Genomic DNA, 101,694 nt, shown 5'->3' with positions numbered 1-101,694 from the left:
TCGCTTATCATAAAATGTATAGCTGATGAGCCAGTCGTTGGTGCTGCCCAGTATTTTTGTTTTTACTCCGGTGAGTATACCCAATGTTTTACCCGTTGCAGTGCCTTCGCCGGTAAGACCTTCTGAAGTGTAACTCAGGTCAGCTGTTCCGTTATTATCAAAATCATAATCATCATAATAGTAATACAGTCTTTCTTCTGTACCTGATGTAGGAAAACAATCATTCGTGTACCAGGGTGAGGCGCTGCTGCTTCGTTTTTCATAATACGTCGTGCCGCTGCCATAACAACTCAGTCCATCCACGTAGCTTTGCATGCTGCTGAGTGATGTATGTGTGGCATCGGTATAAATACCTTCTGTTATACTGCGGAAGCGGCTGTCATATTTTGTGTAGAACCATTTATTACTTGTACGCATCTTAGCATCCTGTACCAGTACCACTCTGTCAAGCGGGTCATACACTATATATACCACACCTGCTCCCGGTACTTTTTTTTCTGTCACTCTTCCCTTTGCATCATATTTATAGGAGAAAACAAGATTAGGAACACTACTGACATTCCATGTACTGATCGAATTGAGCCTGGCTACTGCTTTGGGCGGAATAACATAAGATACATTACCCGATAAATTATAAACATCATATGTATCAAAATAATCCGAACCGTTTTTCTGCCGTTTCAATATCACACGGCCTATCTTATCAGTAAATACTATTGTACGACCAGGATCGGAATCACTGCCATCATCCACTGCTTCTGTTACCATTAAATCATTGGCTGAATAGTTTCCGCTGCTAGTACCATCCACACTCCATTTTCTTACACCGCCGTTAATACTGTTATCGTCTGATTCATTGGTGCGGTACAGTATCATTTGATAATGCTGATCTGTTTGAAAATTATTACCAACGCTTCCTTGCTTGAGCATTCGCTGCATCGGGCTTTGTTCTATCTCTGACTGCGCCCATGGTTTGGTATCATACGCTACTTTGTTTGTTGTTGTATTCGTTGTATAAAAACTTGCCTGGTTACTTTCCGCAGTAGACCGTTCCTGATACGTACCATTGGTGGTACTTGCTTCAAAAGGCAAATAGCTTTTAGTTGCTCTGCCAAACTCATCATACTTACTAAACTGGATAATGTCCTTGCCATTCGGACTGCCTGCTGCAATTATACTTTGCAAGGGCCTTCCAAACCCATCGATATAACTATACATTGTAACCCGTTCATGACTTTGCAATGTATTTACCAAACTCGCCTCCGTTATTCCACTTTTCTTCACGATCTCTGTTACTACCCCGGCTGGTTGGCTGATTAAACCTGTACCCGATGTAAGAGTGATCTGGGAATAACTATTACTTGCTAATAACAACAGTAATATTGCAGCTATACTGCATAGACGTTGAATAGATCTCATAAGAAACCATTTTTATGTTTAAATACAGAGATATAGCATAGTAATGACCCTACTACGCATTTAGGGAGAGAGACGTTGATTACTTGAAATTCATACTCTTCGGATTAAAGATTTGAGATTTCAGTCTTATTCTAATATCAATAAAAAAAAGTCATACAAAAAGGTTTATTTCTTTAACCCATACTGAAGGTTATATGCAGTCCATATACCTTCAAGACTACCAGAATATTAAATTCTACCAATGATATAAAAATAGCCTGTAATAGCCATTCCACACAATATGACTAATACGATATAATGACTAACTCTCAATTTAAGATGTGACGATAAATGTGTAGATTTTGCAATTAGCCCATATATTGACGCTATTGTAAATATTATTAGCCAATGCTTCAAGTTTAGATCATAGTCATGAAATTTATTTTTAATTTCCAAATAAGATAAACCTAAGAATAGCGGTATTGAAAAGGTACCAAATATTATAAAACTGAGATTATTCAATTTTACAAATAAAAATACTATTGATGAAAGAATACATAACTCAAGAAAAATAAAACCATACAATTTTAATTTTGAAGGCAGAAAAAAAGCCATTTTTTGGTCTTCCCGAATAATTCCCAGCAGAAAATTGCCGTCTCTTATCAAAAAAGTTAGTATTAACACAAAATAAATTGTATTAAAAAATAAGAGCCCTATTCTACTTTTATTCATTTTCTTTTCTTAATAATATTTTCGATTCTTCATCTCTTCGGCAAATATCGATAAAGAATTGCCGATATAAACTCCCCCATACCAAGTTCTAATACCGACCATCCCGAATTGACTCCTTAATTGATTTTCAAATGCGACTGCCCGAGTTTCAAAATAAGTCCTTGGGAAAGAAGAATTGTCAATACTTGATGAGAATTCATGCCTGGTATAAACCTTGCTATCTCGATCAAATGGAAAATAAAAATTCTGTACCCCATTATAATAAGAATATATATCTAAAACATGGAATAACTCATGACCTAATGTAATATACGACGCAAAGCCTACTTTATCATCTGAAATTACAAAATACTCGGGATCATACTTAATAGTCACACTTGTTACTATTCTAAAGTGTCTTGAATCAGAAAAATTTGGTTCACTTCTTGAGCCTTCTCTATCAGGATCGGTAAACTGAAACCCTGGAATTGCATTAATTGTTATTGGTATTTCTAAAACATCAACTATTGCCAAGAGAAATGCACCGGCTGTGACTGAACGTATTCTAGCAATATCATCTTTTACTTGAGATTCATTATCCCCATATGTTATATTTTTAAGATTACGATCGCCCCTATAAATCTGAAAATATCTTACAGTTATCTGTTCTAATATTGTTTTACTGAAACCACCGCTACCACCGGAGCCAGAAAGAAAAGCGCCTCGTACTTGGTCATCTGTTATATCTGGAATAAACCCGAAAAAAACTAGTGTCCCATAGAATAGAGCAGTTGCATTATCCCCAAAATATGCAATTATATTTTCATTACCAGCCGTCCAAACTCCTCCGTGCGAAGAGTTCCATAACTTACCTATGATGTCCACAATATCCTGCGCCGATTTCACATCTCCCATTGGATCATTAAAATTAATAGGATTATTACCAGCATAATGATAAATAGAAAGTTCAACTGTTACTTCAGCTTTGGGATCAACTGAATTAAATCTGCCAAGTACAGGATCATACTCTCGGAAAAATGTACTGTAATAATCAATAATCCCACCAAAATCATCCTGCCATTTGCTTCCTGCATTATAGAGTCTGTTGTTTGCTGCTGATGGCTGATAGTTACCTGCCATTATCATTCCATAGGGATAATAACTATTCTCTTGTCTTACTACCGCATTTCCGCTGTTATCTTCAAAGCTTACTCGTACATTACCCTGATGATCGGTAATAAAATACTCATAGACAAAGGTGCTGCCGCCTGTTTTACGTACCCTTCCCTCTGGCATTGCAAAATGGGTGAGTGCATTGCTGTTATCAAACTCAAAGGCGCCGATATAATTTATTGTTGTAGTAGTGCTGCCATCAAATATTGTCTTACTGAGTTTTGCTCCTGTTGCGTCATAACCATACTCTACATATTTATTTGGAGATGCGGTTTGTAATATTTTTAAAACCTTATTTTGTTCATTATACGTAAGTGTTGTTCCTTTTTTTGCATCCGCTGTCAGGTTTCCGTTCTCATCATAACTATAACCACTGCTGCTACTCGTAAAGTTTCGGTAACCATAACTATTACTGCCACTTTCCGTCATGTTCAGCAACTGGTTATTATCATTATTACTTCCGTAATCATAGGTCAGGTTATCTATTATTGTTACTGAACTGCTGATCACTGATTTTCTCAGCAGCGTTGCTATATTTCCTCCCCAATCATAGGTAACCGTTTCATCAAAACCATTTACATCTTTTGTCCAATTGCTACTACCAGTATTATAGGCTTTGTAGATAGCGGATGTAAGACGATATAGTTTATCATAACTGAAAATGTAAGAGCGTTCATCCGTATTACCACCTGATGGAGGAGCGGCTTTCCATTTTACTCCTGATATCATACCAGTCCAGTTGGCATCGTTATCAATGCCTGCATCTTCCTGTTCATAGAACAGGTTCATGCCCCATACATCATTACTTTCATCATTAGTTGTACCACCATCACTACTCAGCGTACTATTGTTGATGCTTGTAAGTTGTCCTCTTATGTTATATCGCAGATCCACCGATTGTAAAAAACTCGAACCACTATTGGTTGAATGTAACTTTTTGTCTACCAGTTGTCCAAGTGGATTGTATTCATATTTAACTACCAACACTTCAGTCTGCCCATCATTGCTTTGCTTTATTTCCTGCAATCGGTCCATCTTATCATAGCTAAAAGTATTTTGTACGGTAATCGTGGTACCGCCTGATGATGCTGTGCTCCGGTATTCCTTACTTATTGTGATCTTTCCTGCAAAATCTATGACATTTGTTTTTTGATCTGATACTGTTGATAATTTCAACTGGTTATTACTTTTGGTCTGGATCGGGTTATATCGTTTATCATAAAATGTATAGCTGATGAGCCAGTCGTTGGTGCTGCCCAGTATTTTTGTTTTTACTCCGGTGAGTATGCCCAATGTTTTATCGGTTGCAGTTCCTTCACCTGTTAATCCTTCTGAAGTGTAACTGTAATCAACACTGCCGCTATTGTCAAAATCATAATCATCATAATAGTAATAAGCCCTTTCTTCTGTACCTGATGTCGGGAAGCAGTAATTGGTGTACCACGATGATGTGCTGTTGGTTCTTGTCTCATAGTAGGTAGTACTTGATGCATAACAACTAAGTCCATCCACATAACTTTGCATACTGCTGAGTGAAGTATGAGTAGCATCCGTATAGATTCCTTCTGTAATACTCCGGAAGCGGTTGTCATACTTTGTATAATGCCATTTGTTGCCTACGCGCATCTTGCCATCCTGTACCAACACTACACGATCAAGCGGATCATATACCATATAGATCACTTGCGCATTCGGAACTTTTTTTTCTGTCACTCTTCCTTTTACATCATACTTGTATGAAAAAATAAGATTGGGCACATTACTTACATTCCATCCGACGCTGTTCATTTTTATTACTGCCTTCGGTGGTATTACATACGATACATTACCCGCCAGGTCATACACGTAATACGTATCAAAATAATCCGAACCGTTCTTTTGCCTTTTTAAGATCACCCGGCCTATCTTATCGGCAAACACAATTGTACGACCAGGGTCAGATGCACTGCCGTCATCCACCGCTTCTGTTACGGTTAGATCATTGGCAGAATAAGTACCGCCGCTCGTACCATCCACATTCCATTTTCTTACTCCGCCATTGATACTGTTATCCCCTGTTTCATTGGTGCGGTACAGCATCATTTGATAATGCTGATCAGTTTGAAAATTATTACCTACACTCCCCTGCTTCAGCAGTCGCTGCATCGGGCTTTGTTCTATATCTGCCTGCGCCCAAGGTTTGGTGTCATACGCTATCTTATTTGTTGTTGTGTTTGTTGTATAAAAACTTGCCTGGTTCGTCTCCGCTGTAGAACGTTCCTGGAAAGTACCGTTTGTTGTACTGGCTTCAAAAGGCAAATAGCTTTTAGTTGCCCTCCCAAACTCATCATATTTATTAAACTGAATAATATCCTTACCATTCGGGCTGCCTGCTGATATAATACTCTGCAATGGTCTTCCAAATCCATCTACATAACTATACATAGTTACCCGTTCATGTGCCTGCAATGTATTTACCAAACTAGCATCTGTTATCCCGCTTTTCTTCACGATCTCTGTTACTACTCCCGCCGGTTGGCTGATTAAACCTGTACCAGATGTAAGAGTGATCTGTGCATCACTCGCTTTTGCAAGCAATAGCAATCCAACGATAGATAGATATTTATAATTATTTCTCATTGGGACTATATTTATGGTTTAGGTTGCGGTTTTGATGCTAGATTGTTCAGTACAGTTAATGAATTCGAAGTACCCCAGGCGCCACTGACCATTGCAATTCGAATTCTCACTTTATAAGATTCAGTCGTTGACTGATTGAATGAAATTGTAAGCTGATCCGTATAGCCAACAGTAGTCCAGCTTTCGGTGCCAATAGGCGCCTTCTCCCATATCCAGGCTTCTACGTCGTTCAAACTCTCTCCATCTATTGAAACCAATTTGAATTTTGTCTGGCTACAATTCGCGCTCAAACCACTGCATGAATATTGGATACATTCGTTTGAAGAGGTCAATTCTGCGATACCCGCCGCACAGATAGTTGGATAAACGGGTGGTGGTGGCTGGTTGCTTACAGATACCGTGTAATTGCTACTGGTTAGTGATGTGAATCCGGGAGCTTCTATTTTACAGGTCATCGTGAAGTTTCCTGTTGTGGTATAAGTATGTGCTTTGGTACTGGAAGTTGAAGTTTCAGTACTTCCATCACCCCAGGTCCAGGTATATAATACCCCTTGTGTACCATAAGGTATAGACGAAGTTGGCGTAAATGTGGTAGAAACATCCTTATACACAGGTGTTGACCAGGCGACAGTAGGTGTAGTTAGATCCTGCCAGTTATGAACCTGGCGATAAACCTTCATTTCAACAATGTTATTTTCTACATCTTTTACTAGATAGGGCCTGCCATAAGGGTCATATTCGAAGTAACGGGCTGTTCCGCCCATTCCTGTTTCAGCGGTCAATATCTTACTTGTGTATCCTGAAGAGTAGGTCTTAATGTCGTATGAATACGTTTTAACTGATGCATTGCCTGGATAGAAAAGAATGTCATCAATTTTTATTGTTCCATCTAGTGTGACTGTCACTGTCACTGAAGAATTAGATGGTCTGGGAATCCTTTTTTCATAGTAGGTCCAGGTTGTTCCTGCCGGTATTGAGATAGTATAGTTTGAATTGAGTCCCGATGCTGAGAGATTGACGGTTAGTGTAACTGTTGAAGTCGCGTCTTTAGCCCAGCACGAAAAGATCATATCTGTATTTGTTGCCGCCATGGTCACAGACTTTGACAAACTTGAGGAGCTTGTCAAGGTGAAACATTTGTAACTTGCCCGACCTGGTTCAGTCCAGGTAGTATTTGAAACACTCGTAAAATAACCATATGGACTGCCAAAGTCGAAGCAGTTATACATGATCTCGTCAATCTTTGCGTTACTAAATTCAGCGACCTTTAAATCATTAATAGGTTCGTAAAGAACAGTATTGGCGACTCGGGAATTGCCAATGACGGAAACAGCATTTCCACCGTAATCATATTCGAGGATGGTACCTGTCTTAATATACTTGGCATCTTTAGTCAATGTACCGCTGGAAACAATTGATGGACTGAAACTCGTGGTGCCTTCAACAGAAACGAATTTCCAGGATTCCGATGGCAAATACATATACTGCGCCGTTTCATTGTTGTAAAAGGGTTTGAAAGCTGTCAACTCACCACCTATGAATTTTTCCGTAGAACCTACAGTAGCTGAATGATAGGATTCTATCCTAGCATTTACATTTTTATCCTTCAGATAATAAATTGATTTGTCATAGTCGTCGCCACCAGAGCTTGTATTGGTATAAACAACATCTGATCCATCTGCCGGGTCCTTGACATACCTGAAATAACTTGTATATATATTTCCATCGCTATTTGTTTTTTCAATTTTCTTCGGTAGTCTATGCTCGCCACTTGTCGGGTATGTATAAGTCTCTGTTTCGGTAGTATAGGCAGTGTAAGGAGATTGGGTACTGTAAATTTTTGTAGTTCGTGAAGCTATCAGGTTATCAACCACTGCAAGTATATTGTATTTGGCATAAGCTCTAACATCAATTATATCATCAAATCTTAAAGCCTGAATGACAATTGGTGAAGTGTGTGATCGCTGATAGGTATAGGTTTCCTCGGAAACTGTATTTCCGCTTTCACTTTTGCTGGTAACTTTTGTCGGCAATCCTCTTTCAAAATCAAAATTTGGATTCGGAGGGAAAGGATAGCTATATTTTCCATTAGTCAGAAAATCCGGAGCAATGGCATTACATGTAGATGGATTACTTGTGTAGTATCTACTTATGTAAGATGTATTTTCAGACCATTCATTAACAGTTGATCCACCCCAGATAGCTGATGTATTGAATTCGTAAATTGTTTTGCCACCATTAGTTTTGCTGACGGTTACTTTTCCATAAAGTATTTCGCTACTCTCCTGCGAAAAATTAGAAACTGTTCTATATGTAGAATATTTTACGCGGTCGCTTAATGTTCCATAACTTGAACTATTAGGGATCGCAAATGTAAATTGTGGTTCAGAAATGGCTCTCCCTGTAGTAACACTTGTCGAAGGATCGTTGTAACTGTAAGATGTTACATCATTTGTGTTCAATCCATCATTATGTGTAATTTTTTTGATCCGTATGCCACCGCCTAGAACTGCAGCATTTATATCTTTATCGAGATAATCCTTATTCTCATACTCCAATACGGTAACGCCACCTGTTGGGTATGTTATTTGCGTCATCGTGCCATACATGGCACTTGTGGTTGCACTTCTGTCGGCACCTGAAAGTGCAACTACATTGCCACCATAACTAGGTATTTCTGTGATCTTAAATTTTGTCACGCTGGAGTTATCCGGATACACCCAAATACTGGGAGTGAGTTCAGTGTTCGCAACGGCATTGTAATAACCCCAGTAATCCTGGGATTTAACAACATTTGAATCCTGGGGGTTGTATAAATAGGAATCATTAGGGTTGTCAAAATCAATACCGAAATATTTAAATTTATATTCTCCAAAAAAATTGCTACCTGTTCGGCTGATTGAAAGGTTTGTCAAAAAAACGCGACCCCAATTAGATTGATTATTATTCTTATTAAACTTCGCTGAATACGTGAAGCTTGCAAATGAACCCGATCTGTTAAATTTAATTGATGCAAGTTTCGACTCTGTCACACTGCCTTCCCAATTAAATTCGGCTTCAGTTGCGATCACATCACTCACCTGTGATTTAATATATTTGATTCTCTGTTCATACATGTACTTTGTAGTAGTATACAAAACTTGCTTTGTATAAGCACCCGAAACGTATTTTACTATTTGCGCTTTTTCTTCAGATTTTGGCAACGGAGTTCCTACTTCTGTTCCATCATAGGTGTAGATTATTTGATTGCCTTTAGTATCTTCTATGTAATTGATATACCATTTGGCTGTATAGGTGGCCACGTCCCCACCGCTATTGTGACGATAAAATACGTAATCCCTTCTGAATGCATTCAATGATGAGGGAGTAATTCCAATATCGACAGTTTGAACGCAAGATGCTTTCTTATCAAAAACATATTTTATCCCTCTATCATTGGTAATTGTAAATGAATTAATAAGACCAGCGCCATCTGTTGCATAAGTGATCTTTGCATCGGTGGAGGATAATTTTTTAATATTTCCATCCTTATCGAAGAGGAACTGAATATTTAAACCAGGTGCGCTAGCGGCAAAAATATCTGGCTCTGTGTCATAATAATCGGAGAAATTTGAATTCATATAATTGTAATCCGAAACTTCGTCTGTGCATGTGGAAGTACTTCCATCATTAGCGATCGAAAAACTTTCAACAAGCCCAGGGATGGTAGAAGTCCTGAGCCAGCCTTTTATTGTTGAATAACTTGAATGTCCGAGAAACTGCAAGTCATCAGGAAATCCTTTGAGTATGCGCGTAACACTTGCTTCAGCAATTAAATACCAACCAAGACCGACCTGCATATTATAATCCTCCACTTTTATTCCACCAGCCCTGTAACCAATACCAATGGGAACCGTTAGATCACCTTTCTGAACTGTGCAAAGTGGAATGGAAACATTTGCAGTTCCTGTCAACAGATCAACATTGACATTTTGTTGAGCTGTTGATTGCATCGTTGAGAACAGTAACACGAATAAACAAACAAGTCGGAGGTTGTTGGTCAAAGCAGATCTCATAATAAAGAAATTAAAAGTTAAAAGAATCCTTATCCCGGTATTCACCGCGGCATTTAGAAACAAAATGATAGCTTGATCTAAAGCAGAATTCTTCTAACGCAAATGCGATAGCGAGTTTCAGAGAGAGACAATCTTTTGATCAGGAGAGAGACTAGGTATTAGTTATCGAGAGAGACAAAATAATTTCAACGGGTGGAATTGTAATGCTAATCTAAACACAAAAACGAAACTGACAAAATTTTATTTTATTTTTTCAAAAAATAAAATAAAAAGTTCGAAATTATTTTATGAACCTTAAAACAGAATTTGAAATTTGATAATAAAAATCAAAATGCCTGGCCCAACCTGAATAGCGGCAAATACATTGCGATCAATATTACTCCGACGATCAATCCAAGTATAACGATTATCAAAGGCTCGATAAATTTGCTAAGCATTGTTGCCTGGTATTCTACTTCTGCAGCATATTGTTCTGACAAGCGTGCAAAAAAAAGTTCCAATTGATTAACTTCCTCTCCCACTTTAACGATCGAAACCATCTTTGAAGGGTAAATTGCATGACAAGCCAGGCTTTTGTGAAAGGCGATACCCGAAAGGATTTTTTCTTCAATATCGTTAAGTGAATTTTCAATAGGGTAAAAACTGATCATTTGTCTCGTTAGCTGCAACGCTTGTACTAATGGTATCTTAGCACCGATCAATAGTGACAAGGTATTTGAAAACCTCGATAAATATATCTGTTGAACCATTTTTCCCATCACGGGCATCTTTAATAAAAGAACGGATGAAATTTTCCTGAACCATTTATTTTTAGATTGCCAGGCGCAAAAAATAATTACACCGAACAAGGCTAACAAAAAAACACCAATAAAACTTTTGATAAATCCTGAAACTGCAATAACAACTTTTGTGATCGCAGGCAGATCAGATCCAAATCTTTTAAATGTATCAGCAAACATAGGCACTACATAGGCGACCATAAAAGAAACTGCTGCAAATGCAATTACAAGAACAACTAAAGGGTAAGTGATCGCGCCGATTATTTGCCGGCGTTGTTTGATCTTTTTTCCAAAATAAGTTGACAACTCTTTTAATACCTTCAATAACTTTCCGGTCTCCTCCCCTATCTGGACACTGTAATACTCATAAGCGCTGAACTCTTTTGCGTCTTTTAAAGCTGAAGAGAATAAAGCTCCACTAACAATTGCATTTTGAACAAATTCGAAAACTTTCCTAACCTTTGTTTTTTTCTGCTCCTGCTTCACTAGTTCAAGCGCTGTCTTGATATCGACTCCGGCATCTACGAGACTCCATAGCTCCAGGTAAAAACTTTCTTTTAACTTGTCCGAGAGTTTACTGTTGCCAAGACGGATGTCTTTGTTCAGAAAATCCCAAAAATTTGCACCCTTCGAAATATTAATTTGAACGTCTGTTGAGGCATTGCGTGGTCGCCTGATCTTTCTTATGTCGATAGTTTCACTCACTAACTTTAATTTCTGCGTTAATTAACTCTTCCGCTGAATAGTTCTTGTCAAATTTCATCTCTATATCCTGTCCCATCAAAACCAACTTGACCAATAAGCCATTCATGATCTTATCAGTTCCGGTAACAAATGAGGCGGTGAACCCGGTGTTCTTGATCCTGAACGAATCTGTCGCTATTTCGTTATATCTTATTATAAGATCGTCGGAAGTAAAATAGATCACGTCACTATTAGCATACATTTTACAAACCAGGATCCCTGCCGAGTCTACGAGGAAGGCCGATCTGTTTAAATCAGTTTCCAATGCTTTTTTAAAGAGAGCATACTCATTCATTTGATTAGATCTGGCTATATAGTGACCGAATTGTTTATTCACGAAAAGAAATGCATAAAATGCAATAGTGATGACAATACCACTGATCAGCAGTGTCATGATCAATTCGATAACTGTAAATGCTTTTATACCTTTCATTCGGTCAAACAAATAATACTTTGCGTTCTTATTAAATTTTCAGCAAGATCATAGACGGATACCTTTACCTGTATGAGCTTCCTGTTCCTTTCAGTATATGATACTTCCTTTTTAACCATCAACTCTCCCTCCTGGAATTCATCATTGCTGAATGTATTGCTGGCTTTAAGTACAGAAATATGATGACTCAGCAATGCATCGGCTTTTGCCATCCTTGATGAATAGCCGGTTGCAGTGATCTGTACCAGTATCGTAACTGTGATAACGGTAAGAGCAAGCACTATTATGAGTGCCACGATAGTCTCAACTAAAGTTGCAGATCTCAATCTTGGATTTATCAGTTTACCCATGCAACTACTGCTTTTGGTGAGTCGTTATTAAAAAGTGATGGAAAAACAAAATAGGGCGAAAGTTGACTTCTGTCTATCTCGGCATTCACCAAATAATTCTCATAAACTGTTGTAGGACTCTTATAAATAAAATAATCCGTCAACACTATTCCCTTTATCCTTCCTGATAGATCCAGGTAGCCCATTGTATATAACAGCCCATGGATAGTGGTGCCAGTTCCGATCTGTATATAGCTTTTGAAATGATCTTTTTCCTGGCAGATTGATAAAACGGCTCCGGAGATAACACAATTGTTTCCGATGATCATCTTGTTTTGTAAACCATTCTTTTCCTTTTTCAGAAGAACAATATTTGATGGATAGGTGAATTCACAATTTTCATCAACGATTAAACTATCGCTTGCAAACGCCTGGAGCCTGCCGGAAAAACCTTTTTCAAATTTTATTACCGGTGCGATCATGATAATATTATCGAGATGAGCAGTTTTGCCTACTTCAATTATACTATCCGAACAGATCAGAATTTGTCCTGACAACTTGCAATTTTCGAGTAGTACTCGTCCATGTAACCTGATCATTAATCTGTCATCGTTAAATGACCGGCGCAGGGAATCCATTGAGATAGCCATATCTTCAATTTGAACTTTAAAATTTTTATCCAGTATATGTTTTATTTCCGATAACTGAAAGGCTATCGCAGGTAAGCTATCTTCAGATATCTTTATTTCACCGGTGGCCTGTGTAGCACTCCCGCTGGTATTGGCAACAATATCGGAAACTATTTTTCCCGATTTAGGTAAAAAAACATTGCCATTCAATCTTGTATTGCCTGAAATTGAAAGTGGCCGGTTGTGGTCGGCAAGATAAAGTGAAGCGTTAAGTTGTTTGGGCAATACTGAGCCATAAAAAAATATCTTCGTTTTTTCGAATCGTTTAAAATGGGAGCTCAGTTCTGCCAATTGAAAAAATCCCCAGGACTTTCTGACAATCGCAACGGAGTCTTTTTCGTCACCGAATAGGTCAAGACTATCTGTATCTGTCTGCTGAAATTGAGTAGTGTCAGCCAACACGAGATTGATCGCAGATCCGAGATTGTAATTTAATCTTGTATTGATCACATTTGTTTTTTCAAGTTGTTTGTTGTAAAATCCTGTCAATATCAGCGAAACGCAAAGAGTTGATAAAACGAGAAATATGATCAGGGTAAGCACAAGACTGTTACCTTTAAATTGGAAATTGAATATTCTGTTACTTGTCTTTGACATTCTCTCGCTCTCCATTTTTATAAATTTCCTTATTGAACTGGCCGTTAGCCTGCTTTGTCATAATATACCCGTTGAATTTATTATCCTTCATCTTTCCTTTTTTCATGATCATTCCGTTTTCACCATATTCGATTACTTCACCATTCATCTCTCCTTTGTCCCAACTTATCATCATCTTTAAATTCCCGCCGGGATACCAGGATTTCCAATGCCCATCTTTCAGTCCATTATCAAAAGTTCCTTCTTCTGCGAGGTTCTTATCATTAAATAGTTTCCTGAAACTTCCATGTAAAATTTTTCCATCAGCAGCGGCCTGGGTCGTAATAATTGTATCCTTTATATACCAGTAATACTTCTTGCCGATATCAAAATCGATCTTATCGACTGGTTTCACTGCGTAAAACACTAATACCGTATCACTTTTCACGATGGTATATCGATTCAATGCTTCCATTCTTAATTCTGTTTGAGCCAGGCAGGGATCGGCCCCAACTATACATAGTAATGCCATAGCTATAGTGATTTTCACACATGACAGGATCATAGTCGAACACTTTTAAGAAATGAATAAAAGGAAAAATAAAGAGAGAGACTGCAAACCGCGTACTATAAAATTAAATGAACTTATCCTTTACGCCCAAATATTTTTTTGAGTCAGGGAGAGACAAAATGTGAACTGGGAGGTGCACCAACCTCGCCTGTTATATCAAAAGTAAATTCGTTATCCGCTTTTTACCGGAAAATAAACGATTGAAATTAGCGAAACCGGTCTACAGATTCATTTGATTAATTCCGACAAGGAAGGATATATGTGTACACTTGAATCGGTGAGTTTGGTTTTGAATTTTCTAAGCGCGCTATGATCAGCAACGAATATCATTCGGCTTTTTTATCCTTTTAGAAACCGATTGTTGATTTGATGAATTTTGAATTGATATCCAACTTCACTTTTTCGCCTCCGTTTCTTCCGACCTGACTGATAATTATTTTTGTTAGCTTCCCTGGATCATCTTTTACAAACTCGAACTTGTGCATCATTAACTTAAAAAAAATTAGCTCCTGTTTCCAAAGCTCATTTCCCCCGGGTCTATTGGTGGTTAACCCAGAAACTGTCTCGTCCTGAAATAGGTTTATAGTTTCCTTAAATAAGCCCTTCTCGGGAAGGATTAAAACTTATAAACACACAAAGCGTTTATAAAGATCCCCTGATAGAGATCAGGGGATCATGTAATTAACCATTAAACCTTTTCCTATGAAGATCTGCACTCAATTTAGAGACAATTGTTTAAACTTTAAAACATTCTAATGGCTTTTCATTATCGTAAAATTTAACAATTTTTTGCATTTACCAGAAATATATTTCCGATTTAATCTAATTAGTACCTATAAATCTAAAATTATTTAAATAATAAGAAATATATTTCCGTTATAAACAAAATATTTACTTAATACCCACTACATTTACATAATCAGAAATATATTTCCGATGACAATAGAAGAAATTGGCAACGCAATCAAGTTTAGAAGGGAATTCCTGAATCTTCGGCAAGAAGATCTGGCAGAGCTGAGTGGACTGACGATCAAAACGATACATTTAATTGAAACGGGAACGGGTAACCCTTCAGTGGAAACGCTTGAAAAACTTGCGAGGGTTTTGGGAATGGAATTGACATTACTGGTAAAGAAGAGTAGTTAATGGCAAAAGCGGGTATATATTATAATGGTATCCTGGCGGGTCATCTCGAAAAAAAAGCTCCGGATGATTATCGGTTTATATATACTGAAAATTACCTGGCGAATGCAACCCTCCCATCCATCAGCCTGACAATTCCAAAAACTAAAGCGGAACACCGGAGCCCGGTATTATTTTCATTTTTTACCGGGTTATTATCGGAAGGAATAAATAAAGATATTCAATGTCGTCTTTTGAAGATCGATGAGCAGGATGATTTCACACGTTTACTGAAAACAGCAGGTGATGACACGATCGGTGCCATCACTGTAAAAGAAATAATAGAATAACTATGTGTCCCGGATGTTATAAAAAAAATACAGAAGGCTATTGCAGCAATTGCCGCCGCCAATTATTTGATGGCGTAAGGATCTCTCCTGCCCTTTCTTTTGATACACCTAACTCGGGCAACCTTCCTGTGTACCAGGAAAAGACAAAACGCTTATCAATTTCAGGAGTGCAGTTAAAATATTCGTTACGGTTGGAGAATAAACAATTGGTGTTAACAGAAAAAGGGGGTCAATATATTCTTAAACCCATCCCACCAGCTGTATTGATCGCCTCACATGAACAGGCACCGGAAAATGAACACCTGACGATGCAAATTGCTTCGCAGGTATTTGGCATCAGGACAGCAGCTAATGCACTGATCTATTTTAAAGATGGTACACCTGCATATATTACACGCCGCTTCGATGTAAAGGCTGATGGAACAAAACACCTGCAGGAAGATATGGCACAGATCAGTGGACGCAGCCGGCATAACCAGGGAGAAAATTTCAAATACGAGGGAAGCTATGAAGAGATCGGTAAATTGATACAGGAACATGTTGCTGCTTATCCATTGGCATTAGAAGAACTTTTCAGGCTTGTATTATTCAATTACTTATTCTCGAATGGCGATGCTCATCTTAAAAATTTCTCACTGATACAAACGGTGATGGGAGACTATACATTATCCCCTGCCTATGATCTGATGAGTACCGTACTGCATACACCACAGGAAACAGATATGGCGCTTGAACTTTATAAAGATGATCTTTCAGGTGCCTCTTATAGTAGGAATGGATTTTATGGCCAGCCTGATTTCAGAATATTTGCGGATGGGATCGGAATGCAGGCGGTAAGAACAAACCGGATCATCACCCAACTACTGACACAAAGAGAAAAAGTAGAAGAGATGATCAGGCGATCATTCTTAAGTGATGAAATAAAAGAAAAATACCTGGACATTTATCTTGATAAAATAAGAAGAATGGGGATGACAAAAGATATGATAGGTTCTGCGATCAATCGGGAATACCCCGGTGTGTATGCACCGACTACCGCTCCCGTTACACTCATATTCCGGGACCTGGTTATGAAAGTGGGCTATTTTGAAAGAATGAAACCAGACATGGGTGAGTTCGATGCAGACAATAAATACTCTTTCATTGAATTTAAAAATAGAAATGAAAAAGATCCTTACACAATTATAGACGGAGACGAGTTAACAGCAGTCGAATACCCTTCGAATGAAAAGCAAAACGCAATTGAGACCGTTTTTAACTAAAAAACTTCGTCTCTGCCGTCCCGCTACCGATCGCTGTTTTCAATTCAAAAGCTCACTCTATATGACACCTATTCTCCTCCTGAACGCCCCCGGCGTCATTCCTGTAACAACTTTGAACGATGCCTGGAAATTATTTCCTTCAGAATAACCCACCATCTCTCCTATCGTCTGAAGGGTATAATTTGTTTCTTGCAATAACTTTTGAGCCAGCTCCATCCGCTGTGTCCGCGAAAACTGGAAAACACTTTCGCCATACATTTCTTTAAAGACTTTTTTTAATGTGTATGGATTGGTTCCGGCCTTCTTTGCGAGTGCGGGCACCGAATCATAAATTGACAGGTCCGCGAGTATAAGAGCGCGGGCTTTCGCAGCAATGTCTTTGTTAGTTAGGGTACTGTAATCTTGCATAGAATTAAATTTTGGTTTACATAGTTTTAAATTTCATCGCAGGATATTTTATACCTGCCATCACAAAATACACTGACTGGTTTGCGGCTGAAAGCGATTCGGGAAAACACAATCGCAATAACTAATCAAAATAAACCGTGATCATTTTTTTCCCGAATCACTTTAGTCGTGGAAACACACCTCATATACTCGTGGAAGCCGGATTTTAATTCGTTTTGAAATCGACAACTTTCGAAGCTCAACAAAACAAATCCATCATGAACCACTTCATTTCCCTGTTAGAGGGCGTAGCTATGACCGCCTTGTACCGTTCAGAAAAAGAAAACATTTTGAAACAGCAATTCCAGGATCAGAACATTCTGCCACTCTCAGAAGCATTTTCGCGGGCGCCATTTGACACCCTGCTGGCCAAATCAGGTTGCGAAGGCATGAGAATTTATTATGGAATGAGTGAAGATTTAAAAATTCATGCTATCATTGTCGCTACGGATAGCGAGGGCAATGACATCCTGCCGCCGGAAACAGAGACATTGGTACCAGGCGAAGAGGATGATATTTTCGAAAGAGGGAACAGGTGCCCTGACATTTGTCCGGATGATTCACCATTGAACAGTTAAATAATTTAGTTAAATGACATTTGAATTAAACGCGGCGTTCAGTTTATCGGTTGGGATCGGTGCGGTTATCGGCTGGGTCAGGGTCAAAAAAACTGACCCGGCTTTTTTGCCTTTTCTCATCCTGATATGGCTCGGTTTCACAAATGAGGTACTGAGTATTATACTAATGAAAGCCGGGTATTCAAACGCTGTCTATTATAATATCTTCTCTTTACTTGAGGCCATTATTATCAACTGGCAATTTCGAAGGTGGGGACTTTACAGGAATAATAACCGGCTATATTTAATTATTCAGTCCCTTTTTTTGGTCGGTTGGATAACGGAGATATTGACAAAAGGAAGCATAAATTCGTTTAATTCCTATTTCATCATCTGCTATTCCACCATCATCGTAATTCTCGCTATCAATATAGTAAACAAGGAAATGTTTAAAGAACCATCCTCTTTATTACTGAACCCTGTTTTCCTCGTTTGTCTTGGTTTGATACTTTATTTAACATACACCATCCTGGTAGAAATTTTTTGGGTTTATGGTCTTAACAGGACAAAGGTTTTCAGGGTAAGGATATACGAAATATTTGCCTACATTAATTTACTAACCAACTTAATCTTTGCCTTTGCGATACTATGGATACCAATGAAACGACAATATATCTTGCAGTCCTGATCACCGGCATAACTTTAGGAAGTATAATAATTTATTTTGCGATCAGTATGCTCAGGAGCCACCGCAGGCATTTTAAATTGTTAAGTCAGAATTATCGTGCTGAAATAGAAATGCTTGAAATGGAACGTACCCGCATAGCACGCGATCTCCATGACGAGCTCGGGCCGCTGCTCGCAGTGACGCAGATCCATATAGATGCCGCAGAAAGTATCAATGAAAAAAGTAAAGCTCACCTTGAAAAAGCCGGCCGGAATATGAGCTTGTTATATGAACGGTTTAATGGCATTGCGAAAAATCTTACTCCCAAAGCACTCGTCACAAAAGGACTGCATACTGCATTAAAAGATTTTTTTGAACAGTACAGCGAGGTCACCCCGATAAAACTCGAACTGCAGTACCGGTTAAAAAAGGAATTGAGTTTGTATTACGGGCTGCATGTTTACCGGATCATGCAGGAATTGATTCATAATGCTGTGAAGCATTCCGGTGCAGGAAATGTACAGGTCGTGATCACTGAAAAAAAGAGGAAACTCTATCTTTTGTACAAAGACAATGGAATAGGGATATCATTAGAGAAAAATAAATTTGAAAAGACCGGGCTTGGAATAAGCAGTTTACAGAACAGGACCGAAATGCTCGGGGGAAGGTTAACATGCACTACGGGTGCAAAGGATGGAACGGAATATTTTTTTGAAATACCAATAACTGATAAAAATGAAACAACCGATCAGGATATTAATAGCTGATGACTTTCCGATGTTCCGCGAAGGTATCCGGATGCTGCTGGGGCAGGAACGAAAGTTCGAGATCGTCGGCGAAGCGGGTAACGGCGATGAATTAGTACGGGTAATGGAAACGACTAAAGCCGATATCGTTATAACTGATATTGAAATGCCCGTTATGAATGGCATAATGGCGACAAAGGAAATTAAAAGTAAACATCCGCAATCGGGCGTAATAGCATTGACGATGTTTGGTGATGATCATCTGATTGTTGAAATGCTCGATGCAGGGGCTAATGGGTATTTGCTGAAAAGTACAAGAAAGCAGGAATTAATTGACGCCATAGAGGCGGTATTTGGAGGAGCCAGCTATTTCTGCAACAGCACTTCCTTGCGCTTATCGAAAATGATCGCGCAGACTAAACTGGGAGAAAAGAATAGTGGAACAATTTTTTCAAAAAAAGAGATCGAGATCATCAAATTGATCTGCGAGCAATATGCAAGTAAGCAGATTGCTGAAGTAACAAATTTGACTCACAGGACCGTTGAGAAATACAGGGATTATATCATGGAAAAAACAAATTCTAAGAACATGGTTGGTATTGTTGTTTATGCAATTCGTCATGGGTTATTTAAGCCCTGATCGATCCCGTTAATGCCGTCATCCAATTCAAGCCAGGGGTAAGTTTGAATTGAAGAATGATGAATAAAAAAACAATTTCGCATCTGACTGAAAAGGACAATAGTTCCCTTCACTGGATAAAGTCACTAATAGATGAATACCCGGGTGGAGAGTACTCCCTTAAACTGCTTTCCAAACGCGCGGGTATTAACAGGGTAAAACTCACGTACGGTTTTAAATTTCTTTTCGGCGCAACACTCCATTATTATATCATCCAAAAAAGAATGGAGAAAGCTCAATCCTTACTACACACAACCGATATACCTGTCAAAGCAATTGCAGCTGCCTGTGGTTATAAAACAACACAGCATTTCATCACCGCATTCAAAAAGCATACAGGTCAAAGGCCGGGGCTCTATCGGAAAAACAATTAAAAGCTCCGCTGTCAAATTGAAACTTATTCCTGCTATTTTGAAACCTGCCTGATTTTTATTCCCTGTTTAAAGAATAGACCTTGTGGCTACATCAGGGGTGATGCATTTAATTAAGCTTATGTCACAAATCTTTTTACCCCTGGTTATGATGAGAGCAGGCAACTGTACACAGTGCGCCTGCTTTTTTTATTTCAACATCAATCAATATCCAATATCAAATATCCAATCTCGTTTCACTTTTCCCTTTTCTCGTATCACCATTCACAACTCACCATTCACCATTCCAAAAACGCATACGTATCAGGCCAAGCCGAAAACCTGTAATAGAGTAGGCAATTTCTTAAATCTTCTAAATTTAAAATTATGAAAAGACAATTTGCGGCACTTATTGCCTTAATGGTGATACTCTCTGCCAGCGCATTCACCTTGATCGACAAAAACGAAAATGCAAAAAAGGACACGACCTATTTTTACAGGCTCAAAGCGGGTGGTGATCCATTGGAAGAAGCTGATTACACGACTAAGTACACACAAGCGCCTGATCCCTGTACCGGTGATGATTATGTATGTTGGATTGAAGCGGAAGATAATGGAAGTAACCAACCGGAAATAACCGGGGCAATGGTAACCGAAATTGGCAATGCGCTTTTCTATCATACCAATACGGATCATGTGATTTTAAAAGATTAATTTAAAAAGAAGAAGGGCTGGCCCTTCTTCTTTTATTTTTTTCGCTCAATTACTAGCAACTCAATTTCTCTTTCACCTTCCTTAAGTTCAAATCCGTATTTCCGTAATAACTTGATAAGTGCGGACTCGTTTGTTACAGCAGTCTCTTCAAACCCTATATAGATCTTTCCCAATTGCTTTGTCGTTGATCCTGTCTCGTTAACGATCAAAGGAAATTTCCCGCTCCTGTTCATTGAGGAAATAAGCGATTGAATAGTGGAACCATTCGTTGTGGAAAGAGTGGCGGTATCAGCAATCTTTGTAAGTATCAGGCAAACTGTTTTTCTTTTTTGCAATGAAGAGGCTAATCCGAGCGAAAAATCAAGATCATTTCTCATCTTTTTATATCGGTCACTCTCGCTCACGCTATCAAACACGATCTCATAACAATAGCTATTTTTTCTTTTCCATTCTTCCTTATATCCGAGACTTTCATCATAAAAAAAATCATTGCGAATACTTCCATCAATTAAAAAAAGCCGCGGGTAAGGGGTTGGAAGACTATGTCCATAAGCAATATTGTACAGATCAAACTTTGTATAATTGATAAAACGTTCAAATCGCAGCGAAGATTCTAAGATTCCCATCTTTCCGGTTGTTCGTACTCCTTCTAAAAACTTTGTAATTATTGAATGATGAATTTTATGGGTTGTTTCCACTTCCATCAGGGAAAGGCTCTCATCATAACTGTTGTCCGCTTTGATCGGCCAGGATGGCTTAACCCCACTTATAACGGCAGCAAAATTTTCCTCTGAAACATATTCATGTTTTGTTATAGCGAGTACTTCACCATTTGGCGCGAGCCATACTTCATGTGGAATTCCATAATGAGGAAACACTTTCGCCAGCATACTGTCTTCAACAATTATAGGAAGCCTCAAATCCTTAGCTATCGGAACATTCGTAAGAAACTTTTTTACTTTACCTGCTGGCTCTTTCGTGACCATGAATATTTGAATATCTTTCTTAAATTTCTCCTGTAGTACATTCAGCTTCGGCAATAACTTCAGGCAGGGCAAACAATCAGTTGACCCGAAATCAAGAAGCACATATTTATTTATTCCACGCAGTGACACTGCTTCTATAGAGCCATTAAGGATCTTGCCCAACTTAACGTCCGGATATTGATCGCCTGGCTTCAGTGTTTGTGACCGTAGCGAAAGGGTCATTAAAACCAGAAATGAAAAAATTAATTGTCGCATACTTTCACCTTGGATTTTGTGGAATACCAGTCAACTTAATTACATCACTGGGTATCAGCATTGCGTAGCGCAGATCGCCCGGCACTAAACTATAAACCTGTAAATTTAATTGTCGTGTTAGCGTTTTCATATAAGCAGTTTCGAAATTGAGTCTTCGCAGGTCTTGCCATCGAAGACCACGGAATAAAAGCTCTTTCCTCCTTTCTGAAAGTATAATATTGAGTGCGGCTGTTGCGTCACCCGCCGTGAATGGAACAAATGTTCCAGCCTTCCATCTTTTTATCAGTAAGGTATTAAGTGCAGCCATCGCATTGCCCGTACTACCCGTACGTGCTAAACATTCAGCTTTGATCAACCACATTTCATCAGTAGTGATCCCATTGAAAAAACTATTGGCAACGGCGCCGTGGTAATGTCCTTTGAAGCCATAGGTTCCATTACCATTGTTCTTAAAGAAAACAGTTCTGCGAAGATCATTGACCATGTATGAACCGAATAAAACTGAATCTACCTTGGCACGCGCTGAATTAAGTATACTGCTGCCGGGACTGGTACTATGAAATATCACTTCGGGATTGAAGATCAAAAAAGGGATGGTAGCGGCGGCATTGATCGTATTATAATCAATAAGCTGGCCGTAGAGTTGTAAACAGGAATCGGCATAACGACCGGCCAGTTCGTATTGCCGCATGGAAAGATAGATTCTTGCAAGCAACCCAAATGCTGCCCCTTTGTTGGGTCTGGTCTTTACAACATTATCAGTTTGCAAAAGTGATACCGCTGCCGTCGCATCGGCAATTAACTGATCATACGTTTGCTGGATGGTCGAACGAATGGTTGGTTCATCAATAGCGGCAGTTAATCGTAATGGAATACCCAAACCTTCATGAGTACCATTGTTCTCCCATGGAAGGCTATAGAGTTGGGCTGTCTGAAAAAAAATGAATGACCTGAAAAAAAGCGCCTGTCCCTTGCAGTTGTTCCATAAATTTAAATTTGATTCGGTCACGGGAATATTCTCAATATTATCAAGCACTGTGTTTGCATAGAGAAGTGCCTTATAAGGCCCGATCCAGTTATTGGGATACTCAGCGTTTGCATCCCATATATGATTTAGCCGGTCATTATCACTTGAGGCGGCCCAATCGGCATAAGTTAGATAGTAATCATCGGCGGCGATTTCTGCCAGGCTTGAGTAAGCAATATTTAAATTTGATTGGTTATCGAGAATGGCCTGCATGTCCTGCAGTGTGGAAGGTACTGCAACTGACTTATCAGGTTTCTCATCCAGGAATTTTTTGCAGGATGTAAATACCGAAACGATCAGTAGTACCTTTATTATTTTTTTCATTGTATAAATATTTTAATGATAAAAAATCCTATAATGCCAGCCTCACCCCGAATGTGAAACTGCTCGATGCCGGCAGGTCATCCTTATAATAATCCGGGTCGATATTGTGTTTATTCGCTCTCCAGATAATACAGGGATTATAGATATAACAATAGGCTTCTATTGATTTAAATATTTGCGAGCGCTTCTCCCCTGCCACCCACGTGTAACCAATACGTATGTCCTGTAAGCGGATATGATCTGCGCGTTCAACAGTTACTTCAGAATAAGTATAAACTTCATCACGTGCACTGACGACAGGATAAACAAATGAAGGAACAGAAGTGAATGCTTCATCACCTTTACTTTGCCAGCGTAGTGCATAGTCGCCATGTGTTGTCCATCCATTGACAAGACTTGAATAATTAATGGAATTGCGACGGTAATAATAATTTGTTTTGAAGCTTACATTTGCTGAGATTGACATTCCTTTCCACACAAACGTATTGCGGATCGAGCCAAAACAAAGAGGTGAAGTGGAACCATGATATTTTAAGGCACCGATTGAATCATTGCGTATGGCAGTATAATTTTTAGAAACTTGTCCGCCAACAATACCTTGCGGGTCACCGATTGTATCAAGCCCCGCCCAGCGGTAGCTGAATAACGCATAGACATATTTTCCTTCAAGTGGATTGATCGTATTTCCAAATCCGACATAGGAACGTGCTGTTGAAAGATTGGTAAAATAACGCGCAACTGTATTTGCGGAATAACTGAAAAGAAAAGAACTGGACCATTCAACAGATCCCTTGATGTTGATAGAATTAACTTGCAGGTCTACTCCCCTTCCTTTTATATTGGCTGCATTGACAATAAGCGAAAGAAAACCGGTAGTAAGATCAGCCGGAACAGAAGAGAAAAGATCTTTTGCATCTTTGCGGTAATACTCAAGCGACCCACTCACTCTGTTATTTTTAAACCCAAAATCAATTCCAAAATTTAAGATGCCAACCTTCTCCCATCGGATGGATGGATTGGCAGGATTCGCGATAACAGCATAAGGAAGATTCGTGACGGCATCGGGAGATGATGCATATTCGATTGTTGGAAATGCGGAACGGGTATTATCGATATTACCACTATAGCCATAGGTGATTCTCAACCGGCAAACAGGAAGAACGTTGAACGAATAAAAATTTTCTTTTGCGATATCCCACGCAACACCTGCTGACCAGAGCGGCACACCTCGCTGGTTTGTTTTAACCCCAAATAAATTGGAAGCATCCTTACGCACACTACCTGAAATTATATATTTAGAATGTAGTGTATAAGCAGCATTTGCAAAAAGCGAAACGTACCGGTTCAGCTGATCTGAATAGCTTAGAAAGTTAGGTATCCTCGAAGGGGATGATAAACTTCCATAAATTGGATAATTATTCACATAGTCTATATTAGAACTCGTAAGGAATTCATCATTATAACCATAGCTGCGGTTGCTGTGTGAATGAGTATTGATTTGCCGCACTTCAGTACCTGCGATAGCAACGAGTTCGTGAACACCGGACCAGCTGTGGTTAAAGTTGAGCTGCGCCCGTCCCGAATGACTAAGCATATTGCCATCAGTTTGGTCAAGCACACCACCTTTCGGTATTATATTTTTTACAGATGCACCGTTAACTTGCGAGTAGCGATTTATTAAATTGCGCGAGAAATAAGATGCGCCGTCATAATTTATTTCATTATCCCTTCGTTCATTCGAATACTGGTACCTTACTTCAACAGAAAGAAAGCGAAAAACTTCATAGCGGAAACCTGCATTCAAAGTGACATTTTGTAAATTGGTTCTGTTGTCAGTTAAATAGAGTTCATCGATCGGCCTGTATTTCCAGTCCAGTAAATAAGGTCTCCCGGCTGTATCGATATAACCTGCGCGGTAATCTTTTACGATCGCAAGCGCATTACCATTGTCATCGGCGAGATCAGCATAAGGATAGAGTGAACTCTTACCACCACCTGGTGAAATGCGGTTACCTCCGTTATTATTATTCCTTCCCTTACTTTGAATAAAGTTTACCGAAACCTGAACTTGTAACTTCGGCGTTGGGCGAAAAACATTTTTTGCAAGGACTGTGAATCTGTTAAATTCATTGCCGACGAGTGTGGATTCGTCCTTGTCTGCACCAAAGCTGAGAAAATAATTATTTGTAGCCGAGCCCCCTTCGAGTGAAACTGCATGCTGCTGTCGAAGCGACGAGCGGTAAAAATAACTTTGAATATCATTTCTCGCGTCCATTGAAAGCATGGGGTTGATCAATGAATCAGCTTGACCTTGTGAGATAAGACCGCTTCTTTGTCTTGCCAGTATTTCAACAACAGGTGATAAGACAGGTCGGTTAGTGGTGTTGCTGATAGTGGAATTATAAAATCCCTGGTTAAATAAATATTTTTCCAGCCCGATAAAATCCGCGCTGCTCATTTGAGGAAAGTAAAAGAGATCAGGACTTTTATTGATCGTAAAATTTGAAGTCGCTTGAATTTTTAGGGGTTGGGCGAAGCGGCCGGACTTGGTCGTGATAACGACAACTCCATTGCCGGCGGCGGCGCCCCAGATAGATGCAGCGGCAGCGTCCTTTAACACGGTGATGCTTTCAACATCATTGGGATTAATATTTTGGAGGTCTCCATCATAGGGAAAATTATCAACCACAATGAGAGGACGGGAGCTTGCAAAGATGGAACTGATTCCACGTATATTAATACCGGTATTATTACCTGAATTTTTATCAAACAGCATTCCGGGTACAAGTGATTGCAACCGTGCAAGTATCCCAGTTGAAGTGGACCTGTTGATAAGATCGTTGTCTACTTTCGAAAATGATCCGGTAGCTCGCTCTCTTGACACCGTTTGATAACCTGAGTGAAGTATGACTTCTTCTAACTTTGTAACTTTCCGTTTTAGCATTATCGTTACTTGTCCTCTTTCATTGTTTGGTTCTTCCTTCGTTTCATAACCCGATGCAGATACGATTAATGTATCATTGAGCTTCGTTCCTTCTAGTAAGAAGAAACCAAATTTATCAGTGATCGTACCTCTATTGGTACCTTTGATGCTAATGGTCGCTATAAGTATAGGCGTTCCATCTTCATCGATAACTTTTCCTTTAATGACGATTGGCTGGCACATGGAAAAAAAGGGGCAGATGATAGCCAGCATGAGAATAGATAATTTCATACTGTAAGCATTTTTTCGTTAGAGAATAATTTGTTGTTTGGTTGGCGCGGGTATGCTATACAGGGTTCTTGGGCTTCTTGGCCCATTGGGACTTGAGCAGGGAGAGCTCTTTGTGTAGGTAGGTAACTTTCATCTTAAAACCGTAAAAGATTTAAATGAAAGTCTCGAAGTAAGATGGGTTATAATAAATAAAGGACGAACCTCGTCTTACCGAACAGAGGCACCGCGAAGAGCCCGAAGCTGGTAAGCTGATAGAGGCCCGCCCTATATCTATAATAGAGCAGGCTTTCACTACCATCTCAGCTTCAAAAAGAAAATTCGCGGTTTTCTGCCCGAGACTTATAGCGAAATCCTTCAAATAATTAAATGAAGAATCTCAAATTTAATATTTCAACTAGCAATATAATGAAATGATTTAATAAATTGTCAAACATGACAATTTTATTTTTGTACTACACCTCACTTTCACAATGTGAAAGTCAGAAACCAGCCATATCTAAATGCTTTTGGGGCAAATCTTAAAAAGTTGATTGTGGCTAAAAATAAAACCCCTGAAGATGTTGCGGCCATTGGCCGAATTGAGACTAAACAAGTATATCGAGTTATCAATGGCGAACATAGTGCGACGTTGTCAATAATAGTTGCTATCGCAAAAGGATTAGAAGTTCATCCAAAAAAACTTCTTGACTTTGAATTTGATTTTGAGAAATAGTTTCCATTGGTATACAATTCCATTGTTCAATTGGTCAATCTGCTTCTTTTAATAGAAAAAATCTTTCTCTAAATTTTAAATCAAAATGGAGAAGATAAGAAATACAAAATTGTTAAACAAGATCGCCTTAGTAATAAAAGAATTACGAGAGGAGAATGGTTTAAGTCAGGAAGACGTATATAATGATACGAATATTCATATTGGACGAATCGAAACATCAAAAGCAAATTTATCGGTTAGTACATTGTCAGCATTATGTAAATATTTTAAAATAAAGATTTCTGACTTTCATAAAAGAATTGAATCATTATAAAGTTTAAAGTCGTGGAAACACGACATATATAATTTCCTTTTTAAATTACCTTGTGAAATTATGACCTATAGTATTTATAGGCAATTAAAATTCATTTTAATAACGGGTGTGAATTATTTCTTTCACTAAAAATCAAAACGATGTCAAAAGACAAAAAACCTTCGCCACCTCCCAAGTATCGCGATGCGGATAGCGGACAGTATGTCAAAAAGGATTATGCTGATAAGCATCCAAAGACAACTGTAAAAGAGACTGACAAGCCGAAACCAAGAAAATAATCTTGCATTTTCAAATTAGATTCCAAAAGCTGGCCGGTTAAAAACCGTCAGCTTTTAACTTTAATTTTATGTATAGAACTATTTTATCTTTCGACCGAATAAACGGATCAAGTGCAGTCATGGAAATACGACATGAATGGTTTTACTATTCCTTTACTTTGTGAAATTATGACCTTGTACCAGTTTAATATGCTCAATAAGACGAAGCAAGCCGAAGCGGTTTGGAATGGCGTTCATATTGGGGAGCGAGAGGACGGCCCGTATAATATTTTATTGTACCAGGTCCATAGCTTTTACGTCGAAGTATACTATCACCGGCCGCATAACTCAATAATAAAATTCAGAAGTTTTTCAAGCACGACACAATTGGCTCCCTATCTTGAAAAAATAGATATAATGCATTTGATCAAATAAGGTCCGGGGGTTAAGCATTCGGGCAATACAAATTTGGTTTTAGTTTTAAAAAAGATCCAGCCACTAACGCTTATCAATTCGCAACAAAATTGAAAATTACCTAACATCTACTACTGCTTCAACCGGACAAGATACTTTTTCTCCACCCACCCTGTTATAGGAAAACTGTCATCCTCATCCATTATCGTAATTCGAACCCACTTGTGGTTCCCTTCTAACACATTGACGGTATCGCCTGCTGAAACTCGGAAAAAGCCTTTACTTTTTTTGGTGGGTTTCATACGCAGATTACAATTTATTCTTACTTCGGCCAGCACTGAGATGTTTTCCAGTACCCTTCTAAATTTTTCTCCAACAAATTGTTTCAATTCTATAACCTGGCCATGTGTTGCAGCTTCCGGATTTTTTTCATTTTGAAGCTGGCAGGTTTGCAGAATTGCCACAATAGAAAGGATAATGCTTAAGACAGTTACCCAAAAGTCCATGAGTTCAAAGCGAGAGGGGCTTTTTTTATTGAATGTTTCGGAAATTTCCTGTTGAAAACCGGCCAATTTGTTTTCGATAAACGCTTCCAATTTGGCTATGTCATTTTTGGTGGCGTATTCCGTTTCAGTAAGTTCTTTTGTAATGACTGCCGCCTCTTGGGTCGTCTGCGTGAATCTTTCCCAAAAGCCGGGTTCGATTCTTGACAGTCCTTTGATGGCAATCTTTGTATTGACACCAAGCAGCGTAGAATGTAATCCAGTTAAAGATGATTTCAACATTTCCTGACTCCAACCTCCGAAAATCGCCCGACTTATATCTGCTTGTTTTGAAGACACTCTTGAAAGCGATCCCAAGCCCTCCAAACTTTTAGCCAGCGATTCCGAAATGCTGTGCTGATTAGCTGAAACAGCCGTGATTGCCTTCAACCATTCCGGGTTGCCGAACATAGTACCTCTGATGATTCTTTGCACAGGATCCGGCGGAAGAGTTGTTGCCAGGTTAAAGATCCCGGCACCCCTAAGTGTTTTGGATAACATGCTATTGATTCCAGAAAGATGTGGAATGGTTGTGCTTATTCTTCCCCAATCGACCAAACCGTAAGATTTCATCATTTTATTCATCGGTGCAATTGTTGCATTTATTTCGGTTGATCTTTTCAGTATATCTTCCAATCCCTTATTCATATAAGCAAATGTTATTAATTGTTTTGATTGTTTGTATTATTATTTTTTCTTTTTTGTTGATGTAGCTTTTGTTTTCGGCGATATTAAACTTTGGAGGCTTTCTATTTTAGATTGTAATTCATCAAAAGTAATTATCTCAACATCTTTACTATTGCTCCTGAATAATTCAAAAGCAGATTTTTGGCCATTGCTTAAAAGCATTAAGCTTCCTATTAAAACAACGGATTTGGAGTTAAAGGTTTCCAATGCTCCCAAATGAACACTTTTTGCTTTCAATGCATAAAATTCTTTTTGAAAATTGTCACGTTGATTCAATACCTGTACTATAGCCCCGCTCAAATCCTTCGTGGCGCTGAAAACATCCGTTCCCCTGTATGGCTTGCTTTCCACTAAGGTTGTCAGGTGAGTTTTTATTTCAAGGAATGATACGTTATTTGAAAGATCATTTTTGATAAAGAAATCATTCAGCTTTCCATTCTTATTATCCAATGCCCGGCCGCCAACAAAAGCTTCATCTTGGAACAGTACTATAGGCTGAGCAAAAATGGACGAGAAAACCCAGCTATGAGATTTTAAAAAAATCTGCCATTTCTTTTCCAGAGAGGAAGTATGGGTCGTTGTGATTAAGAACTTTTTGAATTTGGCCAAAGTATCTGCGATGTACTTATTGTCAATAATTTCCTTTGTTTTTGCTAATGCATCCTTTGTTAGAAAGTCTGTTTTAATTGATAGTTTTTCGAATAGCTCCTTTATTGCATTTTTATCTTTATCTGAAAATTCTGTGATGTCATTGCCCCAATTGGATAATGAAAGTGCCAGGGAGTTGGAGGAATATGTTTTTGGTGGTTTAGCAACAATAGCAGGAAATAAATAGTTTAGATTAATTTGTACAGCCAAATTCAGTTCCGCCTTGTTCTTTTGAAATACGGTGCTTAAAGCTCCTTGCAGATCTTTCAGATTTTGTTCATTGAGGTATAAGGTAAATGCTTTCTTATCCAGTATGGTTTTTCCAGACTTCTCGATTACAACAGTTTTGATTTTAAAATTTTCGCCAAGCCAGTATGCAATTGGGTTTAGCGTCTTTGTAAATCCATAGCCCTTGGTAACGGACTTAATCATTCCAACGGGGAATTTACTATTAAACCCTTTGTAAATAATTTTTTCAATCGATTTGTATTTGGCTCCGCCTTTAAAAGCGCGGGGATAGTGTACTTCAGTATCTTCTTTCTTATACACTTCCTTGGAAAGCTGGTCGATTTTTTCGTCGGGGTCTATATAATAGTACATATCTTTTGTTGCGTTGCTCTTTTTCAGTTGTTCTCCTTTTACAACAGCCATAAATGAAGTTTTGGTATTTTAATGCTCATAAAGTTACCGTTATTTCATTTGACTATGATAAAGTAAAGGAGTCAACCCACTAGCTTCTATTATTTTATTTTCTTGAGCATGCTCCTGAAACAATACAAATAGCGATCAACAAGAAAGACCTAATACCTAAACTAAATTCTTATCTATGCAACCTGTTCCCATCTCCACCATTTTTTCTTTCCTAGAATTAATCAGGCCTAGTAACGAATGCTTTCCTGATATAACCCAAACCTATTAATGGGCCAAAAATAAAATACCCTAAAATGAAAAGTCAGGTATTACTACGCGTAGTTTACAATTTTGCTTCCTCTATATTTAGCGGTTGGTATTTGTAAAAGTCAAGATATCGCATCAATAATAAATACTACGAAAGTGGTAATGCCTTATAAATAAGTTCGCCTAGTTTCGATTCAGCCCTTGCAATATTCAAAGCACACGACAGAAGAAAAACATTAACTGCTTAATAAGTTTTCTGATGATAAGACCTGCAATAACAATACTGCTTTGTTTTTTAACTACTGTAAGTTTCCAGAGCACCTACGGCCAGGTTTCAGACTCCCTGATCAAAATACCTGCAAAATATCTTGATAAAGTTTCGGCTAAATCATCTGCGATCGAAGAACAGCTGGATAAGAAATCGCAAAAGGCGCTGGAGAAATTACAAAAGCAGGAAGCGAAGATGAAGCAAAAGCTTTCGAAAATTGATTCATTGGCTGCAAAAGAAATTTTCGCAAAGTCTGATGAAAAATATAAAGACCTGCAGGAGAAATTAAAGAACCCTGCTTATAGAAATTACATTCCTTCTTTTGATACACTTGCTAGCTCTCTAAAATTCATTCAACAGAATCCTGAATTGATCTCAAATATCAAAGAAGGAAAAGAGAAGCTCGATGAGGCTTTAAGTAAAGTTAAAGGACTGGAAAGCCAGTTACAGAAAGCAGAAGAAATAAAACGGTTCTTAAAAGAGAGACGACAATTTCTGAAGGAGCAAATTAGCAAGTTCGGATTTGTAAAGGAATTGAAACAAGTTAATAAACAGGTTTATTATTATGCGGCACAAATAAAAGAATACAAAGAAATTCTAAACGACCCGAAAAAGATAGAACAGAAAGCAATAGAGCTGTTAAGTAAGACTAAGATGTTCAAAGATTTTATGGCGAAGAACAGTATGCTTGCTTCACTATTCCGTTTGCCAGGTGATCCAACCGACCCCAACTATGTTGCGAGCCTTGCCGGATTGCAAACAAGGGCTTCTGTAAACAACCTGATCCAACAACAAATATCTGCAGGTGGTCCGAATGCTCAGCAGCAGTTTCAAAGTAATTTACAACAGGCACAATCACAAGTTAGGCAACTAAAAGATAAAGTGATGCAAATGAGTGGGGGAAGTAGTGATGATATTTTGCCCGAAGGATTTAAACCGAATGATCAGAAAACAAAAAATTTCTGGAAAAGAATGGAGGTCGGTACAAATTTTCAAACACAGCGGGCAACAAATTTTTTCCCCGTTACCAGTGATATCGGTCTTTCACTTGGATATAAGCTGAATGATAAAAGCATCATCGGGATAGGCGCATCCTACAAATTCGGTTGGGGCAGTGGATGGGATCATATGAAAATTAGCAGCCAGGGTGCAGGTCTCAGAAGTTTTATTGATTGGAAAATAAAAGGCTCATTCTGGATCAGCGGAGGTTATGAACAGAATTACAAGGAGGCTTTTAAATCAATCGACCAGTTACAAAATTATTCTGCGTGGCAAACAAGTGGGTTGATAGGAATAAGCAAAGTAGTTTCTGTAAAAAGTAAAATATTTAAGAAAACGAAAGTGCAGCTGTTATGGGATTTTTTGAGTTATCAGCAGGTTCCGAGAACACAAGCAATTTTATTTCGACTTAATTACAATTTTAAATAAAGTCATTAAGATGCGACGCTTAACAACCACTAAATATTTTGCATTTTTTATTTCTCTTTTTACATGTATGCCATAGTATTAAATAAAATTGTTGATATCAAAACTGAATCATTTTATGAAATTACTCTTCTGCATTGTTTTAGTAGTAGCGTTAGCTGAAGGATACGCACAGGAACCATATCAACCAACCAAAATCATTCCGCCTTCACCAACAGCTGCATCTTTGGGAATCTATGGGGATGTTCCTGTAAGTACTTATACAGGGACCGCAAATGTTGCTATTCCTTTATATACTATTAAAACCAACCAGCATTCAGTTCCTGTTACATTAAATTATAATTGTTCAGCAATAAAGGTTGCGCAAGACGCGGGCTGGGTTGGGCTTGGGTGGTCTCTTTCAGCGGGTGGTGTTATCACACGAACGATTAGAGGAAATGATGATTTTTCTTCAGGAGGTTATTGGGCAACCGGAAAATTACCACCTTACGACGAAAATAATGACCATATTCCTAATTATTACGATGAAGATTCTGCTCTCCTAAATCGTGAATATTTCAGGGATGTGTTATCCAGAACATATGATGGCGAACCAGATATATTTTTCTACAACTTCGCTGGTTATTCTGGAAAATTTTTAATAGGTAAGAATGTTGATGGTAATCCAACGTTTATGAGTGATCGTAATGATCTTGAAATAAAGTTTGATCCGGATTTTGCCGAGGGTGGATGGACAATAATAACCCCCAATGGATTTGAATACCTTTTCACAGTTCCTGAGTTTTCTGAGAATTGTTATAAAAGCTCAGAGCTTTCTACGTATGCAGGGCTGGAACCGAGTTTTATCCGTACCTATCAGGAATCGATCAGTTCCTGGTATCTCAGTTTAATTAAATCACCGGCTGGTGAGGAAATAGCATTTACCTATGAAACCGGGATGAGTCTTAGTCTTATTAGCAGCTCGCAAACAAGGTATGACAGAACCAGTAACACTTCAACATATGGTGAAGGGGCGTCAACCCAAGCTAAGTATAGTTATTTCGATTTGTCAAGACAGATAATAAAAGATGTTATTCTAAAAAAAATAGAGTTCAATAATGGGTATGTGATTTTTAATACTTCAAGGAGAAGTGATATTGAACCTGTGCCTACGTATACGCCAAAGCCGCAGAAATTATCATCCATAGAGATATATAATACAGATGATGAGTTGCAGAAAAAATTTTTATTCAAATACAATTACTTTAATAATTCGTATTCTAGCAGTGATTCTTTTAGCTTTAAGCGACTGATGCTTGATACCTTAATTGAGTATGGAAAAAGTGGCTCTGCTCATAACCCATATCTGTTTAAATATTTTGATGTTGATTATATGCCATCCAAATATTCCAGACAAGTTGATGATTGGGGCCACTATTCATCCTTCTACACTCCTGTTCTAACCGGAGAATTATATCCGACATTATTACCAATTGTTACAACAGATACTCATATAGGGGTTCAAACATTTGATGGTACAAAGCGAGAGTCGGACTCTATTGGTACCTACAGCAAAAAAGGTATACTTACTTCAATAACTTACCCAACTACCGGAATAACGGAGTTTGAGTATGAACCGAACGAATACCGTGTCGCTCCATATCTAACAACTGGCAACCAAATTACTTATGCTACTGCATTTTCCTATTATATTAATCCATATGAAGATCAATTGATCAGCAACTTTAATGTATATGGAACTGATTCCGTTAGTTTTTCGCTTACAGCATATCCGTTATGGGATAGCATTATTTCGCCTTCACAGAACGTCGCATATTTAAAAAACATTATAACAGGTGATACTATTGAATCATTCAGTATCGATGACCCCAATAAAATTATTGTCCTTCCTACTGGGAACTATGCAGTAGTAGTTGATGCGGTTTATGATTATTCGGTTAATTTAACGGCGTTTCACCAAAACCCTCCGATAATGAAGTATAGCAGGAAAGGTGCTGGAATACGAATTAAATCAACTATAAATTATAATTATGATCATACCAGGATCAGCGCAAAAAATTATTTGTATACTATGAATGGTCCAACAGGGGGATTATCAACTGGTCAAATTCTGTTTATGCCTCCCAAATCATATAAAACCGGCGTTGTTGTGGTTTACCCTGATCCAGAAGGTCTTGCTTTCGCTAGCGCCGAATATTTGGTCAGATCTTCTCACAGTTTGTACGCAATGGGTTTTAATTCAGAACAAACACAGGTAACCTATGATAAAGTATGGGAATCAGCAAGTGAAAACGGAGAAGGTGGTTATACCGCTTATTCATATATAAATCTTGTTTCATCTGCTGCTGAAAGACCAGAAATCCCAGTACCATCATTCTCATTGAATGGCAAGCTTAAATCGATTGAAACCAGAAATGCAGCAGGTGAAAAGTTGACTAAGAAAATTAACGATTATACGCTGAAAGAATCCTTCATTTTAAAAGGAGTAAAAATTCTCAAAACCAGGCCTGACAATTCACCTCATTTTGCATATGCAGATGGTGAAGTAAAGTATTACGATAATGTTTCTCAATGGTGGGTATTATCTTCTGAAATAGACAGCTCTTTTTTCGGCAACCAGACAGTTGTTACGACAAAGCAATATTATTTCCTGGATTCTATTTATAAGCAAAAGACTAAAGAGGAGATGACCCAATCCGATGGCTCATCGCATTCAATTATTTATAAGTATCCACAGGATTTTGTTTCAACTTCTCCCTATGATTCTATGGTAATTGCAAAACATATCATTTCTCCTGTCATAGAGCAAATATCTTATAGGGATACGGCTAAGCTGGAGTCAGTCAGGACTAATTATTATAACTGGAGTGGGTATTATGCACCAACAACCGTAGAATCAAAAAGAGGATGGGGCACTTGGAAAACAAGGCTGCGCTTTCATGGATATGACGATAAAGGAAATCTTTTAAGCATTTCAAAGGAGAATGATGCAAAGTCAAGTTATATCTGGGGATATAATAAGACACTGCCGTTTATCAAAGCAGAAAATATAACTTCAACTGATCTCACCACAAAGGTTGATCTCGCTCTCAAAGATATCGGCTACACCGGTGGAATTAACGACATCGATGAATTTTTAACATGGTTAGGAAATCTCAGTTTCTCCTCTCAAAAGACAGCCTGGAAATCATTTAACACTTACCTGCGAAATAGATTGTTGACAGACAACGTGGATTATTCAGTATATACATATGTACCGTTAATTGGAATGACCAGTGTGACAAACGCTAATAACCTAACTACCTATTATGAATTCGACAACTTCGGCAGGTTAAAGACTACTAAGGATAATGATGGGAACACTATTAAAGTTAATAAATATAATTACAGACAATGAAAACAATAAGAATAATTCTGTTTGTAGGCTTGTGTTTTCAATTTCAACAAGCTGCCGCGCAAACCACTTATAATATGGCTGGAAATTGGACAGTTGATGCTGATAAAACATTTGATTCAATGAGTGTGCAACAGAAAGTGAAGTATGATAATATGCCTCTTCAGAAAAGACAGGAAATCAAACAGTCATTCCAGAATAGAACATTTCACTTTTTGGATAATACACAGGCTGAAATAAGTTTTACTGTTCAGGGTAATTCTAAACTAATTAAGGGTAACTGGACATATGAATCGGATAACAAAAGGCTGATAATAAATTCTGAAGGAAAAAGCAGTGAGTATATTATAAAATGGCTGGACAATAATCAGGTACAGTTATTATTTGCTACCGTTGCCCCCCAAGGACTGTTACAATCACTTTTTTTACTACGTAATAATTAATTATATGGTGATTATAAAATACATAATTGGAGTTTTATTCATTAATGTTTTTTCGGTTTTTTTTAATCCTGTTTATTGCCAGGCATATACAGTAGAGATTAAAGGCCCCGTTAATCCTAAAGTAAACGAATATATAAGATATGATCTGATATTCAAGGACGAATCTGGAAATCTCCTAACTCTGGACGAAGTGAATGTGACACATGTAGATTGGTATGACTTTCCTAGTGGTTCTTTTTCAGATAACTATGCTATCGTAAGTTGGGGTGCCATCAATTTCGCCGAATTAAATTGCAGTGTGTATACCTGGGATAATTATCTCGAAACACAAACTTTTTATGTCTATATAAAAGATAACATTCCTTTACCTGTAATATCAGCGACTAATAGCGGAATCGTAACTCCTGGCAATTCTGTAATACTTTCTGTAAATAATTTTTCTTATGATTCTTACGTTTGGCTGGATAGTGAAAATGACCCTATTTCCGGAGCAACAACATCAAGTTATACAACCAGTCAACCCGGTATCTATAAAGTACAGGTAACGAAGGGAGGCGTAACTTATGCTTCTTTCGAAAGGACCATAATCACAGATACTTCGGTATGGAATATGAATTATGTTGAAACTAATACGATGCTGGCTCCGGGCATTAGTGACACAACTGAAATTGATAACCTGCCTGCATCAAAGAACAATAGAACAATACAGTATTTTGATGGATTGGGTCGACCTATTCAAAACGTGATGCGGAAGGCTTCAACAACTGGTATGGATATCGTCCAGGTGTTTGGGTATGATGTTGTAGGCAGAGAAGTAATAAAATATCTTCCTTATGTCTCGAGTGACAACACAGGATTTTATAAGAAACAAGGTTTGAATGACCCGAATGCAACCACAATTGATGTACTTGAACGTTATCGCTCGGGGGCACAATTTGCCTTCTATCAGACAGCTGAGGGTATTGCCAATGATGAATATCCATATTCAGAAAATATTATGGAAGCATCGCCTTTAAACAGGCCTTTAAAAACGTATGGTCCCGGGGAAAACTGGCGTAACTATCAGAAGTTTTCAGGGTATCAATACCTAACCAATAAGCACGGAACATCAGCTGGCCAGGAAAAGGTCGTTTGCTGGTCTATTAATTCTTCGGGGTTGCCTGTTCGTAACTCTGTCTTTACGTACGGGTATTACCCAGATTCCAGACTTTATATAAAAAGCATAAAAGATGAAGAAGGGAATGAGGTACGGGAGTACACCACCAAAGAAGGTAAGCTGATTCTAAAAAAAGTACAAGTAAAAAAAGGCTCTACCAATCTTAACAATACAGATGAGTGGTTACATACCTATTATATTTATGATGAGTATAACCAATTAAGATATGTTCTTCAGCCAATGATGGTAAAGATCATTATGCAGAATGATACGAATAATCCTTCATTAGCAGATTTGAATGAACTTTCTTTTCATTATGAATATGACGATAAAGGCAGGATGATTATGAAAAAAATACCGGGTGCAGGAAAGGTATATATGATCTATGATGCAAGAGACAGGCTGGTGATGACGCAGGATTCCATGATAAGATCTGCACATAAATGGTCATACATTCAATACGATGATCTCAATAGGCAAACTATTACGGGCTTGATTACGGATAATACTTATTATAATGACGTTTCATATCATCGCTCTCATGCAGATTCAAGCATAAACTGGCCAATCCCCGGAAGCTATACTAATGAAGAACTTACTAAAACATTTTATGATGATTATGCATGGCGATCTGGTGAAAGCAATCCTTTAAATGCCACTCTAGATAATACCACTAGCGGCGCTGGTAATAGTAATTTACTAACAGCTTCCAACACAACATGGCCTTATCCTCAATCTATCGTTCAATCAGCACAATTAAAGGGATTGGTAACCGGTACAAAGGTAAAAGTGCTCGGCACTTCCAGCAGTTTTTTATATGCAGTTAGTTTTTATGATGAAAAAGCAAGGCTGGTACAAATGCAAGCTCAAAATGCCAGCACAGGTGTCGATATAGTGACCAGTCAATATGGATGGGCAGGACAAACTTTATTATCCATCATAACAAATGAAAAAGCCGGAAGCAATTCACAAAGTTCTATCGCAGTTACAAAATTGACTTATGATAGTCTAAATAAGATAGTCAAAATAGAGAAGAAAGTGAGCAATACAAAAGTAAATGCAGGTAGTATGCCATCAAATTGGAAAACGGTAGTACAACATGAATATAATGAATTGGGACAATTAAAGAAAAAGAAACTGGGTACCACTCCACTGGATTCATTAACATATGAATATAATATTCGTGGGTGGATATCGGGGATGAACCGCAGTTATGTAAAAGATACCACCAGCACCAGCAACTGGTTCGGCTTTGATTTAGGCTACGACAAAATAAACTTTAGTGTCAATGGCGACAGTAAGAGTTATTCAGCGCCACAATATAACGGAAATATTGAGGGGATGTTGTGGCGTAGCACTGGTGATGATATGCTAAGAAAATATGATTTTACTTATGATGCAGGCAGCCGATTAACGGGAGCAGATTTTAATCAATTAAACAGCAATAGTTTTTCTAAAGCAGCCGGAATTGATTTTAGTGTCAGCGGATTGAACTATGATGCAAATGGGAACATATTAAACATGAATCAACGTGGATGGAAAGTTGGTGGCAGTATAACCATTGATAGTTTGCTCTATACCTATATTTCTAATAGTAATAAATTGCTGAACGTATGGGATAAGAAAAATGATACCCTAACAAGGCTTGGCGATTTTAGAAGTTCGACAGCATATATGATTTCTTTAAGCCAAACCAGAACGACATCGGATGCCGACTACTCGTACGATGCCAATGGTAGTTTATCAGTTGATAATAATAAAGATATTGGCAACATACATTATAATCATCTTAATTTACCTGACAGCATAACTGTTTCCAATAAAGGCAGTATAAAATATGTGTATGATGCGACAGGAAATAAATTGAAAAAGATAACTACTGAAGGAAGCAAAGTAACCACTACGCTTTACATGACGGGCAATTACATAAATGACACACTTCAGTTTTTGCCACAAGAGGAAGGCAGAATACGATTTAATGTTGCAGATAGTAGTTTGGCCTATGATTATTTTATCAAGGATCATTTAGGAAATATCAGAATAGTGCTCACTGAACAGCAGCAAACTGATGCATACCCGGTTGCTTCACTAGAAACTACCCCGCTTTCAAATGAAAGAATTTATTACAGTAAGGTTGATTCGGGGAGAGTAAATAAAAGTGGTGTTCCCGGCTATCCAAATGATACTTACACTAGTCCGAATGACTTTGTACAACAACTTTCCGGTAATGGGATGAAAGTAGGAGCCGGAATGGTGCTGAAAGTAATGGCTGGTGATAAGTTTAATCTACGAGTAAACAGTTGGTGGAACAGTGGTGATAGCCCTGGAACACCGGTTAGTCCATTGACTGATTTGGTGAGTGCATTATCAGGGAGTGTTGGAAGCATTGGGGGAAGCCATGCTACTGCCGCTGAATTAACAAGTAGCGGAATATTGAGCCCCAATGCAACAAATTTCTTAAATAGTCAAAGTGGATTTACTCCGAGTAAACCGAAGGCATTTGTAAACTGGATATTATTTGATGAGCAATTTAATTATGTTTCTGCGAGTTCCGGATTTGAGCAGGTGGGCAGTAGCAATACTTTTACAACCCACATCCGGACAGACTTACCACTAAATAAAAGTGGTTACCTTTATATATATGTTAGCAATGAAACACCTAACATAGGTGTGTTCTTTGATAATTTACAGGTGACTCACATGCGAGGTCCTTTAATGGAAGACACCCACTATTATCCATTTGGACTGGTTATGAACGGCATATCTTCTAAAGCTTTAAACTTCGGAGACCCCCAGAATAAGTTTAAATACAACGGAAAAGAGGAACAACGGAATGAGTTCAGCGATGACAGTGGATTGGATTGGCTGGATTATGGGGCGAGGATGTATGATGTACAAATTGGAAGGTGGCATGTGGTTGATCCGATGGCTGAAAAAATGCGAAGACATTCACCATATAATTACGCTTTTGACAATCCAATACGATTTAATGACCCGGATGGGATGTCTCCTGATGATTTTGTAAAAGCCAAAGATGGAAAAATAAGATGGGATAATAATGCAAACTCTCAAGCTACAACAAAAGAAGGTGAAACTTATTTAGGTAAAACTCTGACATTAAAATTTAACAGTTACATTGATAAAAATCTTTGGGATGGCCCTAACTCCAAAGCACCGGGAGATAAGCTAACAACAACGGTATACGTTACCGGAAATGAAAATGAAAAAGGAGAATTGACCGGTGTGTCTGCAGGCAAGCATGTAGAAGTAGGAAGTACACCATACGGTACGGGAAGGGATTATTATCCGGGCCTAGGTGATGACCAAAATAAATTTAGTGCTACAGGTACTGTAGAAACTGGATTTAATGTTAGTATGGAGCAACATGCGAGTGTATCACCTATCGAACAAATTGGTTTGAATTTATTTGGCTATAAAATCGTGAATGTTGCACAAAAATTAGATGTTAATATTACTTCATCAGGAAATGTTACCACTTCAGCCGCAACAGATGTTTTCCCTTCTGCAACTTTATCAGCAAATGGTACTACTATCATGCAGTATAACCAACCTTCATTCAAAGAAACTCACACAGCACCAACGAAATACTGGGTCTCTGATGGGGGAGCTCCATACAAAATTCTAGATTATTCATACAAACCAGCAATATGGGAAAAAAGACTTTAAAATGAAACATCCAACCTTTTTAAAAATTTCTTTTTGTATTTTTTTGAAGTACATGACATTTTTTTTATTCTTGATGTTCAAAAATGAGAACTATTATTTTATTAGCCCAGGCATAACAGATGGGTCAGATTTATTTTATTATTTATGGTTGTTATTGTCATTGCCATTGTTAAATATCATAGCTTTTGGGGTCCCTTTATATTATTCTTTTAGGATTAAAAACATCTTTTTATTTTTTTTAGTTATATCGATTTTTGTTACAGGAGAATATTTTTTGTATACCTATTTGGCATCACCATCAGATTTAACTAATGGGCTGCACAATGCTTTATTTACAATCCTCTTTTTAGGACTATTCTTCTATAAAGAGATTAGATTTAAGTTTTAGAGATTTCATGTAATAATATATGTCAATTATGAAATAAGGTAGGGGGGCAAAACGAAACAGGCTGAAGCAATTTGAAACGGCATGCATATTGACAACCGCCAGGACGATCAGCATAATATTTTGCTATACGAGGTCGAAGGCTTTTACGTTGAAGTATTTTATCACAGGTCATTTAATGTAATCGTAAAATTTAGAAGCTTTTCAAGTACAACCCAATTGACTCCCTACCTTGAAAAAATAAATGTATTGGATATTATTAAATGATTCATCAAATAATTCAACTAACAGGGAGGCTTTCAATGTGAAAGAAACAACATTGGATGGAGCAGTGATTTTGCATTTGGTGATTTTCTTTGCTTTATTTTTTGGCTTAGGTATTTCGGGTGGGATGGTATGCTTAAAAATCTCTACGTTGGTGTAATTTGTGCCCAAATGCTTTAGATAATCTTTATGTATCTCGCCCGAATTTAATTGGTTGGTTAGTCCCATTAGCAAAGTTAGTGGCAGAATAAAAATACACTTCAATTACTCTTTGCCAGAAGTAAGAACCACCTTACCGTATTACTACGGTAACGAATTCTTTTATAACCGTTATATTTATCCCCTATAATCACCTGATCCACCATTTATGTCTGATACCGGCAAAATGCAAATTAGCATTCATCAAATCGATATGTTTCGGTTTGGGAATTCACCTTTTGATGATATCACCGAAATAATTATCCAGGAAATAAATAAAAATGAAGAAAAAGAATACAGGTTCAAGAAGCAAAAACTAGTACATAACTACCCGGGATTCACTATCAAAATATTTCACGCGATGAAAAAAAAGCAACCCCGCTGGCTTGGGTTTTTCAGTGAGGTTGTAAGCAAAGGAGAAGACCTCCTCAAATCATACAACACATTCTCTACTTTCCTGGTCTTTATTGGTTTCAAAAAAAACATCTACGCTATATCGGGAGGGTCCGGAAACACTGTACTGGAACGGTATAGTGTATCAAACTTGGGAACAGAAGTACTCACACGTTTGATCCAAAAAGACGAGAAAGTCATCACTAGTCTCAAGGACAGGTCTTTTGTTGGGAATATACTAGGTGAATCGCGAATTTATAAAGACGATCAAAGACTAACAGATGAAGATCAATTTGGAAAAATTTATAACCATGTTAAAGCTGGTTTAAACAGGGAAATCCTAACTAAGATATTTCGATTTTCAAAACATGATCTAACAAGACGGACAGCAAATTGCATTGCTCATTCTTCCTTTCAAATCAATAAAAGAATAAGTTTTGAAAAGCTATTGGAAATCATTGAAAGAATCGATTGGCTCTTTGAAACAAAAAAGCAACCAAATTTTACTCTAAACGATGTAATTCATATTGATAACAGGAAGCCATCTAATCAACAGCTCCGCGAAAAACTTGAACTTGAGTTTAAAAGCCAGATCTATAATAAATACATGAAAAAAGAAGAACTTGATTTTGATTTCTGCCATAAAAAATACGAAGAATATTATAATGCGCATGAGTACATTGCTACAAGGGATCGTAAAAAAATAATAAACACTTCAGACCGACTCACTTTCTCTTCTGTTTTATCTGCTGTAAGAGATAACGGATTCCTGCTCACTGATAGTCTCAATGAATTTATCTATTCCTTTATGGATGTGAAAATTGAGACCTTCGATGAGCTTGGTGAAAGAGCCACTTCTGGTTCTTTATTCGAACATCTCAATGGTGAAATTAAGTACGAAGGAACTACCTATTTTTATTTAGGTACCGAATGGTACCGTGTCAAATTAGAATTCATTGAACAGTTAAATCGGGACTGTAAAGACAGTTTGAGGCAAATGCTGGACAAAAGTTTGTTAAAACTGCCATTCAGGGAAAAAATTGAGGATGACTATGTATCCAAATTTTTAGGAAGACCAGGCGCGTATGTACTGCACAAAGTTCTTTATGAAAATATAGAATTATGCGACCTATTATTGCATGATCGCAACACTATTTATCTGGTACATATAAAACAAGGTTTCAACCATTCTGTTCGTGAGCTCGCCTCTCAGGTCTCCATGGCAGCAAGACATTTAATGCATGACAGGAAAACGAACTGCAAACTGATCAGCAAGCTGGAAACAAAACTGCTTCGTTTGAAAGGTAATAAAAACATATATCTCGATGCAGTGGGAAATCAGAAAATGCCACCAAAAGGTCTTGCCGGTTTATTTAACAACATCATCAACGATAATCAGATAATTTTCTGTCTCGCGTTTGTAGATAAAGGCACAACAAAAAGAGATATACTGAATGATTTGGAAGATTTTGACTCGAGCATAGCTAAATATTCTGTTCTTGAACTGAAAAAAGCATTGATGTCATACGGATTCGGATTCAAAATAATTCAATTGGATAAATAGTGGAGTCATCGTTTTGTAGAAGCTGAATGCATCAGCCATAACACCTTCGAAATGCAGCTCTCCGAGTTTAGATTTCGATAAATATAAATCTTTAGACCCAGCTTTAGCTATTTCAATTATTAATGTTTCGTTCTTAAAATCCGATTCGACGAATCACGTTTGAAAAAGTTGAAATAATTTCTTTGGATAGAGTTTCACTTACAATTCCGCTTAAAGTCATCTCTCCAAGCTTTCCAAGAAGCATATGCCACCAACTCCTCTTGGGCAACGAAAAATAATTTCGCATTTCATTTATTTCATTCCTAATATCATGTAATTCCAATTGAGTTCCCTCAAATCTTGTTTCAATTTTCTCGATTATCAGGTCTAGCTTCTCATTTGCTGTAAAAATTTCTTCCTGCGAAAACTTAGCTCCGGGCGGATAACCATAGGATTTTAATCGATTTAAAATAATTTTTTCAACTCCCGGAAAAGCTACGTAGTTGTTGAATATTGTTTCGTTTCCACCAATGCGTATAGATTTATAAATATTAAGATTTTCTTCAAAAGAGCCTCCCGTGTTGAAATGACCGATTAAAGACAATAAATGAATAATAAAACTTGTGTGAAGGGATGTAAGGCCAGTTATAGACGAAATTTGCTCAATGGAAAGAGTGTGCCGATCCACATCCTCCATTATTAATTGTCTAATGGCTTTCGCTGTTGCGTTGATTTCTTGCAGGATGAAACTTTCAGGATCTAATGCGAGTATTCCAAGTATAGTAATTGAACATCCATTATGTTCCAATAACCTACTATCTATTTCTTGATAAGTAAAGTCGTTTGGAATCCGGCCTTCCAATTTGACTCTAACATGTTCAAAAGAAAATCTTTTTCCTTGCCTATTCCAATCATACACTTGGTCCAGCCAAAAGCGTTCTGGATTTGTCAAAATAAAAATTGGAAAATTAGCGATGGTAAACATATTTACTTTTTACTCACAAAGATGAATCCAACTATTTACTTTTTAGTTTGTTAAGGTCTATATTCATGGTATTGCACATTTGATTGTGAGGGCGATTTTTCAGGGTGGCGATGCTGATTGATGGTGAAGTCTTTTGACTAGGCTGTTTTAAAATAAAGATCTTTGTGTCTTGCTAACGGCCTTAATGAAGGAAAAATAATTTGCTCTGTTCCTGCATAAAACATTTGTATGATATACTTAGCTAAAGTATCATAAACTAACGATTCCATTTTTTCTTCTCTGTTGTTCCGAACTCCAATTTTATTTTTTATGTCCCCTCTTAAAGCATTTCTTTCTTGAATCAATAATCCATTGTCGCCTAAAATATTATTCACTTCCAGAATTTCCCTTATTTCGGTGTAATACAAAAACTCAACTCTGCTTCCATCCCGGTCTTCTCCCTTCACAAATTTTAAACAAGCGTCATCAGAATCAATATCAATATTTGTATTGATAACCATCTTGTTCTTTTTAAAATACTCCTCGAGTAATGCAATGTTGATATACATAATTTATTTGTCAGATTGTTTAATTATACTCACTTTCCCTTTTAAAGGTGTTTGATATCAAAGCCATACATAAAATTGATATGGTTACTATCATTGACATTTTGCTGCCACCCCGACTCACGGTGACTTACGTCAACGATCTGTCTTGTATTCATTCCTTTAAATGCATCCGAAACTTTTTTCATCATATCCATCTCACTTTCAGAAAACAACTCATCCTCTTCGGTGAACTTAAGCTTAGGCGCAACAAATTTTTCTCCCACATAATCCTTAAAATCAACTTCGGTTACAAAGGCAAAGCCCCGATGAATGACTTCATTATAAATAGCACCGTAATTATCAGGAACCGGGCCCCTTTCAAAAGCGAGGTAACAGGTTCCGCTGATCGCAAACCCATGCTTTTTATAATGCGCAAAGTCTGCGTAAAACATCAGTTTATTCAGTGCCGTTAAAAAAGGCTGGTTGTGATGGGCGAAGAAATTTACCATGGCTGATATCTTGTCAAGTCTGGGTTTTCGAAACCCATTGTAAACGTTAGGTACATTACAGCCAATTAGTCTCTGTTCATAATATTCTCTTCCCTTATTGTAACTATCAAAAAACTCCTGCAATTTCTTGATCACCCGGTCATATTCTTTTTCTTCCCAGGATTGGCGGTTTAAATGAACAAGGGTCCTGAACTCGTGGGGATCCTCGGCGAGTTTGATCAATCTACCGTTGGCGACAGTTGGCACTTCACCTGCTTCATAATGGCGGTAAACATTCGCGCCAAACCCAAGCACCTCACTCATCTTTGCAGCACTCAGGTTGTATTTGTGTCGGATTGCCTTTATTTCATCAGCGAAAGGAATTCCGTACTTGGACCGGTACTGGTTATGCACCTGTGTTATGTTCAGGTTGTCCAGTTCTTCAGTGGTAAATTGTTCATTGGTATCATTACACAGGTAATAATGGTAAACGATATCAAAACTTTCTTTACGGTAATCGAAGCCTTCGATCTTCTTTTTCAATTGCACGGTTCCGCCTGTAAATGGACTTTTCATGTTCACGATTTTAAAGGATAAAGTAAAGGCCTTTCAGCGATGTGAAAAGATATGCAGATGACCTGTCTTCCGGCAAAGCCCAATGTAATTTTAATATAAACTTCATGTTGTCTAATTGTCTTTCCAAATACCCACATATCTGCTCCTCCATAAAGGTTTTCTCGTAGCGGACCTTCGACAAAATCTTCAACAGTTATAGTTTTAAGTAGTTCTGTTCTCCTGGCAGGTAATATATCAAGCGTCAAAAGCGATTGCAGATTCTTATTTCTATCGTCACGATAAATAATTCCCCAAATTGATAATTTGGCTTGAAAATCCTGCAAGAACTGCGATATCTCCACTCTTGAAGTTGACATAAAAATAGCAAATTTCATGACAAAATTCAACTAATTAGTTGAATTTTGTGAACATTTTATTGACGGCGAACTCGAGAAGCGGCATAAAGGCCACAACTGTTGATAAACAGGGATTTGACTTCAGTTTAATGCCAGAATCAATCGATAACCGTTATCAGAATATATGTTTACAATATTATGCGGTCAAGATATTATAAGTGGAATTGGGAAATATCGCGGCTACTACCTGACTTCTGAGAGTAGTAATACGGATCAACTATCACATATTCCTTGGCCGCAAAATAAATCGTAAAGGTTCATTTTTTCAGTGTATCCATCGTTGCTTATAATATTCAATAACATCTTCAATTACTCACCCTCTTCAAGTACTCACCAGGCAACTTAACCTTGATTTCTGATTAATCCAACAAATTTGTTTTAATATCCTTTTTAGCCATCTTAATATATTGAGAGTATTTGGTACACTAGCAGATAACTTTTTCATATCGCTTAAATGCTCTGACATTAAAGATATTGAGCATGTTTAAAAGAAGCAAGTCGTGAAACCACGACAATACTGATTTCATTTTTTCTATATTTTGCGAAAGTATGAACATGTATCAATTTAATATGCTCGACAAGACAAAATAAGCCGAAGCAGTTTGGAGCGGTGTTCACATTGGGGAAAGAGAAGGCGGGCCGCATAATATTTTATTGTACCAGGTCGAAGGCTTCTATGTCGAAGTATATTATAACAGGGTATACAATGCAATAATAAAATTCCGAAGCTTGCAGATTTACTATAATAACCCTTTCATTTTTTCTTCAAAAAACAAAAAACCTAAATAAGTCTGATTAAGTTAGCAAATAATTACTAATTTCATTAGTATAAATACGCTAAATGATTTACCCGCCTTTTACACTAGTCTATTTAATGATTTGCTGCATAATCTTTATTAAGAATGAAAAATTTAATAATTTGGAAGTTGATTTATCCACCAAAGTTGAAGAAAAAATGCAGTTAGCCACAAGCATAAAAGAAAGTTTCCTTGATTTGTTTTACAATGAATTGGAATGTGAAATTGAGCAAACAAATTCCAGATTAAACCTTCGTATACTACGGATTGAAAACAATCAATTTACTTATGATGAGCTGATCAAAAAGTTATCCAATGCGGTTATTACCTATTCTCTTTCAAAGAAGCAATTTACCGATTTTGTAAAAGACGAAAGATATGGTGAATTGAATAAGCTTGCATTGAATAAATTTAGAGATTATAGCATTAATGATGGCGAAGCTGGCGAAGTACTTTTGTATTGTTTTCTAGAATCTCATCTCAAAGCACCGAAAATTCTTACTAAACTTGAAATTAAGACTGCTCGTAATGATTATGTAAAAGGTTCCGATGGAATACACTTGTTACAGCTCGGCCTAAAACGATTTCAGATCATCTTTGGAGAATCGAAGCTCGATGCTTCTTTGACAGCATCTCTTTCAAACGCGTTTAAATCAATACACGATTTTATTACCCGTGATAAGGACAATATTTATCATGAGATGTCTTTACTTGACTCCCAATTATGTAAGGAGTCATTGGATGAAGACATGTACCAATTTGTGAAATCAATTGTTTTTCCTAAAGCGAATGGTAGTAACAGTGTAGTAAAGGATAATGCATTTGCCATTTTTGCTGGCTTTGATATTAATCCGAGTGAGGAAGAGTTAAAAATGAAAAACGATGATTTTAGAATACTTATAAGGAAGCGCATTAAGGAGGAAGTAGAAAAAAAACAGGAGCACATAAGGGAAAAAATTTCTGAATATAAACTTTTCAACCATACTTTTTATGTATATGTTTTCCCATTTATGAAAATTGATGAGACAAGAAAGAAAATAATTAAAGAAATTACTCATCCAGTATTATGATTGAACGGCTTTCAAATGAAGTATTAGCTGATCAGTATTTTAATCAGTTGTTCCTAAAAGCAAATAAACTTTTGGCAGGTATGATATTTAAAGAAAACGGAAGCACTCCCTATCTTTCTCCTAAGGAATTAAACGACATTTTAAGATTTTCTGACATATTATCTAATTCTAAAAGTTCAATTCCCCGGAATAAAGCGTATACAATTATTACTCTTTTAAATCCTGCATATTCCACAGATCCCTACTATAAAACTTTTTCACATTCCGTCTTAGCAAAACTTGGCAATTTTCCCGGCATAGATTACTTGAAAAATAAAAATGATAACAATGCGGTTTTACCGTATGAAAGAGCGGTCGAGAAAACGGTAAAAGAATTCATTCAGGCAGTTCCCGACACTTCTAATCTGATTTTCACAGATTCCCAGTTTGAATTGTATCAACGAATTAGTGAATCAAAATTCTTTAGTTTTTCTGGACCGACCTCAATGGGAAAATCATTTATTATCAAATCATTCATTCGAAAAGCCATCAGCAATTCTCCGCCTGAGAATATCGCAATATTAGTTCCCACGAGAGCACTCATTAGTCAATTCTCGTTGGATCTGAATAGAGAATTAAAAGACTTATTGGAGCATTATAAATATAAAGTCATTACCAACTCCAACATTGGCGATATGCTCTCAAATAACCAGGTTAGATATTTGATGGTACTGACTCCGGAAAGATTGATTAGCTATTTATCAAATAAGAACAATCCTTTGATAGGATACTTATTTGTTGACGAGGCACATAAGTTAGCGACCGAGAACGATTCACGGGCAATTACAGCATACAATGCTATTTCCAAAACTCTTAGAATTAACACTTCTCTAAATTTGTATTTTGCATCACCAAATGTGGCAAATCCTGAAGTTTTTCTGAGACTTTTTAAAAAAGATGATACAAAGGCTTTTAGAACGATAGAATCTCCTGTTTCCCAGAACTTATTTTTTTTGGATCTTACTACAAAGAAAGCGGTTCATTATACAGACGAAGAGAATTACGAATTTAGTCCCAAAACACTTTTAAATAGTAATTCTTTATCGGAATTATTGGTATTTATAGGACATTCAGAAAACAATATTGTTTATTGCAGCTCAAGATTCAAGGCTGTTGATAAATCATTAGAACTATTCTTGCAATTAGAAGATACTAATGTCGAAGTTTCCAACAATGTCAAGAAGGCAATCAGGCAGATTAAAAGCTATATTCATAAGGATTATTATCTAGCCGATTTTCTCCAGAAAGGTATTGCATATCATTTTGGCAATCTTCCCCAGCTTATTCGCAATAAAGTTGAAGCGTTATTCAAAGAGTCTGAAATTCATTATGTTTTCTGTACATCAACCCTGCTTGAAGGAGTAAATCTCCCCGCTAAAAATGTATTCATCCTTAATGATAAAAATGGAAGAAACCCTCTTCAGCCGATTGATTTTTGGAATCTTGCTGGTCGGGCAGGGAGATTAAAATATGAGCTTTCTGGAAATATCTTTTGTATCAGAGAGACATCCAAGGATTGGGAGAAGATTAATTTATTGAACAGGAATCAGGACATCACATTAACCCCTTCCATTGAAAATCATATCGATAAACAGTTAAAGAAGATTGAACAAATAATTAATCAGACGCCTGATATTAAGTTCAAGACCGAATCATTTAGAGAAATATTGGAATATATCGCAAACGTTATATCTATTGATACGTTGGAAATTCAGCGAACAAATTATCAAAGTGATATTATAAAGAAATTAATTTCTGAAAATAAAGAACAAATTATAAATCTTGCTAAGGAAAAAACTAGAAATATTGAAGTCCCCAGTACTGTTTTGAGCGCAAACCAGTCTGTTAAAGTTGCTATCCAGAACTCGGTTTATCAATACGTCAAAGCGAATGCCGGCAATTCTCGTATTAAACTTCCATCTGAAATTAACTTTGAGTCGTGCAAAGAATGGCTTAACACCTTGTATAATTTATTTCGATGGGAAACAGAAGAAAAAAGAAACATTAAAAGTCAATCCCAGCTTACTTACTATGCAATGTTAATGAATCAGTGGATTAATGGAACTCCGCTGAATTTAATTATCAGTAAATCCATCGAATATTTCGATAAGAATAAAAGAGAAATTGTGATTGGATGGGATTTTTCAAAAAAGGAAATCTTTAATAAAAACGACAAAAGACATGTGAATTTCTTGATTGGTGAGATTATTGAAGATATAGAGCAGATTCTTCGGTTCGTTTTTGAGAAGTATTTCAATAATTACTATACTATTCTTGTAGAGATATTGGGAGAAGAGAATGCAGGTCAGAGTTGGGCTACTTTCTTAGAATATGGAACTCGAAATTCTATTGTTATCGCATTGCAGAATTATGGACTTTCACGACATACTGCCAATTATCTGTTTACAAAACATCGTTCTTCGCTTAACATTGAAGGTGATAAATTACTGGGAATTGATCTAAAAAGGTTAAGAATAATGCTTAATCATGAAGATATAGAATTTGATGAGATAATTTCGATATTGTTCTAATCTTAAAACAAGAATAAACTGAAAATGGACAAGAAATTCTTCCATATGCCTTCAGGTATTTCCCTACTAAAAGAATTCAGCAGCACCACACTTGTATTATTTGATAGTCCGATTACCAATCTCATTATGAAAAATAATGATTTTCATGCAAGATGTTTAACTCGTAAGGAAGAAGGGGTAGTCAAATTAAAAAGTAAATTGAACGAAGCGAGATTAACTTTTTTCTCTAAGGAAGATATGGCTAATTGGCTTTGTAAGATCCAAGAGGATATTAAAAGTGAGACTGGCAGAATTTATGTCCGATTTCAATCTGGTTGGGAATCTGACGAGAGCAAGATCAACTTCGAAGAGGTTGGGTACTTACTGGGAATGTTTCAGGCTGCCGAAGAATATCTAGACACCTTGACTGGTGCAGAGCCAATCGGTCAGAATAAAGCGCATTATTCTGTATATGATTCTTTAGAAAAACTCGATGCGGAATATTTGAAAACTGATAATATTCCAAGCTATTACCGAGTTCAGCAGGATCCACAAATTAAAAAGCATGAGTTTGAATTGAAAAATTTAGATGATTATTGGAAGGATTATCTCTCATTAACAGAAAAACACCATGTTGTAGATGGATTTGGTGATAAAAGTTATTTGCTTCATAAATACCATATCGAATTTGCTTCACAGCTTCATAAGAACAGGCCCAGGAAGGATTTGAAGCTTATGTTGGATTATCATTTAAAAGGATATACTGGAGAAAAACTCAATTTTGTAAATCATGTTGAATACCGAATTCTGCCGATTATTGAGCAATGGTCCCATTCAGATTACATTGTCTTCCGCGAATTAGTAAATGAATGGATTTATGATCAACGAAATCTTTTGTCCAGGGAAGATGAGTCATTCCTCGTTGAATCTTTTCAGGATTGTTGCTTGACTTTTTTGAACAACTTGGCCATCCATAGACCATTGAATGATGAGAATAAATATAACAGTATTATAAGAGACCTTTTACAACAAAGAATTGTAACTCGATCATGGATTGTCAGTGATCAATCCCTCGGTGGCTTTAGTAGCACTTCAAGCTCAGCATCTAGTGCGGGTCTTGGAGAAAGAGACTTAGTGCTTATGAATAACACTGGTCAAGTCATTTCACTTATTGAATTTATGCGTATAGCTTCAATTCCAGAAAATGTTGAGAATGATTCAAAATTAAAAATACATCTACTGAAGCTATTTAGGTATGAAACAACCGGGGTTAGTCCGCTGTTTATAATATTTTATTGTGAGTCGAAGCGCTTTACATCAACTTGGACGAAATACTGTGAATATATTAGTAAAATGGATTTTGGGAACTACCCATTGGTAAAATTTCAATCTCAAATTTCAACAAAGGTTCAACGTGCTAATGTCACCTTAGCTGTCTCTCAGCATAAAAGAGAGTTTCAATTAATCAACGTCTATCACATCTTTGTTAATATGTTTCCCTGATTTTTTTTGATTCGTTTCATACTCCAAAAAAGGTTCATAATTACGATGTTTTCTTAAAGTTATCTTTCCCAGTTTACTTCCGTTAATTTTTTCCTGTATATATTCTACCACCTCCAGAAACTTAGTAATCGGGATATGATTTACTTTTCTCGATCCACCAATCTTATATTTGTTCATTTATTGTCTCCGAAAGAGCCCCCACTTCATTTGCTCCTTTAATTCCTATTCTTTGTACTTTTCATATCTCTCTATTAAATACCCGACATAATTGGCCTTAATTGGGTCAGCACCTATACAACCATCGGGATATTCAGGCTTTAATCGTTTAGTTTCTTTGATGTTAATGATGTTATTGTCTCCTGAAATAATATTAGTAATGATTGCTTTTATTTCATAGCTTCCAATATTAACAGAGAGAAGTACAATGCCCAATTGCTATATCTTCCGCCACTTTTGGGCCTTGCATTTGTGAACCAGTATCTATATCAGCTTGAGATATGAAACGAATTCATTTAAATCTCCAAAAAATTGTCTGTTAAGTATCAACTCACTATTTTCAAGTTGGATAATTTTTTCTTTATGCAACTTTGAAATTATTCCGTCTCTGTCAAGCCAAACAAATGGTTGGCCTATACCGGAAACATATTGAATATGCCCCGACCTCACTGCTCTAATCTCATTTCTAAACTCAATTGGCTTTTCCTTTTGCTTTTCTTTTCTTCTCAAATAATTTCTCAATCGAACTTTTAAAAGCCTTTCATCGAAAGACAGCTTCTGAACAGCGTTGAGATAATCCAATCCAAATTCAAGATACATATCATAGATTAAATTCCTTTCTGCCGTATCTGGTAGATTTTTCTTTGTCTTATATCTCTTTACATTTCTTTTTCTCCTTTTTTCTGATATGCTGTCAGAAATTAACGAGGAAGGAATTGCAATGGTTAACACAATTATTATTATGATAACAAGGTATCCTACGAATCTAACAACATGAATCCAGAATCCTCCTTGAATAAGGTCAGTCCAAAATGACTTTTTTTCTGTTGTTTTATATGATTCAATTATTTTGAAGTCTTTTATACCTGCAATCTTGCCGAATGGTTTTAAGATTGGAATCTCATTCTGTTTATGAAGAGCCAGCAACCGGATTACAAAATATTCACCACCTTCAATTATTATCGGGCTGAACTTAATTTGACCTATACTATCCATATAAAACGAGAGATTGTGCCTTAAGTAATCATTACTTGCTTCCACAATTTCTGGACGTTCGACAATTTCAGCATTATCCAAAATAAAACCCAACGAGTCTTTTATATCATAAAATGTGTTTAGAATATTAACTTTGCTAGGGTTTAAGATTTTGATCTTAAAAATGCTTAAATTTTTATTGCTTTCTTTTATATTCTCTCCTTGATATATAATATCAAGTCGTCTAACGTTTTCTTTTAAGTCAAGCACCTTCGTGTTTGTCTCAATTACAAAGTTTAGTTTAGGATTTGTATCCATAAAATAAACGGTGTAAATCGAAAACACCCCGAAAATAATTGCCAAAAGAAAGCCCAAAAAAGACCAGGCAAATTTCTTTTCTATTTTTAAAAAGTTATCATTTAGTCCCATGTTATTTTATATTGCTATATTAATTGCCCCGCTTGCTTATTATAGTCTTATGCACCTACCTATCTAATGCAGTCACAAATATGCAAGCCAATTCTTTCTTTATCTCGATTTCTTAATTCTTTGCATCTTCCAGCTTAATTGTAGCCCGGGAATAAATCGTGGGTGCGCACAAAGACAAGGTACAAAATAGTAAGTTGGTTCGTTGCATGATTTCAGTACGATTTGACTATCACTAAAGGTAGAGAGTTTTTTAATCCTTTGAGTACCCGCTCTATAAATTTTATTTTTCAAACTGACATAGTAATACTTTTATTTGTACAACGCAAATAATTAAGTACGAACTCTCATATTTTGAAAGCGATCTTTTTATGCAGAGGATTAAACTATCTTAATTATACAAAAAGATTGAATCATAGTCCCGTTGTCTGGTATTATGTCTTTGTTGTTTTATTTTCAATGTATCATATATAATCAATGCGTTGAAAATCATATTCTTTTTATTTGCCTTATTGTAGTTTCCAAACGTTCGATGAGGCTATCATAAGTTATAATATCCACTACATTTTTATACTTTCTTTTTACTACTTCAAAATCTCGTTTTTGCTCATCTGAAAGGTTGTTTTCCCTTCCCATTATGATTATTCCGCTTGGGTTCGTAATTTTTATATTAAAACCGGCTGGTAAATTGTCCTTATACCTATTAGTAAGATGTTTTTCCCCCTCCTCACTCCAACGGTTGAGATAATAAATATATTTCTCTATCTGCATAACAGTTCCTGATAATTCTCTAAGTGGAATAAAATTGTCTCTGTAAACACCTTTAGTCATAATGGCATTCTCAAAAGGTTTTTTAATTTCGATAATATCTGTATTTCCGTTACTGTCGACTAAAAGAAAATCCAAAAACTTCTCATTAATTCCATTGGTAAACTTTGAAAAGACTGGTACCTCTCTGAAAGCAAACACATACTTGGGATATAAAAGCAAAACAATTTGCAGGACCTCTTCCTGCCATTGATGTTCACTGTATTGTGCTTCTTCTGACAACATAACTTTTAGTTTATCCAGAATAATATTATACTTTATAAACTCATATTCCTGAAAAGTCTTCGAAAGATTTCCGCCTTGATAAGCAAGCTTTTTGTCAAGGTATTTTTGATAACTCCTTTCCGCATCTTTAACGTTGTCAAAATAATTTCTAAAAACTGATGAAATCCTAGCTTCAACATACCTCTTTCGTTCATACAAAGTAGGGAAGTATTTAAGAAGGTCTGTATATGCATCAAAAGGGAGAGAATTTGGGCGATCCCCTCCAATAAAAATATCTCCCTTAAAAATTTTCGAAATAATTCGAAATACAGCAACATTAGAATCCGCTACAAAGCACTCGGAAGTAAGAGATATGCTTTTGTGGAAGTAAATATCAAAATCATTGATAAGGATTCCCTTAATCACCCCAAAATAGTCTCCGTCCAAAATTGCGAATAAAAATGTCGAAGTTTCAAATTCCCCAAAATCTGAAAAAGCTTCGTCTTCCGCGGTATGTGACTTATCAGAAGTAACATAAAGGTCTTTCCAAAATGTAAACGTTTTTTTTAATGTTATGTAGGGCCGCCTACTTATGGCTTCATCTACCCAATTTTCTTGTCTTTCAGGTGTGTAATGGAGAAATATTTTGTTCCCGGAAGTTGAAAAATTAATCATTTTAGATTATCGCTTTAGTGTCTAAAGATTTTTGAGATCTTTTGAAATTGCTAAAATTTATATCATTAATTCATGAACCTCATAACTTACCGTAGTAATACGGTTGTTGAGTAAACCATAATAAAGTTAAATTTCCATTTTTTTTACCAATCCGGAGTTTGGGAATTTTGTATTTGCAAGAATTGTCCCTAAGCAAACTTCAAATTTTCAATAGATAATTATCAAAAAGGCTTAAATTGCAAGAACAGTAAACCAAAACCTTTCACCAATGGGGAAGAATCTTTCTGCTTTGCTAAAAAAGGTCTTTTTAGGCTCCCTTTCCGGGATTGCCACATCAAACTCAATCTCTGCGTCGGATAAAATGAATGATTTCAGTTCAGACTTGATCGCAGACAGATTTGAAACTTCATTAATTAAAAAGAATGACTTAAAGCCCAAGCTAATATTGAAAAAAATTATCGGTAATGAAGTGAGTTTAATTTCACATCGAAGCCACAGATCACATTCTTCACATCGATCCCATTATTCGAGTTCATCTGGTACAGGTACTGGTACTGGTACGGGTACAGGTGGTGTTCCGCAATCAAAACCGAGCTCACCCCCCGAATATCAAAAGCCGATACAAACACAACCAGATACCATCCAGAGCAACCCGGGACTCAAGCCAGGGGAGAATTTTAAACCGAAAAAGGACTCAACCTCCGGTTCCTTAAAACTTGGATCAAGAACACTTAAAAAAGGGATGTCAGGAACTGATGTAACTGAACTCATTAATATACTTATCAAGAAAAAATATTTGAAATTAAATAACGGAGCTACTAAAGTAAGCGGGTCATCCATATTCAGTCAGTTAGTTGAAGATGCAGTGAAAAACTTCCAGACCGATAATGGTTTGCCATCTGATGGAATTTGTAATGCAAGTACCATCTATTACTTAAAGAATAAATAGGATGGAAACTATTATACTTGACAAATCATCCCTTAGGTTAAATATCGATAGCACCCTTTACAGTGCAGATGTAATTCATAAATGCTTTTACTGGTATGGAAATAGATATTCTGTTGATATAAGCCGAAAAGAAAGTCTTTTTACAATCGAATTAGCCAATATAGCTGAAGAAGACGATATGCAAAAGCTTATTCAAAAAATTAAAAAAGATCTTATTGACTTTAAAACAAGGGAAATAGTGTCAGTAGAAACTAAGAATATTAGGGAGATCTTAATAGCGAAGGCTTTCGCTTCTGAAGATGAATTTAATGAACCGCCCCCAGGAAATATTGACGACCCAGTCGGTTTCGATCCATCCAAATTCTAACACAACTTATAATGGATGCAGTCACAATACAGAACTTCAGGAAATTTAAAGAACCCGGGTATTACGAGACTGTGAATGTGGATTACTATCTATTACCATTTCGTTTTCATCAAATCAACGAACAAAAAGAAGTAATTGTAAATGAGGTTGGGGACTTTCTCATTGTTCCTGTTGGAACAGCTGCAAGAATAACAAAAAAGGAAATCAAGAAAGAGGAAGCGATATATGCTGATCTTTTTGCCAATTTTTTTATTTCGGATAAACCAATCCCAGCTCTTATTGATGTTCTGGCAACTAGGTATCGAACAAAAAAATCGTTCCTTGAAAGTTTTACTGCCCTGCACATATTTGTAGTCACTCTCAGGTGCAATCATTCATGTCATTATTGTCAGGTATCACGGGTTTCGGAGAACCGAAATGAATTTGATATATCTGTTGACGACTTGATCGCAGGTATCGACCATATGTTTCGCTCACCATCTCTGTCTATAACAATGGAGTTCCAGGGTGGCGAACCGCTCTTGGCATTTAACAGGATCAAGTATGCAGTGGAAAGGGCGTTGATATTAAATGAAACGTTTAATAAGAATTTGACATTTGTTATATGTACGAACTCGACAGTTTTCACAGACGAAATACTCCAATTCTGTAAAGAACATGCTATAATTATTTCAACATCGTTGGATGGACCCGATTTTATACATAACGCCAATCGACCAAAATCAGGGGCCAAAAGCTATGACATGGTTCTTGAGGGAATAAAAAGGGCTCGTACAGTCCTTGGGAAAGATAAAGTCTCCGCGCTAATGACCACAACAAAATTAAGTTTGCAGTATCCTCTTGAGATTATCAATAACTACATAGAGAACGGTTTTACAAATATTTTTTTAAGGCCTATAAGCCCATATGGATTTGCATTAAAAAATGAAAACAAAAATAAATACGAAACTGAACTTTATCTTGAATTCTATAAAACGGGGTTGAATTATATTCTTGACTTAAATAAAAATGGTTGCTTTTTTACAGAGGACTACACAACGATCATTCTGAAAAAAATTCTCACGCCGTTCCCGGTTAATTATGTGGACCTGCAATCGCCGGCAGGTATGATAAACAATGTTATCGTTTTCAATTATGATGGCAATGTATACGCAACCGATGAATCAAGAATGTTAGCGGAAAACAGTGACTTTACATTCCGCCTTGGTCATGTGAGGGACAACTATAACTCGTTGTTTTTTGGAAATAAATCAAAATTCTTTTCCCAGTTTTGGTCGAATGAAAGTCTGGCAGGCTGTTCAGATTGCGGATTTCAATCCTATTGTGGTGCTGACCCTGTCTTTCATTATGCATCTCAAGGCGATTTTGAGGGATATAGACCTGAATCCGACTTTTGTAGAAAAAACATGGAAATTATTCGCTATTTATTTGACCTTATCGACAAAAATGGGAAAGAGTTGCTGCCAATTTTATATTCTTGGATTAAACACGGATAAATCCCTCACACGAAATGATCAATTTAAGAACTAAAGGAACGCCTCACAACATTTCAGAACAAATTGTTGCCAAAGTCATTTCTGAGAATGATATTTCCAGAAGAATTTGCTTATCTGGTGAAACAGATGAAAATTTAATTCTCTCAAGTCAGGATATTCAGGTGTTTACTAGTAGTGAGTTACTTAACAATAAAATCGTTTTTAATATACCGTCGTTATCTGATCTGGCGAGTGCAGACATTTTATTGATAAGCCCAGATGGATCAGTTAATACCCTTTTTAGACAAAAGTCTACTCATAATTCCCTGTTTATAACTGATAGATGCAATAGCAATTGCCTGATGTGTTCCCAGCCTCCAAAAAATAGGGACGACTTAGATTTCTTTTTTGGCATTAACACCAGACTTATAACAATGATTCCATCAACCACAAAGGAACTGGGAATAACCGGGGGTGAACCAACGTTATTAGGAGATCGGCTAATAACGCTGCTGGAAATGATAACAGATAATTTACCTAATACTGAAATTCACGTTTTAACGAATGGAAGGGCGTTCGCCTGGCAAAACATTCCTGAATCTTTAAAAAAAATAAATTATAATAAAATTGTTTTTGGCATTCCCCTGTACTCCGACTTTTACAAGGACCATGACTATATTGTTCAGGCACGGCAAGCTTTTAATCAAACAGTTCTGGGATTTCACAATATGGCTCGTTATGGTTTTCGGCTTGAATTGAGAGTCGTCTTGCATGAATTAACATATAGAAGACTTCCATCATTGGCTAGATATATTTTTAAGAATTTACCTTTCATTGAACATATAGCTTTCATGGGTTTAGAATATACTGGCTACACTCCACATAACAGTAACCGCCTGTGGATAGACCCTTCGAATTATGGAAATCAATTGGAAGAAGCAGTTTTATACTTGGACCAGATGGGAATGAATGTGTCTATTTACAATCTTCAACATTGTCTATTAAAACCTTCCCTTTGGAAATATGCCAGGAACTCCATTTCTGATTGGAAAAAAGAATACCTCGAAGAATGTAATAAATGTAAGCAACTCAAAGATTGTGGTGGGGTATTCGCAACGTCAAAAAAGCACAGCAATGAAATTAAAGCAATTTTATAAAGCAATATTATACTCCATTTGTTTTTTTGACTTGGGTTGTGCCGCAAAATTAACTATTGGTGAAAAACATGGGAGTCCACCCACCAGAACGCATCTGGCATTCGAAAATAACAAAGGCGATTCAATTTTGTATTATGAAGGCTACTCAGTAATCTTTAGTTACACTTATAATTTGCCCAGGTATATCTTTAATTTACTCACCGTCGAACAATTAGTTCTCGATTCAACAAAATTTCCAGTCAAAAGAACCAATTCATATTATCCTGCAGTTTTACCAAACGGTGCTAGGTCAGCATCCAACGAAGACTATTCGAAAAGTGGCTATGATAGAGGGCATATGGTGCCAGCAGGAGATTTTTTATGGAATAAAAAATTGAAAGACGAAACATTTTTATATACAAACATTAATCCTCAAACCGCAGTTCTCAATCGTGGCATTTGGGCAAATTTAGAAAATAGGATCAGATCCAAAGTAGTCAAAAACGCTGAAGATGCTTATATTGTTACTGGTGCCGTCTTCAATTCGGCCTGCGAAAATAAGATTGGGCCGAATGAACTATGTGTACCTGTAGCTTTTTTCAAAATCGTTTATTTCGAACGAAGAAATTCAATGTTTGCTTTTCTCTTTGATAATACTGTGGATAATTATGAGGGTAATATTGCTGAATTCCAGGTTTCGGTGAATTTTATTGAGCAGATAACACGTGAAGATTTTTTCGATTTGTTGGATGACGAAATTGAAGAAAAAATGGAGTCTGAAATCATTAGCTTTAATGATTGAGAAAAAATATAACACAAATAATATTATTTTAAAAAAGATAATTTTAGTCTTATCAATACTTTTATTGATAAATCCTGTAGTGCTATTTATTATATTCGACAGTATTATAATTGGAATTTGCATTCCTCTTGCTACAATCCTTTTGACATTTGTTCTTTATCAAAACAAAAAAACTAAGCCATTAAGTGTTCTTCTTTTCAACGTAATATTTGTTTTGTCTCTCTTTTTACATGCTGAAGCAATATTCACAGCAAACTTCAGTGACTATATCATTGAAAATTTATACGAGCCAAAAGAAAATTATTACTTCAATCTACCCTATCTAAAAAAAACGTTCCGGGACAAAGAGTTCGTTGTTCAGTACTTTACAAACAGGCAAGGCTTTCGGATTAGTTCCGAAGATGAACCTGAAATTTCAGTAACGCAAGTTGATTGGCTATTTATCGGCGACTCTTACACCCAGGGAGCCCAAGTTCAGTACGAGGATCTTTACACAACCAAGCTATACAAATCTTTTCCTGACAAAACAATTTTAAACGCAGGAATAAGCGGATGGGGCCTACCAGAAGAATTTAATTACTATAAAATTGAAGGCAAGAAATACAAGCCGTCAAAAGTCATTTTACAAGTTTGTAATTTTAATGACTTCATGAATGTAAAAGAAAGAAAAACTGGGTTTTCTGACTATTTAATGGCGCATTCAAACTTTGCGAGATATCTTCTTTATGACTTAAAATATGCCAACCCCGCAGAGCTCCCATTAGGAAGATGGGTTGAGCCATTCTACCCTTCTGACAAATTAAACGAAGAATATAACATCTTTTATAAGTCTTCGAGTGAAAAAAAACTAGAGGACTTAAAGAACTTTGCATTCTATCTAAAACAACTGAACACTGAAGTTACGAAGAATGGATCCGACCTAATTGTTATTCAAATTCCCACGAAAGAGCAAGTGAGTTATAAATATTTCGAAGAAGTAATTAATGGTTTTAAAATCGATGTATCGAAATTAGACATGAATTTCCCGAATAAATTTCTTGATAGCATTTGTAAAGAAAATAAAATTAAACATATAGATCTTCTGCATGATTTTGCTGACTCAGAACAGGAGTTGTTTTATCAATATGATGAACATCTCAACGCCATTGGACATCAGCAAATCGCTAATAGTATCAAAAATTTTCTTGGTGCTGGAGGGAATTCATTTACCTGGTATCAATCATTCAGCGAACATAACACCGCAGATAGGTATCCTAATTTCTCCATTACAAAAAACAATCTACTGGCTTTTCAATCCATTAGAGATAATAATCTGGAGTTATTTATCGGGGACAGCCTGCTTAACTCTTCGCAGCGACTGACCTGGAATGATGTCGATGAAATACACCCGTCCCTTTCACCAGACAACTTACAAATAGTATTTACTGAAGGAAATCAGGAAAGCAATAGAACAAAAGTAGCGATCATGAATTTAGATGGAAGTGAAAGGCGATACATCACCGATAAGGAAAACTTATTTGGGGCAATTCCCTCATTCAGTCACGATGGCTTGAAGGTCTCCTATGCTGAATGGAGAGAAGATAAAAAAAACGGCGATTTGTCAAACTCATACATCGTAATTAAAGAGCTATCTACTGGCAAAAAAATAAAAATAACCAGCGAAACCTTTGAAAGCTGGCGTCCAATTTTTTCCCCTGATGGACGATTTCTTTTTTTTATTTCCAAAATGAATGAGAACCAATTTGACATATACAGCTTTGATCTAATAACAAATGAGATTAAAAATTTAACAAACACAAATTATGATGAATGGGATCCAGCAATATCAAGGGATGGGCGATTTTTGGCATACTCAGGAAAGCTTAATAACAATTGGGATCTCTTTATATTAGACTTTTCAACATCCAATAAAAAGCAATTGACCAGCAGTCTTGGAGATGAATGGGACCCCTCGTTTTCTCCTGATGGTAAAACGCTCTATTTCGCAGGGACATTTGGTCTTCACAATGGAATTTACAGGATCGGATTAAAATAATGTAAAAAGAGATGCCATTTAACTCACTTTCGTTCATATTCTTTTTCATTTTTTTCGCAGCTGCTTATTTTTTGATCAATAACAAGAATAAGCAGTTCCTACTCATAGCCGGTAGCTGGTTTTTTTATTCCTATAATTCGCTATTTAATCTAATTCACCTTTTACTAACAACGTCAATAACATATTTTTTTGCAAAAAAAATTAAAGAGCGGGTTAATAGCCAGGCATATCTTTTCGTTGGAATTCTCCTAATAGTATTGCAATTGTTGTTCGCAAAATATGGAACTTCTCTTTTTCCGTTATCTATTGCTACACAAGATTCATTCTGGAATTCCATTATACTTCCGATTGGCATATCATTTTATTCGTTACAGGCAATTAGTTTTTTAGCTGATGTGAATAGTAAAAAATATGATAGCGATTTAAGTCTGAAAGATGTTTCACTTTTTCTTTCTTTTTTTCCCCAGTCAATTTCTGGCCCGATACACCGAGCCAGCGAGCTATTACCACAATTCATTTTTAATAATAAGATTCAAATCAACAATATCGTAATTGGTTTGAAGACGATGCTATGGGGTTACTTCTGCAAACTGATAATAGCAGATAAGATTTCAATGATAACAAGCCCAATATTTGGTACATATTTAGAACAGGATGGATTATCATTGTTAATTGCTTCGCTATTATTTTCATTTCAGATATATTTTGATTTTTGGGGATATTCCTCAATTGCCATTGGCGTAGGCAAAATCTTAGGCTTTAACATCAATATTAATTTTAACGCTCCCTATTCTGCGAGATCATTTAAAGAGTTCTGGCATAGGTGGCATATAACACTGTCAAAATGGATGAGAGATTATATTTATATTCCTCTTGGAGGTAACACAAATAGGAAAAATCTTCTTCATTTCTGTTTAACAATTCTAATTACCTTTTTGATTAGTGGCTTCTGGCACGGTATAACTTTGACTTTTATTTTTTGGGCTATAGCTCATGCTTTCTTATATCTGTCTGAAACTTTTATTGGAAAATTTTCATCTAAGTTTTTTAAAAATTCTAGGGGAGTATTCATGATCCGGATGTTATCTATTTTTAAACCAGCGCTCATCTTTATTTTAATTTCCTTTACTTGGCTTATCTTCAGATCCGAAGATGTTAAAGAATTCGTCACGATTATTAAAAAAATAGGATCGGTAAGTGATTGGTCAGTACCAAATGCTTATACAAATTATTTTATCCGTGCCAATATCATTTATATAACTATTATTTTCTGTTCCATAGTTATATACCGCAAATCTTTCTTATGGAAACAAATTGAATATACACCAAACACTAGACGAGAAATAATAGTTGAAACCATCTTTGTCAGTTTTTGCACCTCATTCATCTTCCTCTTAGGCGACTTAGGTGGTCGGGAATTTCTGTATTTCCGGTTTTAAGCAAGCCGAGCCACCCCAAGAGAAAGGGAATACAGAGGATACATTGATTGCTAGAAATGCAGGTAAGATTCCTGAATATTTTATGTAAGCTCGACTCGGACACTCTTTGGACACAAAATTTAATACTAAGGAATGGGTGTATAGGAACCCTACTAAAATTGAAGCCAACCATGTTATTGAAGCTACTTTTCAATAAATTTGAAAATGGACGTAACAAACTCAACTACCGACCAGTATAGGAATGTATTAGATTATCTACTAACCAACTCCTATCAACCAAAAGATTATTGGGACGTCAAAAACAATATTCTAAAAAATGAAGAATTGTTTACCAAAAAAAAATGAATATTTTTTAAAGATGGCGTTAAATAAACTTCAGCAAGACGGCTATATTGATTTTATAGCTGGTGAAGGAGTGACTAGGATCTGAGAGCGTTAAAGTAATTAGAAAAAGATCCATCGATGTATAATGCATTTATTTCATACTCACATGCTGCAGATGATAAGTTTGCATCAGCCTTGCAGAATGCATTGCAAAAATTTGCGAAGCCATGGTATAAGAAACGCAACCTTGAAATTTTCAGGGATGAATCAAGTCTCTCCGCCTCTCCGCATCTTTGGAACAATATTGTCAACGCAATGAACGGGGCTGAATACTTTGTTTTGCTGGCTTCTTCAAAATCTGAACAATCAAAGTGGGTAAGCAGGGAACTTGAATACTGGCTGCAACATAAGTCTATCGACAAGTTATTAATTGTATTGACGGAAGGTGAAATAAAATGGGATGATGAAAACAAATGTTTTCTAAAGCCTGATAATAATTCACTGCCTGCTATATTGGATGACAAGTTTACTGACGAACCTTTTTATGTTGACTTACGTAAGTCCAAAACTGAAAAGGATATCTCATTAGATAACCCCATTTTCAAGAAGGAAATATTAAAGCTTGCAGCAAAACTGCATGGCCGGTCGCCCAATGACATGGCCAGTGAGGAAGTAACCATACACAGAAAGACGATACTGATACGAAATGGGGCTATAGGTTTGCTGTTAGTACTACTTATTTTGTCAATAGTTGCCGGCGTTATAGCTAATCAAAACCGAAAGCAAGCGGAAAAAAATAAAAAAGAAGCAGAAGAACAAACGAAAATTGCTAAAAAAAACCTGACCGATTTCCTGGAATTGAAAAAAACTTCGATCGGATCGAAATACCAGGGTGGTATTGTATTTCAATGGACCGATTCCGCTGGTAAAAAAGGTGTGATCGCTGCTGAAAAAGATCTACCGGGAACGTATAACTGGAAAGATGCTTATGCAGCCTGTCAGCAATTGACATTAAATGGTTACAGTGACTGGCGATTGCCTACACGAGAAGAAATAGGCGTATTATATGCAAACAGAATCTTTGTGGGAGGATTTGAAAGAGGCTTTTATTGGAGCGAGACAAGTTATGAAGGACATTCTGACGAAGCATTTTTTCAATCGTTCGTCCATGGTGACAGACTTTCAAGGACTAAAACAAGACAATATCTTGTCAGGGCTGTACGGAGTTTTTAACCATAGCCATCGCTGTTTAAAGTATGTTCGTGGTACAAGAAACCCAAGCGTAGAAGAAGCTATAAAAGTGGTTCGTGAGGACACGAACCTTTAGGTTTGTTTTCAGATTAGTAACTAAATTTAGATTATTACTATTATTACTTTCTTTTTGCTACTTTTTCTTTGTGGATAATTTAAAACTGTTAATAACCAGCAATCAAAACTGTTTGGGTGAACTATGACACGAACTAGCTTTCAGAGCTATCCTTGGATAAAGACCCTTACAGTTTTTACAGGACGCATCAAATAGAAATTCAAGCTAACCAGGCTTATTATTAAGGTTTCAATGAACAGCCTGTAAGTTGATTGCACCAAACCAATTTTATGCAGTATCAGTATGTAATTGGAATGGACATTTCCAAACATAGTTTTGATATGGCCATTCTTTCGACAAACAACCCAGAGGAAATTTTTCACACTGCGTTCAGTAATCATGCGAAAGGCTTTGAGGAAATGATGAGTTTTGCAAATGAAAAGATGCCAGAATTTGATTGTAATAAAGCATTGTTTTGTATGGAAGCTACCGGACTTTATTGTAATGCACTGTTACAATTTTTTCAAAGCCAGCAAGCAAATGTCTGGGTAGAGAATGCAATCCAAATCAAACGTTCCCTTGGAATAAAACGTGGCAAAACAGACAAAGTAGATTCTATAAGCATTGCTAAGTATGCTTTTAAAAACGCAGAGCTGGTAAGGCTTTGGAAGCCATCGGGTGTTGTATTGGAGAAGATAAAAAATCTGGCAACACTAAGAGAAAGAATGGTGGTAACACAAAAAAGATTAATAACGCCAATAGAAGAATTGCGTGAGGCAGGGCAGGAAAAAATGGCTGAATATCTTCACAAATCAATTAAAAGGTCAATCAATGCTATTGATGCTGATCTGAAAAAGATTGAAGAGAAAATAATGGAATGTCTCAAAGAAGATGCAAGCCTAAATCATTTGTTTACTTTGATTACATCTGTCGTAGGAATCGGCTTTGTAACGGCAATTAATCTTATCATACATACGCAAGGATTCAATGTGATGTGTGATAGCAGAAAACTTGCATGTTATTGTGGAGTGGCGCCGTTTCCATACCAATCTGGCATTAGTATTAAAGGCAGGACAAAAGTTAGTCACATGGCAAATAAAAAACTCAAAACAAATCTTCACCTTGCGGCACTTACTGCCATCAAATTTGATCCGGATCTAAAGGCATACTATGATCGGAAAGTATCGGATGGTAAACCAAAAATGAGTGTTATCAATGCTGTTCGTTTTAAATTGTTAGCAAGAGTTGTGTCGGTTGTGAAGAACGACAGGGAATATGTGAAAAGAACGGCCTAAAATAGATTTGTTTTTACCATAGAAATCCACGGCAGAGAATGTTTAATGGATATCAAGTCGGGGTCTATTCATTCGTGTTCAATATTTCCCTGGTCAAATTTTTGTTTGTGCTTATTTGTATATTCTACCTGATCATTTGTTTACTGTACAGCACCATACAAAAAAAACGCATTGAAGCGATTGAAGTGTTGGAATAGTAACACATGCTGCCGGTTTGTATTTTGATTGTGGGTATGGTGCGTGGGAACACGCACCATGGCAACTGAGGGGATTTGTTCTTCTTAGCTTATATTTATCTTTTCCCCGCCGGCTCATGCATTGTTGCATGGGGAAAATGATTCAAAAATTTAAATTTAGATTATGTCACAAAAAATGCTTGTTACAAATTACACCTACAATGTTAGTCAAGAAGAATTTGAAAAGATGGCCAAAGAGCTTGCGCAAGCTTTTGCTGAAGTTCCTGGATGCCTCTGGAAAATTTGGCTAATCAATGATGAATCAAAGGAAGCAGGGGCAGTTTACCTGTTTAAAGATGCGAAGTCATTGCAAACTTTTACATCCAGTCCTTTAGTTGCTTCTGTCCTTTCACATCCTGCGTTGAGCAATTTTGATTTAAAAGAAAGAGATATACTTACAGAAGTAAGTGAAGTAACACATGCGCCTTTAAAAGAAACAACGATGATTTAGACTCTGCTTTGGTAAGAGTAATAAAGTGCTTCCACGCCAAATCACAGCTAGCGGCCGCGCATTTGTGCTGTTGGGAAAATAGAATTCCTGAAGATTGCTTGGCCGTAACTTTAAATTAATACGGCCAAATTACAGCAGTTGAGCAGAATTACAAATGTTGAAGGGCCAAATTCCTCAGCCCCAATAGCACAAATGCAATGTTATAAGCCGTGCTATCATTTACAGTAAGGGCTCGTTACTTTTTATTGAGGCTTAAAGGTTGTCTGTGTGCCTTTAGTATATGTCCCTTGCCAGCCATCAAACATCCACTTCCCCTTTTCTTTTATCCATATTTCAGTATGGTAAACTTCTCCGAGTATTTTATCCCCCATAAGATATTGTGACCTGCCGTTAATTATCGCTACATTTCCGTATAATCGTATTTTTCTGTCAAATAATTTATAGCTCACACCTGCAAACAAATTTTTTCTGGATGAGTCGGCCAAGATTTGTTCTTTTGTTTGCATAACACCGTCAGCATTGATAGTTATGTAATCGTTTAGCACATTATCCTTCCAGTAAACGGGGTCATACTTTAGGACGGCTTCGAACATTTTTGCTTCGGCTGCTTCCAGTTCTTTGGTATCAGCCTCTGAAACTTTCTTTTGCCCAAATGAAATTTGAGTGATAAAGAAAAAGAGAATAGAAATTGAAATCAGTTTTGTCTTGTACATATAATGTATTTACTTGTTAAAAAATGGAAAGTATATTTGAAATGTAGATGATTGAAAGTAAGTGTTATTGAGATGCCGACAGCATAGCTTATAACTCTAAAATAGGCGAAAGTTTTTGCACTTAAATTATTCATTATCATCAAAATTTTTTTTTGCATTTCTTATTGTTATGGTTCTGCTGAACAGTTCGTGAGGACAGGAACCAGAGAAACAGTTAATCGTAACCCGGGTCTGCGCTGATTCAATTCGGTGTTATTGGAAATTTCTTCAGCGCAAGCCTCAGGCGGACGAAAGGACTAAAACAAGACAATATCTTGTGAGGGCTGTACGGACTTTCTACAAAAAACATTAAACTGTTTACTTCATTACGTTGCAAGGGAATAAAATAGCGGCACAAACACTCAGTCCTTCGGACACGACACAAACAGCACCACTTTTATATTGTTGCAATTTCTGCAACTCATGGTCTTACTGACGCAAAATTCAATTAAAAATCGCCTGGGGCAGGGTTTAGTTTTATCTCATTAAAGAGATCGCCGAAAATCTTAAACAGAGTAGGCATAAATTCTAAACTCAAAACAAATGGGAACCTCAACTCACCTCGCAAACATTTTTACGGGACCCGCTTATAGTGGCAGCGTAAAATACATCACCCGAACAGGCTGGTATTCTTTGCAGCAGGATTATCCTGAATTTGAAAACAATATAAGTTCAATAACGACAAGTATATTAAACACTATACGGGTAATTTTATTTTCCGATCCGTTCTTTACCGGCAAAGAAATGGTTGTTGAAAATGATTGGCCTTCACTGCCGGTAATGATGGAAAACAAATGCTCCTCCCTATTAGTGGAACTAAAAACCGAGCAGCATGTTGAAATATTCCAAAACAATAACTATAGCGGCCTTGCTACAAGTCTTTTTGGAATGAGTTACCGGCATTTGAGTGACTTTTTTCCAAACGACGCATTAAGTTCAATAAGGATACCCTATGGTAAAAAGGTTTACCTCTACGAACATGAAGATTACAGGGGTAGAAAAATTATACTGGATAAAGACACCCCATTTATTGGTGAAGATTTCAATAACCGTGTTACTTCCATGCAAATTCTCAATTACCCAATAGCTTTTTCTGATCCCAATTTCCAGGGACGATCACAAATGCTGGAGCTCGATAGTTACGATTCGGCACCTGAAAGAGGTTCCAGATGGCTGGAAATCGGGGATAATGCTATACGATCATTAAAGATCTCCTATCCTTTTCTTGTCAAAGCGTTCCCAGAAAAACATTTTGGAGGAGAAAGAACAATTTACAAGCATGATATTGAGAATATTCCCGGTACTATTTCATCACTGGCAATTGAGCCTTCATTTCGATAGATGAATTATCGATTGGCCCTGGTTGAGCGCCAAGGCCAATCGAAAAAAATTAAATGCTTCATTCTCTATTTATGGGCTAGCATTCATTGGAATACAAACCCTGTAAAAAAAATAAACACACTGTTATGAAAAAAATCGTTTTTGTTTTTGTTGCATTATTATCCATCGCCATTGCGAAGTCACAAACAGTAGGCATTGGTACGACAACACCGAACAATTCAGCGCTGCTGGAAGTTAAATCAACGATCAAAGGGTTTCTCCCTCCAAGGATGCTTGCTTCGGAGCGAAATGCGATTGTATCGCCTGCGACAGGTTTAATTATTTATTGTATGGATTGTGGCACGAATGGAGGAGAGCCGGAATACTATAATGGTACTGCCTGGGTGAATATGATTGGCGGTTCGGCAGCATTACCGCTTGCCCCTGGACATAGTTATCAGGGTGGAAAAATTGCTTATATTTTTCAGTCCGGGGACTCGGGTTATATAGCAGGTCAGGTTCATGGTCTGATTGCGGCTCCCTTTGATCAAATTGAAGTTATTCTATGGGATAATATGGGAATTGGTCAACTTACAAACGCAATTGATACTGCAATTGGCACCGGTAATGCAAATACAAATACTATTGTTTCAGTTGTGGGAGGAGGAAACTATGCAGCTTTATTGTGTTCAGAACTGGAATTGAATGGATACACCGATTGGTATTTACCCAGTAGAGAAGAATTAAGAAAGCTCGGTCTAAATTCATTTGTCATAGGTTTATTTGGCGGGATGTACTGGAGTTCCAGCGAGTTTAAGGACAACCAAAACTGGGCATGGGCGCAACACATCACCGGTAGTTCCGGTACCCCGGTACTTGAACCCAAGACCTCGGGAAACAGAGTTCGCGCTGTTCGAACTTTTTAGCTATTAAAAAATCCATCATGGCGAAGAGCCCGACTGCAGAGAACAATTTATAAAGGTGGTTCGTGAGGAAACGAACCACAGCGACAGAGGAAAAAGTAAAGGTTTGAAGATTCAATTTCAAAACATATTTTTAATCAATTAACTGGAAGTCTATGTTATTATCTCAACTTTTCCGAATAAGAATTACGGCAATTTCATTAGTACTAATGTTTGGTTGCAATAAGCCCAAACCAGAACCCATTGATAATCCCGTTAAAGATGAATCGGCCAATTATACAGTTACCACTTTTGCAGGAACGGGAATTAATGGGATCGATCCTGCCACTGGTAACCCGGGTCTTCTTAATAACCCGACCAAAATGGCATTTGATGTACAGGGAAATTTATATGTGGCAGATGCAGACAATGATAAAATTCGTAAAATAACACCATCAGGTACGATGACCACTCTTGCAGGTAATACTATCGGTTATGCAGATGGTGTAGGAACTGCGGCTTTATTTAATAAACCCACGGCTCTCTGCATCGATGGCCAGGGAAACCTGTACGTCGCTGAATCAGGTAATTTGCGTATCCGTAAAATCACACCATCCGGCACTGTAAGTACAATAGTTGGAAATGGAGTTGCCGGTTTAGGTGATGGAACTGGTACAGCTGCACAGATCAATACTCCAGGTGGAATGTGCATGGATGGACAGGGTAATATTTTTTTTACACAAATTAATTTTCATGGCATACGCAAAATTTCACCGACTGGTGTTGTTAGCACATTCGTCGGTAGTACTACCCCGGGGTTTGTTGACGGAACCGGAAGCGCAGCAAAATTCAATGAGCCTTATTCGCTTTCAATAGATGCCCAGGGAAATATTTATGCTTCAGATTTCAAAAATGCCCGCATCCGTAAGATAACCCCGGGTGGTGTTGTTACTACAGTGGTTCAAAGATCAAATGAAAATGAGATGCATAATATTGCGATGGATGCTAATGGAAATTTTTATATAAACCAGGGAGATATTATCAAATCGGAATTTGTTAAAGTAACCCCTGCCGGGGCAATAACAAAAATTGCAGGCGGGGAAGTTGGCTATGTAAATGGAACCGGGAGCGTTTCAAGATTCGGTTATATAACGGGTATGATCGTAAGTGCAAACGGCGATCTCTATGTGGCTGAGCTTTTCAATGATACTATCCGGAAAATCAAGAAAAATTAAAAGCTGAGATTGGATTTCAATTTGTAGTCATTGGTGAGGATTTTTTTTCATGTTCAGTAGTTTTTGATTGATGAAATAGAATGCGTGCCGCAATTCTGCGGCTAACTACTAACCGTGAGCCTTATTGTGGTACCGTTATGAAAGGAAGATGTTTTACGTTTTTAGTAGAACAAAGCGTGGAGTAAATGTTTGATTGGTCATAGTGGTAGGGATTAGGTTAATGACTTGAAAGTTGAAAGGGATACTGAAATATTAATGGAAAAATATTAAATCACTGCCCGGAGATTTGAATGGATAATCGATGCAATTAGTTTTTGAGATACCTGTCTATTTTTTCTTCGATCGCTTCAACTTCATTAAGATTTGTAAAACTCCCTGATCTAAAAATATGAAAAATTATAAACCAGTTTTTTTGATATTGATCGCCGTATCAATCATTTCAAATTGTACAACTAAACAAAGTACAGCTACCGCGGACAAAAAAATAGAAATGATTTTACCACAACCCTATGCTACGCCAGATACTATTAAAGAATGTAAAGTAATTGGCTGGCCGGAGGATAAAATACCCATGGCACCAGAAGAGTTTATTGTAACTAAATTCGCAAGTGGGTTAAATAATCCAAGATGGATCTATGTATTACCCAATAATGACATCCTTATTTCTGAAGCAAAAACCAAAAAAGAAGAAAGTGCAAACGACATTATTCTTTTTCGGGATGAAAACGGAGATGGAAACCCGGAGATAAGAAAGATATTTTTGAAGAATCTAAATCAGCCATTAGGAATGTTACTTTTAAACAATTGGCTCTACGTTGGAAACACTGATGGGATCTATCGGTATTCATATATACCCGGTCAATTACAAATAAATGACACAGGGGAAAAAATAATGGATTTGCCTGCGGGCGGATACAATAACCATTGGACAAGGAATATTATCTCTAATATCGATAGCTCAAAATTGTATGTATCTGTAGGCTCTGGCTCAAACGTTGGAGAAAACGGGCTGGAAAATGAGATAGGAAGAGCTGTAATTCTTGAGATCAATCCTGACGGATCTGGGGAAAGGATTTTTGCCAGTGGAATACGAAACCCTGTCGGGTTGGCGATTGAGCCGGTTTCAGGAAAGCTATGGACAACTGTAAATGAACGTGACAACTTGGGAGATGACCTTGTTCCGGATTATTTTACTTCGGTTAAAGAAGGAAGCTTCTATGGTTGGCCGTATGCTTATTGGGGTGCTAATGAAGACCCACGGTTAAAAGGGCAACATCCCGATCTTGTTGCGAAAACAATAGTCCCGGATGTTGATCTTGGTGCTCACACTGCTTCACTTGGGTTGGCGTTTTATACAAATAAACAATTTTCAAAAAAATATCATGGGGGTGCTTTTATAAGTCAGCATGGCTCCTGGAACCGTTCAAGGTTTGCCGGTTATAAAGTAGTGTTTGTACCCTTCGAAAAAGGCATTCCTGGAAAACCGGAAGATTTCCTGACAGGGTTTATTAAGGACGACAATAAGAACCTCGTTTTTGGACGACCAGTTGGCATTGCAATTCTAAAAGACGGTTCAATGCTTGTAGCAGATGATGAAGGAAATACTATCTGGAGAGTAAGCGCAAAAATCAAATAGAATCATGAAAAAAATCGCAGAAATTAGTTTTATTTGAATTATATCATCCTATTTTCCGTATACCCGATTTTTTCTATTTCGACCTTGACAACATCACCGGGCTTTAACCATTTTTTCTCTTCCATACCCATTATCACCCCTTCAGGCGTTCCGGTCAGGATCAGATCACCAGGCTCAAGTGTCATATGCATCGACAAAAACTCAATGATCTCTGCAACAGAAAATATCATATCTCCGGTATTTGAGTTTTGACGTAATTCTTTGTTTAAGGTGCAGGTAAGTTGTAAATTCTGCGGATCAGCAATTTCATCTGCGGTGACTAAATATTTTCCTAATGGCAAAAAATGATCAAGGCTTTTCCCAAGCAACCATTGGGATGTCCTAAACTGTAGATCCCTGCAGGATAGATCATTTGCCACACAATAACCAAGAACATAATTTAAAGCATCGTCTTTCGAAACATTTTTACTTTTTTTTCCAATAATAACACCCAACTCTACTTCATAGTCAAATTGTTCCCCTACCGGTCCGAGGGAAATATCATTTCCATGATCTGTAAGAGTATTATTATATTTTGTAAATGTGACAGGGACGGAAGGTATTGTCATTCCACTTTCAACGGCATGTTTACGATAGTTAAGCCCAATACAAATAATTTTTGAAGGATTGGGGGCACAAGGTCCGATAACCAGGCTTTCCTCAGCTATTAATTCATACTGATCTGAAGATTCTTGTTCTTTCTTTAGTTCTTCCATATCCTTCCTGGTCAACGGGACGGAATATTTTTTTTCTCCTGAAGATTGTACGAACTGGTTGATAGCGATCACGCCTTTAGGAGTAGAGATCCCGGGCAATAAATTATCGCCCTGTCTGTAGTAAAGAATTTTCATTTTTATTTAGAGAGTGGTATGAGTAACCTTATTAGGTGAGTTTTAATAAGTAGCCCGGCCACCCGATAAATCAAAAGTGAATCCGGTAGTAAAGCTATTTTCCTTTGAAACAATATATGCAACCATGTTGGCGGCTTCATCCAATGTTCCGCATCTTTTCATTGGTATCTTATCAGTCATATATTTTATTTGCGTTTCCGGGAGGGCATCCACCATAGGCGTTCTTACTACAGCAGGTGCAAGCGCATTAATGGTGATTCCGGTATCAGCATATTCTTTCCCCTGTACTTTAGTCATCCCAATAACGGCCGCTTTAGAAGATGAATACGCAAGCATACCTGCATTACCTTCCTTTCCGGCAATAGAAGCAATATGCAATATCCGGCCATAATTTTGTTTTACCATATGAGGAAGAATAGCTTTTGTCAGGTAAAAACTACTCATAAAATTCACTTCAAATACTTTGTGTAAATTTTCATCATTAACTTTATGACTTAGTAAATTGGTTTCACCAGTTATACCGGCGCTATTCACTAATATATCTATTCGGCCAAACTCATCAACGATCTTATTAATAGCCTCGTTTACCAATTCCTGTTTGGTTATGTCAAAAGGGAAAAGCCTGCTCTTAACTTTATCTTTTGCAAATTGAGTATTCAAGCCATCCCCATTAATATCGAGTAAGGCAACAGTTGCTCCTTCCATTAGAAGTTTCTTGGCAATTGCCAATCCCAACCCTGAAGCAGCACCGGTCACAACGGCTACCTGTCCATCAAATTTTAAGTATTTACCAGATGCTTCTAATGGAGCATCTTCGATCATGTTATTATTCCCATGACTCTCCTGTGTTACTTTATTTTTTTCCTGGCCATTCGGTTTAATGTCAACAGGAACCAATTTCTCTTTCATAAATTAGCTTTAGAGTGAATTATATTTATTATAAACTTCCCGGAGGCTTTTTCCTTCCAATAGCTCCTTTCGGGATAAATTTTCCTTATGAACTTTTTCCTGTGCTTTCTCAAATACACCAACCTCAACAGTTTTAGGAATAACAACAATTCCATCGAAATCGGCATAGATAATATCTCCGGGATTTACAAGTACCTCACCACAACGAACCGGCACATCATATGCTGTTACAATTGCTCTTCCTTTTGAATCCAGTGGACGTATTCCACTGTAATAAACCGGGAAACCCATTTCAATTATTTTCACGCAATCCCTCACCTGGCTATCGCAGACACAGCCTGTCACTCCGTTTCTTTTAGCAACGGTTGACATAAGTTCGCCCCAGGGCGCATTGGTACCAGCATGATCTGTTGAGTGAATTACAACATCACCCTCTTTCAAAGAATCCATTGCTTCTATTTCCAATCCGTACGGATCATCAGCTATGTGATTCGTATCCATCCAACGAAAAGTCCTTGCTCTTCCCAAAAACCCGCAATTGCGTATATCTGGTAAAAGGGGCCGCAAACGATGATGCATAGCCTGGTTAGGATATCCAAGCTCATCAAGAATATCACAAACAGCAGCGACATATAAATGTTTTTTTATAAATCCAAAAAGATGAGCATCTGCTGTAGATGTCTTATTGGACAAAAAAGATGTCGCTGATTTATTTTTCATTAATCATTATTAACAAGATTTATGATCCTTTTATTTAGCTCCTTGATATAAGAAACACTAGAAGCATCTGGCTTATACCTTGCTTTGCGAACATTACTATTGGTTAATACACCCCTTGCCATCAGCAATTCCTTTTCTGCATAATGAAACAGTTCCATATTTTGTAATGAGAAAAATATTTGTGGCATCACTTTTTCAAAAAGATCAAATGCCTTTTCATTTTCACCTGCTGTTCTTAGTGCGAATATTTTTTGTAAAATATCTGAAACTCCAAGACCAGGCATAACACCAACAATTCCAATTGGGATCAATTCAAGCATATACAAGCCTCCCCACCCTTCTAATAATCCAACTTTACCCTCAGTAGCTTTTATAATTGCTTCGAACTTTGGAGCACATAAAGGTTCTTCCAGCTTTAGGTATTTAAAATTTGGATTTTCATTCATCAATTCTTTAATGAATTCAACACTAATAGATGAACCGCCGGGATTAAAGTCTTGTATCAACACGGGTGTTTCAGGTACCGATTTGATAAATTCGGATAGATATTCCTTCAAAGAATTTTCAGGAAGACTAAAAATACGTGGCACTGCCAGTGAAATTATATCTGCACCTACCTTTACATTAGCCTGGGCCAATTTAATAGCAATCTTTAAGGATGGATGATTTGATTGCGCAACGATCTGCATTCTTCCGGCAGAATGGTCCACCGCAATTTTTACAACCTGCAATTTCTCTTCGTCAGATAGTTTATAAAATTCGCTTGCATATGCAGGTAAACATGCTGCACCAACGCCTCCATTAATTGCAAAATCAATTAATCGTCTTAAAGCATCTTCGTCTATTTCTTCCTTTTCTGTAAAAGGTGTTGGAATAATAGGTACTACACCCGATAATTCTTTTTTGTTTTTTAAATCCATTTTTTAAACTGTTTTTAAAACTGGCGGTTTATGTGTCATCCTATAATCGACAATTGTGATAATTAAAGTAGAAACAAAGACCATAACACCACCTACAATAGCAGGTGTGTTCAATTTTTCACCAAGCCATATTGCTGCAACAGGCAAACCGATAAAAGTGATCAGATAATTAGATAAGGCCACCTGTATCGCATCAAGCACTTTTAATGCTTTGAAGAATAAGATCATTGAAAGGAAATTGTGAAAGAAGGTCAATAGGCTCATGCCTATCCAGGTCTGTTGCGTAAATGATGGGATCCTTGCAAAAATATCGGGTTCATAATACAATACTAAAGGCGTAAGCAAGACCACCATAATGACATAGGTATAAAACACAAGCTCCATTTCAGTATATCGTTCAGCAATTTTTTTAATGCCAACGTTATAATAGGCGTTACCAAGTATCGCAATAAATATGAGGAGATTCCCCAGTGCATATTTTGAACCGAAATTCATTTGTTTTATATCTCCTGTTGAACAAAGTATAACGCCAATTATTGCGATAATAAAACTAAGCCAGCGTACCTTGTTCATCTTTTCCTTCAGAATAAAAAAAGCAAACACTGCAGTAATAACAGGTAATGCAAGTGTAAGAATGGCTGCATTACTTGCCAGGGAATATTGTGTGCCCCACGTCATCAATACCTGGGCAGGAAAAACTCCAAGCAATGCAAGCGGCACAAACACAAGAAGGTCTTTAAAAGCTTTTTTTCCTTTCTTGAAATCTTTCCACACAAATGGTATTAAAAGAAGAGTTGCCAAAAACATCGGCCCAAACACGGTGAAATAAGGACCCACCTGTGCCTGTGTAAGTTTAATGCATGTGAACTGAAGTGCCCACATCAGGTTACACACGATCAGTAGTGTCCAGGATATAATTGTTTTTCTCATATGTTGTTACCAAACTCTGTCCGGTTTTATATTTTTCAAGCGCTGAATAGTCAAGTGATATTCCTAAACCTTCCCCAGGTGGAACTAGTGCGGAACCGTTTTCAAATTGAATTGGCTCTTCTATTAGATCATTCTCTCTTACCAATTCTCCAAAAATATCAGACGGTATTGTGCAATTGATACTTGCTGCTGCAATATGCAATCCCATTGTTTCCGAGATGCCAAGATCCACTTCTGAACCACGCCAGCATTGCTTTCCTTCGAGATGAGCTATTTCGGCAAGTAAGAGTGAATTGAATGCCGAGCCATTAAAATTATACCCATCCACTGCATCGGACTTTACAAATGCAATTATATCTTTTATATTTTGTGTATAGGGCAATGAAATATGCCTGTACAACGGTATACCTAAATTTTGTTTTAGAAATTTAAAGCCTTCCACATCTTCATGCCGGATCGGATCTTCCAATCCAAGCATAATATTCTTATCGACGCCCTCCATTAAACGAAGTGTTGTCTCCACATTGATCCATCGTTGGTTTGGATCAAGAATTATTTTTATTCCATCACCACACTTCTTTTTGATCTCATCTGTCCATAAGCGAACCGGATCTTCATCAGAGCATTTGAATTTAAAAGCCTTGTGACCTTTTTTCATTGCTTCATATGCTTTCTGTGCAGCATCTTCGGGTGTCCTTCGGCCTGTCCATCCCAAACAATCAATCCTATCCCTGTAGGCGCCACCCAATATCTGGCAGACGGGAGCATGTAAAATTTTACCCAGCACATCTAATATAGCGGTTTCAAAAGCTTCATAAATTCTTTGGTCATTAACCGGAAGCCTTCTCCAGTTGATCTTCAGAATATCTAAACCAATAAAGGTTTTTATAGCTTCTTCTATTAACTCCTTCGAAGCGCTTCTATATGTTTCACCTATACCGATCAAACCATTTTTCAATTCTATTTCAATGATCCACTTTGACTGCATAGCAAATTCTGTCCAACTTGCCCCGGTTAAAAATTTTTTGGCAAATGCCTCATCTTTATCCAGCACCGAATCAGAATTTAGACTGTCCGGTTTCGAAGGCACAATTACTTCAGTTGCTTTAATTGATTCGATGATAGTTCTCATTTCTTTTTTACCTCCTCCCCATTTTGAAGATATTTTTCGGAAAGTTTTCTTATATCATAAGTGAATTCAACAAATAGTTTTTCCCATTTCTCAGCAGCCTCTTTTGAATATGGATAAAACCCATTCGCATTACTGACTCCCTTTGCGCCAGATGCTACCAGGTCTTCGATAAAAGCGGGAGGCTTGGTTGAATTATCAAGTTCCGGAAACAAATCTTTCATTACGGTTAAATATGCGGGTATCCCGGTGAGATCCATAAATCTGAAGATCCCTGCAAATGTTATCCAGTAACCCATATCATTCCTGCATGCACGATCTATATCTTCAATCGTTGCATATCCATTCTCAACTAAATGGATACCTTCCCTCATCATTGCATACATAAGCCTATTGGTTATGAATCCCCTGATGTCTTTTTTTACTAATGAAGGTTCTTTACCCCATTCTTCTGCAAGCGTCACTATTTTTTCTGCATACCTAACATCCGATTGGTCTCCGCATATCACTTCCAAAAATCTTAAAACATGTGCAGGCTCTCCCCAATGTATTCCAAGCAATCGTTCGGGATGTCTTAAACCACTTTGTAAAATAGTAACCGGGATTGCGGAAGTGTTACTACCAATGATAGCAGTTGAAGACAACACTTTTTCCAGTCGCTGAAATACTTCTTTTTTGTCATCCAGATTTTCAACTATGGATTCAATGACTACTTCATGCTCTGCAAACGAAGAATAATCATCCGTGATAAAAAGTCTTTGTATAATTTTATTGGGATCATCCTTTAAGACCCCTTCTTCCTGCAGTTGCTTTAAAAAATTGAATATTCTTTTTCTTACCTCATCAGACTTTTCAATATGCCTTGTCAAAGCAGTAACCTTATGCCCTGCTGCCAGAATGCAGGTAGCAATACTGCTTCCCATTAACCCGAGACCGACAACACCAATTTTTATTTTATCACTCATAGATCATTCTGCTTTTTTAAATATTCACAGTACCTTTAATTTAGCAACAGCATCTATCTCTATTTTTATCCCATCTGAAAGAACAGATTGAACCGTTGTTCTTGCGGGTTTAATACCGGTAAAGAAAGAGGCATAAACAGCATTATATTTCTCAAAATCGTTTATATCACTTAAATGAACTGTACATTTTACAATATCATCGATACTTCCACCTGCTGCTTCTATGATCTTCTTTACATGTGATAAAGTAAGCACGGTTTCTTCTTCGATTGTTCCGTGTATCACTTCACCAGTAGATAAATTCAAAGGCCCTTGCCCACTAACGTATAACCATCCATCGATCAAGATACCCGCAGAGTAGGCTCCTGTACTTACAGATTTATCAGGATGTTTAATTTCAATTTTGCTCATATTTTATTTTGCCAGGCTTTCCAAAAATGGCCAGCTTTTAAAAGAAGTTATAAACTCTACTAAAGATCCAACAGCATGATCAATTAAATACTTCCCTTTTTCAGCAGTTGCTAATTGTGGTTCTCCACTGCTGCCATTACTGGAAATAAATTCTGTTCGTTTAACCATTGTAACACCTTTGTAAGGTTCGTCATCTTCCCAGGGTATATAACCATTGCTATCTGGTCTTTTAGCACGTTGAATCTGATCCTGGAAAACCTTTTCAGGGAACAGATGCAACATCATACTTGTTTCGTACTCGCAGGCATGACTTAAAGCAGGGCTCTGCATAGGTGGCTGGCCTGCAAATACTTTTCCACCCAACTCCCAATAGGTTACTAATGCAATATTTGGTTTGTGACTTACATCATACTTATTACTCAGTACCGCCAAGGCTTGCCTTACGGGAGTTATATTTCCTCCGTGACCATTTAACAGCACAATACGACGAAAACCAAATTTGAGAATTGATTCAACCACCTCAACAACAAACTGGGTATAAGTGGTACTGGAAACACTCAGCGTCCCAAAATTTAAATGATGGTGACTTGAACCAAATGGCAGGGTTGGGCATAAAACAATATCATCCGGCATTTTTTGCTCTGTATTCAAAGCAACCCTGGATACTATATCTGTATCGGTAGAAACAGCAAGATGAGGTCCATGTTGCTCTATAGCACCCAATGGAAACAAAATAACCCTATCTCTGAGTTGATTTATGGTCTTATAACTTGCGTTTGAAACTAACATATCCAGGTGATTATAATGTTGATAAAATTAAAAATTATGCCCCTTGAATTATTCTATTTATTGATTGATTATGTATACTTTATTAACACTCCTATACGATAGGATAAAGTTGCTCCTATTTCATAAAACAACACTTATTGTTCTCTGAATTAATCCATCTCAATAAATATAGGCAGAAGGCGAAAATTATATAACTTATACTTTTTAAACACATTAATGTGTAAATTCGTTCTATCTGGTTAATATAATATATGAAGGCTCAACTGCATAAATTACCAATTTCATCCGATGCTTCTTTTTTATTTAAAACCCTGGAGTGCGATTATTTTGCTAACCCGTGGCATTTTCATAAAGAGTATGAATTGGTATTAATAGACAAAAGCAAAGGGACCCGGTTTATTGGCGACCACGTAAGCCATTTTACAGAAGGTGACCTCTGTCTTATAGGTTCAAACATCCCGCATTTATTCAGGAACAATGAAGAATACTATGCAAAAAATAGTAAGTTAAAGGCAAGATCTGTTTTTATTCATTTTAGAAAAGATTTTTTAGGCAATCATTTTTTTGACACGCCTGAAATGAAATTGGCCAATAAATTTTTGGAAAACCCTTCTTTGGCAGTCGATATCCGTGGAAAAACGAAAAAGTACATAATAAATAAGCTGTATGCTATGAATGATGAAAAGCCGCCGCAACGGCTTTTGAGTCTTTTGGAAATTCTTGTAAGATTATCATTAAGCACTGAGTTGAAACCTCTCTTATCTCCTGGCTTTTCTGCTAATACCAGCGGGGACTCAGACAAGATCAATCATGTATTCCAGTTCATCATGAGAAATTATACAGAAGAAATTTATGTCCAGGAGATCGCATCGAAATTAAACATGAGTGTCCCTTCCTTTTCAAGATATTTCAAACATCATACCCGTAAAACCTTTTCGGATTATGTAACAGAGATCAGGATAGGTCATGCATGCAGGATGTTGACGGAAGACAATTACAGCATTTCTGAAATCAGTTTCCAAAGCGGGTTTGACAATCTTTCTAACTTCTACCGGCATTTTAAAAAAGTCGTCGGTGTTATTCCAAAAGAATATAAAAACAGGTTTTTAAAACCCACAACATAATAACTGGATTTTGTAAAATCAAAGATCCCTTGCATATGGAACCTATATTATCAAAAATACCATTCTCATCAGACTCCTGTTTTTTATATAAAAAATTTGAATGCGATTATTTTAATGACCCCTGGCATTTTCATAAAGAATATGAACTGGTAATGATAAATAAAAGCAGCGGAACAAAATTTATTGGTGATAATGTATCCCATTTTGAGGAGGGAGATATTACCTTAATTGGTTCAAATATCCCGCATCTATTAAGGAATAGTGAAGAGTTTCGTATAAAAGACAAGAAACCGGGAGGAGCTGGTACGATCTATATTCATTTTACAAAAGATTTTCTGGGCAGCCATTTTTTTGATATCCCTGAAATGAAGTTAGTTCACAGGCTGCTGGAAAGATCCTCTTTGGCATTGGAATTATTTGGGAAAACTAAAAAGTATACAGTGAGTAAGCTACATGATATGCACAATGAGAATCCAACTGAGAGGCTTTTAAGTCTGCTTGAGATTCTTATTAGAATATCCCAAAGTCGGGAATTGAAACCTTTGCTGTCAACCGGGTACCTCGCAAATAACAGTGGCGATACAGCTAAGATCAACAATGTGTTTGAATTTATTATGAAAAATTATACGAATGAAATTTATGTCCAGGAAATTGCAACAAAGCTCAATATGAGTGTTGCATCTTTCTCACGATATTTCAAACATCATACCCGCAAAACATTTTCAGATTATGTGACAGAAATACGAATTGGTCATGCGTGCAGGTTGTTAATGGAAAACAACTATAGTATTTCTGAGATCAGCTATAAGAGTGGGTTTGATAACCTTTCAAACTTTTACAGGCATTTTAGAAAGATCACGGGAATTATTCCCAAAGAATACAGGATCAGGTTTTTGAAAATTACAGTTTAACTCCAACTATAAAAATCTATTTAACTCATTCCAAATCATTTCCCCTGCTGAACTTCTTTAAAGACCCGAACTATCTCCTCATGAGTTTTTAGTGCATTGGCAGGCAAGGGAAAGTTTCCAAATACTAAAAGGTCTTTATTCTTTTGGATAGTGATCTTACTCTCATCGATCTTTCCATCTTTTCCTGTGATCGCACTTAAATCCAGCCCAAAGTTTTTTGCAAAGAATTTGTACATAGGTGTTCGCTTGGTAATGCCATAGTCATGCTTGTCATTTTGCAGATAAACGCTTCCGACATTTGTCTCTTTACCATAAAAACCATACACTTTTTGCAGATAAGGATAATCTGTTCCCGGAACTGATTTTGTCCAATCATCACCATCAGAGATCACGAGCAGGGGTCGCGGAGCTATCATAGCGGCAATTTCTGCGTTGTTTGTTTTATGCCCCTTGCATTCATCATGAATGGGCAATCCACTTTCGCATGGACAACCACCGAAGAAACTTGAAGAAACCATCACTACTGGTACGCTTGCTGTTATCCTGTCATCTAATGCAGCAACAAGAATTGTTTGAGTTCCCCCTCCCGATGCGCCTGTAACACCTACTCTCGTTTTATCAGCTCCGGATAATGATAAAAGAAGATCTAATGCTCTTATGCTGTTCCATGTTTGTATTGATGCGGCAAAACCGGTTTCATGTGCTAATGGATCACCGGTCATTAAAACAGATTCCCCCCAGGAATACATATCATAGTTAAAAGCAATAGCACCCATTCTTGCCAGGCCTGCGCATCGATATTGCATGTCCGCCCTGTATCTCCCGCTATCTATTGCTATTGATGGATCCTGTTCGTTGTAAAAATGTCCGTGCGGGTTAATGATAACAGGAAAAGGACCTTTCCCTTTTGTTGGCTTGTATAATGTTCCGGTAACAAAATATCCGGGGATACTTTCAAAGGCAACATCTTCTACAGTATAACCATCCATCACAACCTTATTTCTGAAAATCGGGTTTAATGGTGTTCTTTGAGCATTCTTTGTTATTCCTAATGCGTTTGAAATGCATTCCCGTAACTCTTTTTTTCTTTTGTCGAATGCACTTGCATTTGAATAAGCTGCTAACAATTCGTCCAGGTGTTTTTTACCTTCAGCTTCCGTCCGCCTGTAATAATCATATTGTGTTATTTCATAAGTGTTTTTTTCTACTTCACGATATATAAGATCCAAAGGTCTTAATATATTGTCAAGAGTAGTTTTTATATCTGAAGTAAATCGCCAGGTAGCATAACTTACATTTAATCCCTTGACTGTCCTGTCATCATATTTTAATTTGACATTATATTTTTTTTCAACAGAAACCAATACTTCTGATAGCGATTTTTTATAAACTTCTTCCGTGCGTTGTGCATTGCCAATACAAAAAGAAGCGAGAGCGAAAATCAAGCATATACTTCTGGATAATCTTCTCATGTTATTTAATTTTTTTAAAGTTTTAGGTTTGCTTAATTATCAGTTCTCAAAATGTCAGCGTACAAATTCATATGAAACTCAGGATCTCCACGGTCCTGTAATAGCCAGTGTAAGTCCTGGTGACTGAATATTTACAAAAAGTGTTTTACCCGAAGGGGAAAAAACAGGTCCCGCAAATTCGGACTCACGAAAACCAATGTTTTTTGCAATTACGTAAGCATCACCTCCAGGTGTGATACCAATGATCCTCGCATCAACACTGTCTTCGCAAATGATAACATCTCCCCATGGAGCTACAGTGATGTTATCACAATAGCGAAAGGTATCTGCACTCTTTGATTCACTAAATAACTCGAGCTTTCCCGGAGCATCTTTTTCCTGTGGCTGACCTTCGTATTTACTGGGAATATATCTGAACACTTGTCCATTACCGGTTCTTCCTCCGGAACTTGCTGTGAAGAAAAATTCATCTTTGCCTTTACTCATACCTTCTCCTGATGAAAAAATTGCAGCACCCATTTTATGACCCCTGAGCCGCAAATCCGCATCCAGTGATTCTACATTATCCAAATCGATCCATGATACCTTGAACTGTTTTTTTTCGGGGAAATAGTCTGAATTCTGACCTTCCCGATTACGTGTATCAGCACTTTTCCATTCATTGATCACAAGGCATTGCAATTTACCCCCCTTATGAAGTGATCCAACCGCACCAGTAGCATTTGGCAGATACCGATATAATAATCCATTCCCTTCATCCTCCGTTTGATAAACTATCCCGGTAGCGTCATGAACAGCAACAGATTCATGAACAAATTTGCCCATTGCATGAATGGGAACAGGATCTGCAATACCTATTTTATCAGTAGCAGGAACTTCAAAGTTATAGCCATGATCCTTCTCAAGAGCACCATTCTCATCACCCTTTCTAAATTCTGTTTCTTCACAGGTAATCCAACTGTTCCAGGGTGTTTTTCCTCCTGAACAATTCCTCACGGTTCCAACCAGGCTGAGGTATTCTGTTTCAATTTTCTGTGTTTGTTCATCATAGATCAAAGTAGTTGTTCCACCGACACAAATTCTATCGCCGCCTCCTGCGAAATCATAAAATTTGTCTTTCCCGATCTTATCAATTAGCGTTTTATCACTTTTAAAAAAACATTCATCATAAGAGCCGGGTGAAAGTTCATGGTTTCGTATAAGCAATACTTTCCCATCTTTCCATGCAAACATTCCCATGCCATCGTGACTGCCAGGTGAGAAAAGGCCATCACTCATTTTATCACCCGTCCGGGATATAATCTTAGCTGAAAATCCTTTGGGTAAACTTAGTAGCTCACCCTCACGAAAAGATACCGGGCCAAATCCAATCCCTTGCTTTGTATTCACTTTGCATCCGGACAAAGCACACTGATTCAATCCTAAAAATCCAAGACTTACAATACTTGTTTTTCGTATAAATTCTCTCCTCGAATTATTCATGCGTATCTTGTTTTCTTTTTAATTTAAATGAAATTTGATTTAATAAACCGCATAGCCTACCAAATTTATCCGATTAGTGTCGGGGAAATATCAAGTAATCTGTTAAAGATGTATACTTTTTTAACACCCGTAAAATTGATTTTACTTTTTGTTTTATTCATTTAACCTCTTAAATATTTTTTCTAACTCGTATGCCATAACATTGTCAGTATAGATTTATTCTCATCATTTGATCTTATTAAGGAGCTTATACATTTCTGCAAGCATCAACAGCATTGACCCGCTTCCATGCCTGTCTTTCTGATCATCTACTTCAACGGGTCTTGAATTATAATAGTTAAGGTCACTGCCAATTGAAGTACTGGCAGAAACTTTTAGTATATCACCATTAGCGGAAATTCTCGAAGTATCAATAAGAGCATGAAATGATCTTATCACAATTGGGATATATGAATTATCTAACCACTCTTTATTGATACCCCTTGCTATTGCATAAGTAAATTGTGCACTGCAGGAAGTTTCAGTTCCCCATGATAATTCTGGATGATCCAATACCTGGTTCCATAATCCTGAAGAAGATTGAAGTTTGACCAATCCATCAATTTGTTTTTTACAGATATCCAATACCTTTTTATATTTCGGATGATCTTTGGGTAAAACCGAAAGCACTTCTGCAATAGCAACTGTTACCCATCCATTGGCTCTTCCCCATTTGCAGCAACTATGCTCTTTTTCATCCGGCCCGTTTATATATGCATGGAACCAAACACCATCTTTGTCTTGCAAATAAGAAGCATAATTTATTATTTGGAGCGCAGCATCATCTAATGCAGCAGGATCTTTTTTGTATTCACTCCATCTCACCAAAAATGGAAGACTCATATATAGATCATCCGCCCAGATAGTTGAACCATCTGGTGAATCAGGTCTCCAGAAAGTTCTGTCAGGCAGGCGATCTTGCTTTTTTGTGATAAGATATCCGATCGTGTCAATAAGCTGATATAAGTTAAAAGAAATTTTTGCGTTATAGCGAAGTCTTGATTCAAGGATCGCTGCACCCATTGCACCATAATCATCCAACATTCCGGAACCTGCTATTTTGAATCTTAATAATTTTTCGATGTCAGCCAGATCATGAATTTTACCGAAAGCTGATAGCTGCCAACTCATCCAAAAAAAAGCATCTGCAGAAATATTATTATTATCGCTGATATATTTTAATACATTTTTATCGTGAGTAATGTCAGAACCGCGCAGCATACCCAATTGAACAACACCAACCGGGTACGACCAATACATAGTTTTTGGTAAAGTTGCATGCTCTACATCCAGCCAGGTGCCTTTGCTATAACTGCCTTTAATTAAAGGATTGTTTGGAAACTGGCGATCAGTGATCAGCCTTATCAGGTCAGGCACCGAACGTTGTTGTGAATAAGAAAAAAAAATTAAGCAAATTAACAATGAAAAAAGAAGTACTTTCTTTAATGTATTTCTTTGATATATGCATTTAATTTTTTTCATCTTTTTGCACCTCAGAAATTTCAGTATAAATTAAATTTATTACTGCTGATCCTACTTGCTTACCGACAACACAAAAACATTGGTTTCATGAGGTTTTAAGCTGGAAGAGATTGATGCTAAATTCTTACCTGCAGGAGCATGTTTCCAAACATCATATGCATCATAACGAATTGTTGAGTCAAGTTCTATTTCCTTCCATGCAGCAGTAAGTGTTTTGGCCGTTGAATTGCGATTAAATAATGCGATCGCAAACCTGTCACCGCTAAGTGGCTTCTTCCAAACTTCGAGACCATCTTTTCTCATAACTCTAAATCCTTGTTTACCCAAAGTATCCTGGTCTATGGCGATGATTTCTTTATTTAAAAGAATGGTCTTAGTTACTTCATTCATATTCCGAATATCGCAGCCCATCATTAATGGCGCAGAGAACATACACCACATACTCATTTGTGTGCGGTATTCAATATCATTACAACCTCCACCTTTAATAAACCCGGTATTATTTAATCCAACAACCAACATATCGGGATCATTCCATCCTCCAGGCCCTGCAAACCTTCCCAGGTCAGACATTACATCTATTGAAGTAAGAATTCCTATCGGGCTTGTTTCATTCCTCGGCATATCCCAAAAGTCATGTATATCATAAGAAGTGCGCCACATTTGACCACCAACTTCCCTGCCCCAAAGCCATGGTGAACGCGGGCCCCACTCGCAAATGCTGAATAAGATCGGACGTCCTGTTGCTTTTAGCGCATCACCCATTGCCTTGTACCTTTTAATTGCCATTTTATAATCATTGTTCCATGATACATAATCGGGACAAAAACAATAATCATATTTAAGAAAGTCGATCCCCCACTCTGCAAACTGTTTTGCATCTTTTTCTTCATAACCATAGCTACCCGGCATTTCACCACAGGTCTTCGTTCCAGCATCTGAGTAGATACCCAACTTAAGTCCTTTGCTGTGTACATAATCAGCAAGTGCCTTAATACCTGATGGAAATCTTTTGGGATCGGGATACAACAAACCTGATACAGAATCTCTTCCCCCATGCCAGTAGTCATCCATAACGATATAAGTAAACCCGGCATCTTTCAATCCTGTGCTTACAAATGAATCAGCAGTTTCCCGGATCACCTGTTCACTCACATTTTGTCCAAATGGGTTCCAGCTATTCCAACCCATTGGTGGAGTCCTGGCAAGATTTGACAATACAGCGCTGTCAACTGTTTTAGCACCCGCTTCGGTATTACTTGTTCCGGTGTTACCTTTTCCATTACATCCCTGGATCAAAAAGGTACCAACTATGATCGCAATAAGAATAATACTAGCTTTAAATTTTTGCATATAGTTTTTCTGAATTTTTATACTTTAATAAATGTCTTCTTTTTATACATCCAATAGAGAATTAACCAGATCACTAAAAGTCCTGCAAGCTCTTGTACAAATTCATTCCAGGGTCCCAGCCACTTTGTGAGTCCTCCTACAAATACATTTCCTATAAGCGTAAAGTGAAACAAATGTGTGGCAACATAAACAGCGATAGCATTCATTCCAATTACAACAAAAGGGAAAGCCCATTTTTTATATCCCCAAACATCAATCACTAAATAGAACACAGCTAATAATAAACAACTCCAGCCTCCTGCATAAAGAACAAGTGAGCTTGTCCATAAATGATGAATGATCGGAAACCATATTCCCCATATTTTACCAACCACTAAACATCCGATCCCCAATAGTGCTAATTGACCCGCTTTCTTTTTTTCAGGTTGAGAAGAAAGTAAAATTCTTCCTGCGAAAACACCAAGCATAACAGAACATACAAATGTCATATTTGTTAAAATGTATGTCCAGCCTTGCCCTTCCTGGAAATGACCCAATACAAGATTATCAACATACAAGGGCAAGTTTACAGTTGGTTCAAACATCCCTGCCGGATATCCGGGCACAGGTATTAATGCAATAACAGCCCAATAGGCCAATAATAAAGTTAACGTGACACCGATCTGCCATTTTATATTTAATTCCAGGATCAGAATTGAACTGATAAGATAGCCAAAGGCGATAGCATGAAGAGTATCTGTCCAGAGATGAACTGTATTTATATCGAGGTCGAGTAATTTACCCGAAGCAATGAGACCAAGTATATAAAGTATTAGAACTCTTTTTAAGACATGTAAATAGATCTTTTTCTTGCTATTACCTTTTTCAAGACGGTTTTTAAAAGCAACAGGCATTACAACACCGACTATGAACATAAAGAGAGGCATGATGATATCGTAAAAATGAAATTGCCCCCACTGATGATCGAAGTGTTCAGCCAGTGTATTAAAAAAGGGAGTGGGATAAGCTTTTGCAAGAGCAATGATCACATCTCCGCCTCCAATGATCCACAACATATCAAACCCTCTCAATGCATCAACACACATTAATCTTTTATTGCCAGCAACTGAACTGATCCTGGTATCCGTCATGTCTTACAAGTAAAAAATTAAAGGTGAGTTATTTTATTGCATCAATCATGATAAGATCATATTCCTTAAGCATATGCTTGTAAGGTGCTTTGTAGGTAACTGTTTCTTCCAGTTTTTTATTCTTTTTATTATCCCAGATGACTACATGAATTTTTGATCCATCAGCAAGTCCGGGAATCGTCATCTCTAATTCTGTAGTTTCAATAGCTAGCAGTGCTGTTACATTTTTTCCTACAATACCCCAAACATTTGATGATGGAAGTATTCCGCCACCAGAAAGAAGATCAGAGATCGGATAAGCAACTTCCCAATTTAAAGAAGTTGCAGTTACTAAATATTTATTATTGTTACCAACAATGTATGGACCTCTTCCATAGGTTTTGTTTGGTGCACAGTAAATTTTTCCGCTGATCGCATCTTTAGGAATAACAGTGCCTGCACGCAGGTCCATTCCACGCTGCGCATCGCTGCCGGTAAATCTCAGGTAAACATTTTTGTAATAGCCTGTGTATGGTATTTCTTCCTCTTGGTTTTCTGGAAGCGATGCTTCCGCTGCATTGTCACTTCCCCCGGCGTATTTGAATTTTTTTGTGCCATCAATCCCGCATTTTTCCAATGCGGTCCCCCAGCCCGGGTTGATACCCGGGCCGTTAGGAAAACCGCTGCTTGCTTGTATGAAAACAGGCGCCTTGTTATTGAACAATGCTACTACATCAGAAGGCAGTTCATCGTTTTTTCCGCCGCGTGCATATATCCAATATGCGTCCGCCGGCAGAACTTTATCACTCACAATAATATTGTATCCGGCATTCATTGCACCCGAAGTGATTGCATCACCGGAGTTAAATAATCTGTTCCAGCCTGAATTACCCGTTTCACTACCAGAATAGTTTGTTTCCTTATCCAGCAGAACCACAATATTCATAAGAGGCCTGTCTTTTTCCTGCTTGTCAACATACTGTTTTATCCAATCAAGATTTGATTTTTGATCAAACACACCTCCACCAAAAATGATAAAATTTTCAAGCCTGAATTGCAAAGCTCTTATCATACACAAATAAGGAACAACTGCCGGCGAATAATCAGCCGCTATACCCCAGTTTCGGTTTATAGGAGAAATAAGTGAAGTAGGCTTACCCCAATATTTTGCCCATCCATATCCCAGTGAACCATGCTGGGTCAAGGTGGCTATATTAAATATCTTATCTCTTTTAACATAGTAATTATAAATATCGATCGTACCTGTTTCGGGCCATAAGGATGCAAAGTTTCCCTCTCTTAGCAACATAGGATCGGTACCGGAAATATAAGTAACGCCAAGGCTCTTCAGTGTTCTTGCAAGCGAGACAAATACATCTGCTTTTACTTCAAAACATTCTTCAAAAACTGCATCAACCCCCGTGGCAGCAATATCTTCTGCAACAGCTTTTATAGTCTCAGGGGTCCATTGATTTTCTGCCCAGTGATAAGGATTCACACCCTCAATGTTGATCATTACCTTAAGCCCCTTTTTATGTGCAGCCTTAACTATTGAACTGAGTCCGTCTCTTTTAAATACTGCCCAGTCTTGTTTTTCAAGAAAGGGAGATTTAAAATAATAATTCATTTTTGTCCCGGCACGATCGGCTCCCCAAAAAGTGACACCGCGCCATCCTTTAGCATGAGCATTATCAATTTTAGCAGATATTTCGGCATCGGATGGAATGCTTTCCATTCGTGAATGTTCAAACGTTCCTTCTAACCAGTAAAGCGGATCATATTTTTCAGCAACATTTATTTTGGAGACCTTATTTTGAGTTTGGGCATTGGTGATTGCAAAAGGGGTAAGAAAAAAAATAAAGTTGAATAACAAATGGATATTCCTTTTCATAAGCAATTATTCAAATTAGTGATGCATAAATTTATCCTGTTATCAGGGATGAAATATTCGATAATCAATTTAATGTGTATACTTTTTTAACATAGACTATATAAATGATCATGGAGATTATCCATAATCAGAGTTGGTTCAAAAAAATAGTCCAGAACTTTTTATTTACTTCTCGGCTTATAAGGTTCCCGTTTTATTACTTTACTGATGCCAGCAAGCAGGATCGCATTACTTTCCATAAGTGCCGTTTCAACTGCACCATAGTCCTGTTGCAATGCCTGGTAATGGTTTGTGCCATAGAGGTTGACCTCCTTTATCACTTTGCCAAAACGTTTATTCACCCATTCGTAAGCAAAGAATTTAATATTACTTACATCGGCAGAACAGTTAACCGGATCGGCTTCATAACAATAAGCTTTTTGAGGAGCACCTGTCTCGCCTTCCAACGTATCCAGGCTTTTTTCCCCACCGGGATTCCATTCTAAAATATTTACCCCATATTGAATCGGGATAATGTCTTTGTATCCATCTTCATATACTATCTCATACCAACCCAACAGATCAGGGGAATCAAACATGTTGGGGATATTAAAATATGCTTTTTGATTTCCGGCAGGCAATGCAGATGCATGCAAAAAGATAAGACTACTCACATCTTCATTCACAGCAATGTTTTCAATTTTATTGGGAAGAGAATTTTTTTCTTTGCCTTCTGCACCCACAGCTATTACACACCTTGCGGAAGATGATGATCCATTATTCAAATTGAAAACTTTTGTTCCTTCCTTTACTTCACCTGAAGTGATTTTATTCAAATCAACATTAAAAACTTTTGAATCTTTTGATAAATTATATTTTGAGGAAATATCAATCGGTTCAACAACATTTCCATCTTCACTTGGGATCTTTCTACCTTTCAAACTTGCCCGGATAGAAGGTATTAATGCCCATACAACAGGTGGAAGATCGATCTGTTTAATCGTATGCTTTGACCATAACAAATTTGCACAACCAAGAAAATCCAGTATCAGATCTTTGCCATAATTGAAATCGTTTGTCATCGCCCACGAAGAAGGAGCACCGCCAGCAAGTTTGATCTTCTTGATTCGCTGATCCCAGTCGCTGATGTTTGGTGTGAAATTTCCGTAAAGCTGTGTAAATCCAAAATCATTCAATTCTTTTTCTTTTTCCTGATCGATCCAGAACCAATTGAATATTAGAATATCCTTAGGCATCATTTCTTTTACAACTGAGGGAGGCATTGCTCCCGGCGTTTCATATTTAACGCCGGTTGATGAGGTTCTTTTTTGTGTACCTTTTTCACGTACACTTTCAAGCAGGTAATCTCCCCACATGGCTATCTTAATTCCTTTCCTGGCAAAATAATCATGCAACTTTGTTACATCCTGTGCATATAATTTGGAATAATCTTTTCCCCTGCAAAGCGGACAAACACCAATAGGTGCACCCCACCATTCATCATGACCTATATGAACCATCTTCGGTTTTATTACTTCAAGGTATTCGTCATACACGTCAAACATAAGTTTATAACTTGCTGGATTGGATGGACAGTAGGTGTCGGGCCACGTGTCACCGGGATATTCAGCTAACTCAGGATGTTTTGTCAGCAGGTAATAAGCATGTGTAAGTGAAGGAATTTCAGGAATGACCTCCAGAAAATTATCATTTGCAAATTTCACCAGGTCTCTTACTGTAGCTTTTTCTATGATGTATCCATCGCCTGCATCATAATGACTTGAGTTTTTTTCTTCTCCATACAATCCCTGCGATGAGTTGGAACGTGTATACTGCATATATTTTACAAACTCCTGCCATCCCGTGTTTACTTCAGGATGGTTGTCAAGCCGCATACAATTGAATTCAATAATGATCTTATTATATTTATAGAGCGCCATAAAATCGCTCATAAATCTTTTTAAGTAAGCAATGTTATCAGGACCGGGCACATACATTCTTATGGCCCTGAAAGGAAGATTAGGCCAGTCTCTGACTTTAACTCCCTGCACTACTTTGCCATTGCCTGATTGAAGCAATTGACGTAAAGATTGAAACCCGAAGAATGCACCATGATCATCCCAACCAGCGATAACAATTAAATTACTACTTACATGCAGAATGTATCCTTCAGTTCCCGGGCTTTGTTTTGTTAGCGAAATACGATTGTCTGCACAATACTTTTTTATCAATGCATTAGTAAGAGTTCCCATCATTACAACCTTCTTTCCTTTTGGAATTGCGTCAACGCTTTGGATCTTTAATGCAATACCATACTTATTACTCAATTCCTTTACAAGCAAACGTGCAAGAGCAATATCTTTCTCACTCGCATTTTTAGGAGTGGCAATTAAAATTGATTCGTCCAACACAAATGATTCATTGGTAACCTGGAGTTGTTGGGGAATAGGAAATATCAGGGGCTTATCCATCGCCATCATCCTGGTGCAACTCATAAATAAAAATGCTAATAAGAATAGACTAAGCGGGAAACCCTTAATTTTTATTTTCATGATCTTACTTTCTATAATTTATACTTCTGAATACAATGAGCATAATGATCGGTGATATAAACAGATCCTTCATTTCCTATTGTTATTCCCAAGGGGAAATATTTATCATCCTCAAAAATTCCCGAAGCAAGCCATTGTACTTGTGGTGTCCCATTCGAGTTTAGTTTTTGAATTCGAAAGTTATAACGGTCTGTGACAAAGATGTCTCCCCCGGCATTTACAGCCAATCCATGTGGCTCACTGAATTGTCCTCCTTTTGCATCCTTTCCCTCGCCATATTCACCGATACGCTTTACTAAATTTCCATCTTTAGTAAAAACACCAAGACGGTGATTTTGCCGGTCACTTAAGATGACATTCCCGTCTTTTGTTATCGCTATTTCATGTGGCATATATAATTTGATACCGATGCTTTCCGGTGAGCCCCATTTTGAAATGAATTTAAGATCAGAAGAAAATTTCTTTATGCTGTAATTAAATGCATCTATCACATACAGAACATCACTCCCATCAATAGCTATCCCATACGGGTATTTTAATTCTGCATCGCCTGTTCCATAAGAGCCGACTGAAGAAATATAATCACCCTTAGATGAGAATTTCTGAATACGATTATTGTTCATGTCGGATACATATACATCCCCTTTGGAGTCAATTGCAATACCATATGGATAATTAAATTCTCCGGCACCAGTTCCAAATTTCCCCCACATCAACATAAAATTACCATCCGAATCAAATTTTTGAATACGATGATTGTGTTGATCTACTACATAAATATTTGATACTTTGTCTGTAGTTATCATTGTGGGAAATTTAAACTGTCCGGGTTTGTCTCCAAACTCTCCCCACTTTTTTATCATTGCGACATTGGATTGTGCAATTACATCCACCGAACCAAATAAAAACAGCACCGAACCAATAGTTAGAGAAATGAGTTGATACTTTTTCATTTTACTTTTTTGTATTATCTATTACGGTTATAAATTCCTCTACCTTTTCTTTTGGCTGCGTCTCATTCCCGGTGACATAATCTCTTCCAAAACCACCATTCTGACTGATATGTTTATTAAGCGCTGTATATTTTGTATTCAAATATTCTTTTACATCAATATGAACATCCGGTTTTCCTCTTCCATTCTGCTGAGCAGTCTTATCTAATAACCATCCGTTAACTACCATCCATAGTTTACCAACAGGAACATTATTTTCCATCGCCTTCTTAAATGCGAGGTAAATAAGATACCCCGTATTGCCATGATCCATTTTTTCACCACCCATAGTATGTGTGATCACAATTTCCGGTTGATACTTTTTTAATAACTCGTAAACAAAATCAACTTCCGAGTCCATGTAAGTAGCAATAGGAATAAGCGGACGTCCCGGCGGATCGAATGCATCGTATGCCGGCTCACCATAATAAACCATTTTTCTCCCGATAAAGAATGTTGGCTCTTTATAATTCAAAAAGATCGGCGTTGCAGGGTATACGGCTGCTGCTGCTTTTGCTTCCTCTTCACGGATCTGGCTTGTCTCCAATGCGTCGACACTATATTTATGTGGTGAATTGGAAATAGTAAAATTGGGTCCCTCATCATACCAGGGGGTTCTTTCCAAATTACATCCGTCAAGATTGTTGATCGCACAAACATAAATGCCCTCGTAACCCATAGCAACATATTTGGCAAGAGTGCCACCGGCATTCTCATCCACATCATCAGCATGAGCACCAAACACCAGGATGCATTTACGTGGCTTTTCTTTTGTTTGAGCAATTATCTGCGTTGAGTAAAGAACAAAGATGAATACAATCCAGCCCGATCGTGATAAATTAAAGTTCTTCATTTTAGAATTTTTAGTTTCTGTTGTATCACAGAAATATTATTTTGTATTATCGATCACAGTAATGAATTCTTCCACTTCATCATTATAGGTTTTTTTTCTATTGCTAAGAACATAGTCCCTTCCAAATCCCCCATTTTGGCTTACATGTTTATCATAAGCAGCATATTTGGTTTTTAGAAAATCTTTCACGTCGATAAGGACATCTGGTTTTCCTCTATAACTTTCCGAAAGCCATCCCCTTGGCGGCATCCATAATTTACCTACAGGAACTTTTTCTTTCATTACTTTTTTAAATGCCAGGTAGATAAGATAAGCAGCATTTCCATGATCAAGCTTTTCACCACCTAAAGTATGAGTAATTACTATTTCAGGTTGATATTTCCGGAGCAGGTCGCAGACAACATTTACATCCGCAGATACAATAGTTGCAATACTGATCAAACGCCTTCCGGTGGGTGAAAACTGAAGATATTGTTTAGTACCATAATCAATCTGTTTTCGGCCCATCGAAAACCATGGCTCATTAAAATTCAGAAATACCGGCGTTGCCCCAAATACAGCAGCAGCGTGTAAAGCCTCCTCCTCCCGTATTTGGCTTGTTTCAAGTGCATCAACCGGGTATTTATGTGGTGAGTTGGAAATGGTAAAAAGAGGTGCCCCTTTAAAATAAGGTGTCCTTTCCAAACTACATCCTGCAAGATTATTTATTGCCCCAACGTAAATTCCTTCATAGCCCATAGCAATATATTTGGCAAAGGTGCCACCAGCAATTGATTCTACATCATCTGCGTGAGCACCAAATACCAATATACATTTTCGGGGTTTATTATTTTCCTGGGCAGAAATAATACTAAATGAAAGCAGGGTAAAAAGAAACATCAGCCTTTGAGCCATCAGATATTTCTTTTGTTTCATTTGTTAGTTTTGAAATAAGAAGCGATACCAAATTTATCAGTTTGAAAATGCAAAAATGTCTTATAATTTATTTATGATGTATACTTTTTTAACCAGGAGCCCGTATCTTAATTGCCTTTTATGATCGTAAAATAGTCCCAAATGTGACTTCCCTCTTTATTTTTTTCATCACATATAAATTTTACGTCCATTTGATTGCCTTTAACATCAATAACAAGGGATCCTTCAAAATCTGATCCCGGAAATGCGATAGGGAAAATATTGAATGGCTTTGGATAGTGTTTAATTGCGTTTGCAACACCACCTCCTGTACAGGAAATAAATATCGTCCCCTTGTGTGCTTTGCTAACAACCGATTTGCGGTATGGTCCTTCTTTATCAGGCCGGCCGAACCCGGTATCTATTTTATTGGCGCGAGTTATTGTTGATGCTTTGCCAATCAGGTTATCCACCAGATAAGATCGTTCGTAAACATGATTATGGCCCTGCAAAACAAGATCAATTCCGTTATCTTCAAGAACAGTCAACCAATCTTTTCTTCTCTTCTGGGCCGACCCGTTGTCATCTGTAGGGTGATAACCGCCGCTATGAAATGGCTGATGCATACACGCAATCAACCATTTCTGCTTATTGGCAGCGAGGTCTTTTTTCAGCCATGCTAGCTGTGCTTTATATTTCTTACCCTCGTAAATTTCTGTGGACAGAACGACTACATGAATATTTGAATAATCAAATGAGTAGTATTCTTCTGTATGGCTTGCCATACCACCGGCTTCTGCATTTGTCGGAAGAGTAAATGTTCTAAGATAGTTATATAAACTATCGTGATCATCATGGTTACCTACTGTAGTATAAAGCGGTGAATTTTTCAGAACATTTTCCAGTTGACTGAAATAATTATGTTGTATCTGATACAATGCATCATCTTCGGTCTGATCACCCAGTGATAGAATAAAACTTGCATTGTAATCGTTATTATTGAATGATTTCCATTGAGCAACAGTTTCAAGTCTTCTTTCATTATCACGGGAATTAGTTTGACCAAAATCAGAAATCACCCATATTCGTACAGGAATCTCCGTTCCTTTGTCAGGTGGGGTAATGAAATATTGATCTTCGGCCCCTTTCGAAGAACTCTCGACCGAATAATAATATTTTGTATTGGGTATAAGCCCTGTCATCTTTACTTCGTGATATATTCTTTCGTCTTCTGACTCTTTGATACTTTTTGTTAATGCTGAGGCAGAATATCCGTAATATATTTCCCCAATTACTCCAGTACCTGTTTGCCAGCGGATAATCATGCTATTTGGTGTTGCTATCTGGAGATAGGGCTGCCTGGTAACTTGGGAAGATGCACCAAAAGAAAAAAAGACTAAACAAATTATTTTTACGATCAATATCTTATTTCGCATTATTATTTTTTTGAGTTGTATTAATCAGTAAATCCAATATCCTGGTATCTTATATAAGCTTTGCTGATCTTTAATCCTGCATTGGCAGCGCTTATCTCAAACTTCACTTGCAGATCTTTATCATATTGTTTTAACAAAGTAATTGGTGCCCATCCCCAGTCTTTCCAGTTGACCAGGAATTCCTGAGTAATACCATCGTACTTCACAATTACTTTTTGCGGAGTGGTAGATTCATTCAGCATTAATAAACATAACTGCAATGATCCTTTTTTTGTCATCTTCAATGTCACAGGAAAAGGAACGGAAAGATCATGCGCCGTCATATTTTTTACTAAATTTCCTTTTTCTACTTCATATTTAATTGTTGTTTCAAAATCTTCGAACACAGAAGGATCATTAAGTGCTGTAACTGCTTTCTGTTCCAATTGAGAAGGGAGTAACAGGTTGTTCGACATCCGTAAAGCTTTGACCGTATTTTCTTCCGTTTCTACCAGCACATCGCTCACGTCAAAAGACCTGCTTTGAGCTATCGTTATATCCTCCGCATTACGCAAGTGGATCATAGGTGAAGATTTGCTTTTTGTTTCGGCCTTAACAGAAAATAAAGAAACATGCTCTGTACGATCCATTGTAATAGCCGGTCTTTTTTCGCCGTCAGCTGCATACATACTTACATTTTGTAAATAGAGATTCTCAACACTCCTGCAATACAATGCATAAGCAGGCAGGTTCTCAAACATGGATGCAGCAGGATAATCAAATTCCTGGAAAGGCACCTGGTTATAAGCAACAGCTTCTTGCGCTACTGCATTTCTAACTGTATAGTTCGTAACAGTAATATTGCTGATCTTTTTGCTATGTAACCCAATAATGCTGGAAGGCAGTTTGGCATTGACAACAGAAATATTATTTAGCTGGATATCTCTTACCTCATCAATACGGTTTACATATTGCCCCGGTTTATAAGGTCTCAAGCGAATACCTAACCTGATAAAGAAAGGTGTCGCTACATTATCCATTGTGATATTGTCAAATAAAATATTTTGCATCATCCCTCCATCCACTGTCATTAACTCAATACCCGCATGATGATCAATGTCTTTGATAACACAGTTACTTACGGTAATGTTTTTAAACCCGCCATTGGATTCTGTTCCTGTTTTGATGGCAGAGCCGCCAATTTCCCTGAACAGGCAATTAGAAATGCTTATGTCCCGGCACAATGTATCATTTGTTGCTTTCATCACGATGGCATCATCTGTGGTAGAGAACCTGGAATTAGTAACAGTAACTCGTTCACAAGCATCTATATCTAATCCATCCCGGTTTCCTTCCCCCCTGTTCTCGATCACTATGCCATCAATAGTAACATCTTTACAATTCAACAGGTGAAAGGTCCAGTTAGCGGCTTCTAATAACTTGACTCCTTTCACCGTTACATTATTACAACTCACTAACCTTATCATGTAAGGCCTTAAATTCTGTGGCCTTTCCTCCTGGAAATGTTTCAAACCGTTTCCATGAATGACACCTGACCCTGTGATAGCAATATTATTGGCACCTTCGGCAAATATCATAAAGTACTTTGCATAAAGGTCTCTTGTCCTTGAAGGCATTTGTTGTTTTACAACTGCGTAATCTTTATAGTCTGCACTTCCCAATAATGTTGTCCCATGTTGCAAATGCAATTCAACATTATCTTTAAGAAAAAGAGTTCCGATCTTATAAGTTCCTGCAGATACCTCCACTACCCCGCCTTTGTTTTCATAAGCTTTATCAATTGCTTTTTGAATAGCACGGGTGTCCATAGCAATGCCATCTCCTTTCGCACCAAAGGTTCTTACATTGTATTGCGCTTTGATACCCTGGTAAAATGCAAAACAAAAAATTGCTAACACAAAAATTCTTCTCATACTGGTTATTTGACCTTGCTTAATTCCCGCAGCACTGCTTTTCCTTCATTCAGTATTTTTGCAGCTGGTATGGTTTTTAATTTAGCCAATTGAAATTTGCTCAACACATCGTTTAGTTTTTTCAAACTTTCCTTTTTCCCTTCTTTTGTGAACTTCTCTCTCAGTATCCTGATCTTTTCAAAGTCCTGTATGCCTTCTCTTAGTTTTTCAAATCGTATAGAAGTTCGTGGCCCGGGATAAAATTGGAATAGCTCACCGGCAGGATAACGCCG

General features: G+C 37.3%; 81 protein-coding genes (1 of these 81 only partly in view). 37 read left to right on the top strand and 44 right to left on the bottom strand.

The window, feature by feature from the left end; translation table 11 throughout:
• The 8 genes from E6H07_13335 to E6H07_13300 all read right to left on the bottom strand — a co-directional run.
• Nucleotides 1–1,419: hypothetical protein (locus E6H07_13335; GenBank protein TMI63747.1), on the bottom strand; the 1,419-nt coding region annotated here is incomplete at its 3' end.
• Nucleotides 1,420–2,139: 720 nt separating this feature from the next.
• Nucleotides 2,140–5,901 (bottom strand): hypothetical protein, encoded by a 3,762-nt coding sequence (locus tag E6H07_13330; GenBank protein TMI63746.1) that lies wholly within the window; start codon nucleotides 5,899–5,901, stop codon nucleotides 2,140–2,142.
• A gap of 11 nt (nucleotides 5,902–5,912) precedes the next feature.
• Complete coding sequence (locus E6H07_13325) at nucleotides 5,913–9,956, bottom strand: hypothetical protein (protein TMI63745.1); 4,044 nt, start codon at nucleotides 9,954–9,956, stop codon at nucleotides 5,913–5,915.
• Nucleotides 9,957–10,282: 326 nt separating this feature from the next.
• Entirely contained in the window at nucleotides 10,283–11,440 is a 1,158-nt protein-coding gene (locus E6H07_13320; GenBank protein TMI63744.1) for a type II secretion system F family protein, read from the bottom strand.
• Nucleotides 11,433–11,912, bottom strand: coding sequence for a hypothetical protein (locus E6H07_13315; protein TMI63743.1), 480 nt, complete (start codon nucleotides 11,910–11,912; stop codon nucleotides 11,433–11,435). The genes E6H07_13320 and E6H07_13315 overlap by 8 nt, the downstream gene beginning before the upstream one ends.
• Entirely contained in the window at nucleotides 11,909–12,262 is a 354-nt protein-coding gene (locus tag E6H07_13310) for a hypothetical protein (GenBank protein TMI63742.1), read from the bottom strand. Before E6H07_13310 ends, E6H07_13315 begins: the two co-directional genes overlap by 4 nt.
• Entirely contained in the window at nucleotides 12,250–13,527 is a 1,278-nt protein-coding gene (locus E6H07_13305) for a hypothetical protein (GenBank protein ID TMI63741.1), read from the bottom strand. Before E6H07_13305 ends, E6H07_13310 begins: the two co-directional genes overlap by 13 nt.
• Nucleotides 13,511–14,071: a hypothetical protein gene (locus E6H07_13300; protein ID TMI63740.1), complete on the bottom strand. Its 561-nt coding sequence runs from the start codon at nucleotides 14,069–14,071 to the stop codon at nucleotides 13,511–13,513. Before E6H07_13300 ends, E6H07_13305 begins: the two co-directional genes overlap by 17 nt.
• Nucleotides 14,072–15,013: 942 nt before the next feature.
• Here E6H07_13300 and E6H07_13295 point away from each other — a divergent pair.
• Genes E6H07_13295 through E6H07_13285 form a run of 3 tightly spaced genes read left to right on the top strand, consistent with a single transcriptional unit; the run spans nucleotide 15,014 to nucleotide 16,811 of the window.
• Nucleotides 15,014–15,223 carry a helix-turn-helix transcriptional regulator gene (locus tag E6H07_13295; protein ID TMI63739.1) on the top strand — a complete coding sequence of 70 codons (210 nt, stop codon included), beginning with the start codon at nucleotides 15,014–15,016 and terminating at the stop codon, nucleotides 15,221–15,223.
• Nucleotides 15,223–15,549: a phosphatidylinositol kinase gene (locus E6H07_13290; GenBank protein TMI63738.1), complete on the top strand. Its 327-nt coding sequence runs from the start codon at nucleotides 15,223–15,225 to the stop codon at nucleotides 15,547–15,549. Before E6H07_13295 ends, E6H07_13290 begins: the two co-directional genes overlap by 1 nt.
• Nucleotides 15,550–15,551: 2 nt before the next feature.
• Nucleotides 15,552–16,811, top strand: a complete 1,260-nt coding sequence (locus E6H07_13285) for a HipA domain-containing protein (GenBank protein TMI63737.1) — start codon at nucleotides 15,552–15,554, stop codon at nucleotides 16,809–16,811.
• A gap of 57 nt (nucleotides 16,812–16,868) precedes the next feature.
• Here E6H07_13285 and E6H07_13280 read toward each other — a convergent pair whose 3' ends face one another.
• Nucleotides 16,869–17,219 carry a helix-turn-helix transcriptional regulator gene (locus E6H07_13280; GenBank protein TMI63736.1) on the bottom strand — a complete coding sequence of 117 codons (351 nt, stop codon included), beginning with the start codon at nucleotides 17,217–17,219 and terminating at the stop codon, nucleotides 16,869–16,871.
• 257 nt (nucleotides 17,220–17,476) lie between these two features.
• On the opposite strand from E6H07_13280, the gene E6H07_13275 reads away from it, so the two are divergent.
• From E6H07_13275 to E6H07_13255, 5 genes are all read left to right on the top strand, one after another.
• Entirely contained in the window at nucleotides 17,477–17,836 is a 360-nt protein-coding gene (locus E6H07_13275; protein ID TMI63735.1) for a hypothetical protein, read from the top strand.
• A 627-nt stretch (nucleotides 17,837–18,463) separates the two neighbouring features.
• Nucleotides 18,464–19,249: a hypothetical protein gene (locus E6H07_13270; GenBank protein ID TMI63734.1), complete on the top strand. Its 786-nt coding sequence runs from the start codon at nucleotides 18,464–18,466 to the stop codon at nucleotides 19,247–19,249.
• Nucleotides 19,218–19,868, top strand: a complete 651-nt coding sequence (locus E6H07_13265; protein TMI63733.1) for a response regulator transcription factor — start codon at nucleotides 19,218–19,220, stop codon at nucleotides 19,866–19,868. The genes E6H07_13270 and E6H07_13265 overlap by 32 nt, the downstream gene beginning before the upstream one ends.
• A 56-nt stretch (nucleotides 19,869–19,924) precedes the next feature.
• The gene (locus E6H07_13260) at nucleotides 19,925–20,281 is read left to right on the top strand and encodes a helix-turn-helix transcriptional regulator (protein ID TMI63732.1); all 357 of its coding nucleotides are present in this window, start codon (nucleotides 19,925–19,927) and stop codon (nucleotides 20,279–20,281) included.
• 363 nt (nucleotides 20,282–20,644) lie between these two features.
• Nucleotides 20,645–20,971: a hypothetical protein gene (locus tag E6H07_13255; protein ID TMI63731.1), complete on the top strand. Its 327-nt coding sequence runs from the start codon at nucleotides 20,645–20,647 to the stop codon at nucleotides 20,969–20,971.
• Between the two features lie 32 nt (nucleotides 20,972–21,003).
• On the opposite strand, the gene E6H07_13250 is transcribed toward E6H07_13255, so the two are convergent.
• From E6H07_13250 to E6H07_13240, 3 genes are read right to left on the bottom strand one after another with little or no spacing between them, the layout of a single operon-like run.
• A complete protein-coding gene (locus tag E6H07_13250; protein ID TMI63730.1) occupies nucleotides 21,004–22,212 on the bottom strand; it encodes a redoxin domain-containing protein in 1,209 nt (402 codons plus the stop codon).
• 4 nt (nucleotides 22,213–22,216) lie between these two features.
• Complete coding sequence (locus E6H07_13245; GenBank protein TMI63729.1) at nucleotides 22,217–23,563, bottom strand: RagB/SusD family nutrient uptake outer membrane protein; 1,347 nt, start codon at nucleotides 23,561–23,563, stop codon at nucleotides 22,217–22,219.
• 28 nt (nucleotides 23,564–23,591) lie between these two features.
• A complete protein-coding gene (locus tag E6H07_13240; GenBank protein ID TMI63728.1) occupies nucleotides 23,592–26,777 on the bottom strand; it encodes a SusC/RagA family TonB-linked outer membrane protein in 3,186 nt (1,061 codons plus the stop codon).
• Nucleotides 26,778–27,249: 472 nt separating this feature from the next.
• On the opposite strand from E6H07_13240, the gene E6H07_13235 reads away from it, so the two are divergent.
• The 4 genes from E6H07_13235 (at nucleotide 27,250) to E6H07_13220 (ending at nucleotide 28,494) form a co-directional block, all read left to right on the top strand.
• The gene (locus E6H07_13235; protein ID TMI63727.1) at nucleotides 27,250–27,489 is read left to right on the top strand and encodes a helix-turn-helix transcriptional regulator; all 240 of its coding nucleotides are present in this window, start codon (nucleotides 27,250–27,252) and stop codon (nucleotides 27,487–27,489) included.
• A gap of 85 nt (nucleotides 27,490–27,574) precedes the next feature.
• Nucleotides 27,575–27,802, top strand: coding sequence for a helix-turn-helix transcriptional regulator (locus E6H07_13230; GenBank protein ID TMI63726.1), 228 nt, complete (start codon nucleotides 27,575–27,577; stop codon nucleotides 27,800–27,802).
• A 140-nt stretch (nucleotides 27,803–27,942) separates the two neighbouring features.
• Entirely contained in the window at nucleotides 27,943–28,080 is a 138-nt protein-coding gene (locus E6H07_13225; protein ID TMI63725.1) for a multidrug transporter, read from the top strand.
• 111 nt (nucleotides 28,081–28,191) lie between these two features.
• A complete protein-coding gene (locus tag E6H07_13220; protein ID TMI63724.1) occupies nucleotides 28,192–28,494 on the top strand; it encodes a hypothetical protein in 303 nt (100 codons plus the stop codon).
• Nucleotides 28,495–28,604: 110 nt separating this feature from the next.
• On the opposite strand, the gene E6H07_13215 is transcribed toward E6H07_13220, so the two are convergent.
• Nucleotides 28,605–29,663 (bottom strand): SH3 domain-containing protein, encoded by a 1,059-nt coding sequence (locus tag E6H07_13215; protein TMI63723.1) that lies wholly within the window; start codon nucleotides 29,661–29,663, stop codon nucleotides 28,605–28,607.
• A gap of 39 nt (nucleotides 29,664–29,702) precedes the next feature.
• Nucleotides 29,703–31,001 (bottom strand): DUF4263 domain-containing protein, encoded by a 1,299-nt coding sequence (locus tag E6H07_13210; protein TMI63722.1) that lies wholly within the window; start codon nucleotides 30,999–31,001, stop codon nucleotides 29,703–29,705.
• Between the two features lie 505 nt (nucleotides 31,002–31,506).
• Between E6H07_13210 and E6H07_13205 the strand changes: the two genes are divergently transcribed.
• From E6H07_13205 to E6H07_13180, 6 genes are all read left to right on the top strand, one after another.
• A complete protein-coding gene (locus E6H07_13205; protein TMI63721.1) occupies nucleotides 31,507–32,943 on the top strand; it encodes a hypothetical protein in 1,437 nt (478 codons plus the stop codon).
• A gap of 115 nt (nucleotides 32,944–33,058) precedes the next feature.
• The gene (locus E6H07_13200; GenBank protein TMI63720.1) at nucleotides 33,059–36,337 is read left to right on the top strand and encodes a hypothetical protein; all 3,279 of its coding nucleotides are present in this window, start codon (nucleotides 33,059–33,061) and stop codon (nucleotides 36,335–36,337) included.
• Entirely contained in the window at nucleotides 36,334–36,777 is a 444-nt protein-coding gene (locus tag E6H07_13195; protein ID TMI63719.1) for a hypothetical protein, read from the top strand. Before E6H07_13200 ends, E6H07_13195 begins: the two co-directional genes overlap by 4 nt.
• A gap of 2,014 nt (nucleotides 36,778–38,791) precedes the next feature.
• Nucleotides 38,792–41,620, top strand: a complete 2,829-nt coding sequence (locus E6H07_13190) for a hypothetical protein (protein TMI63768.1) — start codon at nucleotides 38,792–38,794, stop codon at nucleotides 41,618–41,620.
• 629 nt (nucleotides 41,621–42,249) lie between these two features.
• A complete protein-coding gene (locus tag E6H07_13185; GenBank protein TMI63718.1) occupies nucleotides 42,250–42,429 on the top strand; it encodes a hypothetical protein in 180 nt (59 codons plus the stop codon).
• Nucleotides 42,430–42,636: 207 nt separating this feature from the next.
• On the top strand, nucleotides 42,637–44,424 hold the full coding sequence (locus E6H07_13180) for a hypothetical protein (GenBank protein TMI63717.1): 1,788 nt from the start codon (nucleotides 42,637–42,639) through the stop codon (nucleotides 44,422–44,424).
• Nucleotides 44,425–44,557: 133 nt separating this feature from the next.
• Here the strand turns inward: E6H07_13180 and E6H07_13175 are convergent, their stop codons facing one another.
• The 4 genes from E6H07_13175 to E6H07_13160 all read right to left on the bottom strand — a co-directional run bounded on the left by E6H07_13175 (nucleotide 44,558) and on the right by E6H07_13160 (nucleotide 47,335).
• Nucleotides 44,558–45,388: a hypothetical protein gene (locus E6H07_13175; protein ID TMI63716.1), complete on the bottom strand. Its 831-nt coding sequence runs from the start codon at nucleotides 45,386–45,388 to the stop codon at nucleotides 44,558–44,560.
• A gap of 137 nt (nucleotides 45,389–45,525) precedes the next feature.
• A complete protein-coding gene (locus tag E6H07_13170) occupies nucleotides 45,526–45,888 on the bottom strand; it encodes a hypothetical protein (GenBank protein ID TMI63715.1) in 363 nt (120 codons plus the stop codon).
• A gap of 89 nt (nucleotides 45,889–45,977) precedes the next feature.
• Nucleotides 45,978–46,979: a DUF4065 domain-containing protein gene (locus E6H07_13165; GenBank protein ID TMI63714.1), complete on the bottom strand. Its 1,002-nt coding sequence runs from the start codon at nucleotides 46,977–46,979 to the stop codon at nucleotides 45,978–45,980.
• A 2-nt stretch (nucleotides 46,980–46,981) separates the two neighbouring features.
• Nucleotides 46,982–47,335, bottom strand: coding sequence for a toxin (locus E6H07_13160; GenBank protein ID TMI63767.1), 354 nt, complete (start codon nucleotides 47,333–47,335; stop codon nucleotides 46,982–46,984).
• A 994-nt stretch (nucleotides 47,336–48,329) separates the two neighbouring features.
• On the opposite strand from E6H07_13160, the gene E6H07_13155 reads away from it, so the two are divergent.
• Genes E6H07_13155 through E6H07_13145 form a run of 3 tightly spaced genes read left to right on the top strand, consistent with a single transcriptional unit; the run spans nucleotide 48,330 to nucleotide 53,293 of the window.
• Nucleotides 48,330–49,241, top strand: a complete 912-nt coding sequence (locus E6H07_13155; GenBank protein ID TMI63766.1) for a DUF1837 domain-containing protein — start codon at nucleotides 48,330–48,332, stop codon at nucleotides 49,239–49,241.
• Nucleotides 49,238–51,811 (top strand): DEAD/DEAH box helicase, encoded by a 2,574-nt coding sequence (locus tag E6H07_13150; GenBank protein ID TMI63713.1) that lies wholly within the window; start codon nucleotides 49,238–49,240, stop codon nucleotides 51,809–51,811. The genes E6H07_13155 and E6H07_13150 overlap by 4 nt, the downstream gene beginning before the upstream one ends.
• 24 nt (nucleotides 51,812–51,835) lie before the next feature.
• A complete protein-coding gene (locus E6H07_13145) occupies nucleotides 51,836–53,293 on the top strand; it encodes a hypothetical protein (protein TMI63712.1) in 1,458 nt (485 codons plus the stop codon).
• Nucleotides 53,294–53,515: 222 nt separating this feature from the next.
• Here the strand turns inward: E6H07_13145 and E6H07_13140 are convergent, their stop codons facing one another.
• The 3 genes from E6H07_13140 to E6H07_13130 form a co-directional block, all read right to left on the bottom strand.
• Nucleotides 53,516–53,725 (bottom strand): hypothetical protein, encoded by a 210-nt coding sequence (locus tag E6H07_13140; GenBank protein ID TMI63711.1) that lies wholly within the window; start codon nucleotides 53,723–53,725, stop codon nucleotides 53,516–53,518.
• Between the two features lie 48 nt (nucleotides 53,726–53,773).
• Nucleotides 53,774–54,913 (bottom strand): hypothetical protein, encoded by a 1,140-nt coding sequence (locus tag E6H07_13135; GenBank protein TMI63710.1) that lies wholly within the window; start codon nucleotides 54,911–54,913, stop codon nucleotides 53,774–53,776.
• A 486-nt stretch (nucleotides 54,914–55,399) separates the two neighbouring features.
• Nucleotides 55,400–56,617 (bottom strand): DUF4263 domain-containing protein, encoded by a 1,218-nt coding sequence (locus E6H07_13130; protein TMI63709.1) that lies wholly within the window; start codon nucleotides 56,615–56,617, stop codon nucleotides 55,400–55,402.
• A gap of 268 nt (nucleotides 56,618–56,885) precedes the next feature.
• Here E6H07_13130 and E6H07_13125 point away from each other — a divergent pair, with 268 nt between their 5' ends.
• The 10 genes from E6H07_13125 to E6H07_13080 all read left to right on the top strand — a co-directional run bounded on the left by E6H07_13125 (nucleotide 56,886) and on the right by E6H07_13080 (nucleotide 68,432).
• A complete protein-coding gene (locus tag E6H07_13125) occupies nucleotides 56,886–57,566 on the top strand; it encodes a peptidoglycan-binding protein (protein ID TMI63708.1) in 681 nt (226 codons plus the stop codon).
• Between the two features lies 1 nt (nucleotide 57,567).
• The gene (hxsD, locus tag E6H07_13120) at nucleotides 57,568–57,933 is read left to right on the top strand and encodes a His-Xaa-Ser system protein HxsD (protein TMI63707.1); all 366 of its coding nucleotides are present in this window, start codon (nucleotides 57,568–57,570) and stop codon (nucleotides 57,931–57,933) included.
• 11 nt (nucleotides 57,934–57,944) lie between these two features.
• A complete protein-coding gene (hxsB, locus tag E6H07_13115; protein ID TMI63706.1) occupies nucleotides 57,945–59,429 on the top strand; it encodes a His-Xaa-Ser system radical SAM maturase HxsB in 1,485 nt (494 codons plus the stop codon).
• A 17-nt stretch (nucleotides 59,430–59,446) separates the two neighbouring features.
• Nucleotides 59,447–60,565, top strand: coding sequence for a His-Xaa-Ser system radical SAM maturase HxsC (hxsC, locus tag E6H07_13110; GenBank protein TMI63765.1), 1,119 nt, complete (start codon nucleotides 59,447–59,449; stop codon nucleotides 60,563–60,565).
• Nucleotides 60,543–61,346 (top strand): DNA/RNA non-specific endonuclease, encoded by an 804-nt coding sequence (locus E6H07_13105; protein ID TMI63705.1) that lies wholly within the window; start codon nucleotides 60,543–60,545, stop codon nucleotides 61,344–61,346. Before hxsC ends, E6H07_13105 begins: the two co-directional genes overlap by 23 nt.
• Complete coding sequence (locus E6H07_13100) at nucleotides 61,294–63,381, top strand: hypothetical protein (GenBank protein ID TMI63704.1); 2,088 nt, start codon at nucleotides 61,294–61,296, stop codon at nucleotides 63,379–63,381. The genes E6H07_13105 and E6H07_13100 overlap by 53 nt, the downstream gene beginning before the upstream one ends.
• A gap of 11 nt (nucleotides 63,382–63,392) precedes the next feature.
• Nucleotides 63,393–64,820, top strand: a complete 1,428-nt coding sequence (locus E6H07_13095) for an MBOAT family protein (protein TMI63703.1) — start codon at nucleotides 63,393–63,395, stop codon at nucleotides 64,818–64,820.
• 462 nt (nucleotides 64,821–65,282) lie between these two features.
• Nucleotides 65,283–66,377 (top strand): DUF1566 domain-containing protein, encoded by a 1,095-nt coding sequence (locus tag E6H07_13090; protein ID TMI63702.1) that lies wholly within the window; start codon nucleotides 65,283–65,285, stop codon nucleotides 66,375–66,377.
• Nucleotides 66,378–66,740: 363 nt separating this feature from the next.
• Nucleotides 66,741–67,745 (top strand): IS110 family transposase, encoded by a 1,005-nt coding sequence (locus E6H07_13085; GenBank protein ID TMI63701.1) that lies wholly within the window; start codon nucleotides 66,741–66,743, stop codon nucleotides 67,743–67,745.
• A gap of 360 nt (nucleotides 67,746–68,105) precedes the next feature.
• On the top strand, nucleotides 68,106–68,432 hold the full coding sequence (locus tag E6H07_13080; protein TMI63700.1) for a hypothetical protein: 327 nt from the start codon (nucleotides 68,106–68,108) through the stop codon (nucleotides 68,430–68,432).
• Between the two features lie 242 nt (nucleotides 68,433–68,674).
• Here the strand turns inward: E6H07_13080 and E6H07_13075 are convergent, their stop codons facing one another.
• Nucleotides 68,675–69,145 carry a nuclear transport factor 2 family protein gene (locus E6H07_13075; protein ID TMI63699.1) on the bottom strand — a complete coding sequence of 157 codons (471 nt, stop codon included), beginning with the start codon at nucleotides 69,143–69,145 and terminating at the stop codon, nucleotides 68,675–68,677.
• A gap of 582 nt (nucleotides 69,146–69,727) precedes the next feature.
• Here E6H07_13075 and E6H07_13070 point away from each other — a divergent pair.
• The 4 genes from E6H07_13070 (at nucleotide 69,728) to E6H07_13055 (ending at nucleotide 74,277) form a co-directional block, all read left to right on the top strand.
• Nucleotides 69,728–70,525, top strand: a complete 798-nt coding sequence (locus tag E6H07_13070; GenBank protein ID TMI63698.1) for a hypothetical protein — start codon at nucleotides 69,728–69,730, stop codon at nucleotides 70,523–70,525.
• Between the two features lie 125 nt (nucleotides 70,526–70,650).
• Nucleotides 70,651–71,430 (top strand): DUF1566 domain-containing protein, encoded by a 780-nt coding sequence (locus E6H07_13065; GenBank protein ID TMI63697.1) that lies wholly within the window; start codon nucleotides 70,651–70,653, stop codon nucleotides 71,428–71,430.
• Between the two features lie 152 nt (nucleotides 71,431–71,582).
• The gene (locus E6H07_13060; protein TMI63696.1) at nucleotides 71,583–72,641 is read left to right on the top strand and encodes a hypothetical protein; all 1,059 of its coding nucleotides are present in this window, start codon (nucleotides 71,583–71,585) and stop codon (nucleotides 72,639–72,641) included.
• Between the two features lie 388 nt (nucleotides 72,642–73,029).
• Entirely contained in the window at nucleotides 73,030–74,277 is a 1,248-nt protein-coding gene (locus E6H07_13055) for a sorbosone dehydrogenase family protein (protein TMI63695.1), read from the top strand.
• Between the two features lie 38 nt (nucleotides 74,278–74,315).
• Here E6H07_13055 and E6H07_13050 read toward each other — a convergent pair whose 3' ends face one another.
• The 9 genes from E6H07_13050 to E6H07_13010 all read right to left on the bottom strand — a co-directional run bounded on the left by E6H07_13050 (nucleotide 74,316) and on the right by E6H07_13010 (nucleotide 81,940).
• A complete protein-coding gene (locus tag E6H07_13050) occupies nucleotides 74,316–75,167 on the bottom strand; it encodes a fumarylacetoacetate hydrolase family protein (protein ID TMI63694.1) in 852 nt (283 codons plus the stop codon).
• Between the two features lie 42 nt (nucleotides 75,168–75,209).
• Nucleotides 75,210–75,989, bottom strand: a complete 780-nt coding sequence (locus E6H07_13045; GenBank protein TMI63764.1) for an SDR family oxidoreductase — start codon at nucleotides 75,987–75,989, stop codon at nucleotides 75,210–75,212.
• A gap of 96 nt (nucleotides 75,990–76,085) precedes the next feature.
• Entirely contained in the window at nucleotides 76,086–76,796 is a 711-nt protein-coding gene (locus tag E6H07_13040; protein TMI63693.1) for an RraA family protein, read from the bottom strand.
• Nucleotides 76,796–77,716: a dihydrodipicolinate synthase family protein gene (locus tag E6H07_13035; GenBank protein ID TMI63692.1), complete on the bottom strand. Its 921-nt coding sequence runs from the start codon at nucleotides 77,714–77,716 to the stop codon at nucleotides 76,796–76,798. Before E6H07_13035 ends, E6H07_13040 begins: the two co-directional genes overlap by 1 nt.
• A gap of 3 nt (nucleotides 77,717–77,719) precedes the next feature.
• The gene (locus E6H07_13030; protein ID TMI63691.1) at nucleotides 77,720–78,646 is read right to left on the bottom strand and encodes a DMT family transporter; all 927 of its coding nucleotides are present in this window, start codon (nucleotides 78,644–78,646) and stop codon (nucleotides 77,720–77,722) included.
• Nucleotides 78,603–79,778 carry a muconate lactonizing mandelate racemase gene (locus E6H07_13025; protein TMI63690.1) on the bottom strand — a complete coding sequence of 392 codons (1,176 nt, stop codon included), beginning with the start codon at nucleotides 79,776–79,778 and terminating at the stop codon, nucleotides 78,603–78,605. The genes E6H07_13030 and E6H07_13025 overlap by 44 nt, the downstream gene beginning before the upstream one ends.
• A complete protein-coding gene (locus E6H07_13020) occupies nucleotides 79,775–80,740 on the bottom strand; it encodes a 3-hydroxyacyl-CoA dehydrogenase family protein (GenBank protein TMI63689.1) in 966 nt (321 codons plus the stop codon). Before E6H07_13020 ends, E6H07_13025 begins: the two co-directional genes overlap by 4 nt.
• Nucleotides 80,741–80,764: 24 nt before the next feature.
• A complete protein-coding gene (locus E6H07_13015) occupies nucleotides 80,765–81,151 on the bottom strand; it encodes a RidA family protein (GenBank protein ID TMI63688.1) in 387 nt (128 codons plus the stop codon).
• 3 nt (nucleotides 81,152–81,154) lie between these two features.
• The gene (locus tag E6H07_13010) at nucleotides 81,155–81,940 is read right to left on the bottom strand and encodes a creatininase family protein (protein ID TMI63687.1); all 786 of its coding nucleotides are present in this window, start codon (nucleotides 81,938–81,940) and stop codon (nucleotides 81,155–81,157) included.
• A 251-nt stretch (nucleotides 81,941–82,191) separates the two neighbouring features.
• Here E6H07_13010 and E6H07_13005 point away from each other — a divergent pair, with 251 nt between their 5' ends.
• Both E6H07_13005 and E6H07_13000 read left to right on the top strand, forming a co-directional pair.
• Nucleotides 82,192–83,064 (top strand): helix-turn-helix domain-containing protein, encoded by an 873-nt coding sequence (locus E6H07_13005; GenBank protein TMI63686.1) that lies wholly within the window; start codon nucleotides 82,192–82,194, stop codon nucleotides 83,062–83,064.
• Nucleotides 83,065–83,099: 35 nt separating this feature from the next.
• The gene (locus tag E6H07_13000) at nucleotides 83,100–83,975 is read left to right on the top strand and encodes a helix-turn-helix domain-containing protein (GenBank protein ID TMI63685.1); all 876 of its coding nucleotides are present in this window, start codon (nucleotides 83,100–83,102) and stop codon (nucleotides 83,973–83,975) included.
• A gap of 35 nt (nucleotides 83,976–84,010) precedes the next feature.
• Here the strand turns inward: E6H07_13000 and E6H07_12995 are convergent, their stop codons facing one another.
• From E6H07_12995 to E6H07_12935, 13 genes are all read right to left on the bottom strand, one after another.
• On the bottom strand, nucleotides 84,011–85,447 hold the full coding sequence (locus E6H07_12995; GenBank protein TMI63684.1) for a hypothetical protein: 1,437 nt from the start codon (nucleotides 85,445–85,447) through the stop codon (nucleotides 84,011–84,013).
• Nucleotides 85,448–85,525: 78 nt separating this feature from the next.
• Nucleotides 85,526–86,929 carry a DUF839 domain-containing protein gene (locus E6H07_12990; protein TMI63683.1) on the bottom strand — a complete coding sequence of 468 codons (1,404 nt, stop codon included), beginning with the start codon at nucleotides 86,927–86,929 and terminating at the stop codon, nucleotides 85,526–85,528.
• A 225-nt stretch (nucleotides 86,930–87,154) separates the two neighbouring features.
• Entirely contained in the window at nucleotides 87,155–88,450 is a 1,296-nt protein-coding gene (locus E6H07_12985) for a hypothetical protein (GenBank protein TMI63682.1), read from the bottom strand.
• Between the two features lie 51 nt (nucleotides 88,451–88,501).
• The gene (locus E6H07_12980; GenBank protein ID TMI63763.1) at nucleotides 88,502–89,641 is read right to left on the bottom strand and encodes a glycoside hydrolase family 27 protein; all 1,140 of its coding nucleotides are present in this window, start codon (nucleotides 89,639–89,641) and stop codon (nucleotides 88,502–88,504) included.
• A gap of 179 nt (nucleotides 89,642–89,820) precedes the next feature.
• Nucleotides 89,821–90,933 carry a DUF5009 domain-containing protein gene (locus E6H07_12975; GenBank protein ID TMI63681.1) on the bottom strand — a complete coding sequence of 371 codons (1,113 nt, stop codon included), beginning with the start codon at nucleotides 90,931–90,933 and terminating at the stop codon, nucleotides 89,821–89,823.
• A gap of 28 nt (nucleotides 90,934–90,961) precedes the next feature.
• Entirely contained in the window at nucleotides 90,962–92,803 is a 1,842-nt protein-coding gene (locus E6H07_12970) for a hypothetical protein (protein TMI63680.1), read from the bottom strand.
• Nucleotides 92,804–92,964: 161 nt separating this feature from the next.
• Nucleotides 92,965–95,334, bottom strand: coding sequence for a hypothetical protein (locus E6H07_12965; protein TMI63679.1), 2,370 nt, complete (start codon nucleotides 95,332–95,334; stop codon nucleotides 92,965–92,967).
• 11 nt (nucleotides 95,335–95,345) lie between these two features.
• Nucleotides 95,346–96,287 carry a 6-bladed beta-propeller gene (locus E6H07_12960; GenBank protein ID TMI63678.1) on the bottom strand — a complete coding sequence of 314 codons (942 nt, stop codon included), beginning with the start codon at nucleotides 96,285–96,287 and terminating at the stop codon, nucleotides 95,346–95,348.
• A gap of 1 nt (nucleotide 96,288) precedes the next feature.
• Nucleotides 96,289–97,179, bottom strand: a complete 891-nt coding sequence (locus tag E6H07_12955; protein ID TMI63677.1) for a hypothetical protein — start codon at nucleotides 97,177–97,179, stop codon at nucleotides 96,289–96,291.
• 36 nt (nucleotides 97,180–97,215) lie between these two features.
• Entirely contained in the window at nucleotides 97,216–98,094 is an 879-nt protein-coding gene (locus E6H07_12950) for a hypothetical protein (protein TMI63676.1), read from the bottom strand.
• 107 nt (nucleotides 98,095–98,201) lie between these two features.
• Nucleotides 98,202–99,509 carry a metallophosphoesterase family protein gene (locus tag E6H07_12945; GenBank protein TMI63675.1) on the bottom strand — a complete coding sequence of 436 codons (1,308 nt, stop codon included), beginning with the start codon at nucleotides 99,507–99,509 and terminating at the stop codon, nucleotides 98,202–98,204.
• 20 nt (nucleotides 99,510–99,529) lie between these two features.
• Nucleotides 99,530–101,422, bottom strand: coding sequence for a glycoside hydrolase family 28 protein (locus E6H07_12940; GenBank protein ID TMI63674.1), 1,893 nt, complete (start codon nucleotides 101,420–101,422; stop codon nucleotides 99,530–99,532).
• A gap of 5 nt (nucleotides 101,423–101,427) precedes the next feature.
• Nucleotides 101,428–101,694, bottom strand: partial view of a DUF4091 domain-containing protein gene (locus E6H07_12935; GenBank protein ID TMI63673.1) — the end only. Its footprint extends 1,503 nt past the window's final position; the window shows 267 of its 1,770 coding nt (coding positions 1,504–1,770); its start codon lies off the right edge, out of view; it ends in the stop codon at nucleotides 101,428–101,430.

The sequence above is a fragment of the Bacteroidota bacterium genome (genome assembly GCA_005882315.1).
In the GTDB taxonomy this organism is placed as follows: Bacteria; Bacteroidota; Bacteroidia; order Chitinophagales; family Chitinophagaceae; genus VBAR01.
This window is presented reverse-complemented; position numbering and strand designations above follow the sequence as displayed.

What these genes read in the sequence shown, in the direction of transcription:
- E6H07_13330 (TMI63746.1), bottom strand. Translation starts at nt 5,901, where the DNA reads ATGAGAAATAATTATAAATATCTATCTATCGTTGGATTGCTATTGCTT.
- E6H07_13325 (TMI63745.1), bottom strand. Translation starts at nt 9,956, where the DNA reads ATGAGATCTGCTTTGACCAACAACCTCCGACTTGTTTGTTTATTCGTG.
- E6H07_13315 (TMI63743.1), bottom strand. Translation starts at nt 11,912, where the DNA reads ATGAAAGGTATAAAAGCATTTACAGTTATCGAATTGATCATGACACTG.
- E6H07_13310 (TMI63742.1), bottom strand. Translation starts at nt 12,262, where the DNA reads ATGGGTAAACTGATAAATCCAAGATTGAGATCTGCAACTTTAGTTGAG.
- E6H07_13305 (TMI63741.1), bottom strand. Translation starts at nt 13,527, where the DNA reads ATGTCAAAGACAAGTAACAGAATATTCAATTTCCAATTTAAAGGTAAC.
- E6H07_13300 (TMI63740.1), bottom strand. Translation starts at nt 14,071, where the DNA reads ATGATCCTGTCATGTGTGAAAATCACTATAGCTATGGCATTACTATGT.
- E6H07_13295 (TMI63739.1), top strand. Translation starts at nt 15,014, where the DNA reads ATGACAATAGAAGAAATTGGCAACGCAATCAAGTTTAGAAGGGAATTC.
- E6H07_13290 (TMI63738.1), top strand. Translation starts at nt 15,223, where the DNA reads ATGGCAAAAGCGGGTATATATTATAATGGTATCCTGGCGGGTCATCTC.
- E6H07_13285 (TMI63737.1), top strand. Translation starts at nt 15,552, where the DNA reads ATGTGTCCCGGATGTTATAAAAAAAATACAGAAGGCTATTGCAGCAAT.
- E6H07_13280 (TMI63736.1), bottom strand. Translation starts at nt 17,219, where the DNA reads ATGCAAGATTACAGTACCCTAACTAACAAAGACATTGCTGCGAAAGCC.
- E6H07_13275 (TMI63735.1), top strand. Translation starts at nt 17,477, where the DNA reads ATGAACCACTTCATTTCCCTGTTAGAGGGCGTAGCTATGACCGCCTTG.
- E6H07_13270 (TMI63734.1), top strand. Translation starts at nt 18,464, where the DNA reads ATGGATACCAATGAAACGACAATATATCTTGCAGTCCTGATCACCGGC.
- E6H07_13265 (TMI63733.1), top strand. Translation starts at nt 19,218, where the DNA reads ATGAAACAACCGATCAGGATATTAATAGCTGATGACTTTCCGATGTTC.
- E6H07_13260 (TMI63732.1), top strand. Translation starts at nt 19,925, where the DNA reads ATGATGAATAAAAAAACAATTTCGCATCTGACTGAAAAGGACAATAGT.
- E6H07_13255 (TMI63731.1), top strand. Translation starts at nt 20,645, where the DNA reads ATGAAAAGACAATTTGCGGCACTTATTGCCTTAATGGTGATACTCTCT.
- E6H07_13250 (TMI63730.1), bottom strand. Translation starts at nt 22,212, where the DNA reads ATGCGACAATTAATTTTTTCATTTCTGGTTTTAATGACCCTTTCGCTA.
- E6H07_13245 (TMI63729.1), bottom strand. Translation starts at nt 23,563, where the DNA reads ATGAAAAAAATAATAAAGGTACTACTGATCGTTTCGGTATTTACATCC.
- E6H07_13240 (TMI63728.1), bottom strand. Translation starts at nt 26,777, where the DNA reads ATGAAATTATCTATTCTCATGCTGGCTATCATCTGCCCCTTTTTTTCC.
- E6H07_13230 (TMI63726.1), top strand. Translation starts at nt 27,575, where the DNA reads ATGGAGAAGATAAGAAATACAAAATTGTTAAACAAGATCGCCTTAGTA.
- E6H07_13225 (TMI63725.1), top strand. Translation starts at nt 27,943, where the DNA reads ATGTCAAAAGACAAAAAACCTTCGCCACCTCCCAAGTATCGCGATGCG.
- E6H07_13215 (TMI63723.1), bottom strand. Translation starts at nt 29,663, where the DNA reads ATGAATAAGGGATTGGAAGATATACTGAAAAGATCAACCGAAATAAAT.
- E6H07_13210 (TMI63722.1), bottom strand. Translation starts at nt 31,001, where the DNA reads ATGGCTGTTGTAAAAGGAGAACAACTGAAAAAGAGCAACGCAACAAAA.
- E6H07_13205 (TMI63721.1), top strand. Translation starts at nt 31,507, where the DNA reads ATGATAAGACCTGCAATAACAATACTGCTTTGTTTTTTAACTACTGTA.
- E6H07_13200 (TMI63720.1), top strand. Translation starts at nt 33,059, where the DNA reads ATGAAATTACTCTTCTGCATTGTTTTAGTAGTAGCGTTAGCTGAAGGA.
- E6H07_13195 (TMI63719.1), top strand. Translation starts at nt 36,334, where the DNA reads ATGAAAACAATAAGAATAATTCTGTTTGTAGGCTTGTGTTTTCAATTT.
- E6H07_13190 (TMI63768.1), top strand. Translation starts at nt 38,792, where the DNA reads ATGCAAGCTCAAAATGCCAGCACAGGTGTCGATATAGTGACCAGTCAA.
- E6H07_13185 (TMI63718.1), top strand. Translation starts at nt 42,250, where the DNA reads ATGTATTGGATATTATTAAATGATTCATCAAATAATTCAACTAACAGG.
- E6H07_13180 (TMI63717.1), top strand. Translation starts at nt 42,637, where the DNA reads ATGTCTGATACCGGCAAAATGCAAATTAGCATTCATCAAATCGATATG.
- E6H07_13175 (TMI63716.1), bottom strand. Translation starts at nt 45,388, where the DNA reads ATGTTTACCATCGCTAATTTTCCAATTTTTATTTTGACAAATCCAGAA.
- E6H07_13170 (TMI63715.1), bottom strand. Translation starts at nt 45,888, where the DNA reads ATGGTTATCAATACAAATATTGATATTGATTCTGATGACGCTTGTTTA.
- E6H07_13165 (TMI63714.1), bottom strand. Translation starts at nt 46,979, where the DNA reads ATGAAAAGTCCATTTACAGGCGGAACCGTGCAATTGAAAAAGAAGATC.
- E6H07_13160 (TMI63767.1), bottom strand. Translation starts at nt 47,335, where the DNA reads ATGTCAACTTCAAGAGTGGAGATATCGCAGTTCTTGCAGGATTTTCAA.
- E6H07_13155 (TMI63766.1), top strand. Translation starts at nt 48,330, where the DNA reads ATGCAGTTAGCCACAAGCATAAAAGAAAGTTTCCTTGATTTGTTTTAC.
- E6H07_13150 (TMI63713.1), top strand. Translation starts at nt 49,238, where the DNA reads ATGATTGAACGGCTTTCAAATGAAGTATTAGCTGATCAGTATTTTAAT.
- E6H07_13145 (TMI63712.1), top strand. Translation starts at nt 51,836, where the DNA reads ATGGACAAGAAATTCTTCCATATGCCTTCAGGTATTTCCCTACTAAAA.
- E6H07_13135 (TMI63710.1), bottom strand. Translation starts at nt 54,913, where the DNA reads ATGGGACTAAATGATAACTTTTTAAAAATAGAAAAGAAATTTGCCTGG.
- E6H07_13130 (TMI63709.1), bottom strand. Translation starts at nt 56,617, where the DNA reads ATGATTAATTTTTCAACTTCCGGGAACAAAATATTTCTCCATTACACA.
- E6H07_13125 (TMI63708.1), top strand. Translation starts at nt 56,886, where the DNA reads ATGGGGAAGAATCTTTCTGCTTTGCTAAAAAAGGTCTTTTTAGGCTCC.
- hxsD (TMI63707.1), top strand. Translation starts at nt 57,568, where the DNA reads ATGGAAACTATTATACTTGACAAATCATCCCTTAGGTTAAATATCGAT.
- hxsB (TMI63706.1), top strand. Translation starts at nt 57,945, where the DNA reads ATGGATGCAGTCACAATACAGAACTTCAGGAAATTTAAAGAACCCGGG.
- E6H07_13105 (TMI63705.1), top strand. Translation starts at nt 60,543, where the DNA reads ATGAAATTAAAGCAATTTTATAAAGCAATATTATACTCCATTTGTTTT.
- E6H07_13100 (TMI63704.1), top strand. Translation starts at nt 61,294, where the DNA reads ATGACGAAATTGAAGAAAAAATGGAGTCTGAAATCATTAGCTTTAATG.
- E6H07_13095 (TMI63703.1), top strand. Translation starts at nt 63,393, where the DNA reads ATGCCATTTAACTCACTTTCGTTCATATTCTTTTTCATTTTTTTCGCA.
- E6H07_13090 (TMI63702.1), top strand. Translation starts at nt 65,283, where the DNA reads ATGTATAATGCATTTATTTCATACTCACATGCTGCAGATGATAAGTTT.
- E6H07_13085 (TMI63701.1), top strand. Translation starts at nt 66,741, where the DNA reads ATGCAGTATCAGTATGTAATTGGAATGGACATTTCCAAACATAGTTTT.
- E6H07_13080 (TMI63700.1), top strand. Translation starts at nt 68,106, where the DNA reads ATGTCACAAAAAATGCTTGTTACAAATTACACCTACAATGTTAGTCAA.
- E6H07_13075 (TMI63699.1), bottom strand. Translation starts at nt 69,145, where the DNA reads ATGTACAAGACAAAACTGATTTCAATTTCTATTCTCTTTTTCTTTATC.
- E6H07_13070 (TMI63698.1), top strand. Translation starts at nt 69,728, where the DNA reads ATGGGAACCTCAACTCACCTCGCAAACATTTTTACGGGACCCGCTTAT.
- E6H07_13065 (TMI63697.1), top strand. Translation starts at nt 70,651, where the DNA reads ATGAAAAAAATCGTTTTTGTTTTTGTTGCATTATTATCCATCGCCATT.
- E6H07_13060 (TMI63696.1), top strand. Translation starts at nt 71,583, where the DNA reads ATGTTATTATCTCAACTTTTCCGAATAAGAATTACGGCAATTTCATTA.
- E6H07_13055 (TMI63695.1), top strand. Translation starts at nt 73,030, where the DNA reads ATGAAAAATTATAAACCAGTTTTTTTGATATTGATCGCCGTATCAATC.
- E6H07_13050 (TMI63694.1), bottom strand. Translation starts at nt 75,167, where the DNA reads ATGAAAATTCTTTACTACAGACAGGGCGATAATTTATTGCCCGGGATC.
- E6H07_13045 (TMI63764.1), bottom strand. Translation starts at nt 75,989, where the DNA reads ATGATCGAAGATGCTCCATTAGAAGCATCTGGTAAATACTTAAAATTT.
- E6H07_13040 (TMI63693.1), bottom strand. Translation starts at nt 76,796, where the DNA reads ATGAAAAATAAATCAGCGACATCTTTTTTGTCCAATAAGACATCTACA.
- E6H07_13035 (TMI63692.1), bottom strand. Translation starts at nt 77,716, where the DNA reads ATGGATTTAAAAAACAAAAAAGAATTATCGGGTGTAGTACCTATTATT.
- E6H07_13030 (TMI63691.1), bottom strand. Translation starts at nt 78,646, where the DNA reads ATGAGAAAAACAATTATATCCTGGACACTACTGATCGTGTGTAACCTG.
- E6H07_13025 (TMI63690.1), bottom strand. Translation starts at nt 79,778, where the DNA reads ATGAGAACTATCATCGAATCAATTAAAGCAACTGAAGTAATTGTGCCT.
- E6H07_13020 (TMI63689.1), bottom strand. Translation starts at nt 80,740, where the DNA reads ATGAGTGATAAAATAAAAATTGGTGTTGTCGGTCTCGGGTTAATGGGA.
- E6H07_13015 (TMI63688.1), bottom strand. Translation starts at nt 81,151, where the DNA reads ATGAGCAAAATTGAAATTAAACATCCTGATAAATCTGTAAGTACAGGA.
- E6H07_13010 (TMI63687.1), bottom strand. Translation starts at nt 81,940, where the DNA reads ATGTTAGTTTCAAACGCAAGTTATAAGACCATAAATCAACTCAGAGAT.
- E6H07_13005 (TMI63686.1), top strand. Translation starts at nt 82,192, where the DNA reads ATGAAGGCTCAACTGCATAAATTACCAATTTCATCCGATGCTTCTTTT.
- E6H07_13000 (TMI63685.1), top strand. Translation starts at nt 83,100, where the DNA reads ATGGAACCTATATTATCAAAAATACCATTCTCATCAGACTCCTGTTTT.
- E6H07_12995 (TMI63684.1), bottom strand. Translation starts at nt 85,447, where the DNA reads ATGAGAAGATTATCCAGAAGTATATGCTTGATTTTCGCTCTCGCTTCT.
- E6H07_12990 (TMI63683.1), bottom strand. Translation starts at nt 86,929, where the DNA reads ATGAATAATTCGAGGAGAGAATTTATACGAAAAACAAGTATTGTAAGT.
- E6H07_12985 (TMI63682.1), bottom strand. Translation starts at nt 88,450, where the DNA reads ATGAAAAAAATTAAATGCATATATCAAAGAAATACATTAAAGAAAGTA.
- E6H07_12980 (TMI63763.1), bottom strand. Translation starts at nt 89,641, where the DNA reads ATGGGTTGGAATAGCTGGAACCCATTTGGACAAAATGTGAGTGAACAG.
- E6H07_12975 (TMI63681.1), bottom strand. Translation starts at nt 90,933, where the DNA reads ATGACGGATACCAGGATCAGTTCAGTTGCTGGCAATAAAAGATTAATG.
- E6H07_12970 (TMI63680.1), bottom strand. Translation starts at nt 92,803, where the DNA reads ATGAAAAGGAATATCCATTTGTTATTCAACTTTATTTTTTTTCTTACC.
- E6H07_12965 (TMI63679.1), bottom strand. Translation starts at nt 95,334, where the DNA reads ATGAAAATAAAAATTAAGGGTTTCCCGCTTAGTCTATTCTTATTAGCA.
- E6H07_12960 (TMI63678.1), bottom strand. Translation starts at nt 96,287, where the DNA reads ATGAAAAAGTATCAACTCATTTCTCTAACTATTGGTTCGGTGCTGTTT.
- E6H07_12955 (TMI63677.1), bottom strand. Translation starts at nt 97,179, where the DNA reads ATGAAGAACTTTAATTTATCACGATCGGGCTGGATTGTATTCATCTTT.
- E6H07_12950 (TMI63676.1), bottom strand. Translation starts at nt 98,094, where the DNA reads ATGAAACAAAAGAAATATCTGATGGCTCAAAGGCTGATGTTTCTTTTT.
- E6H07_12945 (TMI63675.1), bottom strand. Translation starts at nt 99,509, where the DNA reads ATGCGAAATAAGATATTGATCGTAAAAATAATTTGTTTAGTCTTTTTT.
- E6H07_12940 (TMI63674.1), bottom strand. Translation starts at nt 101,422, where the DNA reads ATGAGAAGAATTTTTGTGTTAGCAATTTTTTGTTTTGCATTTTACCAG.